Below are 115343 nucleotides of genomic sequence, written 5' to 3' on the forward strand. Positions count from 1 at the left end.
CCCAGCACCTTCACGGCGTTGTCAAGGATTGCAGATTTCTCATTTCGCGATTTCGCTCTCATGTATTGATCAGCCAAGGTACGGATTACTTCACGTCGTGTTTTCATGCTCAGTTTCAAAACACATCCCTTCGGTAACATTTCGATGTGAGTGAACCGATGCCTCTTTAGTAACATTTTAACTGAGTGATCGCGCGTGATTGCTGCTTGCCCCTTCAACTGCTATAATAAATTGATTGCATTACTTCGATGATTTGTGGTGGGGGTAAGGATGACAGATATCAAGGCTAGACAAGCGAAAATTCGCAATTTCTGTATTATTGCACATATAGACCATGGCAAATCGACTTTGGCTGACCGGATTCTGGAGTATACCGGGGCGTTGACTTCCCGGGAAATGCAGGATCAGGTTCTTGACCAGATGGACTTGGAACGGGAGCGCGGAATTACGATCAAGCTTCAAGCCGTTCGTCTGAGCTACCGCGCCGACGACGGTGAGGAGTATATACTGAACCTCATCGATACTCCAGGGCACGTCGACTTCACCTACGAGGTTTCCCGCAGCTTGGCGGCTTGTGAAGGCGCTTTGCTGGTGGTGGATGCCGCTCAGGGGATTGAAGCACAGACATTGGCTAACGTGTATCTTGCGCTGGATAACAACCTGGAGATTTTGCCGGTCATCAACAAAATTGACTTGCCGAGCGCAGATCCTGATCGGGTGAAACAGGAGATTGAAGATGTCATCGGCCTGGATGCCAGCGAAGCGGTACATGCTTCGGCCAAGGCTGGAATTGGGATTAAGGAAATTTTGGAACAGGTCGTTCAGAAGGTGCCAGCACCGACGGGAGATCCGGATAAACCGCTGAAGGCGCTCATCTTCGACTCCCACTATGACCCATACAAAGGCGTTATCGTTTATGTGCGCGTCATTGACGGCAAGATCAAAGCCGGTTCGAAAATAAAAATGATGGCGACGGACAAAACGTTTGAAGTCATCGAGGTCGGCGCGTTCAAACCGCGGATGACGATTGTGGACGAGCTTAACGTCGGCGATGTTGGCTTTATCGTGGCCGGGATCAAGACGGTTGGCGATACCCGTGTCGGGGATACCGTGACGGATGCGAAGAATCCGACACCAGAGCCGCTGCCGGGTTATCGGAAGATCAATCCGATGGTGTACTGCGGCTTGTACCCGATCGAAACGTCGGATTACAATGACCTGCGTGAAGCGCTGGAGAAGCTGCAGTTGAACGACGCTTCGCTAAGTTTCGAACCGGAAACTTCCAGCGCGCTGGGCTTTGGCTTCCGCTGCGGCTTCTTGGGGTTGCTGCACATGGACGTCATTCAGGAGCGGATTGAACGGGAATTTAACATTCCGCTGATTACGACGGCACCAAGCGTTATCTACAATGTAACGCTGACGAACGGTGAGACGATTTCCATTGACAACCCGTCGAACTATCCGGAAGTCGGCAAAATCGACTACGTTGAGGAGCCTTACGTCAAAGCCTCCATCATCGTGCCTAACGATTATGTCGGTACCGTGATGGAGCTGTGCCAAAGCAAACGCGGCGAGTTCGTGAATATGGAATACCTTGATACGACGCGCGTTACGATTACGTACCAGGTTCCGTTGTCGGAGATCGTGTACGACTTCTTTGATCAGTTAAAATCGAGCACCAAAGGCTATGCTTCGTTTGACTACGAGTTGTCCGGTTACCGCAGATCCAATCTCGTGAAGATGGATATCTTGCTGAACGGAGAGCAGGTGGACGCCTTGTCCTTTATCGTGCACCGTGACCGTGCATACCATCGCGGCCGGATTATCTGCGAGAAGCTGCGCGAGCTGATTCCGCGCCAAATGTTCGAGGTACCGATTCAGGCTTCGATCGGAACGAAGGTCATCGCCCGCGAAACCGTAAAAGCGATGCGCAAGAACGTCCTCGCCAAATGTTACGGCGGTGACATCTCGCGGAAGCGGAAATTGCTGGAGAAGCAAAAGGAAGGCAAGAAGCGGATGAAGCAGGTCGGCAGCGTCGAGGTGCCGCAGGAAGCGTTCATGGCGGTGCTGAAGATCGACGACAATTAAGAAGCAGGTGAGTTGACGAAGGAAAGCCGTCGGGCTTTCCTTTCTACTATTATTTAAGAGAAACTTGGAGGAGGGCATGACCATGGACCAAACAATGAAGCATCCGGGGCAGGGAATGCCGATCTCAAATCTTGCGGCAGGCGGCGCAGCCTCATCCGGACCATCCGGCGCACCGCATGCGGTATATATTCATATCCCATTTTGCACGAACAAGTGCTTCTATTGTGATTTCAACTCTTACGTATTAAAAGATCAACCGGTAATGGACTATCTGCGCGCCTTGGATCGGGAGATGGAGCTGACGGTCCAGCAAACCCCGCCAGGTGAAATCCGCAGCATCTTTGTGGGCGGCGGGACGCCTACCGTGCTGACTCCGCAGGAGATGGAGTTCTTCTTGGCATCGGTCAGACGTCATTTTCCACATTGGGCGAGTGATATCGAATTTACAATGGAGGCAAACCCGGGCACGACAGACCGAGACAAGCTGACCGTTATGAAAGACGGCGGAGTTAACCGAGTCAGCTTCGGCGTCCAGGCGTTCCAAAATGAGCTGCTTAGCGGTATTGGGCGGATCCATAACACTGACGATGTCTACCGGAGCCTGGAGAATGCTAGAGCTGTTGGCCTAGATAATCTGTCCATCGATTTGATGTTTGGCCTGCCTAACCAAACGGTTGAGATGCTGGACTATAGTGTCTCACGGGCATTGGAGCTTGGGCTGCCGCATTATTCGATCTACAGCCTGAAGGTTGAGGAGAACACGTTGTTCCATACGCTGTACCACAAGAACCAGCTGCCGCTTCCTAGCGAGGAGGAAGAGCTGAATATGTACTTGCTATTAATGGAACGAATGGACAAAGCCGGGTACAAGCAATACGAGATCAGTAATTTTGCCAAACCCGGTTTCGCCAGCCGGCACAACATCACGTATTGGAAGAACGAGGATTACTACGGGTTGGGTGCCGGTGCTCACGGGTATGTCGGCCGCACGCGTCACGTGAACATTAAGGGTGTGAACCCTTATGTGGAAGCAGCGAAGACAGGACTGCCTCGTTTGGAGCAATTTGGCGTGTCCCGGGAAGAGGCAATGGAGGACTTCGTGATGGTTGGACTTCGGATGCTGGACGGCATTCGTAAAGCGGATTTCCGAGGTCAATTTGGCGAAGATCTGGATGACGTATTTAACCGACAGCTTACGAAGATGTTAAGCGCTGGTCTACTGGAGCCTCACAGCGACGGGGAAGGCTATCGGCTCAGCAAGCAAGGCGTGCTGTTCGGAAACGAAGTGTTTGCCGAATTTATCGGCGTTTTAACCGAATAAAGACTGAACTGATAAGCAGCTTGCGCTTCTTGATTTGAAGTGGCAAAGCTGCTTTTTTGCATTCCGCGGAATATCCTGGGAAGATGACATAACCATGAAACATTTCTCTTGAAGTTTTATACCGTATATTGTATATTTATTCATATTATTTGTGAACGAGGGGGAAGTCAGCATGCCAGCGGTAGCCGTTTGCAGACAGGCGAATTTAGCGGACGTCGAGCCATTATATAACATCATTGAGGGGTATGCCCGGCGTGGCATTATGCTGCCGCGTTCACGGAAGATACTGGAGCGTCAGATCCAGGATTTCGTCGTGGCGGAAGTGGATGGTGAAGTCGTCGGCTGTGGTTCGCTGTGCAAGCTGGGGGAGGAACTTGTTGAAATCCGTTCCCTTGGGATCGCCGAAGGCCATAAGGGAAAGGGACTTGGTTCCATGCTGGTGGAGCAGCTGGTGGAAGAGGCCCGGAGACAAGCGATCCCTAAAGTAATGGCGCTCACCTATGAGGTTTCCTTCTTCCTTAAAAATGGGTTTGCAGTTGTAGAGAAAGAAATCTTTCCGGAGAAAGTTTGGACCGACTGCGTCAATTGTGCAAAGCAGCATTGCTGCGATGAAATCGCCGTTCTTAAGATACTGGACTGACTTGACAATCGTCAGGTCGGTTTGGTATTTTTGTATTAGTGATTAGCACTCTATGACATTGAGTGCTAACGATTCGGAAAAATCGAGTTAATCCGGGAGGGATTGCCATGTTGACGGAACGCCAAAGAATGATATTGACCGCTATTGTTGATGACTATATTCGCTCGGCGGAGCCTGTGGGATCCCGAAGCATTTCGAAACGGGGCGATGTCGGGTACAGTCCGGCAACGATCCGGAATGAAATGGCCGACTTGGAGGAGCTCGGTTTTTTGGAGCAGCCGCATACGTCAGCGGGGCGGATTCCTTCTCATAAGGGCTACCGTTACTATGTGGATCACCTAACGCCGTTGAACTTACTTTCGAATGAAGAAGTTACGACGTTAAAAGCATTTTTCGCAGAAAAATTAAACGAAACTGAACAAGTGATTCAACATGCCGGGACCATTCTTTCCCAAATGACCAATTACACTTCCATCCTGTTGGGGCCGGAAGTTTTTCATACGTCTTTGCGTCACTTCCAGCTATTGCCGCTAAACGAAACGAAGGCGGTGGCGATCGTCGTGACGAACACAGGACAAGTGGAGAACAAGACCGTCGTGATTCCGCCGGACGTATCCGTATCCGAAATGGAACGGGTGGTCAACTTGTTGAACCGCAAGCTTGCTGGGGTGCCGATCTATAAGCTCAAGACTGCCTTGTATAATGAGATTGCACAAGAGATGCAGCGGCATATTGAGCATTTTGAAGATCTAATGAAGGTATTGGATCAAGCGCTTGACTCAGGCACAGAGGGGCAACGCCTCTTCCTGAGTGGAGCGACGAACATGTTGACGCAACCGGAATTCCGCGATGTCGAGAAGGTCAAAGGGATTCTTGATGTCCTAGAAGAGACTCCAACCTTAACGAAAATGATCTCTTCCGCATCTGGGTCTGGCATTCAAGTGCGTATTGGCACTGAAAATGGGCATGAAGCCTTCGCCAACTGCAGCCTCATCACGGCTACCTATCAAGTCGAGGGTGAAGCGGTTGGTACGATCGGCATTTTGGGACCTACACGGATGGAATATGCCCGGGTGATCCGGATTTTGGAAATTTTATCGAAGGATTTAAGCCATTTCCTGAGCCGGATGCAATAACATGCATGATCTACGAGGCTAGCTGCATGTTAAGGAGGTGAGCATCTTGAAGGAATCACAGCCGATTCAGGACAACAATCACACTGTAGAGGAAGAAATGAATATGAACGATAACGTAAAAGAGGACTTGCAAAACACCCCTGGACCCGAAGTGAGGCAAGATGAAGTAACGTCTCAAGAACCGCAAGATACTCAGAACGCTGCCGGTGCAGAGGGTGCTGCTGAAGCTGTCAACGAATCGAACAACGTGGATGTGACTGCTGAGCTGGAGAAGCTGCGTGCGGAGAACGAGGAATATCAGCAGCGATTGCTGCGTGCTCAGGCGGATTTCGATAACTACCGGCGCCGTACGGTGAAGGAGAAGGAAGAATTGGGCAAGTATGCATCCGCCAAGCTGATTACCGAGTTGCTTCCAGTGATCGACAACTTTGAACGTGCGCTACAAACATCCGGAGACGTCACGGATGCTGCCTCATATGTTAAAGGGGTGGAAATGATCTTCCGCCAACTGGAAGGCGTGTTGAAGGCGGAAGGCCTTACTGCGATGGAAGCGGAGGGCCAGCCGTTTAATCCTGAATTCCATCAGGCGATTATGCAGGTGGAATCCGAGGAGCATGAAGAGGGCATCGTCGTGGAAGTTGTGCAGAAAGGCTATATGCTGAAAGATAAGGTGCTGCGCCCGGCGATGGTCAAAGTCAGCGGCTAATCCAGCAGCTAACCACGAATCCCTAAGACGATTCAACCTATTAAGGAGGACATAACGTAATGAGCAAAGTAATCGGTATTGACCTTGGTACAACAAACTCCTGCGTTGCGGTAATGGAGGGCGGCGAAGCGGTCGTCATTCCTAACCCGGAAGGTGCGCGCACAACCCCTTCTGTCGTAGGTTTTAAGAAAGACGGTGAACGGATCGTCGGTGAGACGGCGAAACGTCAAGCGATCACCAATCCGGATCGGACGATCATTTCGATCAAACGTCATATGGGGACGAACCATAAAGAAGTGATCGATGGCAAAGAATATACGCCGCAAGAAATTTCCGCTATCATTTTGCAGAAGCTGAAAGCTGACGCAGAAGCGTATTTGGGACAACCGGTCACCCAAGCCGTAATCACGGTTCCGGCTTATTTTAACGACAGCCAACGTCAAGCGACGAAGGATGCCGGGAAAATCGCTGGTTTGGAAGTGCTGCGGATCGTCAACGAACCAACGGCTGCTGCACTGGCTTACGGTTTGGAGAAAGCTGAAGATCAAACGATTCTCGTATATGACCTGGGCGGCGGTACCTTTGACGTATCGATCCTCGAACTGGGCGATGGCTTCTTTGAAGTTAAAGCGACCAGCGGGGACAACCATCTGGGCGGTGACGACTTCGACCAGAAGATCATCGATTACCTCGTAGCCGAGTTCAAGAAGGATCAAGGCGTTGACTTGAGCAAGGACAAAGCAGCGGTACAACGTTTGAAAGATGCTGCAGAAAAAGCGAAAAAAGAACTGTCCGGCGTGTTGACGACAACGATTTCTCTGCCATTCATCACGGTTGTTGACGGCGTGCCGCAACACCTTGAAGTGAACCTGACTCGCGCGAAATTCGAAGAGTTGACTGCGGATCTCGTTGAACGCACCCTTGGACCAACTCGCCGGGCTTTGAGCGATGCTGGTTTGACTCCAGCCGACATCGACAAAGTCGTGCTTGTTGGTGGTTCTACACGGATTCCTGCCGTACAAGAAGCCATCAAGAAACTGACGGGCAAAGAGCCGCATAAAGGCGTCAACCCGGACGAAGTCGTTGCGCTTGGCGCTGCGGTGCAAGCCGGCGTATTGACCGGCGATGTCAAAGACGTAGTCCTGCTTGACGTTACTCCGCTGTCGCTGGGGATCGAAACGGCTGGCGGCGTATTCACAAAGATGATCGAACGGAATACAACGATTCCGACGAGCAAGTCGCAAATCTTCTCGACCTTTGCCGACAATCAGCCAAGCGTAGAAATCCACGTCCTGCAAGGGGAACGGGAAATGGCAGCCGGCAACAAAACGCTGGGCCGCTTTATCTTGGGCGATATTCCACCAGCACCACGCGGCGTACCGCAAATCGAAGTTACCTTCGACATTGACGCGAACGGGATCGTTAACGTATCGGCAACCGATAAAGGGACCGGTAAAAGCCAAAAAATTACGATTACTTCCTCCAGCGGCTTGAGCGACGAAGAAATCGAACGGATGATGAAGGACGCCGAGCTGCATGCGGAAGAAGATAAAAAACGCAAAGAGCTGGTTGAAGCGAAAAACAATGCTGACCAACTGATCTACACCGTTGACAAAACGTTGAAGGATCTGGGCGACAAAGTTGACGCTGCTGAAGTTGAGAAAGCAAACGCTGCGAAAGAAGAGCTGAAGAAAGTGCTGGAAAGCGACAATCTGGAGCAAATCAAAGCGGCATCGGAGAAATTGACCGAGGTTGTTCAGCAGTTGTCCGTGAAGCTGTATGAGCAAGCTTCGCAAGCAGCAGGCGCGCAAGACAACGCTGAAGCTTCCGGCGGCCAGAACCGCGAGAATGTCGTTGACGCTGACTACGAAGTGGTTGACGAAGATAAGAAATAAAGCTAAGATGGCTCACAGAGCAGTTTGAGTCTGGTGAATAGACTTTGGCAACCGGGAAGGTCAAAGTGCGGGCTGCTACCGCGCTTTGACTTTCCTTTTGCTGATAAGGGATATTAAATAGGTTACTTCGTGATGAAAAGATGACCGATGGGGGTGGAAGGATGGCAGAGAAGCGCGATTACTACGAGGTGCTGGGCCTCAGTAAAAATGCGTCCGAAGATGAAATCAAAAAAGCGTACCGCAAGCTGGCCCGGCAATATCACCCGGACGTCAATAAAGCGGCGGATGCGGAAGCGAAGTTTAAAGAAGTCAAGGAAGCCTATGACGTCTTAAGTGATCCTGCAAAACGGTCGCGTTATGACCAGTATGGCCATATCGATCCGAATCAGGGCATGGGCGGCGGCTTCTCTGGCGCGGATTTTGGCGGCTTCGGGGATATTTTCGATATGTTCTTCGGCGGCGGCAGCCGGCGTGATCCGAATGCGCCGCAGCGCGGTAATGATTTGCAATACACGATGACGATCGAATTTAAGGAAGCGGTGTTCGGGAAAGAAACGGACATCACCATTCCGCGTACGGAAAACTGCGACACCTGCTTTGGGACTGGAGCCAAACCTGGTACCAAACCGGTGACCTGTTCGGTGTGTCACGGCACCGGGCAGCAGGAAGTCGTTCAAAATACACCATTTGGCCGTATGGTAAACCGGCGTTCTTGTACGAACTGCGGCGGCAGAGGGCAAATTATCAAGGAGAAATGTCCAACTTGCGCCGGCAGCGGCAAGGTAAAGAAACAGCGTAAAATTCATGTGCGCATTCCAGCAGGGGTTGACGATGGAGCGCAACTGCGGATGTCCGGTGAAGGTGAAGGCGGGTTGCGCGGCGGCCCAGCTGGCGATTTGTACATCGTAATCCGCGTCAAACCGCATGATTTCTTCGACCGTGAAGGCGACGATATCTATTGCGAAGTTCCGTTGACGTTCGCCCAAGCTGCATTGGGTGATGAGATTGAAATTCCTACACTGACGGAGAAAGTGAAGCTGAAAATTCCGGCAGGCACGCAAACCGGAACCTATTTCCGCTTAAAAGGCAAAGGGGTGCCGCGCCTGCGCGGAATCGGCCAAGGCGACCAGCATGTGAAAGTGGTTGTCGTGACGCCAAGCAAGCTCAGTGATGAGCAGAAGGAGCTGCTGCGTCAATTTGCTGCGTTGGACGGCGAGCATACCCATGAGCATGAACAGTCGTTTTTTGACCGAATGAAACGGGCGTTTCGCGGAGACTAATCGCTCCAACATAAAAGCGCGAGCTAAGGAGAAGTAATTCCCTAGTTCGCGCTTTTGTTTTTTGGCATTGAGTATTAACCTTCCGTTTGGATTTCCGCTAAAATTTCATCCTCCAGCATCAGCCGGATATCTTCCCGGAAGACCCGCATGCCGTATTCCCGATGTACGTACACCATGATCGCTTCCATGATGTTCGATTCAACGATGTACCAGCTGCGGCCGCCAACCCATACTTCACCGGTATAGCCAGTATCTTCATCCCAGCTGAGCTCAACCGTCACATCGGGGGGGCGGACGCCTCTCCGTTCAGCGGTATGCAGGCAAATCGCGTTAATGATTTCGTCCATCCCGAGGATCATGGCTTAATAACGGCCTCCATTGCGATAATCGTCGTGGCGCGGCTGTTTTTTGAATCGGCGGTACAGGGCCGCAACCGCAACAACAATTACATAGATCGCTAACAGGTTCACAGCTAATCCGAGCAGATTGCCGAAGAAGCCCATACTGCTAAATAAGCCGCCGAACAGCAAACCTGCAAGACCGCCGATCATCATGCCGCGCATAAAGCTGCCGCCGCTGAAGAATCCGCGGTTTGTCGTCGGAGTCCCTGCTTGGGTTTTATTGCGATTCCCCGTCGTATTCTGATATTCGCTTTGTGACGGCTTCTTCGGGGTTGGATTGTACGACCGCGGGCCGGACTTGAATCCGCCGCCGCGTCTTGCGTCGGCAAAGTCAGGGGCAGTGAAGGTGAAGAAGACGGTGAAGACCATCATCAGAAGCATCATTTTTTTTAACATCGTCTATAAACTCCTCCTATGATTGTAAGTAAAGTATGTTCGCTTCCCCAACGAGTAATACGGACAAGCCAAGGAAACGTTTCAAATTTAAATTGAATCAAGTCGGGAATCGGACAAATTTGTATAAAGCCATGACCAAAATTACATCCTACCGAATAATGGGCTGTGCGCGTGCAGCTTCATTGAAGCCTAAAACGAAAGGCAGGGAGGAAGGATGGCTGAAAAGAACATTTTGGCCTATTTCAAAAGCCCGGAACAGGCCGAAGGAGTTGCCCGTAAATTAAGTGCACTGCGGGTGGAAGATATATCGATTGATCGCTTCAGCCGTTATGCTGGTGAGGGATACAATCCGATGAATCCGGTGTCGGGCAGCATCTCCAGCCTGGCGGCGGTCACCCAGGATGCGTCGATTACGAACCCGTCGGCGGGGATCTTGGCAGCAGCAGATCCGGCAGCCAGCGGACTTAGCCATGGGGGGCAAGGCGGGCCGACCGGTCATGACATTTTACTAACCGCTGTCGTTGACGAATCAATTCACCATCAGGCGTTGCGCATCATTGAAGAGGCGGGCGGCTTGATTTAATCCTTAAAGAAGAATGATTTCATCATGCCAATTGGAGAGTACATGGAAAGGAGCTGAAGCAGAAAATGAGTCAAAGTCAGGAGGATCGGCGAACTAAGCGGATCTCTGCCAAAGGAAAAAATCTGCCGATCGGACACTATACGGATGTAGAGTTTTCCGAAGAGATGGCTGATCAAGAGGATTGGGAAGCGCTGGAGCGCAGCGAACGGGCGGATGCACGCCAGCAGGGGCAATACAAGCTGTAAACCATCAACAGCAACGGGGGACCCAAGGGTTCCCTGTTTTGTTTTGTCACGTTCCAGAATCTATAGTACAATAAATCTTATGCATGTAAGTCAAGGAGGAAATCATACGATGATTTGGAAAGAATTAACTATACATACGACGGAAGAAGCGGTGGAGATGGTTTCCAACTTCCTGCACGAGGCAGGCGCAGGCGGAGTAACCATTGAAGAGCACGTCGATAACGATAAACCTCGGGATACCTCCCTGGGACAATGGTTTGAAATTCCACCTAACGACATTCCTGAAGGAGAAGCGAAGATCAGCGGGTATTTTCCAGAAGGGCTGGATATCGATGATGTGATTGCGGAAGTTCGCGCACGCATCGAGGAGCTGAAGAGCTTTGATATTGATCCTGGGGCGGCGGAGATCTCCGTGCGGGATGTCAGCGAGGACGATTGGGCGAACAATTGGAAGCAATATTTCAAGCCGCTAAGGGTGTCCGAGAGACTGACGATCAAACCGACGTGGGAGGAATATGTACCGGTTGCGCCGAATGAGCAAATTATTGAGCTGGACCCGGGCATGGCGTTTGGTACAGGTACGCATCCTACCACCTCTCTTTGCTTACGCACACTAGAGAGTATAATCCAAGATGGGGACGAAGTGATTGATGTCGGCACGGGCTCAGGGATTCTCGCCATCGGTGCGTGTCGGCTTGGCGCCTCTAAAGTGCTGGCGCTGGATCTGGATCCGGTCGCTGTATCTAGTGCGAAAGAGAACACGCGTCTGAATGGCTTGGAAGACCGGATCCAAGTCGTGGAAAGCGACCTGTTATCCGTTCTGAAGGGCGAGGGCAGCACGAATGTTGAGATCAAGCTGCCAGTACGGGTGGTCGTGGCGAACATTTTGGCAGAGATCATTTTGCTGTTTATCGAGGATGTCTATCAAGCATTGACGCCTGGCGGTTATTATATCGCCTCGGGAATTTATAAGAATAAAGAACAAGCCGTACAAGAAGCGCTGATTGCCGCGGGTTTCGAACTGGAACGGACGGCCCGGGAAGAAGATTGGGTCGCTTTTGTGGCGAGAAAGAGGTAATTAAATATGGATTTTCTAGACCGAATATTGCGGGTTCCGTTGGACCAGCTCCCCTTTTATTTGATCACGCTGGTGATCGCCTTTACGCTGCATGAATTTTCGCATGCCTATTTTGCTAACAAATTCGGGGACCCGACGGCCAAGCTGCTGGGGCGCGTGACGTTGAATCCGGCAGTTCATTTTGATCTATTGGGGATTATCCTGCTCCTGCTTGCCGGGTTCGGTTGGGCCCGGCCGGTTCCGGTGAACCGTGACAATTTCAGCAAACCGCGCCTGATGGGTGTGATCGTATCGGTTGCCGGACCGCTCAGCAACTTGCTGCTGGGTGTCCTGGGGACGCTGATTTACGTGATGCTGGCCCGTTTTGGCGTGCTGGATGCAATTACGAACGAGAAGTTATTTCAAGCCGTTCTTATTTTCTTTAATCTATTTACAGTCATGAACTTCTTCTTATTTTTATTTAACCTGATTCCTTTACCGCCGCTTGACGGCTATCGAATTTTGGAGGATGTGGTGCCGCGCCGCATGTTAGGCAAATTGCAGCAATATGAGCAGTGGTCGGTGCTGATCTTCTTAGTGATCCTGATCGTCCCGGGCATGCAGAAATATACGATCATGCCGCTATATAATGCAGCCGAAACGATCTATTACCAGTTTGCCCATCTTTTCCTAGCTTTGTTTGGCGTATAAGCCGGAGAAGAGGACTGGAAACAGGAGTTCAAAAGTTGTATGATGTAGTTTGGTGATTTTTGACCTTATGGAACGGTGAGGATGATGGCATGCAGCGATATTTTGTGGATCCCGCGCAATTTGGCGATCGGGAAGTGACGATTGCCGGTGAAGATGCCCGTCATATCGGTAGGGTGATGCGTTCCAAACCCGGCGATAAGCTGATCGTGAGCGACGGAATATCCCGGGAAGTCCTCGCGGAGATTACAATCATCGAGCCGCAGCAAGTGACCGCGGCTATTATAGAGGAGCTGGCGGCGTCGGGCGAACCGTGGCTTCAAGTGACGGTAGCCCAAAGCTTGCCCAAAGGCGACAAAATGGAAACCGTCATTCAGAAGTGTACGGAGATTGGTGCGGCTTCTTTCCTTCCTTTTTTATCTGAGCGTACGGTGGTACAGTATGACAGCAAGAAGGAGGAGAAGCGGCTCACCCGCTGGCAGAAAATCGCCAAGGAAGCCGCCGAGCAAGCGCATCGCAGCAAAATTCCGACGGTTAAGCTTCCCGTCAAATGGGACAAGCTGCTTGTAGAGCTGAACAACTACGATTTGGTATGTTTATGTTATGAAAAAGAGGACGGCCGGCAGCTGCGAGACGTGCTGAAGCCTTTCGTTATCGGGTTGACACCTGAAAGAACGGTGAAAGTCGCTGTGGTCGTTGGACCGGAAGGCGGCTTTACCGAAGCGGAAGTAGAGGAAGCCGAAGCTGCGGGAGCGGTATCCGTTGGTTTAGGCCGGCGCATTTTGCGTACCGAGACCGCTGCCATGGCCGCCCTGACTTGCATCATGTATGAATCCGGAGAAATGGGGGGGGAATGAGCGATGCCTACTGTCGCCTTTTACACCTTGGGCTGTAAAGTGAATTTCTATGATACTGAAGCCATTTGGCAACTCTTTAAAAACGAAGGCTATGAACAGGTTGATTTCGAGGAATCAGCTGCCGACGTTTATTTGATTAACACTTGTACGGTGACGAATACCGGTGACAAGAAGAGCCGTCAGATTATTCGGCGGGCGGTGCGCCGTAACCCCGACGCGATCATTGCGGTAACTGGCTGCTACGCGCAGACATCACCTGCGGAGATTTTGGATATTCCGGGCGTAGATCTCGTCATCGGTACACAGGATCGGGACAAAATTATCCCTTACGTGAAGCAGCTTCAAGAGCAACGTAAGCCGATTAACGCTGTGCGCAACATTATGAAGACTCGGGAGTTCGAAGAGCTGGACGTACCAAGCTTTGCCGATCATACCCGCGCTTTTCTGAAAATCCAAGAGGGCTGCAACAACTTCTGCACCTTCTGCATTATCCCTTGGTCGCGTGGTTTGTCGCGCAGCCGCGACCCGCAAAGCGTCATTCAGCAAGCGCGTCAACTGGTCGCTGCAGGATATAAGGAAATTGTTCTGACTGGCATCCATACGGGCGGCTATGGGGATGATTTGGAGAACTACCGTTTGTCCGATCTGCTGTGGGACTTGGATAAAGTCGAAGGTCTGGGACGTATCCGGATCAGCTCGATTGAAGCAAGCCAGATCGATGAACGGATGCTGGATGTGTTGAAGAACTCCTCGAAGATGTGCCGTCACTTCCATATCCCGCTGCAAGCAGGCAGCAATGAAGTGCTGAAGCGGATGAGAAGAAAGTACACGATCGAAGAATTCGAGCATAAAATCAAAATGATCCGCGATTTCATGCCGGACGTTGCGATTACAACTGACATCATTGTCGGCTTCCCTGGGGAAACTGACGAGCTGTTCCGTGAAGGCTTCGAAGCGATCAAACGCATCGGCTTCTCGGAAATGCACGTGTTCCCGTATTCCAAGCGGAGCGGTACGCCGGCAGCGCGGATGGAGGACCAGGTCGACGAAGAAGTGAAGCATGCTCGCGTGCATGAACTGATCGACTTGTCCGAGCAAATGCAGCTGGCTTATGCGGAGAAATTCGTGGGTCAGGTGCTGGATGTCATTCCAGAGAAGGATGAGAAGGGCACTGCCGGAGACGGCTTCGTGACGGGCTTCAGCGACAACTACCTGCAAATTCGCTTCCCGGGCACACCGGACTTGACCGGCAAAATCTGCCGCGTGAAGCTGACCAAAGCGGATGCGAACACCTGCGAAGGACAGTTACTTCGAGTTCTGGACGATGCCACTCAAGCCTTAGCTTAATAAGGTCGCCCGCCATCGGGCATAGGTCAAGGATTTCACCCTGATTGGGGTTGAAATCCTTGTTGTTACATACGGGTAATTTGGAAGTATGAGTGCGATGCACCTATAATTAACAAATAACAACGGGCGTCAACAATTTCTCGCCCAGCGCCGAAGACGGCATATCCTGAAGGGAACAGCGAACAGAAGCGCCTCAGTCCATTGGGAGGCTTGGGTAAAATAAAGGAGGTACAGCCAGAATGCCATTCAAAGAAATCTCTGCTGGAGGCGTCGTTTATCGCATCCAAGACGGACGGCTGCAAGTGCAACTGATTACCGATCGTTATGGCAAGATATCGTTTCCGAAAGGGAAGAGGGAACCAGGCGAAACCGTGGAACAAACGGCGCTGCGCGAAATTTTGGAAGAAACCGGCATTGTGGGCCGGATTAATAAATTGATTGATATCATCGCATATACTTACCATCATCCCAAACTCGGCTCCGTGGAAAAAGAAGTCCATTATTACCTGGTAGAATGGCAAAGCGGTGCCCTCCGTCCTCAGCTTGAGGAGATCCGCAGCGTGTCCTGGTACGAGCCGCAGGAGGCTTGGCGTCAGCAACGCAAGGCGGGATATGACAATAACGACTTCATCTTAGAGAAGGCCTTGCAAATGCTGGGGATCGAGCCGGAGAACTAATACGGTGCAGTTGTTTTCTGCGATATTGAGGAGATGGGAGAATATCGGGGAAAATAACTGCATTTTTGCGGCTATTTAGATGCCTTCGCATTCGGAAGGAGGGGGCCGGCGTGATGATCCAGGTCTTCAGGCGGGTCCAGCTTGGACCAGATTGGCAAATAGCAGAACGGCAGCGCCAGCAAGGAGCAGACCACATTAAAAATCGTCTGCGTGTGAGCGATTTGCGCTGAAAGATCGCTGGTTAACCAGGCTGCCGCCCCTTGCAGCAGCGGAACTAGCGGCAAGAACAAGACTGCTCCCAATACGTTGAGCGTTACATGCGACCATGCGACGAAGCGGCCAGCTCGGGTGCCGCTGATGGCGGCGATGACCGCCGTGACACAGGTGCCTACGTTGGAGCCGATAACCATGGCGATGCCAAATTCGACCGGCAAGGCACCACTAGCGGCGAGTCCCATCGTCATGGCGACGACGGCAGCACTGCTATGAATGATCGCCGTCAGGATAGCGCCGGCAAAGGCGCCCCACAACAGGCTGCCGGTGGCATGCTCCAGCAGCCAGGAGATCACGCCGCGCTCTTCCAGCGCCGGACCAATCGACTGCATAAAACGGATGGCGATCATAACGAGGCTGAAGCCGGCGATAGCCAGGGCAGCATACTGCAAGGGCAGCAACCAGGGGATGCAGCGTTGGATATAGTTTGGCAACATTTCGCCTGCCAGCACGGCGGCGGCCCATAACGTGAACGAAACGATCAGCATGGGGGCTCCCAGCTTGGCTATATTAAGGGCAAGCAGTTCTGTGGTCAGGCAGGTTCCGATATTCCCTCCCAGAATAATGCCGAGCGTCCGTGCATAGGACAACAGGCGGGCGTTAACCAGGCCAATTGTCATGACGGTTACAGCGGTGCTGCTCTGTAAGACAGCCGTGATAAAGGTGCTCGACACAAGGCCGGTCCAAGGTGTCCGCGTCGTCCGGTGAAGAACACCAATCAGTCGTGGACCTGCCCATGCGTGCAGGGCCGCCTCCATGACCTTCATGCCGAACAGGAACAGGGCGAAGCCAAACGTCACAGGAAACAAAATCTCATGAAACATGCTGGCAACCTCCCTCCCCGGATGATCTGTCAAATGCAGACAAGCGATAATCGTACAAGTTACATATATGACGGTCGGACAACTTCCATGCCAGTCAGGCTGACGAACCGTCCCGGTCGCAGCGGTGCTTTAGGCGTCGTGAGTCATATTTAAAATGAGGAGTGAAGGATTAAGTGGCAAGGGTCATATTGCAACGCAGCCGCAAGAAACGGGTGGAAAAAGGACATCCTTGGATCTTCAAAAATGAAATCGAACGATTGGAAGGAGAGGTGGAACCGGGCGATTTGGTTGAGGTGGTTGATCACCGGAACCGTTATCTGGCCACCGGGTATTACAACCCGGCTTCACAAATTACTGTCCGCATCGTGTCGTATACACCGTTGGAGGCGATGGACAAGGCCTTTTTTGTCCGTAGGTTTCAGGAATGCTTGAAGCATCGGGAACGGTTCGTGAAGGAGGACGCTTACCGTTTCGTATACGGAGAGGCCGACTTTTTGCCGGGGCTGATTGTGGACAAGTTTGGTGACGTGTTGGTAGTACAACTGCTTACACTGGGGATGGACCGCTGTCGGGAGCAGATCGTAGAGGCGTTGTCCGAAGTGATGCACCCCGTTGGCATCTATGAACGCAGTGATGTAGGTGTCCGGGAAATGGAAGGCTTGGAGCAGGTGAAAGGGTCGATCTTTGGCCAGCCGCCGCGCCATGTGATCGTTTCAGAGAACGGGCTTAAGATCGAGGTGGATATCGAGCAGGGGCAAAAAACCGGGTATTTCTTCGACCAGCGGGAAAACCGGGCGTCCATCAAGCCGTTGATGACCGGCTGGGGTGGCCGCAGCGGCATTTCGCTGCAAGAGCTGCCCACGGAAGACGGCGGTGTGCGTCTCGCACCGGTTAACCGGAACGGTAAAGAAGTCACCTTCCCGTACTGGGATGGAGCTACCGTGCTGGAATGCTTCTCGCATACCGGAAGCTTCACCTTGCATGCTTGCAAATATGGAGCCAAAAAGGTCACTTGCCTTGACATCTCCGAGCATGCGATAGAAAGTGCGAAGCGGAACGTGGAACTGAATGGGTTCACCGATCGCGTCGAATTTGTGGTGGCTGATGCGTTTGACTATCTGCGCAGCCAGGTAAAGGGCTTGGAGGAACGGGCACGGCGGGCTGCCCAGGACGCTAAGGTCGATACTTCCGTGCCTTTGACCGCCGGCGGCGGGCGGACGTGGGACGTCGTGATCCTCGATCCACCGGCGTTCGCCAAGACGAAAGCGGCGGTCAAAGGCGCCGTTCGCGGCTATAAAGACATTAACCTGCACGGCATGAAGCTGGTAAATGAAGGCGGCTATTTGGTCACGGCCAGCTGCTCTTACCATATGCGTCCGGATCTGTTCCTGGAGACGATTCTTGAGGCAGCGGAGGATGCGGGCAAAGTACTGCGTCTTGTGGAATGGCGGGCAGCCGGTAAGGACCACCCGCAAATTCTTGGGGTGGACGAAGGACATTACCTGAAATTTGCCATTTTCGAAGTGCGCAGCAAACACGCGTTATAAAATTGAATATAATTGAATTACAGCCTCGTTTCGCGAGCTTTCGCGGTGCGAGGCTGTTTTTGTGACGGAAGAAGATGCGAATGTTTGATCGTATTTATGCTATACTGGAACTTAACGAATTGTCCGTCGTAGGAGGGATTTCCATGTCTTTACAGTTTATACTCGGCCGCTCCGGCAGCGGCAAAACGAGCCTCATTCTTGACCGGGTGACCTCCAAGCTGCGGGAGCAACCGATGGGTCCGCCGCTCATTATTTTAACCCCGGAGCAAGGCACGTTTCAGATCGAGCAGCGGATCGCTACGGCCCCGGGACTGCACGGTACAGTACGCACTCAGGTGTTAGGATTTCGTCGATTGGCGCTGCGCGTCATGCAGGAAACCGGAGGTGCGGCATTGGTGCCGATCGATGATGAAGGCAAGAAAATGCTGCTGTACAAGCTCATGCGCCGCCGCAAAGACGAGTTGAAGCTGTTTGGACACGGCGGAGACCAGCTCGGATTAATTGACCGGATCGCCGGGCTGTATACGGAAATGAAGAAATATAATGTGGATTTCTCCACTTTGCAGGAGCATTATCATCTTCTGGAGCAGATCGAAGGGGAGTCTCCTTTATTAAAAGATAAAATGCACGATTTGAGCCTCCTGTTCGCGGAGTATGACGAAGAACTGTCCCGCTTGTACATCGACAACGAGGACCATGTCGTCAAGCTGGCGCAGGGGGCCAGCGAGTCGGCTTATTTGCGCGGGGCGGAAATTTGGATTGACGGGTTTCATACGTTTACCCCTCAGGAATATACTGCGATTCTCGCGCTGCTGAAATCGGCGGCTTCGGTTACGGTCTCACTGACATTAGACCGAGTATACAACGATGGAAATCAGCCGCATGAACTTAACCTGTTCTATACCCCTGCATCTGCCTTCGTGAAGCTGAGCCGACTGGCTGCAGAAGAGGGGATTGAGGTGCTGCCGCCGGAGCTGCTGGAAGCTCGCCCGTTCCCGCGGTTTCGGGAGAGCGAGACGCTTTCATACTTGGAGTCGGCTTACGAGCGACGTTCGCCATGGCCGAAGTCTGAGCCGCCTAAAGATTTAGAGAAGGCCTTGTCTCTGCACCGGGCGGCCAGCCGGCGAGCCGAGGTCGAAGGGGCGGCACGTGAGATGGTGCGTCTCGCCCGGGAAGAAGGTGTGCGCTGGCGGGACATGGCGCTCTTGGTGCGCAACTTAGGGGATTATGAAGAACTGCTTGCTCCAACGATGGAAGCATACGGGATCCCTTATTTCCTTGACCAGAAAACAAGCATGCTGTATCACCCCATGATCGAGTTTATTCGGGCGGCGCTGGACGTTGTGCTTGGGTTTTGGAGATACGAAGACGTATTTCGCTGCGTGAAAAGCGAATTTCTTCTGCCGCTGGACGGCAGTCTGACGCGTGAACATATGGATGTGCTGGAGAATTATGCTCTGGCGAGCGGAATCCAAGGTTATCGATGGTTTGACGGCCGTCCTTGGAAATCGGCGCCCAGCCTGTCGCTGGAGCTGGAGGATCAAACGTCGGCATCCACGAAAGCCATGGAGCAGCTGCAGCTGTTGGAGCGGTGCCGCGCTGCGGTCGCCGGCCCTTTGACCGCTTTTGAGAAAGAAATCCGTAAGGCGAAGAACGCAGAAAATATGTGTGCGGCAGTGTACCATTTGCTGGAGCGGGTGGAAGCCGCCCAGCGCCTGGATGTGTTGGCACACCAAATGGTTCGCGAAGGTAAGCCGCGTCAGGCGATGGAGCATCGCCAATTATGGGGCGCGGTATTGGACGTGCTTGACCAGATCGTAGAGATGATGGGGGACGAGCCGTTGGAGCTGGAGCTTTTTGCCGGCGTGCTGGAGACCGGGCTCAAGGAGCTGAAGGTGTCGCTGGTGCCGCCTTCGCTCGACCAGGTGCTGATCGGGAGTACGGAGCGGACGCGTTCGGGGCAGGTCAAGCATCTGTTCTTGCTTGGCATTAATGAAGGAATCATGCCAGCCAATCTGCAAGAGGAGGGGGTGCTCAGCGAGCAGGAGCGGGAGCGACTGGCGGAGCTTGGCTTGGAGCTGGCTCCGGGGCTGGCCCGCAAGCTGTTGGATGAACGTTTCCTCATCTACGAAGCGTTGTCCGGGGCAAGCCGTTCGCTCTGGCTAAGCTACCCCGCTGCCGATGGTGAGGGGGGTGCACTTTTACCATCGGAGGTGATCCGGCATGTGAAGCGGATCTTCCCGGGACTAAAGGAGCAGCCGCTGCTATTAGCGCCGGGGTCTGTCAGCAGCTCCACCGATCCGTTCGCTTCTCAGCTTGAATACGTCTCTCATCCGGGTCCGACGCTAAACGCCTTAATCGGTCAGCTGCGACTGTGGAAGACGGGAGAGTCCATTTCGCCGCTGTGGTGGCGTGTGCTGGAATGGTACAAGTCCCGACCGGAATGGGAAAGCAAAACGGCTCGCCTGCTGACCTCGCTGGATTATCGTAACCGGGTGCGCGGTTTGACGCCGGCAACGAGCCGACGGCTTTACGGCAAACGGCTGCGGACAAGCGTATCGCGGATGGAACAGTTCTCGGCTTGTCCGTTCGCGCACTTCGCTTCACATGGGCTGAAGCTGAAGGAACGCCAGCTTTACCGACTGCAAGCGCCGGATATCGGACAGCTGTTCCATGCGGCGCTCAGTCAGATGGCGATCACCTTCAAGGCGCAAAACCGCAGCTGGGGCAGCCTTACGCCAGAGGAAGCGATTCAGGCCGCCAATTCGGCTGTTGATGAGTTGGCACCTAAGCTGCAGGGCGAAATCCTGCTTAGCTCCAAGCGCTACGGTTATATTTCCCGCAAGCTGAAAGCGATCGTTGGTCGGGCTTCGTTAATCCTTGGCGAGCAAGCGCGTCGCGGCAGCTTCGAGCCGGTTGGCCTGGAGCTGGATTTTGGACCAGGGCGGCCCTTGCCTCCGCTGACGTTTGAGCTGCCCAACGGCTGCGTGATGGAAATCGTCGGCCGGATTGACCGTGTGGATATGGCGGAAGGCGAACAAGGCCTGCTCTTGCGGGTCATCGACTACAAGTCGAGTCAGACCGACCTAAAGCTGCACGAAGTGTATTACGGCTTATCTCTACAAATGCTCACCTATCTGGACGTTCTGCTGTCCTCGGCGGAAGCCTGGCTGGGGCAGCCTGCCCTTCCTGCCGGCACGTTGTATTTCCATGTGCATAACCCGCTGCTGCAAAGCAGCAACGGCATGAGTGCGGAGCAGGCGCAGCAGGAGCTGCTAAAGCGATTCAAGATGAAGGGCTTGCTGCTCGCAGACCGGGATGTGATCGCGAAGATGGATGCCCAACTGGAAAAAGGCTATTCCGATATCATTCCGGTGGCCATTAAGGCGGATGGCGGCTTCTACAGCAGCGCCTCGGTTGCAACGCCGGAGCAGTGGGATACGCTGCTGGGTTCTGTACGGAGGACGATTACGGAAATCGGCACGCGCATCACCGACGGTGACGTGCAGATTGCCCCATATCGACTTGGCCTGGAGACGGCTTGTACGTTCTGTCCCTACAAACCGGTGTGCCGCTTTGAGGAAGCATTGGACGGCAACGCATATCACGTCCTCGGCAAACCGGGCAAAAACGAAATTTGGCAGCTCCTCGGACAGGAGCGCGGAAAGGAGGCGAACCCTTCATGACCATCCCGACGAAACCAAAACCAGCTGGAAGTTACTGGAGTGATGACCAATGGCGGGCGATCGCCTTGTCCGGCGGTGACATGCTGGTCGCCGCAGCCGCTGGGTCCGGCAAGACAGCGGTGCTCGTCGAGCGGATTATCCGCAAGCTGACGGACCGCGAACAGCCGCTGAGCGTGGAGCGGCTGCTGGTGGCTACGTTTACCAAAGCCGCCGCTGCGGAGATGCGGGGTCGGATCACGGAAGCGCTGGAGAAGGAATTAGCCAAGGACCCGGGCAACGAGTACTTGAACCATCAGCTGGCCATGTTAGGGCGCGCTTCGATCACGACGCTCCACTCGTTTTGTATGGAAGTTATTCAACGCTATTACACGCTGATCCCCCTCGATCCAGGCTTTCGGATTGCCTCGGAAAGTGAGACAGCGCTGCTGCGTCAAGAGGTGCTGGAGGAGCTGCTTGAGGATAAATACGGAAGTGAACCGGCGGACAGCCCGTTCTTGAAGCTGGTGGATCTGTTTGGCGGAGAGCGCACCGATGCGGCGGTCTTTACGCTGGTGCAGCGGCTTTATGACTTCTCGCGCAGCCATCCTTGGCCAGATCACTGGCTTCAGGAAGCGTCTTCCTCTTTTATGGCTCCAGATCTCGCTGCCCTAGAGAAGAGCGCATGGGTCCAAAGCCTATTGGCCGATACGAAGTTGGCGCTGGGAGGCGCGATCAGCTTGCTGACGCAAGCAAAGGCGCTGGCGTTATCTCCGGGAGGGCCGGAGCCGTATGCCGTCACGCTGGAGGATGATCTGAACGTGGTCCGCTCGCTGCAGGAAGCGGTGGCAGGCGGTGCTTGGGCTTCGTTGTATGACGCATTTCAAGGGGTGAACTTTGGCAAGCTGAAGCCGGTCAAGAAAGACCAGACCGATCCGGAGGTACAGGAGCGGGTAAAAGCGCTGCGAGAAGAAGCGAAGAAGACAGTCACCGATTTGCGGACGCAGCTGTATGGTCGACCGGCGGAGGCGTTTTTGCGGGAGATGCATGACATGGCTCCACTGCTTGGTGCATTATCGGAGCTCGTGAGTGAATTTGGAGAACGTTACCGGCTGCAAAAAGTGTCCAAGGGCTGGCTCGACTTCTCCGACCTGGAGCATTATTGCCTGCAAATTCTGCGGCATCCGGATTCGGAGCCGGGCGAGCTGCGACCGTCTGATGCGGCCTTGGAATACCGCCGGCAATTCGATGAGGTGCTGCTGGACGAATATCAGGACACCAATACGGTGCAGGAGACGATTGTACGCTTAATTTCCCGGGAGAACCCGGGCAATCGGTTTATGGTTGGCGATGTGAAGCAGAGCATCTATCGTTTCCGCTTGGCGGAACCCGGGCTGTTCCTGGAGAAATATCGAACCTATGGCGACGATTTTGACGGAGCCGGGCTGCGCATCGATTTGGCGCGGAACTTCCGCAGCCGGCGCGAGGTCGTTGACGCGGTGAATTTACTGTTCCGACAGATCATGAACGAGAGTGTAGCGGAAATATCGTACGATACACGGGCCGAGCTGGTGTATGGGGAAGGCTTTCCACCACAGGGAACCGAGGATTATCGCCCAGAGCTCTTGCTGATTGATCGTGACAACGGATCAAGCAGCGGTTCAGACTCGTTCGATAGCAGAGACAGCGAACCCTTGGACGGCGAAGGCGGGGACGAGGAAGATGAGGCTGCGTTGATTGAGGCGGTGCGGCTGGAAGCCCGCGCCATTGCAGCTCGTATTCGCGGGATGTTGGGCGAAGGCGGTGAACCGCTGCGCATCTACGACAAGCAGCTGCAGACGATGCGTCCGGTCGCTTTCCGAGATATGGTGATTTTGCTGCGGTCGACGTTGACCTGGGCGCCGGCAATGATCGAGGAGCTTCGAGTGGAAGGAATTCCGGCGTACGGGGAGTTAAGCCAAGGTTATTTTCAGGCGTCCGAGGTTGAAACGATGCTGTCGCTTCTGCAGGTGATCGACAATCCGCTGCAGGATATTCCGCTGGCAGCGGTGTTACGTTCGCCGCTGTACGATTTTTCTGAGGAGGAGCTGGCGGACATACGCCTAGCTTCCCCAAGCGGCCGTTACTATGAGGCGGTTCTGGCACGAGCAGCCGTTGGGAATGCGGAGTTGGCGCGAAGCGACAGCAGAGAGGGAGGCAATGGAGAAGCCTCCATGTACCAGCCGGAGACGGGCCCGGTTGAAACGGCTAACGATGCATTAGCGCTGAAGCTGCAGGCGTTCTTGCGGCAACTGGAAGCGTGGCGAAGCATGGCACGGATTGGACAGCTGAGCGACCTGATCCGCGAGATTTACCGGGAAACCGGTTATCTGGAATGGGTTGGCGGCTTGCCGGGCGGAACCCAGCGTCAGAGCAACCTGCAGGCGCTGCTGGATCGGGCGAGACAATACGAGGTATCGTCTTCGGCGCCCGGGTTGTTCCGCTTCTTGCGTTACGTTACTCGACTGCGCGAGAACGGCGGCGACCTTGGGGCTCCGGGCGATGCCGGGGAACAGGGCGACGGCGTGCGCATCATGACGATTCACAAAAGTAAAGGCTTGGAGTTTCCGGTTGTGTTCGTCGCCGGATTGTCCAAGCAATTTAACCGTCAGGATCTGAACGCACCGTTTCTGATGCACAAGGAGCTTGGCTTTGGTCCGAAGTACGTTGACGCGAACACACGCGTCAGCTACCCGACGTTGCCGAATCTGGCGATCCGGCGGCGGGCGCAGATGGAGCTGTTGGCGGAGGAGATGCGCGTTCTGTACGTGGCGCTTACCCGCCCGAAGGACAAGCTTGTACTCGTCTCTTCGGTCAAAAATCTTACCAAGTCCGTTGAAGCTTGGGGCGGTGCGCTGGAGGCGAGTGAGCAGCAGCTGCCGGATTATTTGCTGGCGCGGGGACGCTGCTATCTCGACTGGATTGGCCCAGCGCTGATCCGCCATCCAAGTGCACGGGAGCTGCGACAGTTTGCCGGGCTGCCGGAGGTTGGTCCTGCCGTGTTGGCGGACAGCCCTTCCGACTGGCACATCGCGTTTCTTTCCGCCCGCACGGCGGGACAGAACGGAGCGGTGGCAGAAGCGGCTGTCACTGCGGAGACTGTGGCAGTGGATTCGGCGCAAATCAAGGCGTTGCTGTCTGTTCAGCCGACAGCGGTCCTGCTGGAAGAGGCGGAAGACGTCGAGGCGGCTGAGATGAGAGTCTTAGTAGAGTCCCGACTCAGTTGGACGTATCCTTATGCGGCAGCAAGCCGAGTCGCGGCCAAAACCTCAGTGACGGAGATGAAGGCGCTGATGTCGCTGCAGGAGGAACCGGCTCGCGATGTCTTCGTCGAAGCAGAATTATTGCGAGAGCGGAAGCAGGCGGAAGCGGAAGAGCAGCCGGAATTCACGCTGCATCTGCGCCGTCCGCGGTTCATGGAGCAGCGTAAGCTGACTCCAACCGAACGCGGGGTCGCCTACCATACGCTGATGCAGCACCTGCCGTTTAACGCTGAGCCGGGGATCGCAGTCGTTCAAGCGACGCTGGACCGATTGATCGAGCGGAAGATGATGAGCGCGGAGCAGGCGGCGGCCATTGAGGTGGATAGCATCGCAAGATTGCTGCAGAGTCCGCTTGGCGAACTGCTGCGGCAGGCGGACTGGGTGAAACGCGAGATGCCGTTCAGCTACGGGTTGCCTGCAGCGGAAGCCTCACCGCAGCTGAGTGGATTGGAAACGATGCAAGATGTATCGCCGGGCGCTGCGATCCAGGAGCTGGACGGGGAAACGGTTCTGATCCAGGGGATTGTGGACTGCCTGTTCGCAGTAGGCGGCAAGGTGTATCTACTCGATTACAAAAGCGACCGAGTACTGGAGCATCGCGGGGGGGCGGAAGCGCTGGCGGAATCGTACCGATTCCAGCTGGAGCTGTACGCCCAAGCGGTTGAGGATATCACCGGTTCGACCGTGGATGAGAAATGGTTGTATTTCTTTGACGGCGGCCAAGCGGTGAGATTGTAATCTCCATGGATGCGGGCAGCCAATAAAGGCTGCCCGCCATCTATCCGAAATAGAGCGAGTGCTAGAATGCCGGCGTACTTGGCCGGGATCAAGGGGGAGAAACGGATGCGCATTTTACATACGGGCGATTGGCATTTAGGGCGCACGCTGGAGGGACGCAGTCGGCTCATAGAGCAGGAGGCGTTTCTGGACGAGCTGGTGCAGATAGTCAAGGATCAGCAAGTGGATCTCGTCTTGATGGCGGGCGACGTGTATGACAGTGTGAATCCGCCGGCTGCGGCGGAAGCGATGTTCTACGATGCGGCGGCGCGGCTGACGGAGACCGGCTGCCATCTGGCGGTGATCGCCGGGAACCATGACCAGCCGGAGCGGGTGGCTGCGGTATCGCCGCTGGTGGCGCGCCGGGGCATTTCGTTGGTGGGGCTGCCGGTGTCTGAGGCGATCACCGTTCCTGTGCCGCGCACCGGGGAGACCGCGGTCATTGCTGCGTTGCCGTATCCTTCCGAAGCCCGGCTGTCCGAACTGCTGGCCGGTGACGCGGATGAATCTGAACTGCGGCTGGCTTACAGCGCCAAGGTGGGGATATTGATGCGCCAGCTGGCCGGAGCGTTTCGCCCGGACACCGTGAACCTTGCGATGAGCCATATCTATGTGCTTGGCGGCGTGGAATCGGACTCTGAACGGCCGATTCAGGTTGGCGGCGCTTATACCGTGGACCCGTCGGCGCTGGACATCGGCGCGCAATACACGGCCCTGGGGCATCTGCACCGGCCGCAAGCGGTAAAGGGAGCCGGATTAACCCGGTATAGCGGGTCGCCGCTGGCGTATTCTTTTTCCGAGGCAGGACAAGCCAAATCAGTGATGCTCCTGGATGTGGTACCTGGGAAGGAGCCGATCTTGGAGGAGCTGTACTTGAGCAGCGGGCGGCCGCTGGTACGCTGGAGCTGCCGGGGCGGGCTGGCAGAGGCGTACCGTTGGTTGGAAGAGGGAAGGGACGCGAACGCGTTTATCGACCTCGAAATCAGCCTAACCGAAGCGATGGCGCTCAGCGACATCCAGGCGCTGCGCAAGGCTCATGATGGAATCGTCCATATTCGTCCGGTCTATCCGGGACGGGAGCTGCAGGAGGAACTTGTCTCCCGGGAGAGCGTACCGGTGCATGAGCTGTTCCGCAAGTTTTACCAGCGGCAAACCGGCGGAGCTGAGCCGGAGGAAGAGTTGGTCGAGCTGTTTATGTCCCTCGTCTCCGAAGAAGAGGATGAAAGCGCGGCTGCGGATGGTGCTGTGGAGGGGGGAAGCCGATGAAGCCGATTACGCTAAAATTAGCCGGGCTGCAAAGCTACCGGGAAATGCAGACGATCGATTTTACCGAGCTGTGTGAGACAGGGTTGTTTGGCATTTTTGGGCCGACGGGCAGCGGGAAGTCGACGATTCTGGATGCGATCACATTGGCCCTTTACGGAAAAGTCGGCCGTGCATCCGGCGGAACCCAAGGGATTATGAACCATTTGGAGGACGCGCTGTTTGTGGCGTTTACGTTCGAGCTGACTTCTGCGGCCGGGACGGAGCGTTACCGGGTGGAGCGGCGGTTTAAGCGCCAGGGCGAGTTGTCGGTCAGCAATACGATCAGTCGGTTTATCGAAATTTTGCCGGATGATGAGGAAAAAGTCATCGCCGACAAGCTGGCTGATGTGACACGTTGCGTGGAGCAGAAGCTCGGTCTCAAAATGGATGATTTCACCCGTGCGGTTGTTTTGCCTCAGGGAAAATTCGCCGAGTTCCTGTCCCTGAAGGGGGCGGACCGACGGGCGATGCTGCAGCGGCTGTTCCACTTGGAAAAATACGGTGACCTGCTAGGGCAGAAGCTGACCCGCAAGGTCAGAGCAAACGAGCAGCGCCGCGCCGAGGTGGCCGCCGAGCAGCAAGGGCTCGGCAATGCCTCCGCCGAGGCGCTGGAGCAAGCGGCGGCAGCGGTGCAAGAGGCGGCGGCGCTCGCCGCCGAGCGGCGCCGCGAGCTGCTGCACGCGCAGCAGCGCTATGACCAGCTCGCCAAAGTGCGCGAGCTGGCGGTCGAGCGCGCCGAGCGAGCGGCGCAGCTGGAGGCGCTGCGCGCGCAAGGCGGCGAGATCGCCGCGCTGGAGGCGAAGCTGGCGCGCGGGAGCGCCGCCGAGGCGCTCAGGCCGGTGCTGACGGCCTGGCAAGAGGCGCAGCGCGCCGCCGCCGCCCGCGCGCTAGCCGCGGCCGAGGCCGAGCAGGCCGCCCGGGCTGCGGCTGCGGCGGCCGCCGAGGCCAGTGCGGCTGCGGAAGCCGCAGCGGCGGCGCTCGGCCGCGAGGAGCCGGCGCTGCTCGTACGGCTCGAGCAGCTGGAGCAGGCGCGCAGCCTGCAGGAGGAGGCCGCGCGCCTTGGCGCCGAGCTGCAGCGGATCGCGGCGCAGCGCGCGGAGGGCGCGCAGCGTAAGCAGCTCCTCGCCGAGCAGACGGCGAAGGAGGAGCAGCTGCTGGCCAAGGCGCAGACACGCCAGCGCGAGCTGGAGCAGCAGCTGAAGGCGACGGAAGTGAAGGCCGAGGAGCGTCAGCAGGCGCAAGCTGCCGTACGGCTGGCCCAGCAGTTGGCCGCATTGCAGGAGCATCTCGCGCAAGCGGAGCAGGAGGAAGCGGCTGCTCGGACAAGCTTGCAGCAGGCAGAGGGTAAGCTGGAGCAAATCGTTCGTGAAGTTGCCGAGGTGCAGCTATCCAGCCAAACGCTTGCCGGACAGCTTGCGGAAGCTGCTTTGGAGCTGACGATGTTGGAGAAAGAACTGCAGCAGCATGCTGCTGAGCTCACCGGATCCGAACAGTCGCTGCGTCAGGCGCTAAAGGTGCGCGAACGCCATCTGTGGGCAACCCGGTTAGCGGAGCAGCTGCAGGACGGCGAACCGTGCCCAGTGTGCGGCTCCGCGCATCATCCGGCTCCGGCTGAGGCCGAGGACGACGGCGTCACCGGCGGGGAGGCGGAGCTTGAGACGCTCGCCGCCCTGATCGCGGAGGCCCGCGAGCTGCAGTTCGCCGTCGCCCGCGACCGCGACGCGTGCAGCGCGCTGTTGCAGGCGCTGGCCCCGGCTGGCGGCGCCACCAGCGACAGCGGCGGCGAAGCGGCCTCTACGCCAGGCGCGCTTGCTGCGGGCGAGGCGGCCGCCAGCGCCGAAGTCGCCGCCACCGCAGCTGCGCTCGCCGCGCCGTCTGCAGCTGCGCCTGCCGGCCTCGCGGCCCTGCAGCGCCAGGCAGCGGCGCTAGCCGAGCGGCACGCCGCGTGCCGCCGCCGGCTGGAGGCGCTGCAGCGGGACGGCCGCGCAGCGCAAAGCGCACTGGCGGTCCTGCAGCCGCAGCGTGCCGCTGCCGAAGCGGCGGAAGCCGCGGCTTCCGGGCAGCTGAAGCAGACGGCTGCCCGCAGCGCGCAGCACCGCGAGGCCCTTGCGGCCAAGCAGCGCGAGTGGGCCGAGCTGTACCCGGGCCTCTCGCCGGAGGAAGCCGCCCGGCAAATGGAGGCCTATGCCGCCAAGGATCGGCTTGCCGAAGATTTGCGGGGGCGGCTAGCCGTCAGCGTACCGTTTATCGAGGAGAAGACGGCCAAGCTGCAGGCATTAACCGGCGAAATAATCGAGCTGGACAAAATGCTCGTGCAATGGGAAGTACAGGAGCAGGGAAAACAGGAGCTGCTTCGGGAGAAACAGGAGAGATTGCACGCCGTGGCCGGGGAACGACCGGTCGATGAGCTGCTTGCCGAAGCCCGGGAGAAGCTGGCGACCCTTCGTCAGCAGGCGGAACGCAGCCGGGCGATGCAGACCGAAACCGCGGCCCGCAGCCATGAGCTTGCCAAAGCGGAAGCGTTGGCGGCCCAAGCCGCTGCAGCGGCCCGGGACCAGGAAGCCGAGCTTCAGGTTCGCTGGGTTCAGGCGCTGGAGGCTTCGCCTTTTGAGGAGGAAGCTTCCGTATTAAATAACCTGCTGGCCCCGGGTGAAGCAGAATTGCTCGTGGAGACAGTGCAGCAACACCGCAGCCGGGAGCAGGAGCTTGTGATCAGCCTAAGTGAGCTGGATGCCAAGCTGGCGGGGCAAACGGTCAGTGACGAGGAATGGCAGTACAGTGGAGCGGCCCTCGCTGCGGCAAAAGAGCAGGATGAAGCGGCACTGCAGCTCAAGGCCCGGGCCGAGCGGGACTGGGAGGACCTGCAGGTGCGGCATGTCCGCTGGCAGGAGTTGGAGCAGGTCCGCAGCCAGCTGGAGCATGAAGCCGGGTTGCTCGCTAAGCTGCAATCGGCGTTGCGCGGGAACGCGTTCGTTGAGTATGTCGCGGAGGAGCAGTTGATGAACGTCAGTCATGCCGCTTCCCAACGCTTACGGTTTCTGACGAAGCAGCGGTATGCGCTGGAGACCGACTCTGGCGGCGGCTTTGTCATCCGCGACGATGCAAGCGGCGGCGTGAAGCGCCCGGTGGCGACATTGTCCGGCGGGGAGACCTTCCTCGCCTCCTTGGCGCTGGCGCTGGCCTTGTCGGCACAGATTCAGCTTCGCGGCCAGTATCCGTTGCAATTCTTTTTCCTGGACGAAGGCTTTGGAACGCTGGATCCTGAGCTGCTGGATACGGTCATCACCTCACTGGAGCATCTGCATCATGACCATCTCTCGGTGGGGATCATCAGCCACGTTGCCGAGCTGCAGACCCGGTTGGCCCGCAAATTGGTGGTCATTCCGGCGGAGAGCGGCGGGGCAGGTTCCCAAATTAAGCTGGAACGGCTGTAGCTGCCTGAGTAAGGACACGAAACGGAGGAGCAGGATGAAGATACGGGTGCTGATCGCAGATGACAACTCGTTTATCCGTGAGGGAATGCGAATTATTTTAAACAGTTTTGACGAATTTGAGGTAGCGGAGACCGTAGAGGACGGACAACAGGCGGTCGACTACTGCCGCGCTAATCCGGTAGATGTAGCGCTGCTGGACGTGCGGATGCCCAATATGAACGGGGTGGAAGCAACCCGGCTGCTGACGGAGGAAGGACTGGCGAAGCCGCTGATCCTGACCACCTTTGACGATGATGAATACATCATGGACGCGATCCGCTTCGGTGCCAAAGGCTATTTGCTGAAAAACAACGACCCGGAACGTATCCGCGACGCGATCAAAAGCGTGTATTACGGCCACAACGTCTTGCAGGACGTGGTGCTGGATAAGCTGAAGCAGACGCTTGCTTCTGGCGGGGCTTCGCAGGATACAGCTGTATCGCCTCCGCCGGAATCGGCGAGCGCGCAATCCAGTACGGCTGCTTCACCGGCGGCCCCTTCCGCTGCGATAACTCCGGAAGGTACCGGTCTGTCGCCAAGCGATCTGGCGCGGTTCACCGAACGGGAGCTGGAAGTCATGTCCCGCATTGCCAAGGGCTTGTCCAACAAGGAAATCGCCAAGGACATTTTTATTTCGGAGGGAACCGTAGCCAACTACATCACCTCGATTCTGAACAAAACCGGGCTGGAGCATCGAACGCAAATCGCCATTTATTACTTGACCGGGAGGGTCCGCTAACTTATGGAACGGTGGAGCATCGGCAATAAGTGGCTCGTGCTGGGCCTGGCCATTGCTTTGATTTATATCAGGGAAGCCTCCCCGTCCTCTTGGCTGATCTTGTTCGCTTTACTTTATTTGGCTCTGGACCTCACGGCGCTGCTGCTTCCCAAAATGGCCTATCGAAATGCGCTGTATGGAGCAATGCTGATCTACTGCGTCTGTTGCGCGGTATACTTCTCTCCGGAGTTCGCGCTGTTGTTGCCGCCAACCTCCTATGAAATGGTCAAGGGAAAGAGCCCGCTCGTCTTAGCTGCGGCGTTGCTTGCGATCCCGCTGCTCTTCCTGAAAGGGACGCTGGCAGTGGTTTATGCGTTTATCGTGATCATCAGTTGGTTTAATCGATATCTTTTTTATCGTCTGTTGCTGAGGTTAAACCGGCAGGAGGAGCAGCTGGACAAGCTGCGTTTGAAGCAGGATAAGCTAAGGAAGCAGTTGAATGACAATGAGGACTTCATTCGGGCTTCGGAATACACGTATAAGTTGGAAGAGCGAAATCGCCTCTCTCAGGAAATTCATGATGGCGTCGGCCACTCGATGACCGGGGCGCTGATCCAGATGGAGGCCGCCAAGCGTGTGCTGCACACTGACCCGGCCGGGGCGGAGAAGCTGCTGCAGAATGCGATTGGCATCGCTCAGGAATCGATTGAACGGATCCGACAAACGTTGAAGAACCTGAAGCCTCCGGTGGAGCAGTTAGGGATCCATCGGCTGAAGAGCGCTGTCGAAGCGTTTGGCAACCGTTCCGGCCTCCAGACCTTGGTCGTCCATAGCGGCGATCTGGAGAAAATTACGCCGCTGTATTGGAAAATCATTTATGACAACGTGACGGAGGCGCTGACCAATACAGCCAAGTACAGTGGAGCAACCTTCGTACAGGTTGAGGTGCGGGTTCTCGGGCAATGGATTCAAGCCGTTGTAACGGATAATGGACGTGGTCAAGACAAAATCGTTAAAGGCATGGGGCTGATCGGCATGGAAGAGCGCGCGGCCTCGGTGAACGGCACGGTCATTGCGGACGGCACGCAAGGGTTTAAGGTGACTACTTTAATCCCCTACGCACCTCCCAAACCATGAAGAACCTCATTGACAGGGGTCCGTCCCCAAGACAATATGAATTTTCTCATGCACAAAGGATGAACTTATGCACTGACATAAGGGCATCCTTTTTTTCTACAATAGGGTCAAGAACGAAGCAGAATGGAGAGGTTGCAATGAACGTTTTAGAGATTCGCGGACTCACGAAAAAATTCGGCGACTTTATCGCAGTTGATAATATGTCCTTATCCGTGCGGGAAGGGGAAATCTTTGGGTTTCTAGGATCCAACGGCGCCGGCAAGAGCACTACGATTAATCTGGTTGCATCGCTGCTGCGACCAACGAGTGGGGAGATTCGCATTTTGGAGAAAGACATTAGCAAGCACAACCGTTTCGCCAAAATGAACCTAGGGATTGTTCCGCAGGATTTGGCGATTTACCAAGATATGACCGCTTACGAAAATGTGAAGTTCTTCGCCGGGTTGTACGGCTTGCGGGGAACGGAACTGAAGGAACGGGTAGAGGAAGCGCTGCGTTTTGTCGGTCTGGAGGATAAGGCGAAGAGCTTTCCAAAGAACTTTTCCGGCGGGATGAAACGGCGGCTGAACATCGCTTGTGCCATCGCGCATCGGCCAAAGCTGATCATCATGGATGAACCTACGGTCGGCATTGATCCGCAGTCGCGTAACTATATTCTCACCTCCGTCCGGAAGCTGAATCAAATGGGCTGCACGATCATTTATACGAGCCATTACATGGAGGAAGTAGAAGAAATCTGCTCCCGGATCGCCATTATCGATCATGGCAAAATTATCGCGGACGGCACGAAAGAGCAGTTGATCGCCACGATCACCGACATGAAGGAAGTGCGCATTGAACTGAAACAGGATGGCGAGGCGTTCTTGGGGCTGATCCGACGCTTGCCAGGGGTAAGGACGGTAACGGCGCATGAATCCGAAATTCGCATACACAGCGACCTGTCGGTGGATAACTTGAGCGGCATCCTGAAGCAGCTGATCGACGGCGGGGCGGTCATTCGTTCCGTCGAGGAGCAGGAGCCAAATCTGGAAACGGTGTTCTTGACGCTGACTGGACGCAACTTGCGTGACTAGGGCTGCGATCGTAAACCGATCGCTTTGGGAGGAGATTTGAGAAATGAATACGATATCGATTGCACTTAAGGAGCTCAAGCAGGAGGTCCGCAACCGTTGGACGTTGGTGTTTATGCTCGCTTTTCCGATTGTGCTGATCTTAATTCTAGGCACTGCCCTGACAAATGCCTTTGAGAGTACGGCCCAGATTGGGGATATTCGGGTGTTGGTGAAGGACAAGGGTGAGAATCCGGCTTTAACGCAAGCCTTCCAGGCGTTTTCCCAAGAGACGGCCGGTATGGGATTAACGTTCGAGCAACTGGCTCCGGGCGCAGACGCTCGGAAAGAGGTTGAAGCCGACCATTACGATGAGTACGTAGAACTGAGTGATCAAGGTGTGTTGCTCTATTTAAGCGGCCGGGATCCGATTCAAGGCAACGTCGTGCAAGGAATGCTGACAGCCTTTGCCCAGCAATACAACGCGATCATGGCCATTGAGAAGAACGCTCCCGGCCAGGCGGAAGGGGCGCTGGCAGCAGGTGCGGCGAATCAGCGGGAATATATCAAAGAGACTTCAATTGCAGCTGACCGTCAGCCGGGCTCCATCGATTATTACGCGATGGCGATGACCTCGATGATCGCTTTGTGGAGCTCGCTATCTGCCAGCCGGCTGATTACCGGGGAGATTCGCCAAGGGACCAGCATGCGGCTAGCAGCCTCTCCGGTTGCCAAGGGTGAGATTTTCGCCGGTAAAGTACTTGGTAACATGGTGACGAACCTGTTGTGCGTCATCCTCCTGATTCTCTTTAGTAAATTTGCCTTTAATGCTTATTGGGGAGAGCATCCGGGCGCGGTGATGGCAGTGCTAAGCTCGGAAGTAATCATGGCCGTTAGTCTGGGTCTCGCAGTAAGCTATGTGCTGAAAGAGGCGGCGACGCAAGGCGTGATCTTGATTTTTACTCAAGTCGCGGCATTCTTAGGAGGAGCCTACTTTCCGATGGGGGAACTTGGTCCGCTGGCGGCGGCAGCCAACTTGTCACCGGTTCGATGGGCGAACGTAGCGATTACGCAAATTATTTATAACAATCAAGTTTCGGCGATGTGGCCGGTCGTAGCTTTAAATTTAAGTTTAGGTATCGTGCTGTTGGCAGCGGCAGCCTGGATGATGCGGCGCAAGGAGGGCCTGTAACATGATTAAGGATATTTGGTGGTTGACGTCCCAAACGCTGCGGAAGACATTCCGCAAACACAGTAATCTTATTTTATATGTAGCCTTGCCGCTGGCCGGAATCTTATTATCGTTGATGATTTATGGCAACGGGGGAGATGCCGGACTGCGAGTTGGCGTAGTGAATCAAGATGGGGATAAACCAATTGCAACGGATACGATTCGGTTTCTGGAAGGACTGGATCAAATTCGGTTGACGGAAGTGACGGAGGCGGAGCTTCGCGAGCAACTGGCCGCCGGTCAGCTGGACAGCGGTTTGGTCCTGGGTGTCGGTTACTCCGATAGCATCCTTGCCGGGGAGCCTGACCATATCGGAATTCAATCGGTCAAAGGCACAACGGTCACTGCTTACATGAAAGCGATGCTCTACAATTACACTGGGAATTTGGCAGCCCTAAGTCGGGTGGCTCAGGGAGACGAGGCGAAATTCGCCCAGCTTTACGAAGATTATCAACAATCCGGGATTACGTTCACCGTTCATTCGGCTGACAGTTCTGTCGAGCAAAAGCAGGCGATGACGTATCAAACGATTGGCTTTCTCATTATGTTGATGATGATGTCGGCCGTGAATTTGTCGGAGTTGATTCTGAAAAGTCGGGAGGACCGCACTTTCTTCCGCATCATTTCTTCTCCAATCAACGCCAAGCATTTTGTCATTTCCATCTTAATAGTCAATCTCATTGTGATGGCGGTACAGATTGTGGTCACCCTGTTCTTCCTGGAAGTTGTATTCCACATCGATACCGGGGTGCCGTTTGGACGGATGGCGCTGCTTCTGATGCTGTTTGCGCTCGTATCGATCGGCCTGTCGCTCGTCATCGTCGTGTTCTCCAAGAACAGCGGTATCTCCAGCGCGCTGCAAAATATCATCGTTACGCCAACCTGCTTGCTGGCAGGCTGCTTCTTCCCGAGCGAGATCATGCCGGAAGCAGTGCGGAGAATCTCTGAGTTCATGCCCCAGCACTGGGTGCTTCAGTCGATTGAAAACCTGCAGCAAGGCGAAAGCTTAGCTCAGATCTGGTTTAACCTATCCGTTCTGGCCGCGTTCGCTCTAGTTTTCTTCCTGCTGGCAGCTTACAAGATCACACGGAACAACGACACGCGTAATTTCGTTTAAAATATTTGTTTGCCCGTGATGCACATCACAGTAACAGTATCAACCTGCTGTTATACTACAGTTAGCCGACATCCTATTTACAAGCACCCCGCCGGACGTATTGGTTACAGAAAGAGTCGACAGCTGTTTCCGTCCAATACGTCCGTGCGTCAAGCCAACTCATTCTGTGAGGCGGCAGGGTGCTTCTTTTTTTTGCCTGTTTTCGGTAAAATGAAAGCTATCACAGATTCTGTTTAGGAGGCTTTCTGATGGACAACTGTTTGTTTTGTAAAATCGTTGAAGGATCGATCCCATCGAACAAGGTGTACGAGGATGATCGCGTTCTCGTTTTTCACGATATCCAACCCGCTGCGCCGGTGCATGTGCTGGTCATTCCGAAGAAGCATATCGCTTCCATGAATGACGTGGCTTCTGAAGATTTTGGTCTGATCGGTGAGATGCATCGCGTTGCACAGGAAGTCGCGAAGAAGCTAGGCGTGGCAGAGAGCGGATACCGGCTGATCAATAACTGCGGACCCGACAGCGGACAAGCGGTCGCACATTTGCATTATCATCTGATTGGAGGCGCCAAGCTGGGCGCATTGGTACAATCCTCTAGCTCCCACGCGCTATAAAACTCCTTTTAGAATTTGGAAGAGAAAAAAGCCGGTGCTCAGGTTGACACCCTATTTCTCTTTCCCCTATAATGAAGTTTGATGAACCGTGTTATGCTCTTGGACGGTCTGGTCGGAGGGAGGGAAAACTGGTGTCTGAAACTAAAGTTCGCAAAAACGAGACAATTGATGCTGCACTTCGTCGCTTTAAACGTTCCATCGCGAAAGATGGAGTATTGGCTGAGGTGAAGAAACGTAAGCATTATGAAAAGCCAAGCGTAAAGCGCAAGAAAAAGTCCGAGGCTGCTCGTAAGAGAAAGTTTTAGGAGGATTTAATCAACGATGAATCTTAGCGAGCGATTGAACGAAGATATGAAGCAAGCGATGAAGAGTCAAGACAAGTTCAAGCTCTCCACCATTCGAATGGTTCGTGCTACGATCAAGAATCTTGAGATAGATTTGAAAAGAACTTTGAACGATAATGAAGTGCTTGATATCCTAAGTCGTGAAATCAAACAGCGCAAAGATGCCCTCCAAGAATTTGAGAAAGCGGGTCGTGACGATCTTGCCGAGCAAGTGAAAGCGGAAGCGGAGATCCTTGCTGAGTACCTTCCCGAACAGCTAAGCGAAGAAGAAATTAAAGTCATTGTACAGCAGACCATCCAGGAAACCGGTGCTTCTTCGAAAGCCGATCTCGGGAAAGTGATGAGTGCACTGATGCCCAAGGTAAAAGGCCGGGCAGACGGTAAGCTCGTAAACCAGACGGTTCAACAGCTTTTGCCATAACTTCGAGAGACAAACACCTTTTACGATGTATTCGTAGAAGGTGTTTTTTCATTTTATATGCCCTATGCAAGCCAAGGTTGCCGTCCTATGCAGCCTTGGCTTTTGCTTTCCCTTTTCCCTTCTCATAAATCCAAGCCGGGCCGCATAATTTGTACAGTAGGGGAAGGAGGATTGCCTCATATGAGCCGGTTTGTCCGCAAAATTCGCAAATGGACGGTCGATGCGCTCGACCTGCCCAGTGATCTTGTATTCGATTTGCCGAGGCTCACCTTAATTGGAGGTCAGCAGCTGTATATAGAAAATCATCGGGGCGTGGTCCACTTCTCTCCCGAAGCGCTGCATCTGGCGCTGAGTGAAGGAACGCTGGAAGTTGAGGGAAGCGGCTTGGTTATTAAAGCTATCATGCCTGAAGAAGTGGTCGTGGAGGGCCGGATCTTTGGCATTAAATATCGTGGAACGGAGGAATGAAGCGTGAAATCACCGGCTTTAAACCAGCTGAGAGGCATCGTTACCGTCACGGTCCGCGGAGGATCGATCGAACAGCTTGTGAATGAGTTATCTCACCAGGGCATCGACATTTGGGATGTCCAGCCCTTGCCTGGGGGGCAAATGAACATGAAGATCGCGCTGCCCGATTTCTTCCGGCTGCGGCCGCTCTTGAAACGGACAGGCTGCCGATTGTCGGTTCAGGGCCGCTCCGGGGTCCCGTTTGTGTTAGGCCGCGTGTGGAAGCGGAAGGGGTTTATCGCCGGATTCGCTTTATTTATTGCGGCGATTTTTTGCTTATCTTCGCTAGTCTGGGATGTCGAGGTGGTGGGCAACAAGGAGATTGCCTCCCAAGACATTCTCCAAGCGGCGCGACAGGAGGGGATTTATCCGTTTCAATGGATTTTTCGTTTGCCTGAGCAGGACAAGCTGTCTGCCGAGCTGAGCCGCAAGCTGCCGGGTACGTCCTGGGTTGGGGTAACTCGTACGGGGACCAAAATTACGATCCAAGTGGTGGAGGCAACGAAGCCTAAGGATCAGAAGCTGGTCAGCCCAAGCCATTTGGTCAGCAAGCATGACGCGGTGATCACCCATATTTATGCGGAGAGAGGTCAGCCGGAGGTCAGGAAAAACGACCGGGTGAAGAAAGGACAAGTGCTGGTGTCGGGATTCCAGGGCGGCAAGCCGATCATGCCCGTAGCGAAGATTCGCGGTATCGTCTGGCACGAGTATAATATCCAAGTGCCGCTGGTATATAAGCAGAAGGTTTATACAGGAGAGCGCAAGCAACGGGGGTATTTATATTTTGGCGATACTGCAATTCAGTTCACCGGTTATGGGAAAGTGAGCTATGCGCAATCCGAGACGATGACGGATCAGGATCCGCTGACATGGCGCGGTTGGAAGCTCCCGATTGGCTGGATGACCGAGAAGGTGATGGAAACGACGGAGCTTGAGCTGAAACGGACGGAAGAACAGGCGAAACAAGAGGGGATTGAGCGAGCAAAACGCGATATTCTGGCGAAATACGGCACAGATAGCGTCATTCTCGATCAAAAAATTTTGCATGAGAAGGCGGACAATGGTAAAGTTTATATAAAAGTGCATTTCGAAGTAGAACAGAACATTGCGGAAGAAGTGCCGATAGTACAAGATCAAGGAGAATGAGGCTATTTGTCGGAACAACTGGTGAACATCAAACTACCGCTTCACAGTGCGGCTGAAGGACTTTCTTTATTTGGCCCTCAGGATTCGTTCCTGAAGTTAATTGAACAGCATTTACCAGCAAGCATTGTTTTGCGAGAATCCGAAATTACCATCCGCGGGGAACAACGCGAAGCGGAGAAGGTAGAGCAGTTGTTTGAGGTATTACTGGAACTGATTCGGAACGGGTATATCTTGACCGAAAGGGACGTTTTATATGCCGTCGATTTGGCCAAGGATTTCCGCGCGGATCAGCTGCTTGATTTATATAAAGGTGAAATTGCGATCACGTATCGCGGCAAGCCCATTCGGGTGAAGACGATCGGGCAGAAGCACTACGTTACGACGATTAAGAAACGGGACGTTGTGTTTGGTGTCGGCCCAGCTGGGACAGGCAAAACATATTTGGCCGTTGTTCTTGCGATTAGCGCGCTGAAGGAAGGCTCGGTGAAACGGATTATTTTGACCCGGCCGGCGGTGGAAGCAGGGGAGAGCCTGGGATTCTTGCCGGGGGACTTGCAGGAGAAGGTGGATCCTTATCTGCGTCCGCTGTATGATGCATTGTACGATGTCATGGGACCGGAGCAGACCGCTAAGGCGTTGGAGCGCGGCTTAATCGAGATCGCGCCGCTTGCCTATATGCGGGGCCGGACGCTGGATGATTCCTTTATTATTTTGGACGAAGCTCAAAATACGACACCGGAGCAAATGAAGATGTTCCTGACGCGGCTTGGCTTTGGTTCCAAAATGGTCATTACCGGGGACGTGACGCAAATCGACCTTCCCAAAGGGAAGAAATCCGGTTTGGTCGAAGCGAAGGCAATTTTGAGCGGGATCGAAGAGATCGGGTTCGTCCAATTTGCCGAGTCCGACGTCGTTCGTCATTCGCTGGTCCAGAAGATCATTATGGCGTACGACCGCGCTGCCGAAAACTTAGGGTAAGCTTCTGGGATGTTGTTAGGGTTTACCATGTTCAGGAGGGCTGTCTAATATGACTAATGACGATCAGCAAAAGAAAAGCGCGTTACAATCCAGGTTTGCAGGATGGAAGTATAGCACCAGCGTGCGTTATGTTCTGTTCGCGCTGCTTGTCGTTATGTTCTACGTCAGCTTGGCGCCCAAACTGTTGCCCGAAACGTATGACATTGCGGTAGGTTTGCCAAGCGAGAAGGAAATCTTGGCGCCGATGGACATTCCGGATACGAAGGCGACGCTGAAAGCGCAAGAAGAGGCGGCTGAGAAGGTAGGACAGGTCTATACCATTCTGCCGCTCCGCAATGAAACGCTTGTCGCGCAAATGCTTGACCGGATCTTTCGGTTGAACCAGGACGACCAGGTTTCAGAGGAAGATAAGATCAAGATCTACCGCGAGGAACTGCCGCAGCGGGTGAAGGATCATGTGCAGAATTTCATCATGAACAATCGGAATTCCAGCGTTTATTCGGCGACCTTATTTGAGGAAGTAACTCAGCGCATTGATGAACAGCAATATCACATCTCGGAAGAGACGTTTATCAAAATTCCTCGTTTAACCTCAGAGGATATCAACGCGATGAAGCCGGTTGCTGCGGATATTGTAGCCCGGCTGACGGCGGATCCAATCGTTGAAGCGCAGACCGCACGGGCAAAAGTTGCGGAAATGGTCAGCACCAGCTCCTTAAGCAAACGGACGGCACGCGAGGTCGTACAGGAGCTTGCTCGTCTGTCTATCACCGCAAATAAGTTCTATGATGAAGAGGCAACGAAGGCGGCGAAGGTGGAAGCGCGCGAGAATACGCCTACGGTATATATCAAGCAAGGGGACGTGCTCGTACATAAGGGCGAAAGAATTACCCAGGAAATGTACACGTTGCTTGAGAAGAACGGCCTTCTTAAGGATGAGGTCGATTACTCACCGCAATTGGGGCTTCTTTTGTTGTCATTGCTGATGGCGACCGGGCTGATTATGTTTATTCGTCAATCGGAAGGCGCCAGCCGGTTCAAATACAACAACGCGCAGTTCGTTATGCTGCTGCTTATTATTTTTATCACGATTGCTTCGATGCATGTTATCAACATTCTGCAAAGCGAACAGCAGGCTTTTGTCGGGTATTTAGCCCCGATTGCTACTGGCGCGATGCTGATTACGCTGCTATTGGATTTGCCACTTGCGTATCTCTGCTCGTTTTTGTTTAGCGTTCTGGCTAGCATCATTTTGAATCAGCGGCAAAGCGAAATTTTTGATTTCCAATTTGGGTTCTTCGCATTGGTGACTTCGTTTGCAGCGATTTTTGCGATTCACCGGGCCAGCCAACGCTCCACCCTGCTCAAGGCGGGGATTATGATCTGCTTGTTTGGCGCGCTGTCGATCTTTGCCCTGCAGCTAATTGATAATCAGGACTGGACGCAAACCAGCACGTTATATGCGCTTGGATTTTCTGTGGCGGGGGGATTGTTGACTACGATTTTGGTCATCGGCTTGATGCCGTTCTTCGAGGTCACCTTCGGCATCCTCTCAGCGCTTAAGCTGGTGGAGTTGTCGAACCCCAACCACCCGCTCTTGCGCAAGCTGTTGACGGAGACGCCGGGGACGTACCATCACAGCGTGATGGTCGGCAACCTGTCGGAAGCGGCCGCCGAAGCGATTGGTGCCAACGGACTGCTGTGCCGTGTCGGCTCGTATTATCACGATATCGGGAAGACGAAGCGGCCGAGCTATTTTATCGAAAACCAGAACAACATGGAAAATCCGCACGACTTTATCGATCCGAAGTTAAGCAAATCGATTATTATCGCCCATGCCCGAGATGGGGTGGAGATGCAAAAGGAATATAAGCTGCCGAAGCCGATTCGGGATATTGCCGAGCAGCATCATGGAACGACTTTTTTACATTATTTCTACCACAAGGCGCTGCGCTTAGCGGAGGAGCAAGGCGTCGAGCCGGACTTCACGGAAGATGATTTCCGATATCCGGGGCCGAAGGCTCAATCGAAGGAAGCGGCTGTGGTTGGGATTGCCGACAGTGTTGAGGCAGCGGTACGCTCTCTGCGCAAACCAACAGTAGAGCAAGTGGAGTCCATGATCGAGAAAATTATTAAGAGCCGCTTGGACGATCACCAGTTTAACGAATGTGATCTGACGATGCGGGAGCTCGATATCATCGCCCAAACGTTAAAGGAAACGGTCATGGGCATCTTCCATTCGCGGATTGAGTATCCGGAGGAAGTGAAGAAGAGTAAAGAGAACGAGGAGAAAGACAGGGGGCAAAACGTCAATGGGCCTACAGCTGGCTTGGAGCAATGAGCAAGATAAAATGGAGATCCGTCAGGAGTTGATCGATCTCTTAGAGCGGGTGCTGCAGATCGCAGGACAAGCGGAGGGCATCACGGAAGGCGAAGTGGCACTTACATTCGTGGACGATGAGGCGATCCACGAATTAAACCGCGATTATCGCGGCATCGACCGGCCGACCGATGTGTTGTCGTTTGCGATGAACGAATCGCTGGAGGAAGAGCCGGAAATCGTCTATGAATTGGAAGAAGACGAAGAACTGGACGATATGACCGAAATGCTTGGAGATATCATCATCTCCGTGGAACGAGCCAAAGCGCAAAGCGAGGAGTACGGTCATTCGCTGGAGCGGGAAATCGGATTTCTGTTTGTGCACGGGTTCCTGCATCTGTTGGGTTATGACCATCAAGATAAGGTCAGCGAAGCGGAAATGATGGGTAAACAGGAAGCGGCGCTCGCCGAGGTAGGGCTTGTTCGCTAATGAAGCCGTCGCATCGCTGGAGTTCATCCTTTCGCTATGCGTGGGAGGGAATCGCCACCTCGTTTCGGACTCAACGTCATGTGCGATTCCATTGCGTCGCGGCGGTCATTGTGATTGCCGCGGCGATTGCGTTATCCCTCCCCGCGAGAGACGTAGCCTTATTGTTGCTCGTCATCGCCTTAGTTATTTCTCTTGAGCTCGTTAATACGGCGATTGAAGCCGTCGTAGATCTCGCAGCCCCTGAGTGGCATCGACTTGGCAAGATCGCCAAGGATGCCGCAGCCGGGGCTGTACTGGTCGCTGCGGTTGTTGCCGTAGTGATCGGGATCTTAATTTTTTATGAGCCATTGATGCGTTGGTTGGGGCAGCTGTAAGGTTGGTGCTCCCGATAACGGGCAAATGGACTGTTGAAATTCCCCCGTAACTTATTTTTGCTATGGTTGAAGGAGATGATAGGGTTATGGATTACGGTCAACTCATGAAAGAAGCGATCGAAGCCCGCAAAGCAGCATATATTCCATATTCGGGGTTTGGCGTTGGGGCAGCTCTGCTGGATAGCAAAGGACAGGTTCATCACGGCTGCAATATCGAGAATGCGGCTTATTCCCCGGGAAACTGCGCGGAGCGTACCGCGATGTTCCGGGCGATTGCCGACGGGCATCAACCCGGAACGTTTCAAGCCATCGCCGTGGTTGCCGACACAGAAGAACCGGTTGCGCCTTGCGGGGTCTGCCGCCAAGTGCTGTTTGAGCTATGCGGGCCGGACATGCCTGTCATCCTAGGCAATCTGAAGGGCGACATCCGTCAGACCACGGTACGGGAGTTGTTGCCCTACGCCTTCGGTCCTTCCCATCTGGAGGAACAGAAGTAAGCGGCGGGAGTATCTCTAACGGAACGGAGAGACGTTATTTAGCTGTATAGAGGCGTTTTGGATTTCTAACGGAACGAGGAGACGTTATTACGGACCTTTCGCGGGAATTGGTTGTTGTGAGCGCCGAATAAGAGCTCTGAGTTCCGTTAGCGCGGGAAATTGCCGAGAAATAGGCAAATAAGGTCTCTACGTTCCGTTACGCACGGACGGGTGGAACCAACTGTCGAACCCCAAAATGAACCACTACAGAAACCCGCACAGAATCCAGTACAGATTCTACAGATTCTCACGCAACATGACTTCACAGAACCAACACGGACCGATTCCGACTGAAGAACGGATTAGGTCACATGAAAGGAACTCACGATATGGCAAAAGCAAAATTCAAATCCGGTTTTGTGGCGATTGTGGGACGCCCGAATGTGGGGAAATCCACGCTGATGAATCAGATCATCGGGCAGAAGATCGCCATTATGTCCGATAAACCGCAAACGACGCGGAATAAAATCCATGGCGTCTATACTTCGGAAGAGATGCAGATCGTCTTTCTGGATACGCCAGGGATTCACAAACGGCAATCGAAGCTTGGCGACTACATGAATACGACGGCGCTCAACACCCTTGGCGAAGTTGAAGCCGTATTGTTCCTCGTGGATGCGGCGGAAGGATTGGGCGGCGGAGACCGTTATATCATCGAACGGCTGAAGGATGTACGGACACCGGTCATTCTGGTGCTGAACAAAATCGACCGCGTAGAGCCAGAACAATTGCTGCCGTTGATTGAAGAGTATAGTCAGCTTTATCCATTTAGCGAAATCGTACCGATTTCCGCCATGCTGGGGAACAACGTGAACCGGCTGCTGGAGCAGATCGGCAAATACCTGCCGGAAGGGCCGCAGTATTATCCGGAGGATCAGGTTACGGACCATCCGGAGCAGTTTGTCTGTGCTGAGCTGATCCGCGAGAAAATCTTGCATCTCACCCGCGAGGAAGTGCCGCACTCCATCGCTGTCACGATTGAAGATATGCGCGTACAGGAGAACGGTGTCGTGTACATTTCCGCGGTCATTTTCGTTGAACGCGATTCCCAGAAGGGCATCATTATCGGAAAGCAAGGGGCGCTGCTGAAGGAAGTAGGCAAGCTGGCCCGGCAAGATATCGAGAACTTGCTTGGATCGAAGATTTTTCTTGAGCTATGGGTGAAGGTGAAGAAAGACTGGCGGAACCAAGAACGGATCTTGAAGGACCTCGGGTTCCATAAGGACGCTTAAGGCTAACGTCTAGTTCTAGCTTTATACTGGGAGTTATTGCAACGCATAGATCCCGTTCATGCGCACATCCTATCTTTGTAGATGCAGGCGTCATTTCCGAAGAAAGGGTGAATACGAATGCGAGATTTTTCGTGGAAGTATTTTGCGATGACTGGAGATGTCGATGCTTACTTGCTTTACAAAGAAGCCAGCAGCGCGTATGAGGAGGAGGCTAAGGCTGCCGAAGAGCTGATTCTAGAGGAAGAAGCCGAGTAGTACGGATTTGGTGGGAGAGGCGAGTTTGGGGGAAACGAAATGCTCTACAGGGTGGAAGGAATTGTCATCCGCAGTATGGACTATGGGGAAGGCAATAAAATAATTACATTATGTACCGAAACGAGCGGCAAAATCGGGGTACTGGTGCGCGGCGCCAAAAAGGTGAAGAGCCGCCACGGGGCCCTGACTCAGCCTTTTACACATGGAGAATATGTGTTCTTCCGCCAAAACGGCGGTTTGGGCACCTTAAACCAGGGTGAGATGATTGAGTCTCACTTTTCTTTGCGTGAGGACATTTTTCTCGCGGCCTATGCTTCGTATGCCTGTGAGTTGTTGGACAAGACCCTGCAGGATGAAGAGGTGGGCAGCTTCTGGTTCACTCAGTTGAAGGCTTGCCTGGACGGGTTATCGTCGGGCAAGGACCCGCAGATCGTCATCCATCTCTTCGAAATGAAAATCTTGCAGGCCGCAGGCTACGGACCTTCATTTGAAAGCTGTGTCTCCTGCGGGCGGGTCGACGATTCGCCGTATGTTAGCCCGCGTCTAGGCGGGAGACTTTGCCGATCGTGCCGTCACCAAGATCCGGCCGCGATGCAGGTCACACCGGGCGTGCTTAAATTGCTCATGTTATTTGAGAAAATGGACCTGCGCCGGCTCGGAAACGTCGAGGTAAAGGACGAGACGAAACGGGAGCTAAAGACTGTGATGCGTGCCTTCATGGATATGCAGCTTGGGCTGAAGCTGAAATCCCGTCATTTTCTCGATCAACTGGACAAGTATGAAATTTGACGAACGAGATAAAATTAGTTAATATATAAAAGACTTTCTCCCTCAAAGTGTTATATTCAAGAGGGAGAATTGTGCGTTGAACGGGAAGAGTAGCAAGAAGAAGTCTATGAACCCCTTTTTCTGAGTGATGTTATGGATCAGGAGAGGGAATAAGCGACCGGGGAGGGTGGGAGCCCGGATAGATGGTCTTGTGAAGCGGCAGCCCGGGAGCACAAACCGATCGTGAAAAGCGGATTTGCAGCGATGGTCTCCGATAGGAGGCGGCGGCAAATCAAGTAGGGTGGAACCGCGGGAACTTACAGCTCTCGTCCCTACGTCTGACAGCAGGCGTAGAGGCGGGGGCTTTTTATTTTTCCCTTCTAGCCCATGCTTGCTGAACAAACCTGAAGGTTAGGAGATGAGGTTCGCCATGAGTATCAACTTTCAACAAATGATCTTGACGCTGCAGCAATTCTGGGCAGAACAGAATTGCATCATCGTGCAGCCGTATGACGTGGAGAAAGGGGCCGGTACGCTGAATCCGATGACGTTCCTGCGTTCGATTGGCCCGGAGCCGTGGAATGTGGCTTACGTGGAGCCTTCCCGTCGTCCAGCGGACGGCCGTTACGGGGAGAATCCAAATCGGTTGTACCAGCACCATCAGTTCCAGGTGATCATGAAGCCGTCGCCGGACAATATCCAGGAGATTTACCTGGAAAGCTTGAAGCGGCTGGGCATTAACCCGCTGGAGCATGACATCCGGTTTGTCGAAGACAACTGGGAGCATCCGGGCTTGGGCGCATGGGGCCTTGGCTGGGAAGTTTGGCTGGACGGTATGGAAGTCACGCAGTTTACTTACTTCCAGCAAGTCGGAGGGATCGAAACGAACCCGGTTGCCGTAGAAATCACCTATGGGATGGAACGCCTGGCCTCCTACATTCAAGATAAGGAGAACGTGTTCGAGCTGGAATGGGTGGACGGCACGACATACGGTGATGTTTTCCATCAGGCGGAATATGAGCATTCTAAGTACACGTTTGAAATCTCCGATGTGAAAATGCTGTTTACGCTGTTTAACATGTACGAGCAAGAAGCGAACAAAGCAATGGAGCAGCATTTGGTGTACCCGGCTTACGATTATGTGTTGAAATGCTCGCATACGTTTAACCTGCTGGATGCCCGTGGGGCGATCAGTGTCACCGAACGGACAGGATATATTACGCGGGTGCGGAATTTGGCTCGTCAAGTTGCTGCAACTTATTTGGAGGAACGTGAGAAGCTTGGATTCCCGATGCTTCAGAAAGGGGGTGCTGCACGTGGCTAAGGATCTGCTGTTTGAAATTGGACTGGAAGAAATGCCGGCCCGGTTCATCCGCGCCGCGATGGAGCAATTAAAGGAGCGGACGGAGAAATGGCTGGAGGAATCAGTCATTCAACACGGAGCCGTTGAAGCTTATGCAACCCCTCGCCGACTGGCTGTCCTCGTCAAAGATGTGGCAGAGAAGCAAGAGGATGTGCATGAGGAAGTTAAAGGGCCTTCGCGTAAAATCGCCCTGGATGAAAACGGGCAGTGGAGTAAAGCAGCACTTGGCTTTGCCCGCAGCCAGGGAGCCAGCCCGGAGCAATTTACGTTCCGTGAGGTTGGCGGTACGGAGTATGTTTATGTCAGCAAAAGCAAAATTGGTGTAGAGACATCGAGTCTTCTTGCTGACGGATTGCTGGGCATTTTGCAGGCGATGAATTTTCCGAAGAACATGCGTTGGGGCAATTACGACTTTAAGTTTGTGCGCCCGATTCGCTGGCTGGTGGCGTTGTTCGGCAAAGACGTCATCGAGCTTGAAATCGCTGGAGTGAAATCCGGTAACGTGACGCGGGGACACCGGTTCCTTGGAACGGAAACCGTCATCGAAGAGCCTGCTGTCTATGTGGAAACGCTGCGCAGTCAGCACGTGATCGCAGACGTTAATGAACGTCAAGCTTTGATCCAGAACCAAATCAACGCCTTGGCTAAAGAAAAAGGCTGGCACATCGCCGTGAAGGAAGATTTGCTGGAGGAAGTCCTGTTCTTGGTCGAGACGCCAACGGTGCTGTACGGTACGTTCGAAGAATCGTTCCTGAACATTCCGCAGGAAGTGCTCATTACCTCGATGCGCGAACATCAGCGCTACTTCCCGGTGCTGAATGCGCAAGGCAACCTGCTTCCTTACTTCGTCACCGTGCGTAACGGGAACAACACGTCGCTGGACGTGATTGCCCGCGGGAACGAGAAGGTGCTTCGTGCTCGGTTGTCCGACGCGAAATTCTTCTATGAGGAAGATCAAAAGTTGGCGATTAAAGACGCGCTGTCCAAACTGGAAAGCATCGTATTCCATGATGAGCTTGGCACGATCGGGGACAAAGTGCGCCGCATCCGTCGCAATACCGAGAAGTTATCGGCGATGCTGGGGACGGATACCGGAACAGCAGAAGCTGCCGCGCGTACGGCGGAAATTTGTAAGTTTGACCTCGTAACTCAGATGGTTTACGAGTTCCCTGAATTGCAAGGGGTGATGGGGGAAGATTATGCCCGTAAAGCCGGCGAACCCGAAGCGGTGGCAAGAGGGATCTTTGAGCATTATCAGCCGCGGTTTGCCGATGATGCCGTTCCTGCTTCAACCGTTGGCTCGATTGTCAGCATCGCGGATAAGATTGACACGATTGTTGGCTGTTTCTCGATTGGGATCATTCCAACCGGCTCCCAGGATCCGTACGGCCTGCGCCGTCAGGCTGCCGGCATCGTGCAAATCATCGTGGATCATGAGCTGTCCGTTTCACTTACGGAGATTTTCAAGCTGGCGCTGGAGACGCATCAACAATTCCGCGGGCTGAAACGCAGCGAAGATGAAATCATGAAGGATCTGCTGGATTTCTTTGGCTTGCGAGTCAGAAAGACGCTTTCGGACGAAAACCTCCGCTATGACGTTGTCGACGCCGTTCTGTCGGCGGGCTATGATGATGTTGTCTCGACGGTAGCACGCGGCAAGGCGCTGATGGAAGCGGTAGATGCGAAGGACGAGTTCAAAGCAACCGTTGAATCGTTTGGACGGGTCAGCAATCTGGCGGCCAAAGCCACCGGTGAGAAGGTTCGCTCCGATCTGCTCTCTGAACCTGCAGAACAAGCGCTGTACGAGGCATGGCGTTCGGTCTCGGATAAATACCGGGAGACGCTGGCTGCCCGCGACGCGGTTGGTGCGCTGGAACTGATCAGCGGATTAAAAGATGCGATTACCGTGTTCTTTGATGCCGTCATGGTTATGGCGGAGGATGATGCGATCCGGACGAACCGGTTGGCCTTGCTGGCGGCGATTGATGAAGATCTCAAAGCTTTTGCCGATTTCGGCAAACTGGTTTGGGCATAATAGAAGGCAATGAAGCAAAAGTATGGCTGACGGCTAGCGATGGGCTTGCCGTCAGCCATCCATCGCTATTTAGCAAAAAACGAGAGTTTCACCTGAGTCTTGTTTAGATTCAGGTATTTCGAGGTTATATTGTATTACATGGAGGCGTGGTGGATGCGGATCGTCGTCGATGGGGATTCCTGTCCGGTTAAGGCGGAAATTGCCGAAACGGCTGGCAGATTTGGTGTACCTGTGATTATGGTGGCCTCATATGATCATGTTCTGCAGCCGGAACCGGGCGTGACGGTTGTCCAGGTGGATCGCAGCGGACAAAGCGCGGATATGTACATTGCCGCCCATGTAGAGAAGGGCGATATCGTTGTGACCCAGGACTACGGGCTGGCGGCATTGATCATCGCAAGAGACTGCCATGGGATTTCGCCGCGCGGTGATATCTATCATCCGGGAAATATCGACTATTTGCTCGAACGCCGTCATCACCATGCGAAAGCTAGACGGGCAGGGCATCGCGCTAAGGGGCCCAAGCCTTTTACCATCGAGGATCGTGAGCGGTTTGCCGACGCTTTGTCAAAACTTTTGCTTCGTTTGCAGGAGAATGTATAGTTTTAGCGAATTACTATTTACGTGTCACCCGAGAGCAACAAAATGTCGGTGTTTTTGACATTTTGAGCAATACTCACGCGTGAAAGATGAAGGTGATTTGGATGAGTACCGGGCGTGGCATTCCGGAGGAAGTCATCGAGGCGGTTCTGCGTCAGCACGATATCGTCGATACGGTCAGCAAGCACGTTCATCTAACGAAGCAGGGGAAGTACTTGAAGGGGTTATGTCCGTTCCATTCGGAGAAGACCCCATCGTTTACAGTCACACCCGAACGCCAAATTTTCCATTGCTATGGCTGCGGCAAAGGCGGAAATGCCATCAAATTCAGGATGGAAATCGAAGGATTAACCTTTCCCGAAGCTGTCAGAATCATGGCGGACGAGGCGCATATCCCTTACGAGGATAAAGGCAGAAGTTACGCCGATACTCCGCGTAACCGGGAGTTGGAAGAGCTGCTGCAGGCCCATGAGTGGTCCTCCAAGCTTTATCATTATTTGCTCAAGAACACCGAATACGGGAAGCCGGCGATGGAATATTTGAAATCCCGCGGCTTTACCGACAAGGCCATCGATACATTCCAGATTGGTTACGCACCCGCCAGATGGGATACGCTCGTCCAGTTTTTGGACAAGAGATCATTTAATTTGGAAACGATGGAGAAGGGCGGATTGCTGTCAGCGAAGCAGGACGGTACCGGTTATGTGGACCGCTTCCGCGATCGGGTCATCTTCCCATTACACAACCGAAACGGCAAAGTCATTGCGTTTGCGGGCAGAGTGCTCGGCGACGGGCAACCGAAATACTTAAATTCGCCGGAAAGCAAGCTGTTTACAAAGAGCCGAGTTCTTTACAATTTGCATCAAGCCAAGAACGAGATCCGCAAGACAGGCCAAATCGTCCTGTTTGAGGGTTACGGCGATGTCATCAGCGCATGGGAAGCCGGAGTTCACAACGGTGTTGCTACCATGGGGACCGCTTTGACGGAACACCATGCGGCGATCATGCGGAGCCTTGCCGATGAGGTGTTGGTCTGCTATGACGGAGACTCCGCCGGTCAGGCTGCAGCCTTAAAGAGCATTCCGATCCTTGAAGGTGCAGGTTTTTCCCAAGTGAAAATTGCAATGCTCAGCGAAGGGTTGGACCCTGATGAATTTATCCAAAAGTACGGAGCCGAGCGGTTCCGTCATCAAGTTTTGGAAGGTGCGGTATCTTCCGTTAAATTTAGGCTTATATATCTGAGAAAAAACCATATACTGCTAGAAGAAGACGGAAAGATCGCTTATATCAAAGAGGCGATGCCGATTATTGCGGCGCTCTCCTCCCCAAGCGAACGCGAAATTTATTTGAAGGAGCTCTCCGCCGAATTGCAGGTGTCCTTCGACAGCTTGAAGCAAGAGTGCAACGAGCTGAGAACAGCTATGCAAAAAAAGGCAAATGCCGGGGATAATAAGCCCGAAAGGTGGAATAATGGTAGGCATAAAAAAGGGCAGGCATCCATGCCGACGTTGCTGCCCGCTTTTCATGTGGCGGAACGGAGACTGCTTTCATTCATGCTTCAGGACGAAGAGGTGTCCCGCTATGTAGGCGAACGCCTTGGGACGAACTTTAACATCGAAGATCATGTGGCGATTGCCGCTTATCTATACGCCTATTATGCGCAAGGGAAACCCCCGGATGCCAGTCGGTTCATTTCCTCGCTTCAGGATGAACGGCTTGAGCAGACGGTCATCTCGATCGCGATGATGGATACACCGGCTGAATGGACCACACAGGAGTTGGACGATTGTATCCGTGAAATTCAAAAGGTGCCGCTGCTGGAGCAGATCAAACGCAAGAAAGAGGAAATGGTATCGGCCGAACGGGCCGGTGACTATTTGCGTGCGGCGCAAATTGCAAGTGAGATTATTGCCCTAGAGAGACAGTAAGACGAACGGACTTTCGATGATGTTTCTAGGGAGGAGGGAGCCAGAAATGACGAATGATCAACATACTGAACTAGAAACGGAACTTACCTTAGAGCAGGTAAGGGATCAATTGATCGAACAAGGGAAGAAAAGATCATCCTTAACTTATAAAGAAATTATGGAGAAGCTTTCGCCTTTCGATCAGGATCCCGAGCAAATGGACGAGTTTTTTGAACAATTGGCCGATCTCGGCATCGACATCACCGGTGACGGCGACGACGATCATCGCAGTCGCGGCGATGGAGACGACTCGCATGACGATGATTTTAATTACGACGACGACCTCTCGCTTCCTCCGGGAATCAAAATTAACGATCCAGTTCGGATGTATCTGAAGGAAATCGGACGCGTCCCGCTGTTGTCGGCGGACGACGAAATGGAACTGGCCAAACGGATCGAGAACGGGGATGAAGAGGCGAAGCGGCGTTTGGCTGAAGCCAACCTGCGGTTGGTTGTCAGCATCGCCAAACGTTATGTTGGTCGCGGCATGCTGTTCTTGGATCTGATCCAAGAAGGAAATATGGGCTTGATTAAAGCCGTGGAGAAATTCGACCACAAGAAAGGCTTCAAATTTAGTACCTATGCCACCTGGTGGATTCGTCAGGCCATTACCCGTGCGATTGCCGACCAGGCCCGTACGATTCGGATTCCGGTTCATATGGTCGAAACGATTAACAAGCTGATTCGGGTATCCCGGCAGCTGCTGCAAGAGCTGGGACGCGAACCAGCACCGGAAGAAATCGCGGCGGAGATGGATCTTAGCGTGGAGAAGGTCCGGGAGATCATGAAGATCGCCCAAGAGCCGGTATCGCTGGAAACGCCGATTGGGGAAGAGGACGATTCCCATCTTGGCGACTTTATTGAAGATCAGGAAGCCTTGGCGCCAGCCGACGCAGCGGCTTACGAGCTGCTGAAAGAACAGCTGGAGGATGTACTGGACACGCTCACTGAACGCGAAGAGAACGTGCTTCGTTTACGGTTTGGACTGGACGACGGACGTACGAGAACCCTTGAGGAAGTGGGGAAAGTCTTCGGCGTCACGCGGGAGCGTATTCGGCAAATCGAAGCGAAGGCGCTCCGTAAGCTGCGCCATCCGAGCCGCAGCAAGCGGTTGAAGGACTTTCTCGAATAGGTGTTAACGCCTGCAATCTTGACCTTCTGCAGCCAAGCAGCAAGGTCATTTTTGTTAAAGCGGCGCTTTATGGACCTTATACTGTCGTGAACGGCTCTGAGTCTGCGAAGCGTCGCCCCTTACTTTTGGAATAATTTCCTTCTTTTTCTTTATTGGTTTTTATTTTACCGTTTTTCCCTGGGCAATGCAAATCGTTGTGCGTTGCTAGATGATGCGATTTGAGATGCCTCGGCACTTGAAGATCGCTTGCTCTTTGGCAGATCTGCTATTATCTATGGGTTAAGAAAAAATGGGTGGTGTAGAGAATCGACATGAATTTGTCAGCTAGATTGCAGCTCATTGCCGACTGGCTTCCGGCGGGATGCCGGTTTGCCGATATCGGATCAGATCACGCGCTGTTGCCCGTGGCTGCCGTGCGCAGCGGACAGGCGGTCTTCGCCGTTGCTGGCGAAGTGAATGACGGCCCGTTGGAAGCGGCCCGCCGCCAGGTGGCTGAGGCCGGGGAGACGGCGCGCATCTCAGTCCGCAAAGGAGACGGACTTGCTGTCATTACCCCCGGGGAGGTGGACGTGATTACCATCGCCGGCATGGGCGGGGCGCTGATCTCCTCCATTCTCGATGCGGGTCAAGCGAAGCTGGCCGGTGTCAAGCGACTCGTGCTCCAGCCGAATGTTGGCGGAGAATTTGTCCGCCGCTGGCTACTTGAGCACGATTGGTATTTGGCGGAAGAGGCGATCCTGGAGGAGGACGGCAAAATTTACGAAGTGCTGATGGCCGAAGCCACGGCGGATGCCGAAGCCCGAAATGCGGAGCTCTACCGGGAACGCCAGCTGGCAGGAGGCCGAGTCAGCTTAACTCGCGAGCTCCTGCTCATGATGGGGCCTCGGTTAACGGCAGCCCCGAATGAAGTCTTTTTCAAGAAATGGAAATCAGAGCTTCGTAAGCTGGAGGGGATTCGCCGGTCGGTGGCTTCTTCGACGTTGGAGGCTTCCCGTCAGAAGGAAGCGGAGCTCACTCGGTTATCGGAGCAGTTAAAGGAGGTGCTGGCATGTTTGCCAAAGGACAAACAGTAGTGCAATACATGGAGCAACTAGCTCCCAAGCATGTGGCGATGGAGGGGGACAAAATTGGCCTCCAACTAGGCAGTCTGCAGAAGGAAATTCGCAATGTGCTTGTGGCATTGGATGTAAATGAGGAGGTTGTGGACGAGGCAATTGCTTTGGAAGCGGATCTGATTGTTGCCCATCACGCCATCATTTACCGTCCGCTGGCTCATTTGCAGAGCGACACGCCGATGGGAAAGGTGTACGAGAAGCTGATCAAAAACGATATTGCGGTATATATCGCGCATACGAACCTCGACGTCACCGACGGCGGGATGAACGACTGGATGGCGGAAGCCTTGGGCATTGAAAGTGCTGATTCGCTTGAAGATGTACATACGGACAACTTGTATAAGCTTGTCGTGTTTGTGCCGAAGGATCATCACGAGCCGGTGCTTCAGGCGATGTTGAATGCTGGAGCAGGTCATATCGGCAACTACAGCCACTGCAGCTTCAATATCGAAGGCTTTGGCACGTTTAAACCCGGAGAGGGGACCGACCCATACATCGGCAGCCAAGGCAAGCTGGAGAGGGTTGAGGAGCTGCGCATTGAAACCGTTGTGCCGCACAGCCTGCGCGGCAAGGTCATTCAAGCGATGCTGAAGCAGCATCCGTATGAAGAGGTAGCCTATGACCTATACCCGATGGATCTGAAGGGGCGCACTTTTGGACTCGGACGGGTCGGGAAGCTCACAGAGCCGGTTACGCTTCGCGACTTCGTGCAGCGCGTCAAGGAACGGCTGGATGTGCCGATGGTTCGTGTTGTTGGAGATTTGAACCGGCCGATTCGCAAGGCCGCGGTCTTGGGCGGTTCCGGCGGGCGGTATTGGAAGAGTGCTCAATTCCGCGGGGCGGACGTACTTGTCACCGGGGACGTCGATTACCATACCGCGCAGGATGCTTGGATGGCCGGAGTTGCCATCATCGATCCGGGGCATAATGCGGAGAAAATCATGAAGCCTCGCGTTGCGGCCTGGCTGACAGAGAAATTAAACGAAGGCAAATATGCGACCCGGGTACATGCTTCTCAGGTTAATACTGAGCCGTTTCGATTCATGTAAACAGGCGGCTAACATTACGAAAACAACGGTCTCCAAAGCTGGCAGGAAACGTAAGGTTTACCGGCAAATCGCTCTTGTCAGCGGACATCAATGTCTGTATACTAACTAGTGTTGCCTTACGAAAGTTTGACAGACAATCGCCGGCGGCTGCAAAGCCGCGGGAGGAAAGTCCGGGCTCCACAGGGCAGGGTGCTGGATAACGTCCAGTCAGCGCGAGCTGAAGGATAGTGCCACAGAAATGGACCGCCGATGGATTTCTCCACTTCGTGGAGGGTCACAGGCAAGGATGGAACCGAGGTGTAAGAGACCCCGAGGAACGCTGGCGACTTCGTTCCTGGTAAACCCCACCTGGAGCAAGACCTAATGGGACGCAGCTTCTTCGCGAAGCGGCCTTTGCCCGAGGCGCGTCCGGGTTGGTTGCTGGAGCCGCTCAGTAATGTGCGGCCTAGATAGATGATTGTCACTCAAGGCGGGAGGGTGGTTCCCGTTATACCGCAACGAGTACAGAACCCGGCTTATGGCAAACTTTCATCACTAAAGGGAACATGACCTATATCAATGTTAAAGCCTCCGCATCGCTTGGGTGTATCCAGCGATGCGGAGGCTTTTGGTTTAGAAAGTTATTTCGCGCGCTCTACTGCGCGATCCATTTTTTGTTGGACCGACTGCGGCCAGAACTGCAGCGGAGCTGCACTGCCGCCAGCAGCCTGCAACGCGGCATAGACGTCGATTTGCCCATATCCATAATATTTGTCCCGTCCTTTGTCCCCTAAATCGATCACGTTCTTCCGGATGATGTCCATGACCTCGGTGTTCTTCAGGTCCGGATTGACCGATCGGATCAGAGCGGCAAGGGCTGCGACGTGCGGGCTCGCCATCGATGTCCCAGATAACGCGGCATACTGATTATCCGGATAGGTGCTGGCAATGCTTTCTCCTGGCGCCATCACGTCGATATAATCGCCGTAGTTGGAGAAGGAAGCTTTTTGCATATTATAGTCGGTTGCTGACACGGACAACACTTCCGGATAAGCTGCAGGGTAACCCGGCCGTTCGGTGTTATCGTTGCCCGTAGCCGCAATCAACACTACATCCCGCTCATAGGCGTATTTAATCGCTTCATGCAAAAATTGAGCGTCGGCGTAGTTGCCCAGGCTCATATTAATCACTTTGGCGCCGTGGTCGGTCGCCCAGATGATGCCTTGAGCCACCGAATAGGTTGTGCCTGAGCCGGATTGATCGAGCGCCTTGACCGGCAAGATTTTACCGCCCCACATCATGCCGGCGATCCCTTCGCCGTTGTTCACATTGGCGGAAATAATGCCCGCCACATGCGTGCCATGACCTACATCATCGGTGGGCTCTTGGTCCGGGTTAATCACATTGTAGCCCTTCAGCAACCGCCCCTGCAGGTCGGGATGCTTTAAATCCACGCCGGTATCTACAACTGCTACAATCACGTCATTGCTGCCCTTGGATAATTTCCAGCCGCGATTCGTTTCAATAATTGGCAGGTTCCATTGGTATTCGGAGAACAGCAGATCGTTTGGAATCTCGGGGGTTTCTTCGGCACCTTTAGGATCGGATACCGGATCGTCCTCATAATAATAGCTTCCGGGGTCGTCCCAAATGCTGTCGCCGGTTTCATTGGTCAGATACAGATAATGCGGCTCGATATACTTCGGCTTCCATTTATTCTGAAAATATTGCTTCAACTGCTGCATGCTCATTGTATCCGAACGGAAAATGTAGGTGCTGTTCAGCTTCCGCGGCGGTTTGCCGGAGATGTCCGCCAACATCTGCTTCATTTGCTCGTCCGTAGGCTTGCTATGGAACGTCACCACGATTTCGTTTTCATAATAATGGCTTGCTTTTTCGTTGTCATGTCCTGTTTTCACCGTGATGTCTTTCAGTGTGTCCGCATGCACCGATTCCACCTTGAACTTGCCTTCCTTCGGATAAGGGATCAACCGCAGGTTTTTATTCTGATGATCTTGCACCCGACCTAAGATCCCGATGTCCATCACCGCGATAATCCCTTGCTTTTTCCCTTTTACCGGCTCTGCGGCAATGAAATATTTTGGCTGCTTCTCCGGGAACGATGGCGATTCATAACTGCTTGATTTGCTTAACGCCTTTTTCGCGTACCCCAAATAGGTGTTGAGTTGCTTGCTTACAGCCGGGTCCGGTTTAAAATCCTCTCGCCGAAACTGCCGGGTTTGCCCTTTCGTGGCATCGTACCAGAGGATCGCCTGAAAATGCTTATGATCCTTCTGCAATTCCCGCGCAGCACGTTGCAGCTTGTCACCTATACTGCCGCCGGAAGAGCTTGCCGCAAGCGAACGAAGATGGCCCCGTGCGTCCATGCGAGATAACCGTTCGGTAGCGGTCATATCTCGCTTCAGCATGCTTTGCTTTAATTTCTGCTCCTCCGCCGGCTTTGGCACGGATAGTTGAGTTACGGAATTCCGCGGAGTCGTCTTGTCATTGTCCGAGGATGGGAAGAGAAGCGAAACCGCAGCTACTGCCGCGGCCCCCGTCAACCCCCAAGCGGCCCATCTGCGCCAGTTCATCAGTAAACCTCCTTTATTATATGTCCAATGTCCATAGCCATAGCGTGAGGTGATGACCCTGATTTTATTCTTGAGGGATACCGTATTCTGTAAAATTGTGTTACGATAATTTCGTTAATGACTATACCGATCATTACAGGTGAAGGAGAATTGTTCGCATGCCACAAGCCAATAACATCAGGCAGTTGTGTGAAGCCACTCGAGAGAAATTAAAACAAGCGGTGGAGAAGCTTGAAACGTTCTTAAACCATCATTCTCTGCCGCAGCTAATGGAAGGCCAAGACGAAGACAGAGTATTGTTTTACCAAGGGTTTTTGTCAGATCTGCGTCACCTGCTTGTGTTCAGTGAGGTTTGCTACGAGAAGCTAGGCGTTGCCCTCCGTCGCGGTACCTTTGACGAGGAAGCTGCTGAGAAAGTGCTGTACCATGTGTATCATGATTGCGTTAATAACTTCTTCTATCCTAAAAATGAAAGCTATTCCGAAGATGGCAGATACGCCTATACGGGTCAGGATGCCATTCGATTCCGTAAGAAACCGGTTCGCGCGGCGCGTGACATCGTGCTGGATATCACCGGAATTTTTGAGGAATTGCGGGACGATCTCAATTATTATGAGAGCGATTATTTAACCCAATTACGATTAAACCGTTCCGCCAAATAAAAATGAAAATGAAACGACAAGATGCCGTGATGACGGCATCTTTTTATTTTTGGGAACGATTTGCTAATCGCGCAGCGCATAAGGGAATCAGACCGGGGAGAAAATGATACGCGAGGTGATCAATATGCCAAATGGGGAAAAACCCATAGTTAAATGTAGCGTATCCAACTGCACCTATTGGGGAGAGAAAAACGTGTGCAATGCCGACGTCATTATGATCGATGTCGACCAGCATGCGAAGAACCATTATTCGGCGGAGTTCGCTGGTGAATCGTTTGATACGGAACACCAAGATGCTGCTGCATCGTCCGCTTCCACTTGCTGCCATACGTTTAAACCGAAGTCCAAATCGTCGTAAGGAAAACACATTTCACGGAGGTGCTTCAGATGACGGATACCAAATCAGACAAACCGCACAAAAAGTCGGCCGAAAAGAGCCGCACCGACTACCCGCGTAAAGTGAACCGTGAGCACCGTGAGGAGTATGCGGCCGAGGTTACCCCGGCCGGGACGTACAGCGGTAACGTGATCCGCAGTGAAAGATCCGAAGAATCTCACGATGCTGTAGGTAACAACGATACGGCAGGACGCACCGTTGGTTATGTCGGCGTGGGTTTAGGGATCGCCTCATTGTTCTTTTGGTCGATTATTCTGGGGCCGCTGGCTGCGGTTATGGGCTTCTATGCCTACAGCCAAGGCAACAAAACATCCGGGGCTTGGGCGATCGGCCTGGGGCTCGTATCCACGTTAAGCTACTTTGTACTGATGCCATTTACTCGCTAACCGACGTCCGATGGGGCTGCGGAAGCGCTGGAATCATGACCGTCATACTAACCGGCTAACGCCATCTTTAAGGCGTTGGCCTTTTCTTTTCTGCAGCTTTTATCGAAAAAGGGTGGTATGCGTCGCGGATTGCGTGTAAAATATAGGCATTGAACTAGTTATTCCTCGATAAGGAGCTTATTACGCATGCAAATCGATCCGCGAACGGTGGAACAGCTGATTCAGCTTCAGTCTTTAAATCCATTAAATTTGCAACAATCGTCATCTGAACGAGCAACCGGGGATATGGACGGCTCGTTGTTTGATATATTGCTTCAGGAAATGATGTTGGCTGAGCAGGGCGAGAGATCTTTGCCTGAGACCGGCTCCAGTGTTGATACTCAAGCTTTATTAGCATCGCTTCAAGGGTATCTATATTCTGCGGGGATCGACGGCGGAGATTCGTTAGACGCAGCCTCTTTTGCAGAGCTGCTTCCGAATTACTTAACGGCCGCTGCGGCAGCGACAGTAGGGGATGTTCCGGGGCAAGCCGCGGAGGTTACCGCTGACTTGCAGTCTTTGATTGCCGAAGCTAGTTCGCGATATGGCGTGCCGGAGAGTCTGATCAAAGCGGTCATTGCGACGGAATCCTCCTTTAATCCGCAGGCGGTATCGTCCGCCGGAGCCAAAGGGCTGATGCAGTTGATGGACGCAACGGCGAAAGGGCTGGGAGTCAGCGACCCGTTTGATCCTGCGCAGAATATTGATGGCGGCACCAAATATTTGTCATATCAAATCCACCGTTACGGCGGGGATATTAAAACGGCTCTTGCGGCCTACAACGCTGGACCAGGCAGACTGCAACAGCTGGGCATCAGCAACGATGAGCAACTGATGGAGAAGTTCCACTTATTGCCGCAGGAGACGCAAGGCTATATTGCCAAGATTATGCGAGCGCAAGCGAAATACGAGGCTTAATTTGGTTATAAAATTGAGAAGTACATGATTCGAAAGATCAAATGGAAAACGCTCCGATCGCGGTGATTTCGGGAATACGCGTTTTTCATTTGATCTTTTTTGAGATGAAGGTGAACCTAATGATCTATTTTGACCATGCGGCGACGACCCCGCCCTATGAGGACGTCACCAAGACTGTAGCAGAAGTAATGGCAAGGCACTATGGCAACCCGTCTTCATTACACCGGCTGGGCGAAGATAGTGCAAAGCTGTTGGACAAAGCAAGGGAGGTAAGCGCCGCTGCACTAGGCGTTCAACCTCGGGAAATCGTATTTACCGGCGGGGCGACGGAAAGCAACAATATGGCCATTAAAGGGGTTGCCCTCCAGTTTATCGAACGGGGTAAACATTTAATCACAACGGCAACGGAGCATCCGTCTGTACTCGAGAGTGTCAAGCAGTTGGCCTCATGGGGCTGGGAAACGACGATTCTTCCGGTTGACGAGAATGGAGGCGTGACCGTCAAGCAGGTGCGGGAAGCGTTGCGCCCAGATACCGTGCTGGTGACGATCATGCATGTGAACAACGAAACTGGGACCATACAACCGGTGGAGGAAATCGGCCGCATGCTGAAAGCGACTGCCCCTAGGGTGCTGTTTCATGTAGACGGCGTTCAGGGCTTTGGCAAGCTGCCCTTGTCGTTGAATGACAGCGGAATTGATTTATACAGCCTGTCTGCGCACAAACTAAGAGGACCCAAAGGGGTAGGCCTGCTGTACGTCCGCGAAGGGCTTCGGCTTGCGCCGCTGCTGGCTGGCGGCGGACAGGAGGGCGGCTATCGTTCAGGTACGGAGAACATCCCTTATATCGTGGCTTTCGCGAAGGCGTTACGTCTGGCGAAGGAAGGCCGCGAGACTCGGGCAACCAAGCTGTATGGCTTGCGTGAGCGTCTGATGAAGGGGCTTGCAGAATTGCCGGAGCTTGTGGTCAACTCTCCGGCGCAAGGCGCGCCGCATATCGTGCATTTCTCTTATCCGGGGATGAAAGCTGAGGCGTTGCTGCACATGCTGGAGGAAGAAGGTTTTTTCGTATCTACCCGCTCAGCTTGTTCTTCCAAGCGAAGTGAACCAAGCCGTATTCTGCTCGCTATGGGCAAAACGAAGGAAGTTGCCTCGTCCGGCATTCGGATCAGTCTAGGCGAGGAACATGAAGAACGAGACATTGACGCTCTGCTTGCCGCGTTGCAACGAAGTGTGAAGCGGCTGCAGGCTTTACGATAGGAGAGAAACGTTAAAATGGAATATGATATGCTGCTGCTCCGTTTTGGAGAAATCACCCTTAAGGGGCGAAATCGCTCACGCTTCGAGCAAGTGATTCACAATCATGTCAAAGCACTGATGCATAAATTTCCCCGGGCGCAAGTCATCAAAGAATATGGAAGAATTTTTATTGCCATCAACGGAGAGCCGCTGGAGCCGATGATTGCGGAGATGAAGAACGTGTTTGGCGTAACTTCGATGTCTCCCATCAAAGTTGTCCCCTCCCGGTTGGAAGATATTCTGCAGACGGGAGTTGATTTCATTAACGAACTGGGGCCGGCCCCGGGAACGAAGTTTAAAGTGACTGCCCGCCGGATCTGGAAGGCATTCCCTCACTCGTCGCATGAAATGAACAGACTGGTCAGCACTCCTATCCTGAACGCCAACCCCGAACTTAAGGTGGACGTTCATCACCCCGAAGTGGATCTGCGCGTGGAGATTCGAGAGCAGGGTACGTATTTGTTCTGTGAAGTGATCCCGGGGGCAGGAGGATTCCCGCTCGGCTCAAACGGTAAAGCCATGCTGCTCTTGTCCGGTGGAATCGACAGTCCGGTTGCCGGTTGGTCGGCGCTGCGTCGCGGATTGGAAATCGAATGCGTTCATTTCCACAGCTATCCTTTTACGAGTAAAAAAGCCGAGCAGAAGGTCATTGATTTAGCCCAAGTGTTAGCTAGGTATTCCGGCTTCATCAAGCTGCACCTCGTGCCGTTTACTGAAATTCAAACGAAGCTGGCACAGACCGGTCAGGATAACTTGATCATCACGATGATGCGAAGAGCGATGCTGCGCATTGCTACGAAGCTGGCGGAACGGAATGGCGCCTTGGCTCTGGTCACCGGAGACAGCTTGGGCCAAGTAGCCAGCCAAACGCTGTCCAGCATGAATGCAATCGGACGCGTAACGAATCTGCAAATACTTCGGCCTTTGGTGATGACTGACAAAGTGGATATCATTGCGTTGGCGCAGCAGATTGGCACATACGACTTGTCGATTTTGCCCTATGAAGATTGTTGTACGTTATTTGTTCCGAAATCTCCAGCAACCAACCCAAATCTGCGAGTCCTGGAGAATGTGGAGCGTTCGCTGACGGATTTGGATGAAATGATTGACAAAGCGGTCGAGGATACGGAAACGATCTTTATCCGCCCTGGGCGCACCATTAAGCGACGGGAGAACACAGAGGATAATGTCGTTCAGGAAAGCTGGTTCTAACTATAAAAAAAGAGAAACCCGCCAAGCCAATTCAAATGGCTTTCGGCGGGTTTTACTGTTTCTAGCGGGTTGCCGGATGCGTCTGAGCTCCTTCAGTTTCTTTGCGCTGTTGGCGCTTCTTCATGTAACCCGCTAACAGTACAGCGGCGATTACAATGGCGATCAGTAGATAACGAAGAGCTGGATTCTCTTCGAAGAAATGCACGAAATGGCGCTCCTCGGTAATCATATTGGCGGCGGTGTAGGCAAGCACGGCAGCGCCAAGATAAGCGATCCAAGGGAACTTGTCCAACAGTTTAATAAACAAAGTACTACCCCAAACAACGATCGGGACGCTGATCAGCAGGCCGATGACCACCAGCACCATATGCTGCTTGGACGCCCCTGCGACGGCAATGACGTTGTCGAGCCCCATGGCAGCGTCAGCAATGATAATGGTACGAATTGCCGGCCATAGCTTGTCCTTGGCTTCAATGTTGTCATGACCGCCTTCATCTGCTAGCACTTTGTAGGCGATAAAGATTAGCAACAACCCGCCTATGGCTAGCAGCCAAGGGATTTGCAACAACCATACAACAATCAGCGTTGCTGCGATTCTTAGCACAACGGCACCGATTGTACCGTATAGGATAGCTTTCTTCTGTACCGTGTGGGGCAGCTTTCGTGCCGCCATCCCGATGACGATGGCATTATCACCCGCTAAAATGAGATCGATAAAAACAATATTGATCAGAGCGAGAAAAAATGCAGCACTAAATAAGTCCACGTTATGTCACTTCCTCTATAGACGTATATACGTATTAAATCGCTAAAAAGATTCATTTGTCCAGAGATGTTTTTATAAAGTGGCATAGCTTGGCTACATCCCTCATACAAGTTGTAGGGGGAGGGATGAGCTTGGAACATTTGCTGCTGTTATCAGAAATTTTAATCATCAATCTCGTACTCAGCGGCGATAACGCCGTTGTTATAGCTATGGCAAGCAAGAATTTGCCGCTCAAACAACGTAAGCGGGCGGTATGGTGGGGGGCATTGGGAGCCGTACTGTTGCGTTGCGTTTTGACCTGGGTAGCCGTGTTACTGTTGAAAATCCCGTTTATTCATGCGGCAGGCGGCGTGCTGCTGGCTGCGATTGCCGTGAAGCTGCTGCTGCCGCAGGAGGAACACTCCCGCGTGGCGGGCGCAAGCTCATTATGGAAGGCGGTGCAGACGATTCTCGCCGCCGATTTTATTATGAGCTTGGATAACGTGCTGGCAATCGCTGCGCTGGCAGAGGGCGATGTGTCGATTCTTGTAATCGGGATCGCCATCAGCATTCCGATCGTGGTCTGGGGCAGCAATCTGATCGCCGATTGGCTGCAGCGTCTGCCGATCCTCGTTTATGCCGGAGCAGGCATACTCGGATACACTGCCGGAGATATGCTGCTGCAGGATCCGCAGCTTGGACCAGCGCTTGCGGCGGCTGCCCCCGCATTGGCACGAGCTGTACCGGCGGGAACCGCCGCGGTCGTTATTATGTTCGGCTGGCTGCGAAAATATAACGCCGGGCGCAGCTAACGCCCCCAGCAGTTCCATCCACACCATCCGAAAAAAAACATCGGGCCCCGCCTTAGGCCGAGTGGTTTTTTGGGCAGAATTCATATAAACTGGAAGTGAAGGGGATGTCGTAAATTGCAACGTCTTGTCCCTCATTGTCTTCTGGAAGGTGTGTGATGGATATGTCCGACAACAACAAACTCATGACTGGCGTCTTGATCCTCGCTGCCGGAGTGATTATCCTGCTCGGTAAATTAGGGTTTTTCAGCTTTCTGGGAAGAGCGCTTTGGCCGCTGCTGCTGCTGATCCCTGGGATCTTGCTGCACATCTGGCATTTCTGGCGGAAAGGTCCTGCGGAATTGCTGCTTCCTGGTGCCATTCTGGTCGTCTACAGCCTTGTATTTTTTACCGGGGTTATCGGTGGATGGCAAACCTTGAAATACACCTGGCCGATCTTCTTCCTCGGCGTTGCCGTCGGTTTGTTTGAGTATGGTTACTTCGCGCCTCAGCGCCAGAACGGAATATTCATCGCCGCCCTGATTTTGGGAGCGATCTCACTTCTGTTGCTCGGTTGGACGTTGTTTGCTTCATCCATCGTTTATTTCTTGGCTATTGTTCTAATCGTTGCCGGGATTTGGTTGATTGCAGGTCGAGGCAACCGTCGGAGATCATGGTGAGGCAGGGATAGTTCTTGAAAATTTCAAGATTTCACGTATAATATAAGGGATATGTCAAGCGTCGGCATTTAAGTCGACGCTTTGTTTTGTGGTCGATGAGACTGCACTTGGTCTTGTCGACTAATTCCTGTTCGAAGTGCAAATTGTATTGATAAACCCTTCTCAATAATCTATAGAGACGAAAGGATATGGAGACAAACCTATGCATGATAGAAAACAAATTCGCAATATTGCGATTATTGCCCACGTTGACCACGGGAAAACGACACTTGTCGATAAACTGCTGCAGCAATCCGGGATCTTCCGGGAGAACGAAGCAGTGCAAGAGCGGGCCATGGACTCCAACGATTTGGAGCGGGAACGCGGAATTACCATTTTGGCCAAAAATACCGCCATTACGTATAAAGACTATTTGATTAATATTGTGGATACTCCGGGACACGCCGACTTCGGCGGGGAAGTAGAACGGATTATGAAAATGGTCGACGGCGTGCTGCTCGTGGTGGATGCTTACGAAGGCTGCATGCCGCAGACGAAGTTCGTACTTCGCAAAGCGCTGGAACATCATCTGACACCTATCGTTGTGGTGAACAAAATCGACCGTCCAGCCGCACGTCCGGCCGAAGTCATCGACGAGGTGCTGGATCTGTTTATCGAGTTGGAAGCCAGCGATGATCAGTTGGATTTCCCTGTCGTTTACGCTTCGGCGTTGAACGGCACATCCAGCCTGGATCCAGAGAAGCAGGATGACAACATGCTGGCATTGTATGAAACGATCATCGATCATATTCCGGCACCGACGGAGAACGTCGACGAGCCGCTGCAATTCCTCGTCACGTTGATGGACTATAACGAATACTTGGGAAGGATCGCTATTGGCCGAGTGAACCGTGGCGTGATTCGCCAAGGTCAATCTGTCGCAGTCATGACGCGTGACGGCAGCAAGAAGACCGCACGCATCGAGAAGCTGTTTGGCTTCCAAGGCTTGCGCCGCGTGGAAATCGAAGAAGCGGGCGCCGGGGACATCGTCGCCGTTGCCGGGATTAAGGATATCAATATCGGGGAAACGATCGCCGATCCGAACAACCCGGAAGCCTTGCCGGTCTTGAAGATCGATGAACCAACGCTCCAAATGACGTTCCTTGTGAATAACAGTCCGTTTGCAGGACGTGAGGGTAAATGGGTAACTTCCCGTAAACTGCGCGAGCGTCTGTTTAAGGAACTCGAAACGGACGTTTCCTTGCGTGTGGATGAGACGGACAGCCCGGACGCCTTTATCGTATCTGGCCGTGGTGAGCTTCATCTGGGGATTCTGATCGAGAATATGCGTCGTGAAGGATACGAGCTGCAAGTATCTAAGCCTGAGGTTATCGTACGGGAAATCGACGGCGTGAAGATGGAACCGATCGAACGCCTGCTGATCGACGTGCCGGAAGAGAGCATGGGCGCCGTTATGGAAAGTTTAGGTTCCCGCAAAGCGGAAATGGTGAATATGGTCAACAACGGTAATGGCCAAGTTCGCTTGGAATTCTTGATTCCAGCCCGCGGCTTGATCGGGTATCGGACGCATTTCCTTACGTTGACTCGCGGCTACGGCGTTATGAACCACGCGTTCGACAGCTATGGTCCATTTGTTGGCGGCCAAGTTGGCGGACGTCATGAAGGCGTGCTGGTTTCCAGTGAAAACGGCGTTTCGACTCTTTACGGGATCTTGTCCATTGAGGATCGCGGCATCCTGTTTGTGGAACCAGGTACAGAAATTTATGAAGGTATGATCGTAGGGGAGCATACCCGCGATAATGATATCGTTGTAAATATTTGTAAAGAAAAACAACTGACCAACGTCCGTTCTGCTACGAAGGACGAAACAGTGAAGATGAAGACACCGCGGCTCTTCTCGCTGGAACAGGCGCTGGAATATTTGAATGACGACGAATATTGCGAAATTACGCCAAAATCGGTTCGCTTGCGCAAGAAGATTCTGAACAAGAGCGAGCGGGAACGTGCAGAAAAACATCGCAAAATGGCGGAAGCCAACCTATAATTAGGAATAAGGTTGCCATTTGAAGGAGGGTTTCGTTATGCAGGCTTGGTTTGCCAGCCATCCGATAATTTCCTACGTGCTGATCTTCGTGCTGATTATTTATGTTTACAATAAGGTGTTTCGTGCACAGCAGAAGCTGCCGCTGTTTAAGGAGATTATTTTGTACCTCCTCATGGCGCTGGGTTCCTTCCTGCTGCTCATTTTCCAAATTGATAAGCTGCCGATCATTCAATGTTTGCTGGTGGCTGTCGTATTGATGCTTATGGTGAGAATTCGTTATTTTGTCGAGGGACGACGGAACAAGCAGAGCAAGAAGGGTTCACCGTCTGGCGATAAATCGCTATAATTTACCTTCGCTTTCGAACCGGTAACTTTTCCGAAGCTCGGTACGTCTTATTGAATACAACAACATTTTTACAGAAATAAGGTGTTTTAGTTCATGAGTTCTAACCGCAGCGGCTTACCTCCACGAGGGAAGGGCCAACGAGGGTCGACAAAAGGTTCAAAACGGGGTTCCACTCGAAAAAGAAAATCCAGCGGCCTCAAACGGTTCTTCCGAACCGTCCTGACGCTCCTCATTGTCGGAGTGATTGGGGTAGGCCTTTATGCAGGGTATTTATTCTATACCGCCGATAAGGTGATCGATGCCACAGGGACCTCAGGCGAGGTGGCACCTGAGAAATCCGCCAAGGTCAAGCCGATTACGATGCTGCTCCTAGGGACGGATTACCGTCCGCAGACCGGCACCCATCTGAGTGACGTGATGATGGTCATCGCGATGAACCCGGATACGAAATCGGCCACGGTTGTCTCTCTTCCGCGCGATACGAAGCTGGAATTGGACGGATATAAGACGAATAAGCTCAATGCGTATTATCCGAACTTCCTAGCGGCAGAGAAGAAATCAGGAATCCCTGCCACTCAGGAAATGAAAACGATGATGAGCAAGTTTTTTGGGATCAACATCGATTATGTAACGGTGCTGAATTTCCAAGGGTTCCGCGATGTGGTGGATGCGCTGGGCGGCGTGGACGTCAATGTGGATGCCAACATGTGTTATCGGGATACGGCGGATGGCACGAACATCAATCTGAAGAAAGGCGAGCAGCACCTGAACGGGGAAGATGCGTTAGGTTATGTTCGCTACCGCAAATCGAACTGTAGTCCGAAGACGAAGGGTTCGGATGATTTCGATCGTAACCGCCGACAAAATGAAGTGCTTCACGCCCTGATTGATCAAGCGAAGTCGCTGAATGGGGTCATGGGGGCTGGCAAAGTCATTGAATCCGTCGGCAAGAATTTGGAGACGGACCTGGAATCGCAGCAAATGAAGAATATCATTCAAGCATACTGGAATATTTCCAAGGAAAATGTAGATTTCATGCCTGTAACCGGGGATTGGAAGAGTCCGTACGTGTACTTGCATCAGGATGAACTCGAAGCGGCCAAGCAGGCGCTGAAGGATCAGCTCGACGGGAAGGCAGGTTCGGCGCAGGCAAACAGCGGGGAGACGGAAGACGGACAGGTCAACTGACGATTGAATGCAAGTTTTGCTGCGTGCTATAATACAATTGACTTAAGGATAGCTGAAGCGTATTGAGCAGAAATCCGATGTAACACCGTACAGGAGGGCTGGTCTAATGTCCGAAGTCGTAACCCAATTGTCTGATTCGCTTTATTCCCTACTCCAGTCCGAAACGTATGTACTGTTGAACACGGTGGATCAGGAATCCGGCGGCCCTACATCCAGTGCGATTTCTTGGGTGTATGCGGTGGATCCTTCGAAGTTGCGGCTGGCTCTGGATCATCGCTCCAGATTGGTCGGCAATTTGAAGGCCAATCCGCGGGCGACGGTGACGGTGTTTGGCCAGGATACGATTTATGCCATCAATGGCCGAGCTTCCGTTGTACAGGATCCACTGGATGGAGTGCCGTTTAATATGTGCTGTTTCGACATCCAGATCGATGCGGTGCGAAACGCGTTGTTTTATGGCGCGCAACTGGTGTCACCGCCGGAATATGCCAAAGTTTATGACCAGCGTGCTGCGGACATGCTGGATCGTCAAGTGTTTGAAGCCATGAAGAAAGCCTAGCGAGTTGATCGCTAGGCTTTTTTTCCTTCTTGGGACAAACTTAACGCAGATTTTGCCGCGTTCCGCCGTCGCCAGGGGCGATTTGCATTTGCTTCGGATTGCCTTCCGGCGGACGGGTATCGTTCGGAATCTGAGGGACGATCCGGCCGATAATATCTGCCAGCTCGGTGGCGAAGCCGGATACCGGCCGACCTTCGCGGATTTTTTTGCCGATCTCGGCAATTCGTTGATTTAAGTCGATATCCGCGGTGACGATGGCGCCGGCCCCGTGCGGATCTTTCCGAAGCGCTTCAGCTACCGTATATTTAATGCTTCCAACCCTTGCACGTTCGAGGCGGCTATCCACATCGATACCTACGATGGCGGTTTTGCCCATAATGACACAATGCGCGCCTTTCACGCCGGGGACTTTTTTCACCAGTTGTTCCAAATATTCTTGTCTTTCCTGGTCCGACATGACCTCTTTATCGTTGATATTGGTTGCATAAGGGTCCACGCTTTGTGCCTGGGGCGCATTCCCTGTTTGATTATTTGGAGAGGGTGATGCCTTTTCAGAACGAGTTCCGCAACCTGTAAGCAGGGTAGCCGTCAGTAACAAACACAGCCATAATCGCATGTTCGATCCGTCCTTTCGGAATTGATCTCTCGATACCGGGTTCTAATATCGGTTATAGAGTTCCCGGGACGCCAAAAAATATGTATGCTCATAAGGCTGCAATGACCGCGGTGGAGGGGATAATGGTGAAGAAGATCTTTGTATTGGATACGAATGTATTATTGCATGATCCGGGGGCCGTATTTGCCTTTGACGAACATGATGTGGTCATTCCGGCTGTCGTGCTGGAGGAAATCGACAGCAAGAAGCGTAATGCCGACGAGATCGGCCGGAATGCGCGGGGCGTCTCCCGCTTGCTGGATGGCTTGCGGTCGACGGGCCATTTGCATGATGGCGTACCGCTGGAGGGCGGCGGGCGAATTAAGGTGGAGTTAAATCACCGCAGCTTCGTCAAGGTTCAGGAAATGTTCGGGGAAGTCACTAACGACAACCGGATTCTTGCCGTAGCCCTGAATTATCACCTGGAGCAAGCGGAGATGGAAACGCCGCGGCCGGTGATCCTGGTCAGCAAGGATGTACTGGTTCGGATCAAAGCCGACGTTCTGGGACTTCATGCTGAGGATTACTTGTCAGACCGGACCGTAGGCCCCAGCGATCTATACGGAGGTTATTCAACCATTAAGGTTCACCCATCGGTGATCGATGAATTTTATACGTATCGCTTTTTGCCCATTAACCCGCTGGGACTTAGTTATTCCCTTTATCCGCATGAGTTTGTAATATTAAAAGATGAGATGGGAACCGGAAAATCCGCTTTGCTGAAAGTAAACGAAGATGCTACTCGCTTGGAACCGTTGTATCTTAGCAATGAGCCGGTTTGGGGAATCAGCGCCCGAAATGCGCAGCAGCGCATGGCATTGGAATTGCTGCTTAACGATGATATTCCACTCGTCACGATCACGGGCAAAGCCGGGACGGGGAAGACGTTGCTTGCGTTAGCCGCCGGACTGTTGAAGGTTGAAGATGAGCACAAATACAAAAAGCTGCTGATTGCCCGGCCCGTTGTCCCGATGGGCAAAGATATCGGTTACCTTCCCGGTGAAAAGGAAGAAAAGCTGCGTCCGTGGATGCAGCCGATCTATGATAACCTGGAGTATCTGTTCGATACGAAGAAATCAGGTGACATTGAGAAAATCTTGATGGGGCTGGGCAGCATCCAGGTCGAGGCCCTCACATACATTCGCGGCCGCTCGATCCCGGGTCAGTTCATCATCGTGGACGAGGCGCAAAACCTGTCGCGCCATGAGGTGAAGACAATCGTGTCGCGCGTCGGTGAAGGCAGCAAGATCGTGCTGGTCGGTGATCCGGAGCAGATCGACCATCCGTATCTGGACGCTTCCAGCAACGGGTTAACCATATTGGTCGAACGCTTTCGCGACCAGGGGATCAGCGGGCATATCACGCTGGAGAAGGGAGAACGCTCGAAGCTGGCTCAGCTGGCGGCGGATTTATTGTAGAAGGGAGAGCTCGCTCACATTCGAGGAAAATCATAGTAGCAGCCCGGCGAATCGTGCAACTTGATTCCCGGGCTTTTTTCGTGCGTGTGAGCCGGATTTTTCAGTGAATGATGGTAAAATCAACTAAGAGGCGGACCAGTTACAGTCGAAATCACATATCGGTCAGAGGGTCCGCCGGGGCGTATACATTTTTTTACGGGACAATTCATCCGGCAATTTGCTACAATACGGAGTATCAGAAGGTTATCGATTGACGTGACGTGCGCTCCTAAATTGTGGAGAGGAAGGACAGGCGTGAAGCGAAAAAATCATTGGGTGCTTTTTGCAATCCTCCTGCTCGCTTTAATTAATCTGTCGCCTAGCGAAGAATTAACGCTAGTTCGCCAAGAAGACGGCGGGGAGGCTCAGCCGGTTACGCCGCCTGAAGCGCAAACCAAGGAGGAGACTGGCCACATCCAGGTGGCAGTACAGATGAATGAGACTGACTTCCGTCGTCTGGAGGAGATGAACCGGCAGTTTACGCTGAGCCATCCGGTGGAGGTGGATCTAGTGAACGTGCCGATGGAGGAGAGTTATCCCGCATACCAACGCAAGCTGATGAAGCTTGGGGAGTCGCCGGACGTTCTGCTTTTGGACAATGTCTGGGTTCGCCGTTTTGCGGCGGACGGTTACCTGCTGCCCACGGAGGGGTATTTCTCGGGTTCCTTGTCAGGCGAAGTGTTAAGCGCTTCCTTGATTCCGAACGAGTGGAATGGTTACGTATGGGGAGTTCCGCTCGATGTGGATCCCTATGTTCTGGTCTATCATGAGGACAAGCTGAAGCAGTTAGGATGGAAACGCCCGCCGGCTACAGCGGATGATTGGAACGTCTTCGTCTCCACCTTCAAAAAGCAACATTCCCAGCCCTACCTGTTAGGGTTGGATTTCCGTGATCCCTACGCTGCAGCGACCTTACTATGGCAAGTCGGCGGAGGCTGGAAACCAACCGGTTCCGGACCCTTCTATGTAATGGAAGAGGGCCATCTGACATACGCCTTGCAACAGCTGGAATCACTGCGCTCAACGCTTTTGGATTCTAGCTTGACTGGATTGGATGCGTGGAGCAAGCTGAGTGACGGCGAACTGTCGATGATGATCACGACGGCAACGGAAGCCGAGAAGCACCGGCATCCTCGCACGAAAATCTGGATGCCCGAGCTGCAACAGAATCTAGCGTCGACGTGGATCCTCGGCCGAAGTTACGCCGTTTCTTCCCAAACGGATCATCCCGATGCGGCCGGATTGTGGATCTCGGAGATGACCTCCCTTTATAATCAAGCGCGTTGGTATGAAACTACTGGGAATCTTCCCGTGCTCAAAACGATTTATTACGAAGCCGCGCGAAATCAGCTTCCCACTTGGATCCCCGCCACGTTGGCTGCGGGATCCGGCATTGTACTGCCAGCCAGTCCATCGCTACCGGAACAGCTCGAAAGCTTCGCATCGCCTACCACCGATTTTTTAAGCGGAGCGATTACCGGCAAACAATATCGCGGACGGTTGGCTGAGCTAAGTCGATAAAACATTACCTCGTACTTATAATGTCAACTTCAATTTCACAGTTAACGTCCCCTCGGAGATCACTGCTTCAGTGGCCTCCACGAAGGGGACGATTTTTTTCGGATAAAAGCCAAGGTCGAAATCCCGCTCCAGTTCAGCCCGCGTCGTATCCGGGAGAGCCAATCCATTAAACAGCAAACGGTCTACGTGGAAAACAATTGCGTTCTCCGGTTCCTGCTCCACCGTATAATGACCCTCGACTTCGAGCTCCAAGCCTTCCCGGCTGCCACGTGCGATGATCTTATTTGTTTTGAATTGAAAGCTCATATCCTTGAGCAGCTCGTTCTTGCGATAGAGGAACGCATTTAGATCCTGCTCGTGGACTTCTAGACGATAGCCCCCTTTTTCAGCGATCAAACTGCTCTCGTTCTGCTTCAAAAAGTCGGAGAATTGCGACATCGCGGAGCTGAGCGCCTGAAAATATCTACGAAGCTCGTACAGTCCAACGTTCTCCCAATAGGCAGTTAACTCCTGAATTAACGCCTTCAACTTCTCGGGATCGGCGCTGAGGCCAAGGGATTCGTCGACGCTTTGTCGAAGCGCGGCCACTCGGGTTCGCTGGAGCTCCAGTTCTTCCTTCATACGGGCCAGTTCAATGGACGTGGCTTCCAGCTTCTGTTTGGTCTTCGTCAGTTCAGCATATTCCGACTTGTATTGGTTAAGGATGGTACGATCCCGATCCAGAATGAGTTGATAATAATCCAATACGGTAAAAAAATCTTTCAGACTGTTCACACTCAGCAAAGCATACAGCAGATTTTCCCGTTCCCCCATATAATACGCACGTAATCTTAAGCCAGCTTGTTCGCGGCTGATCCGGATTTGCTCGTTTTTATCACTTAATTGTGCCTGCAGCTTGTGAAGGTCTGTTTCCGTCTCGTGCTGGCGGGAAGCGATTCGCTCGATTTCTCGGTCGATTTCCTGAATGGACAAGCTTTGTTCCAGGATCTGTTGTTCTTCAGCAGTCAGCGGAGCAGCGGCAGCCGACAAACTGGCAAACTGAAGAGCCGCCAGCAACAGCAATAGACAGAGCGATATGATGCGTATCTTCAACAACGATCCTCTCCCATCTGTAGTTGTCCTATATATATGATAACAGGTCCCGAAATAGCAGAACTCACGAAAAAAGGCGTTCCAGCATAATGCCGAAACGCCTTTTTGAAATACTTATGCGATTTGGGATTAGAGGGGTAAACCCATTTTGAAGACCGTCCAGTAGCTGAAACCGGTAAATGCGACGATCATATATCCCCAGAACAGCAGGATATAGGTTCTCTCGGTAAGCTTCAGATAGCCGAAAAGGACGAAAAAGGCGGTTTGCAAGAAGAACAGCAAAGCCATTTCCGTCAGATCGCCCGCAAAGGCCATAAGCCCAATAGCCAGTGTGAAGAAGCCAAGGACGCGAAACATGCGTGCCACGAGGTAATCCCCCTTTCTTATGTATCAACGAGCCTTCCATTCCTTTTCCCATTATACCCGTTAGGCTGAAAAGTGTAAACGAAAAGTCACGATTTAGCCAAATATCGAAGGTGTTGTTGTGACAAACCTTACAGTAGTGTTGGTGCCCCCTACTCTTGTTATTCATTTCATGAAACGTCATGTATGGAGTCCCCGGATTTTGGAAATACATTTTAGTATCAAATAGATTCTATGAACTCTATGAGAGGCATAGAAATGGAGTAAGAAGCATTTTACCCTTACGCCTGCCGGAGACCGCCGGTTGGATGACGGTTAGATTAGGATGTCGTTAGGAGGTTTTTATAGCATGACAGCTGTGAGACAAGATGCATGGAGCCCAGAAGATGATTTGATTCTGGCCGAGGTTACCCTTCGGCATATACGGGAGGGCAGCACCCAATTAAACGCTTTCGAAGAGGTCGGAGAACGGATAGGCAGAACGGCGGCGGCCTGCGGTTTCCGATGGAACAGCTGCGTTCGCAAGAAGTACGAAGCGGCCATAAGCATCGCGAAAGCACAAAGACAGAAACGTAATTATATGAAAAAGCAAAACTCGCTAACGGCCGGTTCCGGCATGGCCTCGCTAACTTCCGTCGATATGGACGACAACGGTTATCGCGGAGATGGGGTGTCGGAGGAGACGATTTCCATCGATGCGGTGATCCGCTTTTTGCGCGGGTGGAAAAACACGATTCAGGAAACCAATCGTCAAATGAAAGCGTTGGAGAAGGAGCTTAGAGAGAAAGAAGAGGAGATTGCTAAGCTTCGCGAGGAAAACGAGAAGTTGTCGGCACAGGTCAATGAGGTACAGACCGATTACCGGGTCGTGAACGACGATTATAAGGCGTTGATTCAGATCATGGACCGGGCTAGAAGATTAGCTTTCTTAAATGAAGAAGACGAAGAAAACAAATCCAGATTCAAAATGGATGCGAACGGAAATTTAGAACGGATCGAATAACCGAAAACTATCGCAAAATCTCGCCTAAATGGCGGGATTTTTGTGTTGTTAGGGGGGAGTTTGGTATAAAGGGATTAGGAGATACGAAAGGGAGTGGAGCTTCATGAAGGTTGACATCATCGGCGCCGGTGCACTGGGGCTGCTGTTTGGCGGTAAGCTGGCGGCGTCTGGTGTGCCGGTACGTTTTTGGACAAGAACCGCTGAGCAGGCTGAAAAGCTGAATAAAGAAGGGATTCGTCTTACTGAAGCGGACGGGTCAACAACCGTTGTGCATGGAAAGCGGTTCAAGGCTTTACCCGCTGGAGAAAGTGGCGTGCCGGAGCGGGCGGCTGAATGGCTGGTGTTAACGACGAAGCAACGCCATATCGATGCGAAGCTGCTGTCTTTTCTGAAGCAGATTGTGGGGCCAGAGACGAAGGTTGTGTGCTTTCAAAATGGGATCGGACATCTTGAGCTGATCGGCAAAGCATTGCCGGGGATACCGCTCTATGCGGCGATTACAACGGAAGGTGCCAAACGGCTGGATGAATGCAGCGTGAACCGGGCTGGCCAGGGGACAACGCAGATTGGTGCGAACGGCGATATGGCCGATCTGGAGTCTCATGCAGAAAGTTTCGTGAAATTGCTGGTGAAGGCAGGATTTACCGCCCTTTTGTCGAAAGACATCGGGAGAGAAGTCTATAGAAAGCTGCTAATCAATGCGGTGATTAACCCCTTAACAGCTTTGTGGCGGCTGAATAACGGCCAACTGTTGGAGAACGATGAACGAATGGGCCTGCTCCAGCAACTTTGCGATGAAGGATTACAGGTTTATGAGGCTTACGGGATTCCACACGATGCCGATATGTTCAATCAAATCGTCAAGGTTTGTCAATCAACCTCAACGAATATCTCTTCCATGCTAAAGGACGTGCAGCAGGGAGCGCCAACGGAGATTGATCAGATTAACGGGAAAATCGTTGAGATGGCGCGCAGCAAAGGGGTCGCGGTTCCTGGACACGAGATGGTTTGGCGGTTGGTCCGAGCTTTGTAAGCTGACATGGATATAAAAATATAGTTACTTACTTTTTTGAATTGATTTTTTCTATAACCAAAATTGATGCGGAGGTGAGGCTTTGGAAGCGTTGGTCTCTTCCTTTATCGTGTTGGCTATGATACCGGTCATTCCATTTGGGCTCGTTTACTTCATTCATTATTATGTCAAACGGGACAAGAAAAGAGCGCTAAAGCTGGCCATGGACGTAACGACGCTATTTCTGATCTTGTCGGTCTCTGCTTTGTTTAATAATCTGTTCCATTCGACCTTTGGCTTCTATCTGATCGTAATCATTCTATTGGTGGTTAGCGGATTGATTGGCGGGGCGCAGACTCGCCTGAAGGGAAGGGTCGACGCACGCAAGCTGCTGCGTGTGGTGTGGCGTTTGGCGTTTGCGGCAACCGGATTAGCATACGTTTTATTATTTTTGATCAGCTTTATTACATATATCACCGCCGCTTAGGTCAAACTATGCTTAACTTTTCAATACCGAATAAAGGGATGACATTCTTGGTTAATTGTTAAGAAAATCAAATGTCAATATTGTATATTGGACTATTTTGTTAAAGTCTAGCGCGAAATTTGACAAATTACGCGAAAAATCTTTAATTTTGTGTTGGATTTTTTTGACCGCTGGTTGTATAATCTAAAAACATATACCAAACCATTTTAAGGGGGATATTGCTAGATGAAGAAGAGTAAGAGTCTTTTGCTTCTTCTGACGCTCGTTCTTGCAGTCGGCACATTGCTTGCCGCATGCGGATCGAACAACGGAAACAGTGGCGCAGCTAACAATGGCGCAGCAAATGGAGGCAATACAGCTTCCGACAATGGTAACACCGGCGGAGAGAAACTGGCCGCAGATCAAACGCTTAGAATTAACCTGAGCGCTGAACCGCCAACATTTGATCCGGCTCAAGCTCAAGACAGCCAAGCGAACACGGTTCTGAAATTGATGTATGAAGGTCTTACTCGTATGGATGAATCCGGTCAAGTTATCCCCGCTGCAGCTGAAAGCTGGGACATTGACGGAACGAAGTATACGTTCCATCTGCGCAAGGACGCAACTTGGAGCAATGGCGACCCTGTAACGGCGAACGATTTCGTATTCGCTTGGGAGCGCGTTCTGAGCCCGAACACAGATCCGGCTGCACCTTATGCTTACCAATTGTATTATCTGAAAAATGCTCAAGAATATAACGAAGGAACCATCACGGATTTCAGCCAAGTCGGCGTCAAAGCAGTTGACGACTACACGCTGGAAGTAGAACTGGTAGCTCCAACTCCTTACTTCCTGGGTCTGACTTCCTTCTATACGTTCTATCCGGTTCACCAATCCGTTAAGGACGACCCGAAATGGGCGGTTGACCAAAGCAAAATGATCGTTAACGGCGCATTCACGCTGACCAACTGGGTGAAAGGCCAAACGATCGAAGTTACGAAGAACGAAAACTATTGGGATAAAGCCAACATCAAGCTGAACAAAATCACCATGTCTCTGGTGAACAGCAGTGCAACTGAGTTGGCATCTTACCAAAACAACGAATTGGATCGCGCAGGTGCGCCTAACGGCGAAATCCCAACCGACCAAATTCCGATCCTGAAAGATCAACTGAAAGACGAACTGGAGATCAAAGGGATTGCAAGTACGTACTACTATGAATTTAACGTAACGGCTAAGCCGTTTGATAACGTAAATATCCGCAGAGCGTTCTCGATGGCAATCGATCGTCAAGCGATCGTTGACAACGTAACGCTGGGTGGTCAAGTTCCGGCATTTGGCTTCGTACCTCCGGGTATCAAAGGCGTGAATGACGAATACCGTAACGAACATAAAGACGACTACTTCACGGAAAACGTGGAAGAAGCGAAGAAGCTTCTTGAGCAAGGTATGCAAGAAGAAGGTTACACAAAACTGCCTGAGATCACATTGACTTACAACTCCAGTGAAGGCCACAAGAAAATCGCTTTGGCTATTGCTGATATGTGGAAGAAAAACCTGGGCGTTGACGTGAAAACGGAAAACCAAGAATGGGCCGTGTTCATCGAAAACCGTCAAAACCTGAACTACCAAGTAGCTCGTGCTGGTTGGAGTGCAGACTACAACGATCCGATGACATTCATGGATATGTGGGTAACAGGTGGCGGTAACAACGACACCGGCTTCTCGAACGAAGAATACGACAAGCTGATCAAAGAAGCGAAAAATAGCGAAGATATGGCACTTCGTGACGCGAACTTCGCAAAAGCCGAAGAAATCCTGATCAAGGACAACCAAGTCTTGATGCCGATCTACTACTACACGAACGTTTCGGCTACGAAACCGTGGTTGAAAGGTGTAGTACTTGATTACAGTGGTGCGATCGATTACACCCGCGCTTATATTACGGATGATCGTAAATAAGTCATTGCAAATTGCATAGAAATCTCGGGATATATATGTGGGTATTCCATATATATCCCGTTTTTTTTGCGTGTCCTCTTCTTCCAAGCATTACGTCCTTATACAAATATATGGAATAGACAAAGTGGTTCTTTTCACCTAAAATCGATATATGTCGAAATTTAAAAGAAGGAGGTGTGAACGGGCATGGTACGCTATATTGCCAGTAAGTTTTTTTACATGTTAATTTCACTGTTTATTTTGATCTCGGCTACCTTTTTCTTGATGAAGGCGATTCCAGGGAATCCGCTGACTTCAGAGAAGCAGGTACCTCCGGCAATTAAGGAGCGCCTTATAGAACAGTTAGGTCTCGATAAGCCCGTTTACCAGCAATATCTGAAATATTTGGGTGAAATTGCTCAGGGCGATTTGGGAATTTCCATGAAGCAAATCAACCAGGATGTATCGAACATTATCAGTCAAACGTTTTCGGCTTCATTGAAGCTGGGGATCGTGGCGATTATCGTCGCGTTAATCCTTGGGGTACTGCTTGGTATGCTGGCAGCGCTGTATCATCGCAAATTGATTGACAATGTGGCGATGGTGTTAGCGGTGCTGGGCATCGCGGTACCTAGCTTCGTCGTGGCTTCATTGCTGCAGTATGTGTTTGCTTCGAAGCTGCACTGGTTGCCAACGATGGGTTTTAAAGGTCCAATGTACTATGTGTTGCCGGTAGCGGCTCTCACGGCGCAGCCGATCGCGTTTATTGCCCGTTTGACTCGTTCCAGCATGCTGGAGGTATTGCATGCGGACTACATTAAAACAGCAAAAGCAAAAGGCTTGGGATGGATGGCCATTCTGTTCCGTCACGTCATTCGTAACGGGATTATGCCGGTCATCACCTACATGGGACCAATGACGGCAAACATTGTAACCGGTTCTGTGGTTATTGAGCAGCTCTTCGGGATTGGCGGCATCGGGAAGCAGTTCGTGCAAGCGATCAGCGTTCGCGATTATCCGTTGATTATGGGGATTACGATCTTCTACGGCGTAATCTTGATGGTGGCTCGGTTTATCACAGACATCCTTTACGTGCTGGTGGATCCGAGAATTAAGCTTGCGAAAGGGAAGGAGGGATAATGCGCATGGAAAATACAAATCCGATGAAAGTGATGCCGACACCGGTCGATCTGACAGCGGAGGATTTCCGCAAAATTGGCGCGGACGAGAAAGAAGCCGAAGTCATTCAACGCGAAAGTATTTCTGCTTGGCGTGATGCATGGCAACGATTGCGCAGCAATAAGCTGGCGATGACGGCTTTGATTTTCTTGGCGCTAGTTACGCTCGCTGCGATTATCGCTCCTTGGATTGTCGGTAAAATTTACGGCTACAACTATTATTCGAATGATCTTCTAAATACGAACAAAGCGCCATCGGCCGCACACTGGTTTGGCACGGATGATCTCGGTCGTGATATGTTTATCCGTACCTGGATGGGGGCTCGTATATCCCTGATCGTAGGTTTGGCGGCGGCGTGTATCGACCTCTTGATTGGCGTTATTTACGGCGGAATCATGGGGTACTACGGCGGTCGCGTCGATGAAATTATGAGTAAGTTTTCGGAGATTTTGTACTCCATCCCTTATTTGCTCGTTACGATTCTTTTGCTAGTCGTGATGGAGCCAAGCTTAGGGACGATTATCCTGGCATTAACTATCACCGGCTGGATTAATATGTCGTGGATTGTCCGCGGTGAAATTATGCAGCTGAAGAACCGTGAATACGTATTGGCATCCCGCTCGATGGGCGCAGGCCACGGACGCTTGTTGTTCCGCCACCTGTTGCCAAACGCAGTTGGCCCAATCATCGTTACGGTGACCTTATCTGTGCCTAACGCCATTTTCGCAGAAGCATTCCTTAGCTTCCTTGGCTTGGGCGTTCAAGCCCCGGTTGCTTCGCTGGGTTCGATGATCAACGATGCCTTGACCGGCTGGTTGTATTATCCTTGGCGGATGCTGTTCCCGGCTATTCTGATCAGTATCATCATGCTGGCGTTTAATATTTTTGGTGACGGTCTTCGCGATGCGCTTGACCCTAAACTGAAGAAGTAGGAGGTGGAATGATGGAGCCGATTTTACAAGTTAAAGATTTGCATGTTTCCTTCCAAGTCAAAGGTGGAGAAGTGAAGGCCGTTCGCGGTATGAACTTTGAAGTGGGGAAAGGTGAAACGGTTGCGATCGTCGGCGAATCCGGCAGCGGCAAGAGTGTCACAGCCCAAACGATTATGCGCCTGATTCCGTCTCCTCCTTCCATTATTAAGCAAGGTGAAATTATTTTCCAAGGGCAAGACCTATTGAAGAAAAGCGACAAGCAAATGGAATCGATCCGCGGGAAAGATATTGGCATGATATTTCAGGACCCGATGACCTCCTTGAATCCTACAATCAAAGTAGGCCGACAAATTACTGAAGTATTAATCAAACATCAGAAAATGTCAGCGGGCGAAGCGAAGAAACAGGCTATCGAAATGCTGAAGCTTGTAGGCATCAAAAATGCAGAAGCCCGCTTTAACCAATATCCACACGAATTTTCCGGGGGGATGCGGCAACGCGTCATGATCGCCATTGCGCTTGCCTGCCGGCCTGCGCTGTTGATCGCTGACGAACCTACAACGGCGCTCGACGTGACGATTCAAGCTCAAATCATGGACGTCATGAAAGAAATGCAATCCCGGTTGGGCACCTCCATCATTTTGATTACCCATGACCTTGGCGTTGTAGCAGGCATGTGTGATCGCGTCATCGTTATGTACGCGGGTGAAGTGGTGGAGACCGGAACGAAGTGGGAGATCTTTAAAAACCCGCAACATCCGTACACCAAAGGTTTGTTACGTTCGATGCCGCGTTTGGACCAGAAGAAAGGCGAACCGCTGATTCCAATTATCGGGACGCCGCCGGACTTGATTAAGCCGCCAATTGGTTGTCCATTCGCTGCTCGTTGCGACCAAGCGATGAAGATTTGTGAACGCATCGACCCAGGCGCGACGGTATTTAGCGAAACACATACCGCCCGTTGCTGGGATCTTCATCCGATGGCCAAGGAGGTACAGTCGTCATGAGCAAAGGCAAGACGTTAATTGAAGTTGAAGGTTTGAAAAAGTATTTTAACGTTGGCGGCGGTAACGTCCTGAAAGCTGTCAACGACATCAGCTTCTCGATTGCCGAAGGCGAAACGCTTGGCCTCGTTGGCGAATCGGGTTGCGGTAAATCGACCGCAGGCCGTACGATTCTTCGTTTGTACGAGCCTACTGCCGGCAGTGTCCGCTTCAACGGCGTAGATATCAGCAAATTGCCGCCGAAGAAAATGAAAGCGATGCGCCGGGACATGCAGATGATCTTCCAGGATCCCTATGCATCGCTGAATCCGCGGTTTACCGTAACGGATATTATCGGGGAAGCGCTGGATATCCACGGTTTGGCCGGCTCGAGAGCCGAACGTAAGAAACGCGTTGAGGAATTGCTCGATATGGTTGGTCTCAACCCGGACCATGCAACCCGTTATCCGCATGAGTTCTCCGGCGGTCAACGTCAACGGATTGGGATTGCTCGCGCGCTTGCGGTAAATCCGAAGTTCATCATCTGTGACGAACCGATCTCGGCGCTGGACGTCTCCATTCAAGCCCAGGTTGTTAACCTGCTTGAGGATCTGCAGGAACGTCTCGGATTAACGTATCTGTTTATCGCACATGACTTGTCCATGGTGAAGCACATCAGTGACCGTGTAGCCGTGATGTACCTGGGGCGGATCGTAGAATTGGCAGATAGTGAGGAGCTGTATGCCAATCCATTGCACCCTTATACCAAAACCCTTCTGTCCGCGATTCCGATTCCGGATCCTGAAGTTGAAGCGAATAAGAAACGGATTGTTCTGGAGGATACGACCAGCGGTCCAATCGGCAAAGAAGGCGCAGCCAGCGGAGGCTTGTACGACTTGGAGAATTCCGAGTTGGTGGAAGTGTCGAAAGGCCATTTCGTCTCCATGCCGAAAAAAGGTTGATCGAACCTGCGAACTCCCGCAGCCGTGTATGACGGATGCGGGAGTTTTTTTGCGCCTTATTAATTACGGAAAGTTAGAGGTTTAGCAAAAGTAAGGATTTCTTTGACGGAGCAGTGGGACATCCGTTACAATCAAGTAAGGTTTTGATGCAGACAGGAGGACGCAAACTGATGAATGTCGTTCAAGAGCAACTTTCATTTGCGGGGCCGCTGGCTGAAGTCTACGTAAATCAGTTTGCTACGGTTCAGCATTTGTATGAGAGCAACCCGGCGGAAGCGAGCAGCTGGGCTGAACGAGTCGCATGGCTTGATCAATCAGAGCATACGCGCGTAGATCGGAAGACGCTAGCAGCCCGACTTCGTGAATATAACAGACAGTATAACCCGGACCCAGCCGTGGAGCAGGCAATCCATCAGCTTGAGCAGCCGGGAACGGCGGTAATTGTAGGCGGGCAGCAAAGCGGATTGTTTACCGGGCCGCTGCTCGTGATCTATAAAGCGGTGACCATCCTCAAAGCGGCGAAGGATGCTTCTGTCCGGTTAAATCGCCCGGTGGTGCCGGTGTTCTGGATTGCCGGCGAAGACCACGATTGGGATGAGGTTAATCACACCTATGTCATGGCGCCGGATTTGCAGGTGCGTCGGATTCGCATGCACCGAGGCGGCATGGAACGGCTCCCCGTCAGCTTTACGAAAGTGATGTCTGAGGCGTGGGACAAGGCCCTAACAGAGCTGGAGCAGCTGCTGCCCGATAGTGAGCATAAGGCGGCGATCCTGGATTTGGCACGAAGCTCATCCGCGGATGCGGATAACTTGTCCGTCGCTTTTGCCAAGCTCATGGGGACTTTGTTTGGAAAATACGGGCTGGTGCTGCTCGACTCGTCGGATCCTGAGCTTCGCCGCTTGGAGATCCCTGTGTTTGAGCAAATGATTCGTCGCAATGACGAGTTGGAGTCGGCTTACCACGAAACGGTACGAGATTTGGCAAACTTGGGATTTGAACCTTCGGCTGAAGTGGCTGTAGATGGAGCAAATTTGTTCTATATTAATGAACGCGAAAGGCTGCTGCTGTTTAAACGGGAGGGCCGCTTCGAGGATCGTAAGGGCAAGGTCTCCTTTACGGTTGACGAACTGCTTGACGAGTTACGAGAGCATCCCGAGCGGTTCAGCAACAATGTGTTAACTCGCCCATTGATGCAGGATAGTTTACTGCCTGTCCTCGGCTCGGTTCTTGGCCCCGGCGAAATTGCATACTGGGGTCTGACGCGCAAAGCGTTTCATAAACTGGGGCTGAAAATGCCGTTGCTGCTGGCACGGGAAGCCTTCACCGTAGTCGATCGCACCGTCCAAAAGCACATGCAAAAATACCAGCTCAGCTGGGACGATGTGAAGGATGCGGAAGGCTTCCGACGCAGACGTGATGCTTGGCTTGCAGCGCAGGAGCGAATGCCGGTCGACCAACGGTTTGATGAGGTCATCGCTGCGTTTGTGGATCTGTACAATCCGCTCATTGAGGAACTGGCAGGGATTCAAAACGACTTATCCAGACTCGGGGCGGTGAATCGGGACAAAATCATTGGTCAAATTGAGTATTTGCGGGGCAAAGCGAAGGATACACTGGAGAAAATTCATGAGACCGGCTTACGCCATTTCGATCGGATTCAACTTTCGTTGTTCCCTCTAGGCAAACCGCAGGAGAGAGTCTACAATCTCTTTGATGCATTAAATCGGTATGGGGAGGATTGGATCGAAGACCTGATGAATATCCCTTATGAGTTAACTGGCAAACATCGAATTATCTATTTATAGGAGGAGACATTAATGAGTTCGTTGGCCATTCAGAACAGCATCATTACCGACTTGAAGCTTGCGCCGGAGGGGCATTTGAAGATTGATTGGGTGGAAGCCCATATGCCGGTGCTGAACCGAATTCGGAAGCAATTCGAAGCGGAGCAACCTTTCAAGGGCTTGAAAGTAACCATCTCGCTTCATTTGGAGGCCAAAACAGCCTACTTGGCGAAAGTCATCCAAGCCGGTGGGGCAGAAGTGACGATTACCGGCAGCAATCCGCTGTCGACGCAGGACGATGTATGTGCTGCACTTGTTGAAGATGGCATCACCGTTTACGCCAAATATAATCCTGAACCGGAAGAGTATAAAGCCTTGTTGATTAAAGCGCTGGAGACGAAGCCGGATCTGATCATCGATGATGGCGGTGATTTGGTGACGATCTTGCACTCGGAACGTCAGGATTTGCTGGAAAATGTGCGGGGCGGCGCTGAAGAGACGACTACCGGGATTTTGCGTCTGAAAGCGATGGACAAGGAAGGTCAGTTGAAATTCCCGATGGTTGCAGTTAACGATGCTTATTGCAAATACTTGTTCGACAACCGTTACGGCACCGGCCAATCGGTGTGGGATGGCATTAACCGGACGACAAACCTGGTCGTTGCGGGGAAAACCGTGGTTGTTGTCGGCTACGGCTGGTGCGGCAAAGGCGTGGCGATGCGGGCCAAAGGCCTCGGCGCTAACGTTGTGGTTACCGAAGTTGACGCGATCAAAGCGGTGGAAGCGGTGATGGACGGCTTCCAAGTGATGCCGATGCTGGAAGCAGCGAAGATCGGCGATTTCTTCGTTACAGTAACAGGCAACCGCGATGTCATTCGCGGCGAGCACTACGATGTGATGAAGGATGGCGCGATTCTGTCCAATGCCGGCCACTTCGACGTGGAAGTGAACAAGCCAGAGCTTGAGGAGCGTTCGGTTTCTGTTCGCACGGTGCGTAAGAACATTGAAGAATATCAGCTGAAAGACGGACGCAAAATGTACCTGCTCGCCGAAGGCCGTCTGGTGAACTTGGCTGCTGGTGATGGACATCCAGCTGAAATTATGGACATGACGTTTGCGCTGCAGGCGTTGTCTTTGAAATACGTCAATGACCGTTATAAAGAAATCGGGAAGACGGTTGTTAATGTCCCTTACGAATTGGATGAGCAGGTAGCTCGCTTCAAATTGGAAAGCCTCGGCGTGAACATCGATACGCTGTCCGCGGAGCAACGCGCTTACCTGGATAGCTGGCAAGAGCATTAATTTGTTGGGAGTGCGGCAGCAGTTCGATCGCTGGTGGAGAGAAGATCCTTGTTCCAACTGATATTGCTCCATCGCCAAGAGGCGATAGTTAACGGTAAATCGTACCGTTAATTGTTGCTTTTCTCCCGCTAGAGGAGATTTAACGGTAAATCCTACCGCTAATTTCGACGGATAGAGCAAAGTTGGAGGATTTCACCTAAAATAACGGTGCAAAATGCTGTTAATTCGCAGAAACTAGAGATCAATCCATAAAATAACCGTAGTTTTTACTGTTAACGCACGATAAGTGGACTATCTCAGGCAGATTCAATCTGTCGGGATAGTCCTTTTTGCTGCTTCCTAAGCGCCAAACGAAGCTTCTACCGCGGTCGCTGTCCTAAAGCAATGCACTCTTCGAATCCAACTCATGTCAAAAAAAATTTGAACCTAAGAAGGAATTTCACATTTAGTGTGGAATAGTTACATATCACAGTGGTGTAAAGTGGTGCAAAGTGGGGGAAAGAGGTAAGGAGTGAGTCACCAATGTTTATGGGGGAATTCCAACATAGCATTGACGATAAGGGCCGGATTATTATTCCGGCTAAGTTTCGTGAACTCCTCGGCAGCTCTTTCGTTGTAACCCGCGGCTTGGACCAGTGTCTTTTCGTTTATCCAATGCAGGAATGGGAAGTGCTGGAACAGAAGCTGAAGGCCTTGCCACTGATGAAATCCGACGCCCGTGCGTTTACCCGGTTTTTTTTCTCGGGAGCAACCGAATGTGAATGGGATAAACAGGGAAGGGTAAACTTGCCGAGTAATTTACGGCAGTATGCCAAACTGGAGAAGGATTGCGTTGTTTTAGGCGTGTCGAATCGCGTAGAAATTTGGAGCAAAGACACGTGGGAGCAATACTTCCAGCAGTCGGAAGATACGTTTAACGAAATTGCTGAGAAGCTGGTGGATTTCAACTTCGATCTTTAGAAGGGGTTATTCATTAAGCTAAGTCAAATGAATTCAGGTTTGGGGGCGTAAGTCTTGTTCCATCACATCACGGTACTCAAAGAAGAAGCAACAGAAGGGCTGCGCATCAAGCCGGACGGCATTTATGTGGATTGTACGCTGGGAGGCGGAGGCCACAGCTCCGTTATCTTATCCAAGCTAGGTCCCGGGGGAAGGCTGATTGCTTTCGACCAGGACGACTGGGCATTGGATAATGCCAAGGAGCGGCTAGCAGCCTATGCGGACAAATTAACTTTGGTAAAAAGCAATTTCCGCTACATTGAGCAAAAATTGCGGGAGATCGAAGGGGTGCCGCAACTAAACGGAGTTCCTCAGGTGGACGGTGTATTGTTCGACCTCGGCGTTTCCTCTCCCCAATTTGATGAAGGAGAGCGGGGATTTAGCTATAATGCGGACGCACCGCTCGATATGCGGATGGATCAATCGGCCTCGTTGACGGCTCGGGAGATTGTAAATACGTGGCCAGAACGCGAAATTGCTCGGATCTTGTTCCAATACGGCGAGGAGAAATTTTCCAGGCGGATCGCCAAGGTCATTGCAGACCGGCGAGCGCAGGAGCCGATTGAAACGACGGGTCAGCTCGTCGAGCTGATTAAGGAGGGCATTCCAGCGGCCGCTAGGCGTACGGGGGGGCACCCCGCCAAGCGCAGCTTTCAGGCCTTGCGTATCGCGGTCAACGATGAGCTGGGCGCATTCGAAGAAGGGCTGCATGCCGCTATCCGTTGTTTGGCGACGGAAGGACGGGTTTCGGTCATCACCTTCCACTCGTTGGAGGACCGAATCTGTAAGCAAATCTTTGCCAGCTATGTGGAGAAATGTACTTGCCCGCCCGATTTTCCGATGTGCGTGTGCGGCGGCAAAGGATCACTTAAATTAATCAACCGGAAACCAATCGTTCCGTCGGAGCAGGAGTTGGCTGAGAATCCGCGAGCCCGTTCCGCGAAATTGCGCGTGGCGGAGAAATTGCAAACCGGTGTGGAGGTATCGTAAATGGCTTATACGCGTGGGAATCTGGCAGTCAAGGAGAAGCAATCAGAACGCAGCTATCAACCGCAGCGTTATCGGGAAACGACGAAGGTGGTCACCCGCCGTTCGCCTTTGCCGGTCCGTGAGAAGTTGCTGTATATGATGACGGTTATTTTTTGCGTGGCCGTAATGGGCGGGTTGTTATGGCAAAATGTGTCACTTTACAACATTAAGCGCCAAATGTTTAATTTGAATACGGACATTCAAGCGATCAACGCGGAAGTGAAGGAACTTAGTATCCAAAAAGAAAAGCTGGAGGAACAAATTCCGGAGAAGGCGCAGGAGCTCGGTTATGTTCAGCCGGAAGTAGAAGGTTTTCATGTGAATGTGCCGGCAGATGGCGTTGAAACGGCCAAGAAATAATGTCTAAAGAGGTTTTGCCATGATCAAGCGAATAAAGCTTCGAACACTGCTGATAGGGGGATGTATTACCCTCTTTTTTGCTGTATTGATCGGTAGAGCGTTTTGGCTGCAGGTTGTACAAGCGGACTTTTGGCAGGCGCATGCAGAGGAGCTGTGGTCAACCAAAAAGTTGCTGCCCGCAACGAGGGGGACGATCACGGATCGGAACGGCGATGTCCTGGCGGTGGATGCTCCGGCTTATACGGTGGCGGTTAATCCCGAACTTATTAACAAATACGGCATTCAGGACGAGGTCGTTGAAGGGCTTGGCAAGGTCCTCGGGAAAGACGAAAGTGAACTCCGGAAGATCGTCAATGCGAAAAAAGAGTCCGGCGAGTTCTATACGCAACGTGAGGTGCGGAACGAGGGCTGGAAAATTGATCAAGACCTGAAGAATCAGGTGCAGGCATTGATCGACGAGCTGAAGGAAGAGCATAACAACCTGCAGGACGTCGGTATTTACTTGATCAAGGATCAGAAGCGATATTATCCGAATCAAAGCTTGGCTTCCCACGTTTTGGGATATATCGATCGAGAGGGCAAAGCGGTATCTGGAATTGAAGCCTACTTCGATGAACAGCTCAAGGGCGTGAACGGTTCGCTCGAATACAAGCGGGACGGCCGAGGAATTGAGATTCCGAAAGCGAGCGAAATTTATAACCCGCCGAAGAACGGAGACAACTTGAAGCTGACGATCGACTACACGATCCAGTACTACATCGAGCAGGCGATGAAGGAAGCGTACGATCAGCTGCAGCCGATCAGTATGACGGTGATTGCGGCCGATCCGAAGACGATGGAGATCCTTGGCATGGCGAATATGCCAACCTATAATCCCAATGAATATTGGGCGGACGTTGACCAGAAAAATTTCTATAACCACGCGATCAAATCCGTTTACGAACCAGGGTCCACCTTTAAAATTGTAACCTTGGCCGGGGCGGTACAGGAAGGCTTATTTAATCCCAATGCTACATACAAATCCGGGAGCATCCGGGTGCCGGGGCAAACGATTCACGACTTGAAGCGGTCCGGCTGGGGCGAGATTACGTATCTGGAAGGTGTGAAACGCTCGAGTAACGTCGCTTTCGTCAAGCTGGGCTACGAGATGTTGGGACCGGAACGTTTGAAGACGTACGTCGACCAATTTGGTTTCGGTAGAAAAACAGGCATTGAGCTGCCGGGCGAATCCAAAGGAATCGTGGATCCGGTGCAGCAGGCTGACTTTGCGGCGATGTCATACGGCCACGGGAAGCTGCTTGTGACGCCATTGCAACAAATTGTCGCGGTATCGGCCATCGCCAACGGCGGCAAGCTGATGGAGCCCCATATCGTCAAGTCCATCACCGATCCGCAGACCGGGGAGACGGTGGAAACCCAACCGAAGGTACTTCAACAGGTGATCTCTCCTGACAAAGCGAAGGAAGTCGGAACCTACTTAGAGCAAGTCGTTTCGGACCAAAAGATCGGTACCGGGCGCCATGCCTACATCGATGGTTATCGTGTAGCTGGTAAGACGGGGACTGCGGTAAAGGTAGTTAACGGCCAATATGATTACACGAAGCAGGTCGTTTCATTTATTGGCTATGCGCCGGTGGATGATCCAAAGATTGCGGTCATCGTCTTAATCGACGAACCGAAGGACTCGGAACTGGGCGGGGGGGCTGCCGCCGCTCCGGTATTTAAGCAGATCGTTAATCAAACGCTGCAGTATATGGGCGTTCCGAAAAAATACGAAGGCAGCACTTCCGGTAACTCCTCGAAATCCGTTGCCTCGGGACCTAAAGTTCCGGATGTCGGCGGGTTGTCGGTGCAACAAGCCAAGGACAAACTGTCAGCAAGCCATATCTCCTATGCAACCTATGGGAAAGGGGACACGATTATCTCCCAATTCCCGAAGGCGGGCACGACGCTCAAGTCTGGGCAATTCGTTTACTTGGTTACAGAGAAAGGCTCGGACATCAATGTGCCGAACCTGCAGGGCGAATCGTTGCGCGATGCGGTGGAGCTGCTGTCCATCCTGCAGATCCCGGTTACGACACAAGGGGAAGGTTACGTCGTTTCGCAGGAGATCGTGAACGAAAACGGCGGCAGACGCGTGATCCTTACCTTGGAACCGCCGGACAAGGAGGAAACTTCGTTCGACGAGGAGCAGGCGGAGGATGCCACAAACGGCGGCGATCAAGGGGACGATGCAGGAGAGAAGAAGACCTCGGACTCGCCATAGCTTGTTCTAACCCCTGGTTGTCCTGAATAGTCATGTGATGAGTACAATCATGATGATGTCAGGATGGGTAAGGGGGGCAACCTGTGAAAGTATCCAGATTTACCGTCAGACGAAGATTATTCTGGCTGTTAATGGTGTTATGTTTGCTGTTTGCGGCGCTGGCCGTGCGTCTTGCCTACGTTCAAATCGGGAAAGGGGCTGAATTGTCCGCCAAAGCGGAGGATTCCTGGCGCCGGAATATCCCGTATTCGGCGAAGCGCGGCGAAATCAGCGACCGCAACGGCACGGTGCTAGCTTATAATATTACGACGCCAACGGTGATGGCCATTCCGGTGCAGATCAAGGATCCGGAGCTGACGGCCAAGAAGCTGGCGCCGCTGCTTGGGATGACCGAGGAATCGGTGCTGAAGACGATCACCAAGAGACAATCCATAGTCAGGCTGCAACCCGGCGGACGCAAAATTACGATGGAAAAAGCGCAGCAAATTCGTGATTTAGCTCTTCCGGGTATTGTTGTTGCCGAAGACAATAAGCGCTACTATCCCTTCGGAGGATTGGCGGCACATATCCTGGGCTTTACCGGCGGGTACAACCAAGGCCTTACCGGCGTGGAAAGCAAATACGATAATTTACTCAGCGGCATGAACGGGAGCGTATCTTATCTATCTGATGCCGGCGGGCGCTTGATGCCAGGTTCGTCGGAGAAGTACGTAGAGCCGAAGGACGGTCTAAATCTGACGCTAACGATCGACAAGACGATCCAAAGCATCATCGAACGGGAGTTGGATCAAGCGATGGATCGGCTGCAGGCTGATTCGGCACTGACGATCGCGATGAACCCGAAGACAGGAGAAATCCTTGGCATGGCAGCCCGGCCGGGGTACGAGCCTGGAGCTTACCAAGAATATGATACCGAAGTATATAACCGGAACTTGCCGATTTGGATGACGTACGAGCCAGGTTCCACCTTCAAGATCATTACGCTGGCAGCGGCATTAGAAGAGAAAAAGGTGGATTTGCTGAATGAGCGTTTTTTTGACCCAGGTTATGTTAAGGTAGGAGGGGCTACGCTTCGCTGCTGGAAGAAGGGCGGCCATGGCAGCCAAACGTTCCTTCAGGTTGTTGAAAACTCCTGCAACCCGGGATTTGTAGCGTTAGGCCAACGGCTGGGTAAAGAGACGTTGTTCGATTACATCAAAAATTTCGGCTTCGGCAGCAAAACCGGCATCGATCTGAATGGAGAAGAGAACGGGATTTTGTTTAAGCTCTCGCAAGTAGGGCCGGTGGAATTGGCAACCACCTCGTTTGGTCAAGGCGTATCGGTGACTCCGATCCAGCAGATTACGGCGGTTTCTGCGGCGATTAACGGCGGGAAGCTGTATAAGCCTTTTGTCGCCAAAGCGTGGACGAATCCGGAGACAGGCGAGGTTGTTTCCGAGAACAAGCCGCAGATGGTGCGGCAGGTCATTTCGGAGGAGACCTCGAAGCAAATTCGTATGGCGCTGGAAAGCGTCGTCGCCAACGGAACTGGCGGGAACGCGTTTATCGACGGGTATCGGGTTGGCGGGAAAACCGGGACAGCGCAAAAGGTCGTGAACGGACGGTACTCGCAAAATGAACATATCGTTTCCTTTATCGGCTTCGCCCCGGCGGACGACCCGCAGATCGTGGTTTACACGGCGGTGGATAACCCGCAAGGCATTCAATTCGGCGGCGTGGTAGCTGCTCCGATCGTTCGCAACATCATGGAGGATGCGCTGGAGTATATGAAGGTTCCTCCTCGTGAGCAACAGGTCAACAAGAAATATAAATACGGCGAGACGCCAATCGTCACGGTACCTGATTTGATCGGCCACACGACGCAGGAAATCTACGAGGACTTGAATATGAATTTCAATCTGGCCAGATCCGGCGCCGGCAATGTGGTGATCAACCAAGCCCCGAAAGCGGGGGCACGCGTAGAGAAGGGATCGACGATCCGCATCTACATGGGGACAGAAGCGGAAGCAGAGCAACAGCATGATCATAACTCGATCACAAGTGAATAATAATCCTGAACTTAGTTAAATTTGGTGATAATATAGTATGAGTGTGTATCGGTAATTCAAAAATTGTGTATGGAAACCCGATTTTTGAATTTCGTATAGGGCACGCAGTTGAAAGACGGAGGGGTAACCTATGCTGCTTAAGAAACTAGCAACGTATTTTATGACATCGCAGATACAAGGAGATGAAGAAACGTCCTGTACGGGGATCGCGATCGATTCGCGCAAGGTACAACCGGGGGATCTATTTATTTGCCTTCCCGGCCATACGGTGGATGGTCACGATTATGCCCGGCAGGCTGCAGAACAAGGGGCTGCAGCACTGGTGGTAGAACGGTGGCTGGACGAGGTTGCCCTGCCGCAGCTGAAAGTCAAGGACTGTCGACAGGCGATGGCTGTACTCGGAGGCGTATTCTACGGGGCGCCTAGCTCGCGGCTGAAAGTCATCGGCGTGACTGGTACGAATGGCAAGACGACCACTACTTATCTGATCGAGCGGATTTTGCAGGATCAAGGCAAGGAAACGGGATTGATTGGCACCATCCAACGCCGGTTCGCCGGGCAGACGTATCCGATGTCCGGGACAACACCGGAGTCGCTGGAGCTGCAGAAATATTTACATGACATGGCTGAAGGCGGCGGTGAGTATTGTGTTATGGAAGTGTCCTCCCATGCGCTGGCGCAAGGACGTGTGAAAGGAACCCGCTTCCGGACGGCCGTATTTACGAACTTAACCCAGGATCATCTGGATTATCATAAGACCATGGACGAATACCGCTGGGCCAAAGGATTATTTTTCTCCCGATTGGGGAATACGTATGCGGAAAATCCAGAGGAACGCAGCTATGCCGTGCTGAATGTTGATGACCCGGCGAGCGCTTATTTTGCCAAACAGACGGCGGCTGAAGTGATTACGTACGGCGTGGAGCAGGATGCCGACGTTAGAGCCTCCAACATCTCGATTACCGCACGGGGGACATCCTTTCACGTGGATACGTTCCGCGGCAGCGCAGATATCTCCTTGCGGATGGTAGGGAAGTTTAATGTATACAACGCGCTGGCCGCCATCTCCGCGGCACTATTGGAAGGTATCCCGCTTACGCAGATCAAGGCCAGCCTGGAATCGGTGAAAGGCGTTGAGGGTCGAGTGGAAGCGGTGGACGAAGGTCAGGATTTCGCCGTCATTGTGGATTACGCCCATACCCCGGACGGGTTGGAGAATGTGCTGCGGACGGTAAATGAATTTGCGAAAGGCCGCGTGATTTGCGTCTTCGGCTGCGGCGGGGATCGGGATCGGAAGAAACGCCCGATTATGGGTCAAATCGCCGCGAAGTATGCGGATTACGTGCTGGTGACCTCGGATAATCCGCGTACGGAAGACCCGCAAGCGATCTTACGGGACATCGAACAGGGACTCATCGAGGACGGCGTGGATCAGGCGCGTTATGAGATGATCGTCGACCGCCGCGAGGCGATTGGCAAGGCTATTGAAATGGCAAGCCATGAAGATGTAGTATTGATTGCGGGCAAAGGCCATGAGACCTATCAACTGATAGGTACGAAGGTGCTGGATTTTGACGATCGAATCGTTGCAAAAGAAGCGATAAGGGGTCTGGCAAAGTGATTAAAAGAAACTTAGCGGAAATTGCCGCGATGTGCGGCGGACAGATTCGGGATGCGGGCGATGCTGGCATCGAAGTGCAGGGGGTTGTGACGGATTCCCGGCAAATAACGAAAGGCTGCCTGTTTGTGCCGCTGGCGGGGGAACGGTTCGATGGCCATGATTTCGCGTCGGACTGCCTTCAGGCTGGAGCAGGCGCTTGCCTATGGGCGCGCTCAAAGGGAACGCCGCCAGGCCCGGCCGTACTCGTGGACGATACGCTAATCGCGCTGCAGGCGCTGGCCAAATCCTACTTGACTGCAACCGGAGCAAAAGTAGTCGGGATCACCGGAAGCAACGGGAAAACGACGACCAAAGATCTGGTTTACGCTCTTTTGTCGACGACATATCAAGTGCATAAAACCAAAGGGAACTTCAACAACCATATCGGACTTCCGTTAACGATCTTGGCCATGCCGGAAGATACGGAAATCGCCGTGCTGGAGATGGGCATGAGTGGGCGCGGGGAGATCGAACTGCTCTCGAAGATTGGTGAACCGGAAACGGCGGTCGTCACCAACATCGGCGAATCTCACTTGCTGCAGCTGGGTTCGCGGGAGGAGATCACAAGAGCCAAACTGGAAATTCTGGCGGGGATGAAGCCAGGAGGACTGTTCATCTACAATGGGGACGAACCTCTTATCCCTCAAGTGCTGGCCGAGCCGTCTACGGTGAAGCCGGAAGGTCTGCGAACAGCAACATTTGGGCTGCGTCCGGAGAATGACTTGTATCCCACAGGAATCCTGTTTACGGACCATCATACGTTGTTTACGCCGCATGGCAGCGAAGGCGAACCGCTGGAACTGCCGCTTCTGGGTGAACATAATGTATCCAATGCGCTTGCGGCGATCACGGTTGCCCGTCAATACGGGGTGAGCGACGCAGCGATCCGTGAGGGCTTCAGCAATGTGGAGCTGACCGGAATGCGGATTGAAGTCATTACTGGACAGAGCGGCATTACGATCCTGAACGACGCGTATAACGCCAGCCCGACTTCGATGAAGGCGGCCCTTGGCGTTTTGGAGCATATGAAAGGGCATCGGAAGAAGATCGCCGTGCTGGGGGATATGCTCGAACTGGGCGATTCCGAAGCAGATTATCATCGCGAAATCGGGGAGATGTTGACGCCAGGTACGGTGGATCTGCTGTTCACCTGCGGTCCGCTGTCCCGCCACATTGCCGAGGGGGCGAAGAAACAGTTGGACCCCAATTGTATTCATGCATATACTGATAAGTCTGAACTGATCCGCAAGCTGGTTTCGTTGCTGCATCCTCAGGACATTGTCTTGGTTAAGGCTTCCCGGGGCATGAAACTCGAAGAAGTCGTTGAAGCGATCAAAACTAGCGAGCTAACACACTAATACCGGCGAAAGGGGGGGATCCCATGGATTTTGGACTTATCTTGTTAACGATCGGCGTATCTTTTATTCTGGCGGTCATCTCGGCTCCGCTGATCATACCGCTGCTGAGAAGACTCAAATTCGGCCAGCAAATTCGCGGCGAAGGGCCGCAAAGCCATTTGAAAAAGGCGGGCACGCCAACGATGGGCGGCATTATTATCCTACTAGCGTTTACGTTGGCTTACTTAAAATTTTCCGTTGTGAATACCGACTTCTACGTGCTACTCGTTGCCACGCTGGGGTTTGGACTGGTCGGATTTCTCGACGACTATATCAAAATCGTATTTAAACGGTCTTTGGGTCTCACACCCAGACAGAAATTAATTGGACAGCTGCTGTTCGCCGGAATCATGTGTGCCTTGCTCATTTCGGAGGGTCATAGCACAGCGATTGCTATCCCGGGGACGGACATTTCGTTTGACTGGGGCCCGTGGTTCTACTATCCGTTTATCGTGATCATGATGATGGCGGTGACGAACGCCGTGAATTTTACCGATGGCGTGGACGGCTTGCTGTCGGGCGTCAGCGCAATTGCGCTGGGGGCATTCGCGGTGATCGCCATGCAGGTGACTTCGCTTCCATCTGCGGTATGTGCCGCAGCCATGATCGGTGCCGTGCTGGGCTTTCTCGTCTTTAACGCGCATCCGGCCAAGGTGTTCATGGGCGATACCGGTTCGCTGGGCATCGGCGGGGCGATTGGCGCGATTGCGATCGTCACCAAAACCGAGCTGTTGTTCCTGGTCATCGGCGGAATATTTGTCATCGAAATGTTGTCTGTCGTCATCCAGGTCGTTTCGTTTAAGACACGCGGCAAGCGGGTATTTAAGATGAGCCCGATTCACCATCATTTCGAGTTGTCCGGTTGGTCGGAATGGCGCGTTGACGTCACCTTCTGGGCGGTTGGACTGGTGCTGGCGGTCATAGGACTTTACTTGAACAAGGGGTTGTAATGAAGATGAATCATCCAGAAGAATACCGGGGACGTCAGGTTGTCGTTCTCGGTTTGGCGAGAAGCGGCGTTCAGGTCGCCAAAACCCTGCATCATTATGGCGCCGTCATCACGGTCAATGATCGAAAAGAACGAGAACAGTGTCCCGAAGCATCCGAATTGGAGGCTTTGGGAATTTCTGTTGTATGCGGAGGTCACCCGGACGATCTCATTCATGAGGGCGTTTCGTTGGTCGTTAAAAACCCGGGGATCCCCTATACCGCGCCTCCTGTGGCCAAGGCGATGGAGCTTGGCATCGAGGTTGTGACGGAGGTGGAGATCGCTTATTTGATCAGCCCGGCTCCCATTCTCGGGATTACTGGCTCCAATGGCAAAACGACCACAACGACGTGGGTTGGCAACATGCTGGAGGCTGCCGGCATGAGACCGATTGTCGCCGGTAATATTGGCATCCCGCTGTGCGAGGCTGCTGAGGAGGCGGATGTACGCAACTGGTTGGTCGCCGAGCTCAGCAGCTTTCAGTTGAAGGGGACCCGGGCGTTCCGCCCGGAGGTGGCCTGCCTGCTGAACGTGACGGAGACGCACCTGGATTATCACGGGACGATGGATGATTACATCTCGTCGAAAGCCAAGCTGTTTGCGAATCAACGAGAAACGGACCGCGCCGTCCTCAATTGGGACGACCCCGTGTGCCGGGAGCTTGTGCCCTACATAAAAGCGAAGCTGATCCCTTTCTCGATGACTGAAGAATTGCAGTCGGAGGGGGTTTATGTCGCACCGGCGTACATTCCGGATGTCGAAGACGGATTAACCCGTCACATCATGTACCGGGGGGCTGATGGCGTGGCGCGGGCAATTGTCGACATCGCCGACATCGCTTTGCCGGGCCGCTTTAACGTCGAGAATGCGCTGGCGGCGGTTGCGGCGGCGATTGCTGCGGGAGCTGCACCAGATGCGCTGGCGGAGCCGCTACGAACGTTCCGCGGCGTGGAGCATCGCTTGGAGTATGTCGACGAGAAGCAAGGCGTCGTTTACTATAACAACTCCAAAGCGACCAACTCCAAGGCAACGGTCATGGCCCTTGAAGCACTGCAGGCACCTATCGTGTTGATCGCCGGCGGATTGGACCGCGGCTTGGATTATATGGAGCTGCTGCCGGTTTTCAAAGAGAAGGTAAAGGCCGTCGTGGCGATGGGGCAAACGAAAGAAAAAATTGCTAGAGTCGCTGAGCTGGCGGGTCTATCGCACATCGTGCTGGTCGATACTGTGGACAGCGCCGCAGATACGCTGCGCGCTGCGCTGAAGGAGGCTTCAAGCCTGGCGGAGCCGGGAGATATCGTTCTGCTCTCGCCGGCCTGTGCAAGCTGGGATATGTTCCCTTCCTATGAAGAGCGTGGACGCATTTTTAAAGAGGCGGTGCATACCCTTTAAGTAGGGGGGTGGAAAAGCCCCTACTTTCGGTTAAGAGGTGGCATCCACGATGGGCAAGAGCCGTACGGCGCCGGATTTTTGGCTGGCGGCCAGCATTCTCGGATTGCTGGCGATCGGAATCGTAATGGTATACAGCGCGGGTTCCGTACTCGCTTTCCATGATTACGGCGATTCTTTCTATTTCGTTAAGAGGCAGCTGCTCTTTGCTGTACTTGGGTTAATTGCGATGTTCTTGATGATGAATGTAGATTACCGTCTGCTGCGAAAATACGCGAAAGTCGGGCTGGTTCTCTGCTTTATCCTGCTCGTCATCGTACTGATTCCCGGGATCGGGGTCGTGCGCGGCGGGGCGCGCAGCTGGCTGGGCATCAGCTCGTTTGGGATTCAACCCTCCGAGTTTATGAAGCTGGGGATGATCTTGTTTCTATCCTATTGGCTAAGTAAAGAAGATTACAAGATCACGAATTTTACGAAAGGCTTGCTGCCGCCGCTTGGGATTATCGGACTTGCCTTTGGATTAATCATGCTGCAGCCTGATTTGGGGACAGGAACGGTTATGCTGGGCGCTTCCCTGTTGATCGTGTTTACCGCAGGTGCACGCATTCGCCATTTAGCTGGATTGGCGGCTGTAGGTGCGATAGGCTTCGTTGGTTTGATCCTGGCGGCACCTTATCGGCTGAAACGGATTACCGCCTTCCTGGATCCATGGTCGGATCCATTGGGGGCGGGTTATCAGATCATCCAGTCGCTCTATGCGATTGGGCCCGGTGGATTGGCAGGCTTGGGTCTGGGGATGAGCCGGCAAAAATACAGCTATGTGCCGGAGCCGCAAACCGACTTCATCTTCTCGATTCTAGCTGAGGAATTAGGTTTTATCGGCGGACTCTTAGTTTTGTTATTGTTTTTGATATTAGTATGGCGCGGAATGCGCGTGGCCATGACCATCGATGATCTGTTTGGCAGCTTGCTTGCTGTCGGAATCGTAGGTATGGTAGGCGTGCAGGTTGTCATCAACATCGGCGTTGTCATCGGTCTGATGCCAGTCACCGGCATTACGCTGCCGTTGATCAGTTACGGCGGATCTTCGCTGACGCTGATGCTGACCGCGCTAGGCATTCTACTGAATTTATCCCGTTACGCGAGGTGAGAATATGCGCGTCGTACTTAGCGGCGGTGGAACCGGGGGGCATATTTACCCGGCTCTGGCCGTCGCCAGCCAATGCGCCAAGGAATTTCCCGGCTCTGAGTTTCTGTACATCGGGGGCAAGCGCGGGCTTGAAAGCTCGATTGTACCGCAGCAAGGAATTCCATTTGAAGCGATTGAGATTACCGGCTTCCGTCGGAAGCTGTCCTTCGATAATGTGAAAACGGTCATGCGTTTTCTCAAGGGAGTGCAAACTTCCAAGAAACTGCTCAAAGAATTTAAGCCTGACGTCGTCATCGGAACCGGCGGATATGTCTGCGGTCCGGTGGTCTACGCTGCGGCCAAGCTGGGCATTCCCAGCATTATTCATGAACAGAACGCTATTCCGGGCTTAACGAACCGCTTTCTGAGCAAATACGCATCGACGGTTGCCGTCAGCTTCGAGGGATCGGAGAAGGCGTTCCCCGCAGCTCGCAACGTGATTTACACCGGGAATCCGCGGGCGACAACCGTATACGCAGCCGATAAGCAAAAGGGCTTTGAATCGCTGGGGTTGCCGTCTAGCAGCTCGGTTGTCCTTGTGGTCGGCGGCAGTCAAGGGGCCCGTGCCATCAATCAAGCGATGGTTGAAATGGCTCCGCTACTTAAGCAGTCCGAACACTTGAAATTTGTATACGTCACCGGAGACCGCTACTATGCCTCGACGGTGGAGGCGATTTCAGCGAAATTGGGCGAACTTCCTGCCAATCTGCAGATGCTTCCTTATGTGCATAACATGCCGGAGGTTCTGGCCTGCACCTCGCTGATCGTGAACCGTGCCGGGGCTTCTTTTTTGGCGGAAATTACAGCACTGGGGATTCCTGCGATTCTGATTCCATCTCCTAACGTAACGAACAATCATCAAGAGAAAAATGCCCGCGCGCTGGAGAGCGCCGGTGCGGCCGAAGTGATTTTGGAGCCGGAGCTGACGGGACAGAGCTTGTATGCATCCATTGAGCGCGTGATGAGCGATTTGCGTCGGCACAGCGCGATGTCGGCCGCTTCCCGTGCCTTGGGCAAACCGGATTCCGCCCATCTCATCGTGGAAGAGATGCAAAGGCTCGTTAAGCACCAATAAGGCGCTGTTCAGAGGCGATGCAAGGGCTTGTGCCGGGAAGTCTGGGCGATTGTCACACTCTCCGTTAGGGAGGCATAAGATACTCTATAAATCGTGACAACCAAGCGGGGCAAGATCTTCAGCCCTGCAGGACCCGGGCTCCGGCAGCCATCGACTGCCGATATGAAACAGCGGCACCCGGCGAAGTACCGTCGAAGGGATCCGCCATTCAAGTCAAGGAGGGTTATACGATGCAGCAGTGGATATCACAATTGACCAGGCTGGAAGCCTTGGAGGTGTTGCCGAATGAACCAATGTCGAAATACACGACTTGGAAAATCGGCGGTCCGGCGGATGCGATGGCCGTTCCACAAACGACCCGGCAGCTTGCGGAGCTGATGCGCTTGCTCCACGCAGAAGGAATCCCGTGGATGATGATCGGAAAAGGCTCCAATCTGCTGGTTTCCGACAAAGGCATCCGAGGCTGCGTCATCCGGCTGGGTGGTGAGTTCGAGCAGATTGTATTCGACGGTACGCAAGTCAGCGCCGGAGGCGGCGCATCCACCGTCCGGCTCAGCATCATGGCTGGCAAACAGGGACTAACCGGGCTGGAGTTTGCGGGGGGAATTCCGGGTACAGTCGGCGGCGCCGTCTACATGAATGCCGGTGCCCACGGGTCCGATGTGTCACGTATATTTAAATCCGCTGACATTGTTCTGGAGACGGGTGAATTGGTCACATACACAGCGGAGGATATGAAGTTTGCCTACCGGCATTCCGTCCTGCATGAACAGCGAGGGATCGTGGCTCAGGCACGTTTTTCGCTTGCCGTGGGTGATCGGCTGGAGATCGCGGCGGCCATGGCGGCGTACAAGGACCGCCGTCGCAAAACGCAGCCGCTCTCGCAGCCTTGTGCAGGCAGCGTATTTCGCAATCCGCCCGGCGATCATGCCGCTCGGCTGATTGAAGCGGCGGGTCTCAAAGGGATGAAGGTCGGCGGGGCTGAAGTGTCCACGCTGCATGCCAATTTCATCGTCAATACCGGGCAAGCGACAGCAGAGGACGTTCTTGCGCTCATGGAGCAAGTCAAGGCAGCCGTCCAAGATCAATTTGGGGTGGCGCTGGTGCCGGAGGTCTTCTTCGTGGGTGAACGGTAAACTCGGAGGTGATACATTGGACAAATTGGTGATCGAAGGCGGGAAACCCCTATCAGGAACCATTCGTATCCATGGAGCGAAAAATGCCGCATTGCCGATTCTGGCCGCATCGCTGCTGGCGGAAGGTAAGGTGCAACTTCGAAATGTCCCCCGCCTGCTCGATATTGATGTCATGTTAGGCATTCTCAGTCGACTGGGCTGTAAAGCCGTCCATTTGGGAGATACGGTGACTGTGGATACCTCGGGGGCAGATTCCAGCCATGTTCCTGAGGACTTGATGAAACAGATGCGCTCCTCCATCTTTTTGATGGGGCCGCTGCTTGCCCGTTTTGGGGAAGTATGCATCTATCAGCCGGGAGGCTGTGCGATCGGGGAACGGAAGATCGATCTGCATTTGAAGGGACTTGAAGCTTTAGGAGCGAAGATTGAAGAACACGATCAGCAAATATGGTGCAGAGCCAGCAAGTTGATTGGTACCGACATCCATCTGGATTTCCCCAGCGTGGGTGCAACGGAGAACATCATGATGGCTGCAGCGCTCGCTGAAGGCACAACGATGATTACGAATGCAGCGCGGGAGCCGGAGATTCAGGATCTGCAAAACTTCTTGAATGCCATGGGCGCCAGCATCATCGGCGCGGGAACCGACACGATTACGATCCGAGGAGTGAAGCGTCTCACCCCTTGCGATTACGAGATTATCCCGGACCGTATCGTTGCGGGAACTGCATTGATTGCTGTGGCTGCCACCCGCGGCAGCGTTACGTTGACCCACAGCAACCCTTCACACCTGGTATCGTTGCTTACCGTGCTCAAGCGGGCCGGTGTTCAAATCGGAGTGAGCGATGATATAATAACGTTGAGCAGTGCAGGCCGTCCGAAAGCGGTGGAACGAATTGTGACCTCGCCGTATCCTTCGTTTCCTACCGATTTGCAGTCCCAAGTGATGGTTCTATTATCCTTGGCGGACGGAATGAGCGTGATGAAAGAAACCGTGTTCGAAGGCCGGTTCAAGCATGTCGGCGAGCTGGTTCGCATGGGCGCCGACATTACGGTGGACTTGAATTCCGCGTTTATTCGCGGGGTGCCCCGGCTTTACGGCGCGACCGTGGAAGCAACCGACCTGCGTGCAGGGGCGGCGCTGGTGATCGCTGGTTTGGCGGCCCAGGGTCAAACCGTGGTGGAGCAGGTTCATCATATCGACCGCGGTTATGATCGAATCGAAACGATGTTCCAACGGCTTGGAGGCTCGGTACGCCGTGAATCGCCAGCCTTGCGTCAGCTGGATCTGGCTTAAGGCTATCGTGGTGCTGATTCGCGAAACCTTCGTAGTATAGCCCTAAACTTTTGTCCCCTCCCCTGGAGGGGATATAAGCTTTGTAATACTTATTCAGAAAGTTGCGGAGAAATGACATGCCAAAAGCGAATGTACCCGTCCTAAAAGAACCTGCGCCTAAGAAGAAAAGCGGACGAAAAATCAAAACCATACTTATTTTGTTGTTCCTCGCATTATTATGCGTTCTATTTTTCCGTTCATCTCTTAGCAAAATATCTGTTATTACGTTCGACGGCAATGAGTATACAACGGAGACAGAGCTACTGGGCGCCACAGGGCTTCAGGTGGGTTCGCCGTTTTTTGCGGTCAGTGCCGATCATATCGCCCGCAGGCTGGAAGAAATTCCTTCGGTGAAGCAAGCAGAGGTAGATAAGACGTTCCCCGGCAGCGTTACGATCCATATTGAGGAGTATCCGATTGCAGCGTATGTGCTGGCAGAGGACGGGAAGCTGCATGGCTTGCTCGCCAACGGGACGCGCATCGACCTGAAGGACGGGTCGATGCCGGTGGACAAGCCCATATTAACCGGTTGGAAGGACGACGATGAAGGACTGGTCAAACTTTGCCAAACGTTGTCGCAAATTCCGGACGAGCTGACCGCAGACATTTCGGAGATCGTACCTTCACCTACGTTGTCTTATCCGGACCGAATTAAGCTGTATACCCGGTCCAAGTTCGAAATCATTTCAGCCACTTCCCTCCTAGCCAAAAAGGCGGAATACATGAACGAAATTTTGCAAACCCAGGACCCTGGAAAGCTGACGATGCTGGACGCGGATTCATATGTTCCATACTCCACGACGGAGGACGGAGACGATGGACAAAATGATACTACTCATGATTGAAAAACAATGATAAAATACATTTTATGGGCTAGTTGGCGTTCTCCCTCTTTTTTCTTCTAATTTTTCAAATAGGGGCAGGTTCTCTGTCACAGTCAGGATACTTCCTGTCTATATGGTGTTAAAAGTTGGAAGTCAAAAAATTTGTAGAAAAAAGAGGGAAAGGTTAAGTGGCGTTGAATTAGTAGATAGTGCATCTAACACGGCAAGTATATTTTGATGGGGAAATAGGAGGTGCCAGGGGCTTGAGCAACAATGACATCATTGTTAGTTTGGACATCGGTACATCCAAAGTTCGTGCTATTATTGGGGAAATTAATAATGGAACCTTTAATATTATTGGGGTTGGATCTGCCGACTCGGAAGGAATTCGAAAAGGCGCGATTGTAGATATTGACCAAACGGTGCAATCGATCCGCAGCGCTGTGGATCATGCAGAACGAATGGTAGATATTCAAATATCTGAAGTGTATGTCGGCATTTCGGGAAATCACATCGGACTCCAAACGAGCCACGGGGTTGTAGCCGTACAAAATGAAGACCGGGAAATTGGTGAAGAAGACATCGAGCGGGTCCTGAAGGCGGCCGAGGTGATCGCCCTGCCGCCAGAACGCGAAATTATCGACGTGGTGGCCAAGCAGTATATCGTGGATGGACTGGAAGGAATTTCGGATCCACGCGGGATGATTGGCGTCAGACTGGAAGTGGAAGCGACGATCGTCACCGGCTCCAAGACGGCGATTCACAATTTGCTTCGCTGTGTGGAGAAGGCTGGCCTTAAAGTTCGGGATCTGGTATTGCTGTCGCTTGCTGCCGGTCAATTGGCGTTGTCCAAAGACGAAAAAACGATGGGATCCGTCCTGGTGGACATCGGTGCGGGTTCCACGACGATCGCTGTATTTGAAAGCGGCACGATCGTTGCGACATCCACGCTTCCGATTGGGGGAGAATTTATAACGAACGACATTGCTTACGGCCTTCGGACGTTAACGGACCATGCGGAGAAGGCGAAGCTGAAATACGGCTGTGCTTCCATTGAGGACGCGGCGTCGGATGTTACTTTTAAGGTGACACGGATCGGAAGTAATGTGGACAAGGAGTTTACGCAGGAGGATTTGGCCGCGATTGCGGAGCCGCGCGTACAGGAGATTTTCCAGCTGATTCGCCAGGAAGTCAAGCGTCTTGGCTACAGCGAGCAGCCGGGGGGATATATCCTGATCGGCGGAACGGTATCCATGCCGGGATTGCTCAAGATTGCCCAGCAGGAGCTGGAAGCTTCGGTACGGATTGCTGTGCCTGATTTCATCGGCGTTCGTGATCCTTCATACACCGGCGGGGTGGGAATTCTGCATAAAGTGGTTAAGAATTTGCGGATCCGCAGCGCTTCCAGCCCGAAGAAGAATGCGAACCGGAGCAAGGCTCCGGCACCGCAGGAACCCGTTCGGAAGAACGGTTTGATGGAACGACTCAAGAACTTGTTTAGCGAATTTATATAGTGGTTCAGGAATGATGCATGGTCGATCCATGCATATTGAGGGGGAGATGGAAGAGTATGTTGGAATTTGATTTCGAAATGGAGAGCTTGGCACAAATCAAGGTGATCGGGGTTGGCGGCGGCGGAAGCAACGCGGTTAACCGAATGATCGAGAACGGCGTGCAGGGCGTGGAATTTATTACGGTCAATACAGACGCTCAAGCGCTGCATTTGGCCAAGTCCGAACATAAATTGCAAATCGGGGACAAGCTGACCCGTGGTCTCGGCGCCGGAGCTAATCCGGAAGTGGGCAAGAAAGCGGCTGAGGAATCCCGCGATTTGATCGCCAATACGTTGAAAGGCGCCGACATGGTGTTTGTTACTGCCGGTATGGGCGGCGGTACAGGAACTGGGGCAGCGCCGGTCATTGCCGAGATCGCCAGAGAGTGCGGCGCACTAACGGTTGGCGTCGTAACCCGTCCGTTTACGTTTGAAGGCCGCAAACGCTCCACGCAAGCGGAGATGGGGATTGAAGCGTTGAAGGAAAAGGTAGACACGCTGATCGTCATTCCTAACGATCGCTTGCTTGAGATTGTGGATAAGAAGACGCCGATGCTGGAAGCGTTCCGCGAAGCGGATAACGTCCTGCGTCAAGCCGTGCAAGGCATTTCTGACTTGATTGCCGTGCCGGGTCTGATCAACCTCGACTTCGCCGACGTGAAGACGATCATGACCGAGCGCGGATCCGCCCTGATGGGTATCGGTCTTGCAACCGGCGAGAACCGTGCTGCCGAAGCTGCACGTAAAGCCATCATGAGTCCGCTCTTGGAGACTTCGATCGAAGGGGCGCGCGGCGTCATTATGAACATTACCGGCGGGGCGAACCTGTCGTTGTATGAAGTCAATGAAGCAGCAGAGATCGTTATTGCCGCTTCGGACCCAGAAGTGAATATGATTTTTGGTGCAATCATCGATGAGAATATGAAAGAAGAGATCAAAGTTACCGTGATCGCCACGGGATTCGAGAACAAGCCGTTGCCTAGCCGCAAGCCGGCAGCAGCTGCCCCTGGTGCTCCGGAGCCGCAGGAGAACCGTTCGACCTCCACCCTGAGACCGTTCGGTAACCAGCCTAGCGGCGACCAACTGGATATTCCGACGTTTCTTCGTAACCGTTCGCGGAACAACAACGAATAGGTTAGGAGCTATTAAACGTCTTCCCCTAGACCTTGACCCGAGATGGGCCAAGGTCTTTTTTTTTCTATCCTTCCCTTCTGCAAATCTCTCCCGCGAAGTCGACAAAAATAGTGGCATTCTACTTTCAATTTTAGACAGACTTTATCGCGCGTTCTCTTTATACTGATAACCATCTACCCAGGCAGGTGAATGCCGTTGGTTGTCTATATCGATCTCATATTTTTGATGAACCTATTGATCGATGCAAGCTTGCTTCTAGTCACGGCTTGGATGCGAAAGCAAAAAGTCGTTCTCTGGCGGCTGGCCTTGTCGGCGGTGGTTGGGGCGATGTATGTCGTCATGATGTTTTTGCCGGAGCTCTCATTTCTGTACACGTTTCTGGTGAAATTTCTATTCTCTGTCGTGATGCTGTGGGTTGCGTTCGGATTTGGAAGTTTACAAAACTACTTACGGAATATGGGAGCTTTTTATATCGTCAATTTTGCAGCGGCCGGCGGAATTCTAGGTGTACATTATTTGCTGCAAGATTCCGGAGAAATCTGGAGCGGGATATGGTATTCGGCTTCCGGCGGGCTTTCGTTTTCCTTGAAAATTGGAGTGTTGTTTATTCTGGTTTGCTTCTTCGCCGTATTGTATGGGTTTAAGCGGGTGATCGATGCACGTCAACGGCAGGAGCGGATTCGCTCCTTCTTAGCTGATTTGGAAGTACGCGTAGGCGATACAGCGATTACGTGCACGGGATTGATCGATACGGGCAACCAGTTATCCGATCCCCTCAGCCGGCTTCCGGTGACCGTAATGGAAGCTGTGCTTTGGGAGCAGGTTTTGCCCCCGTCGTATCGGGGGAAGCTGGCTGACGAACGTGCGGACAACCTCATCTTGCAGCTGACAGAGGCAGGAGATTTTCCATGGCCGGAGCGGCTGCGGTTGGTTCCTTACCGCGGGATCAACAAAGGTACCCAGTTTATGCTGGCGCTGAAGCCTGACGAGGTTATGGTCCGTCTAGACGGCAAGGAATATCGTTCGTCCCGGGTGCTGATTGGTTTGGACGGGGGGCGGTTATCGACGGAAGGAACCTACCAAGCGATTGTTCATCCCGCACTGGTTGAGTCGACAGAGGCGAAGGAGAGTATGGACACCATCAGTAAAACGGGAACGTAACTTAGGAGGATACAAAGTGATGCGTGTAAAGTGGAAAATGATGCTGCAGCTGCAGTATTACCGGCTGCTGTTTCTTTTTGGACTAAAGAGTGAAGAAATCTATTATATCGGCGGCAGCGAAGCACTTCCTCCGCCATTAACCCGTGAAGAGGAGGAATATTTGCTGCAGCGGCTGCCCAGCGGCGATTCCGCCATCCGGGCCATGCTGATCGAACGTAACCTGCGGCTGGTCGTATATATCGCCAGAAAGTTCGAGAATACGGGAATCAATATCGAGGACCTGGTATCCATCGGCGCCATTGGCTTAATTAAAGCAGTTAACACGTTTGACCCGGAGAAAAAGATCAAGCTGGCGACCTATGCATCTCGTTGCATTGAAAACGAAATTCTGATGTACCTGCGCCGGAACAGCAAAATCCGCACCGAGGTCAGCTTTGATGAGCCGCTGAACATCGATTGGGACGGCAACGAGTTGCTGCTCTCCGACGTGCTGGGTACGGAGAACGATACGATCTACCGTAATATCGAAGAGCAAGTTGACCGGAAGCTGCTGCACAAGGCGCTGGATAAATTAACCGAGCGCGAGCGGATGATTATGGAGCTTCGCTTCGGGCTGGTTGACGGCGATGAGAAGACGCAGAAGGATGTAGCTGACCTGCTGGGCATCTCGCAATCGTACATCTCGCGTCTGGAGAAACGAATTATTAAACGGCTGCGCAAGGAATTTAACAAGATGGTTTAGTGAATGGCATGATAGATATGCGTTTATCGAAATTCCAATTATTTCGACAGAGGTCGACTTGAGTGTTTTCGCTCGACGAGGAAGATGACGGCGGAATAAAAATGCAGTCCCGGGAGATACTGTTCATTAGTTTCTCCTTGGGAGGTAAGACACGATGACCCGAAACAAAGTCGAAATTTGCGGTGTAGATACCGCAAAATTGCCCGTTCTAACCAATGCGGAAATGCGTGAATTGTTCCACTCGTTGCAGCAGGACCACGTAAGATCAGCCAGAGAAAAGTTAGTAAATGGCAATCTGAGACTCGTGCTGAGCGTCATCCAGCGGTTCAACAATCGGGGGGAGTATGTGGACGACCTATTCCAGGTTGGCTGCATCGGACTCATGAAAGCCATCGATAATTTCGACCTATCGCAGAACGTCAAATTCTCCACGTACGCTGTACCGATGATCATCGGGGAAATTCGGCGTTACCTGCGGGACAACAACCCGATCCGCGTCTCCCGAAGCTTGCGAGACATCGCCTACAAGGCACTTCAAATGCGGGACAACCTGACCAATCAGAATTCCCGTGAACCTACGATTTTTGAGATCTCTGAGGCTTTGGGCTTACCGAAGGAGGACGTCGTCTTTGCCCTCGACGCCATCCAGGACCCGGTTTCCTTGTTCGAGCCGATCTACCATGACGGCGGGGATCCCATCTACGTGATGGATCAAATCAGCGATGACAAGAACAAGGACGTCTCCTGGATCGAGGAAATCGCCTTACGTGAAGCGATGCAGCGGTTAGGCAACCGCGAGAAGATGATTTTGTCCATGCGTTTCTTTGAAGGCAAAACGCAAATGGAGGTCGCCGAGGAGATCGGGATCTCCCAAGCTCAAGTGTCCAGACTCGAGAAATCAGCTATTTTACAAATGCAGAAACATGTGAAGTCGTAATTCGGTCCCTGCGGGGGCCTTTTTTCGTGTGAACATTTCCATATCTTCAATCCCCCCTGCTTCAATATCATAGAAGTGGGACAAAAGGCTTGTGACTTGAGATGTGCGGGAGGGAAGGTAGATGAAGTATTGCATTGGGGAATTTTCTTCACTGCTTGGCATCACCCGGGACACACTGAGGCTGTATGAGAAGCATGACATCGTGAGGCCGGTCAAGGACCGTCATAACAGCTACCGCTATTTCAACGATTTGGACGCCCGGGATTTGTTGATGAGCCGGTGGTATCGCAGTTTGCAGATTCCACTGCAGGATGTGGCCAGCTTGATTCAAAATGCCTCGTTGGACGACATTCTCAACAAGATGGAACAGAGCAAGCGGGAGCTGGAGGAAGAGATCCGCAAAAGCACGATGTTGCTGCATAAGTTAGATGAACTGAGCCGGGAGGTCCAGAATCTAGAGGGGAGACTTTATCGTTGCACGCTGGGGGACCGACCAGGACTCTACCGATTAAAGCAAACGGATAAAAATCACCTGCTTAACACGAAAGGTTTGGAGGGCACCATTAATGCGTTAATGGAGGTGCTTCCTTACTCATTTTATTGCTTCCGCATCGACCCGGATTCCATCGAATCCGAGGCGGAGGGCTTGGAATACAGCTGGGGCCTGTCGATTTCGGAAAACGAGGTGCACCAACTGGGCATCACGTTGGATGAGCATTTAGAGTATATTCCGCCGTCTCGTTGTGTGACATCGGTGATATTGTCCCCGCAGAGCGAAGATTTTACCAAAGAATCGCTTCGTTTTATGCTGAATTACATAAATGAGCAGCACTATGCAATTTCCGGCGCGGTAACCGGACGATTGATGTTGACCGAGAACCACGAGGGCACGAAACGTTCGTTCCTAGAGATCCATATTCCTATCGAGAATTCCTATTGACCTTGGTGCAACACCAAGGTTTATGCTTCTAGTGTAGCCTTGTTTGTGAACATAAGTGAAAATATTCACAATAACAAGGCAGACTATGCAGTAAGGGGAGAAGAGGGAATGCGCAACAAACGAGTGAACAAGGTGCTCTTGGTTACGATCTGCATCGTATTGGTTGCGTCGATGTTCGGTTGGGGTTGGCCATCTGAGAAGCTGTTAAACAGCTCCTCGACAGCGGTCGCGGCCTCAGCATTTAAGGCGGGGACGTATACCGGGGAGGCCGAGGGCAAAGACGGCGTCATCAAAGTGCTCGTGACGATGGAGCAAGCGGATCGGATCAAGGACATCAAGATCGTCAGCCAAACCGAAACTGAGGGGCTTGGTGACAGCGCGCTGAACAAAATCAAGGATCAAATCTTGACGAACCAATCGCTGAAGATTGATGCGGTAAGCGGCGCAACTGTATCCAGCGACGCCATGCTGAAAGCGGTAGAGGATGCGGTTAAAAAAGCAGGCGGCGATGTGAATGCCTTGAAATCGGTTAGCGTCAAGAAGCCTGGCACAGGCAAAACGGAAAAGCTCCAAGCCGACGTCGTCGTCGTTGGGGCCGGTGCTTCCGGGGTGTCGGCTGCGGTAGCGGCGGCGGACAAAGGCGCAAAAGTGATCATTATCGAAAAGACCAGTATCATTGGCGGTGCCAGCAATCTGTCTTGGGCGGGCAAATTCTATAACTCCTCCGCTGCACTTGAGAGCGGTGTCAAGGTGGACGCGGAGAAGGAGATCGCCGATTGGATCGTCAACAACCACTGGAGAGTGGATGCAGCGGCTGTGCGCCAATATGTGACGAAATCCGGGGATACGTACGATTGGCTGAAGAACAAAGGGTATGTTACGACGTTCCTGAACTTCGGTGGAGAGCAGTTGCATGTGCTGCCGGCTTATAACACTCGCGAGCAGACGCTCCGTAAGATGCTGACGGCTTCGGTTGAGAAGAACGGCGGCAAGGTAATTACAGAAACCACCGGGAAGAAATTGATCACGAACGCTAAAGGAGCGGTGACTGGCGTTATCGCGGAAAAAACGGACGGCACCACGCTGGAAATCAGTGCAAAAAGCGTCGTAATCGCAACGGGCGGCTACGCAGGAAACAAGGAAATGGTGAAAGAGGCATTTGGTTTTGAGGGCGTGAATGGCGGACTCGCCCAAAATATTGGCGAAGGTCTGAAAATGTCCTGGGAAGTTGGAGCGAAGGTACCGGACAACTTTGGCGGACAAATGCTGCACCAAACACTGGCCCGAGGAACCAGCAATCTGAAGAAGCAATATTCCTCCTTCGAAGCCAGCTATCCACTCATGCTCAGCTATCTGCCGAACTTGATGAACGTAGGCCCATCGGGAGCTCGTTTCAGAGATGAGACGGCGACGTTGACGGCAGTAGCGGCAGCGAATACGAGTGCGTTTAACGGGCCTTACCATCTGGTGATCGTATCGCAATCGCAGTTGAAGGCTTTGGAAGCGAAGGGCATGAACGGCATCAAAGCGCCGAAGCTGCCAGGGCTTCCACCGGAATTTTACGCGGATTTCACCGATCAGTTTAAGCTGGATACTCCATGGAAGAACGTGACCGCCGTCTTTGAATCGATGGTGAAGAACGGGGATGGGTATAAAGGCAATACGATTGAGGAATTAGCCAAAAACGCTGGCATGGACGTCGAGGTGTTTAAGGACGCGTTTAACAAATATACGCAAGCGACCAAAACTGGCGTAGATACAGAGTTTGGCAAATCCAAAGAATACTTGCTGTCGATGGGTGAGGGTCCTTATTATGCGATCATTGCCGAGATTAACAACCTGGGTTCGGTTGGCGGCTTGCTCGTAAACCCTAAATTCCAAGTGTTGAACGACCAACGTGTACCGATCAAAGGACTTTACGCCGTTGGGCTTGAATCTGAAGGTGTGCTGTTTAACGACACTTACGTCGGGAACGGGGTAGGCATTGGCTATTCCTTTACTTCCGGACGACTGGGCGGCGAAAGTGCAGCTGCCGGGGCGCTGGGGAAATAATAGCATAAAAACGAACGGATAACTGAAAGGACGGCTTCTTCTGGAATCTTACAGATTTTCGGAAGGGCTGTCCTTTTCTGTGTGGGCTTGGTCGGGCATCTCTTTTCCTGTGGCCAAGGGCATGCACCGAATCCCAAGCTCATATAGTAAAGGGACGGAGTAATTCGACGGGACGGGGGCGGTAGAAGTATGGATAATGTAGTAAGGGCGAGTATGAAAATATCCGATTTTCAGACGAAGGACGTTATCAATGTTGTGGACGGGAAGCGGCTTGGCCATATCAGCGACCTGGAGCTGGATTTAAGACAGGGTGTCATTGAAGCGATTGTCGTGCCTGTCGGGGCGAAATTTATGGGGTTGTTTGGCGGCGGGAGCGATCTCATTATCCCATGGAAAAATATCGTGAAGATTGGATCTGACGTTGTGTTGGTGAAAATGGAGGAGCTTCGAGAACCAAGAACCCAGACAAACTACGATACGACGGTGTATATCGACCGAGACGGACGGGCGGAACGACGGAGCTAGATTCCGCAAGCGGTATTGTGGCGATTTATGGTAGACTTGAAGTAATTCCAATATTGAACTTTAACGGACCTCAAAGACGTTATTCTGGTGAATACGGCTGAGAAACTAGATGAGACGGACCTCACAGACCTTATTCGACTAAACCGGGCACAAATTGCTGCAAGATCAAGCTGATAGAGGCTTCCCAGTCCGTTAGATCTTTGTTTGACGCTTTTTCTGGCAAATAAGGTCGTTTAGGTCCGTTAAATTTAATTACCTTAAGGAGATGGATGATGGAACCGTTTGTAAGGAATGCTAAGAACCAACAACCAGAACGGTTCGAGCTGGCTCCTTGGGCCAATGTTATTCCGGGAATCAGCGCCGGATTTACCGGACGGTCTGGCGGAGTCAGCGAACCGCCGTATGATAGCTTGAATCTGGCTCTTCACGTAGGCGACGACCCTCAGCACGTGCTTGAGAACCGACGCCGGTTAGCGAAAGCGTTGGGGTTTGCCTCCGATGCATGGACTTGCGGGGAGCAGGTTCACGGCAACGCCGTCGCTGTGGTCCGTGCCGAGGATCGCGGCAAAGGGTTCCTGGACCGCAGCGGCGCTTTTCAGGAGACGGACGGACTGGTGACCAACGTATCGGGGGTGCTGCTCACCTCGTTTTATGCCGATTGCGTTCCTCTTTATTTTGCTGACCCGGTGAGAGGTGTCGTAGGCTTGGCCCACGCTGGGTGGAAAGGCAGCGTCCGTCTGATCGCTGCAGAAATGATTCACACGATGGAACGCGAGTTCGGCAGCCAGCGGAGCGAGATCCGCACGGCGATTGGCCCCAGCATTGGGGAATGCTGCTATGAGGTGGACGAAGTGGTGATGGAGAAGGTTCGTGAGGCGCTGCCGGGTGAAGAGCCGCATTTTGCTTCCGCATCTCCCCGTGCAGGAAAAACAATGCTGAACTTGAAAGAAATGAATCGAATCATTATGATTAAAGCAGGAATATTGCCGACTCATATCGAATGTACAACGTGGTGTACAAGCTGTCATCCGGAGTATTTTTACTCCTACCGGGCGCAGAATGGCGTTACAGGGAGAATGGCAAGCTGGATTGGCATAAAAGAGAGGTGATCCTTCCCGTGTCGCTGAAGGAACGGATACAGCACGTGGAAGAGCGGATTAAGGCAGCCTGCGAGCGAAGCGGCAGAAAGCGCGAGGAGGTCCATGTCGTCGCCGTAACTAAATATGTATCGGTTGAAGCTACGCGCGAAGTGCTGGACGCAGGAATCGTGCATATCGGTGAGAATCGCCCGCAAATCGCCGTTCCGAAATGGGAAGCGCTCGAAGGACAAGGGACCTGGCATTTTATCGGCCATCTGCAGAGCAATAAGGTCAAGGACGTCATTGGGAAATTTCAATATATTCATTCGTTGGACCGGCTGTCGCTGGCCCGTGAACTGGAGAAACGAGCCTCAGCGATGGGAACGAGCGTTACTGCATTTTTGCAGGTGAACGTCTCCGGCGAGGCGTCCAAGCAAGGGATTGAGCCTGAGCAAGCTGCTGATTTTTTGAAGGAAATCGCAGATTTGAAGCATGTTCGCGTGGTGGGGCTCATGACGATGGCTCCCATCGAGGAAGATGCCGAGCGGACAAGACCGGTTTTCCGCAAACTGCGGGAGCTGCGCGATCAACTGAACGCTCAAGCTGTAACGGCGGAGCCGTTGACAGAATTGTCGATGGGCATGTCGGGAGATTTTGAAGTGGCGATTGAGGAAGGGGCGACATGGGTTCGCCTCGGAACGCTGTTAGTGGGGAAAGGGGAATTGTCGTAATGGGAGTAATGAACCGGTTCATGAACTTTCTGGGCTTACAGGAAGAAGAAGAGATTGTGGAGCGCGAACGGTTTTCTGGTCAAGAAGACGCAGAAATTGAAACCCCAAGCTTTGAATCCCGTAGAAATCAGAGAGGAAGCAACGTGGTCAGTATTCACTCCCAGAAGAATGTCAAGGTCATCCTCTATGAACCTCGCTCCTATGAAGAAGCGCAGGAAATCGCTGACCATCTTCGTTCCCATCGATCGGTCGTCGTTAATTTGCAGCGGGTCCGCAATGATCAAGCCATGCGCATTATTGATTTCTTAAGCGGAACGATTTATGCGCTTAGCGGAAGCATCTCCAAAATTGGATCGAATATTTTTCTTTGCACACCGGATACCGTTGAAATTCAGGGATCGATTACAGAGATTTTAACGGAGGATTCCGATTATAACAGAATGAGGTGATGACAGCTTGGTAGGTTATATCGATTCCATTGTATGGCTGCTATACAATATTTATTTTTATATGATCCTGGTTTACATTCTGATGTCATGGGTACCTAACGCCCGCGACAGCTTTATTGGCGAACTGCTGGGCAAGCTCGTTGAGCCCTATTTGGCTCCCTTCCGGCGGTTTATTCCACCGATCATGGGGATGATCGACATCTCGCCGATTATTGCCTTGTTTGTGCTCCGATTGGCTGTCTTCGGATTAATTAGTGTTCTCCACTATATCTTTGGGTACTAATGATGAAAGCCGATATTTATGAGCATTTTAAACCGGAGGAACGGCCGTTTGTCGACCGTGCCTGGGAATGGGTCGTGAATGCCGGGGATTATCATGAGGTCAAGCTTAGCGACTTCCTGGATCCGCGGCAATGTTACATTCTGGAGACCCTGGCGAATCGCCATCCTGATGTGCAAATTCGGCTGGACGGCGGTTATGAAGGCGCGGAACGACGGCGGGCACTGATTGCTCCGGATTACCGGGATCTCAGCCAAGAGCCGATGGGACTGAAAGTGCTCGATATCACCTCAGGAGACCAGAAATTTCTCGCCCTTCAGCATGGCGATTATTTAGGGGCGATATTGGGGCTCGGACTCAAACGTGATAAAATCGGCGACATTCATGTTCGTGAGGACGGATGTCACGTCATTGTTGCGGAAGAGATTGTACCGTTTCTGCAAATGAACCTCCATCAAGTGCATCGCGTGAATGTCATGACCGATGTACTGAACCTAGGCGAGCTGAGGACGATGGAGAAAGAACTGGAACCGATGGAGCTGACAGTGGCTTCATTGCGCTTGGATGGGATTGTTAG

At 52.7% G+C, this 115343-nt stretch carries 103 protein-coding genes and 1 other RNA gene (1 of these 104 running past the window's edge); 96 read left to right on the forward strand and 8 right to left on the reverse strand.

Annotated elements, in window-relative coordinates; genetic code table 11:
- The first annotated feature begins 270 nt into the window (after positions 1–270).
- From lepA to dnaJ, 7 genes are all read left to right on the forward strand, one after another.
- Positions 271–2088: a translation elongation factor 4 gene (gene lepA / locus M891_RS0103795; protein ID WP_028537890.1), complete on the forward strand. Its 1818-nt coding sequence runs from the start codon at positions 271–273 to the stop codon at positions 2086–2088.
- A 115-nt stretch (positions 2089–2203) separates the two neighbouring features.
- Positions 2204–3409, forward strand: a complete 1206-nt coding sequence (gene hemW / locus M891_RS0103800) for a radical SAM family heme chaperone HemW (RefSeq protein WP_036699352.1) — start codon at positions 2204–2206, stop codon at positions 3407–3409.
- 172 nt (positions 3410–3581) lie between these two features.
- Positions 3582–4049, forward strand: coding sequence for an N-acetyltransferase (locus M891_RS0103805; RefSeq protein ID WP_028537892.1), 468 nt, complete (start codon positions 3582–3584; stop codon positions 4047–4049).
- Positions 4050–4156: 107 nt separating this feature from the next.
- Entirely contained in the window at positions 4157–5185 is a 1029-nt protein-coding gene (gene hrcA, locus M891_RS0103810) for a heat-inducible transcriptional repressor HrcA (protein WP_028537893.1), read from the forward strand.
- A gap of 46 nt (positions 5186–5231) precedes the next feature.
- Positions 5232–5891: a nucleotide exchange factor GrpE gene (gene grpE, locus M891_RS0103815; RefSeq protein WP_232228284.1), complete on the forward strand. Its 660-nt coding sequence runs from the start codon at positions 5232–5234 to the stop codon at positions 5889–5891.
- Between the two features lie 59 nt (positions 5892–5950).
- Positions 5951–7786: a molecular chaperone DnaK gene (gene dnaK / locus M891_RS0103820; protein WP_028537895.1), complete on the forward strand. Its 1836-nt coding sequence runs from the start codon at positions 5951–5953 to the stop codon at positions 7784–7786.
- Positions 7787–7947: 161 nt separating this feature from the next.
- Complete coding sequence (gene dnaJ / locus M891_RS0103825; protein WP_028537896.1) at positions 7948–9066, forward strand: molecular chaperone DnaJ; 1119 nt, start codon at positions 7948–7950, stop codon at positions 9064–9066.
- 74 nt (positions 9067–9140) lie between these two features.
- Here dnaJ and M891_RS0103830 read toward each other — a convergent pair whose 3' ends face one another.
- The gene (locus M891_RS0103830; protein WP_028537897.1) at positions 9141–9425 is read right to left on the reverse strand and encodes a YxcD family protein; all 285 of its coding nucleotides are present in this window, start codon (positions 9423–9425) and stop codon (positions 9141–9143) included.
- 3 nt (positions 9426–9428) lie between these two features.
- Positions 9429–9863, reverse strand: coding sequence for a hypothetical protein (locus M891_RS0103835; RefSeq protein ID WP_028537898.1), 435 nt, complete (start codon positions 9861–9863; stop codon positions 9429–9431).
- 214 nt (positions 9864–10077) lie between these two features.
- Here M891_RS0103835 and M891_RS0103840 point away from each other — a divergent pair, with 214 nt between their 5' ends.
- The 7 genes from M891_RS0103840 (at position 10078) to M891_RS0103870 (ending at position 15337) form a co-directional block, all read left to right on the forward strand.
- Complete coding sequence (locus M891_RS0103840) at positions 10078–10446, forward strand: hypothetical protein (protein WP_028537899.1); 369 nt, start codon at positions 10078–10080, stop codon at positions 10444–10446.
- Between the two features lie 65 nt (positions 10447–10511).
- On the forward strand, positions 10512–10691 hold the full coding sequence (locus tag M891_RS0103845; RefSeq protein ID WP_016311434.1) for a YfhD family protein: 180 nt from the start codon (positions 10512–10514) through the stop codon (positions 10689–10691).
- Positions 10692–10800: 109 nt separating this feature from the next.
- A complete protein-coding gene (prmA, locus tag M891_RS0103850) occupies positions 10801–11769 on the forward strand; it encodes a 50S ribosomal protein L11 methyltransferase (RefSeq protein WP_028537900.1) in 969 nt (322 codons plus the stop codon).
- Between the two features lie 6 nt (positions 11770–11775).
- The gene (locus tag M891_RS0103855) at positions 11776–12459 is read left to right on the forward strand and encodes a site-2 protease family protein (protein ID WP_028537901.1); all 684 of its coding nucleotides are present in this window, start codon (positions 11776–11778) and stop codon (positions 12457–12459) included.
- 89 nt (positions 12460–12548) lie between these two features.
- Complete coding sequence (locus M891_RS0103860; RefSeq protein ID WP_016311438.1) at positions 12549–13313, forward strand: 16S rRNA (uracil(1498)-N(3))-methyltransferase; 765 nt, start codon at positions 12549–12551, stop codon at positions 13311–13313.
- 3 nt (positions 13314–13316) lie between these two features.
- Positions 13317–14660 (forward strand): tRNA (N(6)-L-threonylcarbamoyladenosine(37)-C(2))-methylthiotransferase MtaB, encoded by a 1344-nt coding sequence (gene mtaB, locus M891_RS0103865; protein WP_028537902.1) that lies wholly within the window; start codon positions 13317–13319, stop codon positions 14658–14660.
- A gap of 239 nt (positions 14661–14899) precedes the next feature.
- A complete protein-coding gene (locus M891_RS0103870; protein ID WP_028537903.1) occupies positions 14900–15337 on the forward strand; it encodes an NUDIX hydrolase in 438 nt (145 codons plus the stop codon).
- A 71-nt stretch (positions 15338–15408) separates the two neighbouring features.
- On the opposite strand, the gene M891_RS0103875 is transcribed toward M891_RS0103870, so the two are convergent.
- Positions 15409–16434 carry a Na/Pi cotransporter family protein gene (locus M891_RS0103875; RefSeq protein ID WP_028537904.1) on the reverse strand — a complete coding sequence of 342 codons (1026 nt, stop codon included), beginning with the start codon at positions 16432–16434 and terminating at the stop codon, positions 15409–15411.
- 173 nt (positions 16435–16607) lie between these two features.
- Between M891_RS0103875 and M891_RS0103880 the strand changes: the two genes are divergently transcribed.
- The 31 genes from M891_RS0103880 to rnpB all read left to right on the forward strand — a co-directional run bounded on the left by M891_RS0103880 (position 16608) and on the right by rnpB (position 55531).
- On the forward strand, positions 16608–17981 hold the full coding sequence (locus tag M891_RS0103880; RefSeq protein ID WP_028537905.1) for a class I SAM-dependent rRNA methyltransferase: 1374 nt from the start codon (positions 16608–16610) through the stop codon (positions 17979–17981).
- Positions 17982–18124: 143 nt separating this feature from the next.
- Positions 18125–21667 carry a helicase-exonuclease AddAB subunit AddB gene (addB, locus tag M891_RS0103885; RefSeq protein WP_028537906.1) on the forward strand — a complete coding sequence of 1181 codons (3543 nt, stop codon included), beginning with the start codon at positions 18125–18127 and terminating at the stop codon, positions 21665–21667.
- Positions 21664–25683, forward strand: coding sequence for a helicase-exonuclease AddAB subunit AddA (gene addA, locus M891_RS0103890; protein WP_028537907.1), 4020 nt, complete (start codon positions 21664–21666; stop codon positions 25681–25683). Before addB ends, addA begins: the two co-directional genes overlap by 4 nt.
- Before the next feature lie 105 nt (positions 25684–25788).
- Positions 25789–26988, forward strand: coding sequence for an exonuclease SbcCD subunit D (locus tag M891_RS0103895; RefSeq protein ID WP_028537908.1), 1200 nt, complete (start codon positions 25789–25791; stop codon positions 26986–26988).
- On the forward strand, positions 26985–30461 hold the full coding sequence (locus tag M891_RS0103900) for an AAA family ATPase (protein WP_028537909.1): 3477 nt from the start codon (positions 26985–26987) through the stop codon (positions 30459–30461). Before M891_RS0103895 ends, M891_RS0103900 begins: the two co-directional genes overlap by 4 nt.
- Before the next feature lie 34 nt (positions 30462–30495).
- A complete protein-coding gene (locus tag M891_RS0103905) occupies positions 30496–31239 on the forward strand; it encodes a response regulator transcription factor (protein ID WP_028537910.1) in 744 nt (247 codons plus the stop codon).
- Positions 31240–31242: 3 nt separating this feature from the next.
- Positions 31243–32355 (forward strand): sensor histidine kinase, encoded by a 1113-nt coding sequence (locus M891_RS0103910; protein ID WP_016311448.1) that lies wholly within the window; start codon positions 31243–31245, stop codon positions 32353–32355.
- Between the two features lie 137 nt (positions 32356–32492).
- Entirely contained in the window at positions 32493–33428 is a 936-nt protein-coding gene (locus M891_RS0103915; RefSeq protein WP_028537911.1) for an ABC transporter ATP-binding protein, read from the forward strand.
- Between the two features lie 43 nt (positions 33429–33471).
- Entirely contained in the window at positions 33472–34596 is a 1125-nt protein-coding gene (locus M891_RS0103920; protein ID WP_028537912.1) for an ABC transporter permease, read from the forward strand.
- A 1-nt stretch (position 34597) separates the two neighbouring features.
- Positions 34598–35752: an ABC transporter permease gene (locus tag M891_RS0103925; RefSeq protein WP_084628811.1), complete on the forward strand. Its 1155-nt coding sequence runs from the start codon at positions 34598–34600 to the stop codon at positions 35750–35752.
- Positions 35753–36000: 248 nt separating this feature from the next.
- Positions 36001–36366: a histidine triad nucleotide-binding protein gene (locus tag M891_RS0103930; protein ID WP_016311452.1), complete on the forward strand. Its 366-nt coding sequence runs from the start codon at positions 36001–36003 to the stop codon at positions 36364–36366.
- A gap of 131 nt (positions 36367–36497) precedes the next feature.
- The gene (gene rpsU / locus M891_RS0103935; protein WP_005547957.1) at positions 36498–36671 is read left to right on the forward strand and encodes a 30S ribosomal protein S21; all 174 of its coding nucleotides are present in this window, start codon (positions 36498–36500) and stop codon (positions 36669–36671) included.
- Positions 36672–36687: 16 nt separating this feature from the next.
- Positions 36688–37131, forward strand: a complete 444-nt coding sequence (locus tag M891_RS0103940; protein ID WP_009225545.1) for a GatB/YqeY domain-containing protein — start codon at positions 36688–36690, stop codon at positions 37129–37131.
- 180 nt (positions 37132–37311) lie between these two features.
- Positions 37312–37599: a sporulation protein YqfC gene (gene yqfC / locus M891_RS0103945; RefSeq protein WP_016311453.1), complete on the forward strand. Its 288-nt coding sequence runs from the start codon at positions 37312–37314 to the stop codon at positions 37597–37599.
- Positions 37600–37602: 3 nt separating this feature from the next.
- Complete coding sequence (gene yqfD / locus M891_RS0103950; protein ID WP_016311454.1) at positions 37603–38784, forward strand: sporulation protein YqfD; 1182 nt, start codon at positions 37603–37605, stop codon at positions 38782–38784.
- 6 nt (positions 38785–38790) lie between these two features.
- Positions 38791–39762: a PhoH family protein gene (locus M891_RS0103955; protein ID WP_016311455.1), complete on the forward strand. Its 972-nt coding sequence runs from the start codon at positions 38791–38793 to the stop codon at positions 39760–39762.
- A gap of 49 nt (positions 39763–39811) precedes the next feature.
- Complete coding sequence (locus M891_RS0103960) at positions 39812–42103, forward strand: HD family phosphohydrolase (RefSeq protein WP_016311456.1); 2292 nt, start codon at positions 39812–39814, stop codon at positions 42101–42103.
- On the forward strand, positions 42075–42572 hold the full coding sequence (ybeY, locus tag M891_RS0103965) for an rRNA maturation RNase YbeY (protein WP_016311457.1): 498 nt from the start codon (positions 42075–42077) through the stop codon (positions 42570–42572). Before M891_RS0103960 ends, ybeY begins: the two co-directional genes overlap by 29 nt.
- Complete coding sequence (locus M891_RS0103970; protein ID WP_016311458.1) at positions 42572–42946, forward strand: diacylglycerol kinase family protein; 375 nt, start codon at positions 42572–42574, stop codon at positions 42944–42946. Before ybeY ends, M891_RS0103970 begins: the two co-directional genes overlap by 1 nt.
- Positions 42947–43032: 86 nt before the next feature.
- Positions 43033–43443, forward strand: coding sequence for a cytidine deaminase (gene cdd / locus M891_RS0103975; protein WP_016311459.1), 411 nt, complete (start codon positions 43033–43035; stop codon positions 43441–43443).
- 368 nt (positions 43444–43811) lie between these two features.
- Complete coding sequence (gene era / locus M891_RS0103980) at positions 43812–44714, forward strand: GTPase Era (protein WP_016311460.1); 903 nt, start codon at positions 43812–43814, stop codon at positions 44712–44714.
- A gap of 117 nt (positions 44715–44831) precedes the next feature.
- Positions 44832–44969, forward strand: a complete 138-nt coding sequence (locus tag M891_RS24825; protein ID WP_016311461.1) for a YqzL family protein — start codon at positions 44832–44834, stop codon at positions 44967–44969.
- Between the two features lie 39 nt (positions 44970–45008).
- The gene (recO, locus tag M891_RS0103990) at positions 45009–45758 is read left to right on the forward strand and encodes a DNA repair protein RecO (protein WP_016311462.1); all 750 of its coding nucleotides are present in this window, start codon (positions 45009–45011) and stop codon (positions 45756–45758) included.
- Positions 45759–46173: 415 nt separating this feature from the next.
- The gene (gene glyQ, locus M891_RS0103995) at positions 46174–47061 is read left to right on the forward strand and encodes a glycine--tRNA ligase subunit alpha (protein ID WP_028537914.1); all 888 of its coding nucleotides are present in this window, start codon (positions 46174–46176) and stop codon (positions 47059–47061) included.
- Positions 47054–49135 carry a glycine--tRNA ligase subunit beta gene (gene glyS, locus M891_RS0104000; protein ID WP_028537915.1) on the forward strand — a complete coding sequence of 694 codons (2082 nt, stop codon included), beginning with the start codon at positions 47054–47056 and terminating at the stop codon, positions 49133–49135. Before glyQ ends, glyS begins: the two co-directional genes overlap by 8 nt.
- 153 nt (positions 49136–49288) lie before the next feature.
- Positions 49289–49738 carry a YaiI/YqxD family protein gene (locus tag M891_RS0104005; RefSeq protein WP_016311465.1) on the forward strand — a complete coding sequence of 150 codons (450 nt, stop codon included), beginning with the start codon at positions 49289–49291 and terminating at the stop codon, positions 49736–49738.
- Between the two features lie 101 nt (positions 49739–49839).
- Positions 49840–51663 carry a DNA primase gene (dnaG, locus tag M891_RS0104010; protein ID WP_016311466.1) on the forward strand — a complete coding sequence of 608 codons (1824 nt, stop codon included), beginning with the start codon at positions 49840–49842 and terminating at the stop codon, positions 51661–51663.
- A gap of 46 nt (positions 51664–51709) precedes the next feature.
- A complete protein-coding gene (rpoD, locus tag M891_RS0104015) occupies positions 51710–52834 on the forward strand; it encodes an RNA polymerase sigma factor RpoD (RefSeq protein WP_016311467.1) in 1125 nt (374 codons plus the stop codon).
- A gap of 311 nt (positions 52835–53145) precedes the next feature.
- Positions 53146–53907, forward strand: coding sequence for a tRNA (adenine(22)-N(1))-methyltransferase (locus M891_RS0104020; RefSeq protein WP_016311468.1), 762 nt, complete (start codon positions 53146–53148; stop codon positions 53905–53907).
- Positions 53883–54998 carry a Nif3-like dinuclear metal center hexameric protein gene (locus M891_RS0104025; RefSeq protein WP_016311469.1) on the forward strand — a complete coding sequence of 372 codons (1116 nt, stop codon included), beginning with the start codon at positions 53883–53885 and terminating at the stop codon, positions 54996–54998. The genes M891_RS0104020 and M891_RS0104025 overlap by 25 nt, the downstream gene beginning before the upstream one ends.
- Positions 54999–55119: 121 nt before the next feature.
- An RNA gene (rnpB, locus tag M891_RS24545) (RNase P RNA component class A) lies at positions 55120–55531 on the forward strand.
- An 87-nt stretch (positions 55532–55618) separates the two neighbouring features.
- On the opposite strand, the gene M891_RS0104030 is transcribed toward rnpB, so the two are convergent.
- On the reverse strand, positions 55619–57571 hold the full coding sequence (locus M891_RS0104030) for a S8 family peptidase (RefSeq protein WP_016311470.1): 1953 nt from the start codon (positions 57569–57571) through the stop codon (positions 55619–55621).
- Between the two features lie 158 nt (positions 57572–57729).
- Between M891_RS0104030 and M891_RS0104035 the strand changes: the two genes are divergently transcribed.
- The 6 genes from M891_RS0104035 to thiI all read left to right on the forward strand — a co-directional run bounded on the left by M891_RS0104035 (position 57730) and on the right by thiI (position 62483).
- Positions 57730–58233 carry a YpuI family protein gene (locus tag M891_RS0104035; protein ID WP_016311472.1) on the forward strand — a complete coding sequence of 168 codons (504 nt, stop codon included), beginning with the start codon at positions 57730–57732 and terminating at the stop codon, positions 58231–58233.
- A gap of 193 nt (positions 58234–58426) precedes the next feature.
- Entirely contained in the window at positions 58427–58591 is a 165-nt protein-coding gene (locus M891_RS0104040; protein WP_316010343.1) for a DUF1540 domain-containing protein, read from the forward strand.
- 29 nt (positions 58592–58620) lie between these two features.
- The gene (locus M891_RS0104045; protein ID WP_016311474.1) at positions 58621–59016 is read left to right on the forward strand and encodes a hypothetical protein; all 396 of its coding nucleotides are present in this window, start codon (positions 58621–58623) and stop codon (positions 59014–59016) included.
- Between the two features lie 186 nt (positions 59017–59202).
- A complete protein-coding gene (locus tag M891_RS0104050; RefSeq protein WP_016311475.1) occupies positions 59203–59973 on the forward strand; it encodes a lytic transglycosylase domain-containing protein in 771 nt (256 codons plus the stop codon).
- Positions 59974–60092: 119 nt separating this feature from the next.
- Entirely contained in the window at positions 60093–61232 is a 1140-nt protein-coding gene (locus M891_RS0104055; RefSeq protein WP_028537917.1) for a cysteine desulfurase family protein, read from the forward strand.
- A 15-nt stretch (positions 61233–61247) separates the two neighbouring features.
- The gene (gene thiI / locus M891_RS0104060; protein ID WP_016311477.1) at positions 61248–62483 is read left to right on the forward strand and encodes a tRNA uracil 4-sulfurtransferase ThiI; all 1236 of its coding nucleotides are present in this window, start codon (positions 61248–61250) and stop codon (positions 62481–62483) included.
- A 61-nt stretch (positions 62484–62544) separates the two neighbouring features.
- Here the strand turns inward: thiI and M891_RS0104065 are convergent, their stop codons facing one another.
- The gene (locus tag M891_RS0104065; protein ID WP_016311478.1) at positions 62545–63249 is read right to left on the reverse strand and encodes a TerC family protein; all 705 of its coding nucleotides are present in this window, start codon (positions 63247–63249) and stop codon (positions 62545–62547) included.
- Positions 63250–63380: 131 nt separating this feature from the next.
- On the opposite strand from M891_RS0104065, the gene M891_RS0104070 reads away from it, so the two are divergent.
- The 6 genes from M891_RS0104070 (at position 63381) to M891_RS0104095 (ending at position 68833) form a co-directional block, all read left to right on the forward strand.
- Positions 63381–64040: a TerC family protein gene (locus tag M891_RS0104070; protein WP_016311479.1), complete on the forward strand. Its 660-nt coding sequence runs from the start codon at positions 63381–63383 to the stop codon at positions 64038–64040.
- Positions 64041–64195: 155 nt separating this feature from the next.
- Positions 64196–64696, forward strand: a complete 501-nt coding sequence (locus M891_RS0104075) for a hypothetical protein (protein WP_016311480.1) — start codon at positions 64196–64198, stop codon at positions 64694–64696.
- 202 nt (positions 64697–64898) lie between these two features.
- Complete coding sequence (gene typA, locus M891_RS0104080; RefSeq protein WP_016311481.1) at positions 64899–66740, forward strand: translational GTPase TypA; 1842 nt, start codon at positions 64899–64901, stop codon at positions 66738–66740.
- 37 nt (positions 66741–66777) lie between these two features.
- The gene (locus M891_RS0104085; RefSeq protein ID WP_016311482.1) at positions 66778–67086 is read left to right on the forward strand and encodes a YlaH-like family protein; all 309 of its coding nucleotides are present in this window, start codon (positions 66778–66780) and stop codon (positions 67084–67086) included.
- 93 nt (positions 67087–67179) lie between these two features.
- Positions 67180–68274: an LCP family protein gene (locus tag M891_RS0104090; protein ID WP_028537919.1), complete on the forward strand. Its 1095-nt coding sequence runs from the start codon at positions 67180–67182 to the stop codon at positions 68272–68274.
- Between the two features lie 106 nt (positions 68275–68380).
- On the forward strand, positions 68381–68833 hold the full coding sequence (locus M891_RS0104095) for a pyridoxamine 5'-phosphate oxidase family protein (RefSeq protein WP_016311484.1): 453 nt from the start codon (positions 68381–68383) through the stop codon (positions 68831–68833).
- A 40-nt stretch (positions 68834–68873) separates the two neighbouring features.
- Here M891_RS0104095 and M891_RS0104100 read toward each other — a convergent pair whose 3' ends face one another.
- Positions 68874–69449, reverse strand: a complete 576-nt coding sequence (locus M891_RS0104100) for a YhcN/YlaJ family sporulation lipoprotein (protein WP_028537920.1) — start codon at positions 69447–69449, stop codon at positions 68874–68876.
- Between the two features lie 125 nt (positions 69450–69574).
- Between M891_RS0104100 and M891_RS0104105 the strand changes: the two genes are divergently transcribed.
- Both M891_RS0104105 and M891_RS0104110 read left to right on the forward strand, forming a co-directional pair.
- Complete coding sequence (locus M891_RS0104105) at positions 69575–70906, forward strand: PhoH family protein (RefSeq protein WP_028537921.1); 1332 nt, start codon at positions 69575–69577, stop codon at positions 70904–70906.
- Between the two features lie 294 nt (positions 70907–71200).
- Entirely contained in the window at positions 71201–72466 is a 1266-nt protein-coding gene (locus M891_RS0104110; protein ID WP_028537922.1) for an extracellular solute-binding protein, read from the forward strand.
- Between the two features lie 15 nt (positions 72467–72481).
- Here the strand turns inward: M891_RS0104110 and M891_RS0104115 are convergent, their stop codons facing one another.
- Positions 72482–73558: a coiled-coil domain-containing protein gene (locus M891_RS0104115; RefSeq protein WP_028537923.1), complete on the reverse strand. Its 1077-nt coding sequence runs from the start codon at positions 73556–73558 to the stop codon at positions 72482–72484.
- 129 nt (positions 73559–73687) lie between these two features.
- The gene (locus tag M891_RS0104120) at positions 73688–73924 is read right to left on the reverse strand and encodes a DUF2626 domain-containing protein (RefSeq protein WP_009225581.1); all 237 of its coding nucleotides are present in this window, start codon (positions 73922–73924) and stop codon (positions 73688–73690) included.
- Positions 73925–74270: 346 nt separating this feature from the next.
- Between M891_RS0104120 and M891_RS0104125 the strand changes: the two genes are divergently transcribed.
- The 37 genes from M891_RS0104125 to M891_RS0104305 all read left to right on the forward strand — a co-directional run.
- On the forward strand, positions 74271–74924 hold the full coding sequence (locus tag M891_RS0104125) for an RsfA family transcriptional regulator (RefSeq protein WP_028537924.1): 654 nt from the start codon (positions 74271–74273) through the stop codon (positions 74922–74924).
- A gap of 103 nt (positions 74925–75027) precedes the next feature.
- Entirely contained in the window at positions 75028–75957 is a 930-nt protein-coding gene (locus M891_RS0104130) for a ketopantoate reductase family protein (protein WP_028537925.1), read from the forward strand.
- An 82-nt stretch (positions 75958–76039) separates the two neighbouring features.
- On the forward strand, positions 76040–76423 hold the full coding sequence (locus M891_RS0104135; RefSeq protein ID WP_028537926.1) for a DUF3397 domain-containing protein: 384 nt from the start codon (positions 76040–76042) through the stop codon (positions 76421–76423).
- 225 nt (positions 76424–76648) lie between these two features.
- A complete protein-coding gene (locus tag M891_RS0104140) occupies positions 76649–78364 on the forward strand; it encodes a peptide ABC transporter substrate-binding protein (protein ID WP_028537927.1) in 1716 nt (571 codons plus the stop codon).
- 186 nt (positions 78365–78550) lie between these two features.
- Positions 78551–79483 carry an ABC transporter permease gene (locus M891_RS0104145; RefSeq protein WP_016311492.1) on the forward strand — a complete coding sequence of 311 codons (933 nt, stop codon included), beginning with the start codon at positions 78551–78553 and terminating at the stop codon, positions 79481–79483.
- Positions 79483–80454, forward strand: coding sequence for an ABC transporter permease (locus M891_RS0104150; protein WP_269635492.1), 972 nt, complete (start codon positions 79483–79485; stop codon positions 80452–80454). Before M891_RS0104145 ends, M891_RS0104150 begins: the two co-directional genes overlap by 1 nt.
- An 11-nt stretch (positions 80455–80465) precedes the next feature.
- Entirely contained in the window at positions 80466–81461 is a 996-nt protein-coding gene (locus tag M891_RS0104155) for an ABC transporter ATP-binding protein (RefSeq protein ID WP_016311494.1), read from the forward strand.
- Positions 81458–82399 carry an ABC transporter ATP-binding protein gene (locus M891_RS0104160; protein WP_028537929.1) on the forward strand — a complete coding sequence of 314 codons (942 nt, stop codon included), beginning with the start codon at positions 81458–81460 and terminating at the stop codon, positions 82397–82399. Before M891_RS0104155 ends, M891_RS0104160 begins: the two co-directional genes overlap by 4 nt.
- Positions 82400–82569: 170 nt before the next feature.
- Positions 82570–84207 carry a bacillithiol biosynthesis cysteine-adding enzyme BshC gene (bshC, locus tag M891_RS0104165; protein WP_028537930.1) on the forward strand — a complete coding sequence of 546 codons (1638 nt, stop codon included), beginning with the start codon at positions 82570–82572 and terminating at the stop codon, positions 84205–84207.
- 12 nt (positions 84208–84219) lie between these two features.
- Positions 84220–85488 carry an adenosylhomocysteinase gene (locus M891_RS0104170; RefSeq protein WP_028537931.1) on the forward strand — a complete coding sequence of 423 codons (1269 nt, stop codon included), beginning with the start codon at positions 84220–84222 and terminating at the stop codon, positions 85486–85488.
- A 522-nt stretch (positions 85489–86010) separates the two neighbouring features.
- Positions 86011–86448 carry a division/cell wall cluster transcriptional repressor MraZ gene (gene mraZ, locus M891_RS0104175; RefSeq protein WP_009225592.1) on the forward strand — a complete coding sequence of 146 codons (438 nt, stop codon included), beginning with the start codon at positions 86011–86013 and terminating at the stop codon, positions 86446–86448.
- 54 nt (positions 86449–86502) lie between these two features.
- Positions 86503–87477 (forward strand): 16S rRNA (cytosine(1402)-N(4))-methyltransferase RsmH, encoded by a 975-nt coding sequence (rsmH, locus tag M891_RS0104180; protein WP_028537932.1) that lies wholly within the window; start codon positions 86503–86505, stop codon positions 87475–87477.
- A complete protein-coding gene (locus M891_RS0104185; RefSeq protein WP_016311499.1) occupies positions 87478–87876 on the forward strand; it encodes a hypothetical protein in 399 nt (132 codons plus the stop codon). It abuts the gene before it with no gap.
- Positions 87877–87895: 19 nt separating this feature from the next.
- Positions 87896–90142, forward strand: a complete 2247-nt coding sequence (locus M891_RS0104190) for a penicillin-binding transpeptidase domain-containing protein (protein ID WP_028537933.1) — start codon at positions 87896–87898, stop codon at positions 90140–90142.
- A gap of 83 nt (positions 90143–90225) precedes the next feature.
- A complete protein-coding gene (locus M891_RS0104195) occupies positions 90226–92190 on the forward strand; it encodes a stage V sporulation protein D (RefSeq protein WP_016311501.1) in 1965 nt (654 codons plus the stop codon).
- A gap of 130 nt (positions 92191–92320) precedes the next feature.
- The gene (locus M891_RS0104200) at positions 92321–93811 is read left to right on the forward strand and encodes a UDP-N-acetylmuramoyl-L-alanyl-D-glutamate--2,6-diaminopimelate ligase (protein ID WP_028537934.1); all 1491 of its coding nucleotides are present in this window, start codon (positions 92321–92323) and stop codon (positions 93809–93811) included.
- Positions 93808–95208 (forward strand): UDP-N-acetylmuramoyl-tripeptide--D-alanyl-D-alanine ligase, encoded by a 1401-nt coding sequence (locus M891_RS0104205; RefSeq protein ID WP_028537935.1) that lies wholly within the window; start codon positions 93808–93810, stop codon positions 95206–95208. The genes M891_RS0104200 and M891_RS0104205 overlap by 4 nt, the downstream gene beginning before the upstream one ends.
- 23 nt (positions 95209–95231) lie before the next feature.
- A complete protein-coding gene (mraY, locus tag M891_RS0104210; protein ID WP_016311504.1) occupies positions 95232–96197 on the forward strand; it encodes a phospho-N-acetylmuramoyl-pentapeptide-transferase in 966 nt (321 codons plus the stop codon).
- A 5-nt stretch (positions 96198–96202) separates the two neighbouring features.
- The gene (gene murD / locus M891_RS0104215) at positions 96203–97627 is read left to right on the forward strand and encodes a UDP-N-acetylmuramoyl-L-alanine--D-glutamate ligase (protein WP_028537936.1); all 1425 of its coding nucleotides are present in this window, start codon (positions 96203–96205) and stop codon (positions 97625–97627) included.
- A gap of 49 nt (positions 97628–97676) precedes the next feature.
- Entirely contained in the window at positions 97677–98774 is a 1098-nt protein-coding gene (gene spoVE, locus M891_RS0104220; RefSeq protein ID WP_016311506.1) for a stage V sporulation protein E, read from the forward strand.
- 4 nt (positions 98775–98778) lie between these two features.
- On the forward strand, positions 98779–99888 hold the full coding sequence (gene murG, locus M891_RS0104225) for an undecaprenyldiphospho-muramoylpentapeptide beta-N-acetylglucosaminyltransferase (protein WP_028537937.1): 1110 nt from the start codon (positions 98779–98781) through the stop codon (positions 99886–99888).
- A 230-nt stretch (positions 99889–100118) separates the two neighbouring features.
- Complete coding sequence (murB, locus tag M891_RS0104230; protein ID WP_028537938.1) at positions 100119–101024, forward strand: UDP-N-acetylmuramate dehydrogenase; 906 nt, start codon at positions 100119–100121, stop codon at positions 101022–101024.
- A 16-nt stretch (positions 101025–101040) separates the two neighbouring features.
- Positions 101041–102321, forward strand: a complete 1281-nt coding sequence (murA, locus tag M891_RS0104235; protein WP_028537939.1) for a UDP-N-acetylglucosamine 1-carboxyvinyltransferase — start codon at positions 101041–101043, stop codon at positions 102319–102321.
- A 116-nt stretch (positions 102322–102437) separates the two neighbouring features.
- Complete coding sequence (locus M891_RS0104240; protein ID WP_016311510.1) at positions 102438–103205, forward strand: cell division protein FtsQ/DivIB; 768 nt, start codon at positions 102438–102440, stop codon at positions 103203–103205.
- A 242-nt stretch (positions 103206–103447) separates the two neighbouring features.
- Positions 103448–104698: a cell division protein FtsA gene (gene ftsA, locus M891_RS0104245; protein WP_028537940.1), complete on the forward strand. Its 1251-nt coding sequence runs from the start codon at positions 103448–103450 to the stop codon at positions 104696–104698.
- 56 nt (positions 104699–104754) lie between these two features.
- Positions 104755–105870 carry a cell division protein FtsZ gene (ftsZ, locus tag M891_RS0104250; RefSeq protein WP_028537941.1) on the forward strand — a complete coding sequence of 372 codons (1116 nt, stop codon included), beginning with the start codon at positions 104755–104757 and terminating at the stop codon, positions 105868–105870.
- Between the two features lie 189 nt (positions 105871–106059).
- Positions 106060–107031 carry a sigma-E processing peptidase SpoIIGA gene (gene spoIIGA, locus M891_RS0104255; RefSeq protein WP_028537942.1) on the forward strand — a complete coding sequence of 324 codons (972 nt, stop codon included), beginning with the start codon at positions 106060–106062 and terminating at the stop codon, positions 107029–107031.
- 19 nt (positions 107032–107050) lie between these two features.
- The gene (sigE, locus tag M891_RS0104260) at positions 107051–107773 is read left to right on the forward strand and encodes an RNA polymerase sporulation sigma factor SigE (RefSeq protein ID WP_016311514.1); all 723 of its coding nucleotides are present in this window, start codon (positions 107051–107053) and stop codon (positions 107771–107773) included.
- Between the two features lie 154 nt (positions 107774–107927).
- A complete protein-coding gene (gene sigG, locus M891_RS0104265; RefSeq protein ID WP_016311515.1) occupies positions 107928–108710 on the forward strand; it encodes an RNA polymerase sporulation sigma factor SigG in 783 nt (260 codons plus the stop codon).
- A 121-nt stretch (positions 108711–108831) separates the two neighbouring features.
- Positions 108832–109650 (forward strand): MerR family transcriptional regulator, encoded by an 819-nt coding sequence (locus tag M891_RS0104270; protein WP_028537943.1) that lies wholly within the window; start codon positions 108832–108834, stop codon positions 109648–109650.
- Positions 109651–109758: 108 nt separating this feature from the next.
- Positions 109759–111702 carry an FAD-dependent oxidoreductase gene (locus tag M891_RS0104275; RefSeq protein ID WP_016311517.1) on the forward strand — a complete coding sequence of 648 codons (1944 nt, stop codon included), beginning with the start codon at positions 109759–109761 and terminating at the stop codon, positions 111700–111702.
- Between the two features lie 189 nt (positions 111703–111891).
- Positions 111892–112227, forward strand: a complete 336-nt coding sequence (locus M891_RS0104280; protein ID WP_016311518.1) for a YlmC/YmxH family sporulation protein — start codon at positions 111892–111894, stop codon at positions 112225–112227.
- A gap of 272 nt (positions 112228–112499) precedes the next feature.
- Complete coding sequence (gene pgeF / locus M891_RS0104285) at positions 112500–113336, forward strand: peptidoglycan editing factor PgeF (protein ID WP_028537944.1); 837 nt, start codon at positions 112500–112502, stop codon at positions 113334–113336.
- A gap of 8 nt (positions 113337–113344) precedes the next feature.
- On the forward strand, positions 113345–114037 hold the full coding sequence (locus M891_RS0104290; protein ID WP_028537945.1) for a YggS family pyridoxal phosphate-dependent enzyme: 693 nt from the start codon (positions 113345–113347) through the stop codon (positions 114035–114037).
- Entirely contained in the window at positions 114037–114486 is a 450-nt protein-coding gene (locus M891_RS0104295; RefSeq protein WP_028537946.1) for a cell division protein SepF, read from the forward strand. Before M891_RS0104290 ends, M891_RS0104295 begins: the two co-directional genes overlap by 1 nt.
- 7 nt (positions 114487–114493) lie before the next feature.
- The gene (locus tag M891_RS0104300) at positions 114494–114769 is read left to right on the forward strand and encodes a YggT family protein (RefSeq protein ID WP_028537947.1); all 276 of its coding nucleotides are present in this window, start codon (positions 114494–114496) and stop codon (positions 114767–114769) included.
- A 2-nt stretch (positions 114770–114771) separates the two neighbouring features.
- Positions 114772–115343: the 5' portion of a YlmH family RNA-binding protein gene (locus M891_RS0104305; RefSeq protein WP_028537948.1), read on the forward strand. 211 nt of this gene lie beyond the right edge of the window; the window shows 572 of its 783 coding nt (coding positions 1–572); its start codon is at positions 114772–114774; the stop codon falls past the right edge of the window.

The organism is Paenibacillus sp. J14 (genome assembly GCF_000518465.1).
GTDB classification, from domain to species: Bacteria; Bacillota; Bacilli; order Paenibacillales; family Paenibacillaceae; genus Fontibacillus; species Fontibacillus barengoltzii.

Coding starts and splice junctions, on each gene's coding strand:
- lepA (WP_028537890.1), top strand. CDS start 271: ATGACAGATATCAAGGCTAGACAAGCGAAAATTCGCAATTTCTGTATT.
- hemW (WP_036699352.1), top strand. CDS start 2,204: ATGCCGATCTCAAATCTTGCGGCAGGCGGCGCAGCCTCATCCGGACCA.
- M891_RS0103805 (WP_028537892.1), top strand. CDS start 3,582: ATGCCAGCGGTAGCCGTTTGCAGACAGGCGAATTTAGCGGACGTCGAG.
- hrcA (WP_028537893.1), top strand. CDS start 4,157: ATGTTGACGGAACGCCAAAGAATGATATTGACCGCTATTGTTGATGAC.
- dnaK (WP_028537895.1), top strand. CDS start 5,951: ATGAGCAAAGTAATCGGTATTGACCTTGGTACAACAAACTCCTGCGTT.
- dnaJ (WP_028537896.1), top strand. CDS start 7,948: ATGGCAGAGAAGCGCGATTACTACGAGGTGCTGGGCCTCAGTAAAAAT.
- M891_RS0103830 (WP_028537897.1), bottom strand. CDS start 9,425: ATGATCCTCGGGATGGACGAAATCATTAACGCGATTTGCCTGCATACC.
- M891_RS0103835 (WP_028537898.1), bottom strand. CDS start 9,863: ATGTTAAAAAAAATGATGCTTCTGATGATGGTCTTCACCGTCTTCTTC.
- M891_RS0103840 (WP_028537899.1), top strand. CDS start 10,078: ATGGCTGAAAAGAACATTTTGGCCTATTTCAAAAGCCCGGAACAGGCC.
- M891_RS0103845 (WP_016311434.1), top strand. CDS start 10,512: ATGAGTCAAAGTCAGGAGGATCGGCGAACTAAGCGGATCTCTGCCAAA.
- prmA (WP_028537900.1), top strand. CDS start 10,801: ATGATTTGGAAAGAATTAACTATACATACGACGGAAGAAGCGGTGGAG.
- M891_RS0103855 (WP_028537901.1), top strand. CDS start 11,776: ATGGATTTTCTAGACCGAATATTGCGGGTTCCGTTGGACCAGCTCCCC.
- M891_RS0103860 (WP_016311438.1), top strand. CDS start 12,549: ATGCAGCGATATTTTGTGGATCCCGCGCAATTTGGCGATCGGGAAGTG.
- mtaB (WP_028537902.1), top strand. CDS start 13,317: ATGCCTACTGTCGCCTTTTACACCTTGGGCTGTAAAGTGAATTTCTAT.
- M891_RS0103870 (WP_028537903.1), top strand. CDS start 14,900: ATGCCATTCAAAGAAATCTCTGCTGGAGGCGTCGTTTATCGCATCCAA.
- M891_RS0103875 (WP_028537904.1), bottom strand. CDS start 16,434: ATGTTTCATGAGATTTTGTTTCCTGTGACGTTTGGCTTCGCCCTGTTC.
- addB (WP_028537906.1), top strand. CDS start 18,125: ATGTCTTTACAGTTTATACTCGGCCGCTCCGGCAGCGGCAAAACGAGC.
- addA (WP_028537907.1), top strand. CDS start 21,664: ATGACCATCCCGACGAAACCAAAACCAGCTGGAAGTTACTGGAGTGAT.
- M891_RS0103895 (WP_028537908.1), top strand. CDS start 25,789: ATGCGCATTTTACATACGGGCGATTGGCATTTAGGGCGCACGCTGGAG.
- M891_RS0103900 (WP_028537909.1), top strand. CDS start 26,985: ATGAAGCCGATTACGCTAAAATTAGCCGGGCTGCAAAGCTACCGGGAA.
- M891_RS0103905 (WP_028537910.1), top strand. CDS start 30,496: ATGAAGATACGGGTGCTGATCGCAGATGACAACTCGTTTATCCGTGAG.
- M891_RS0103910 (WP_016311448.1), top strand. CDS start 31,243: ATGGAACGGTGGAGCATCGGCAATAAGTGGCTCGTGCTGGGCCTGGCC.
- M891_RS0103915 (WP_028537911.1), top strand. CDS start 32,493: ATGAACGTTTTAGAGATTCGCGGACTCACGAAAAAATTCGGCGACTTT.
- M891_RS0103920 (WP_028537912.1), top strand. CDS start 33,472: ATGAATACGATATCGATTGCACTTAAGGAGCTCAAGCAGGAGGTCCGC.
- M891_RS0103925 (WP_084628811.1), top strand. CDS start 34,598: ATGATTAAGGATATTTGGTGGTTGACGTCCCAAACGCTGCGGAAGACA.
- M891_RS0103930 (WP_016311452.1), top strand. CDS start 36,001: ATGGACAACTGTTTGTTTTGTAAAATCGTTGAAGGATCGATCCCATCG.
- M891_RS0103940 (WP_009225545.1), top strand. CDS start 36,688: ATGAATCTTAGCGAGCGATTGAACGAAGATATGAAGCAAGCGATGAAG.
- yqfC (WP_016311453.1), top strand. CDS start 37,312: ATGAGCCGGTTTGTCCGCAAAATTCGCAAATGGACGGTCGATGCGCTC.
- M891_RS0103960 (WP_016311456.1), top strand. CDS start 39,812: ATGACTAATGACGATCAGCAAAAGAAAAGCGCGTTACAATCCAGGTTT.
- ybeY (WP_016311457.1), top strand. CDS start 42,075: ATGGGCCTACAGCTGGCTTGGAGCAATGAGCAAGATAAAATGGAGATC.
- M891_RS0103970 (WP_016311458.1), top strand. CDS start 42,572: ATGAAGCCGTCGCATCGCTGGAGTTCATCCTTTCGCTATGCGTGGGAG.
- cdd (WP_016311459.1), top strand. CDS start 43,033: ATGGATTACGGTCAACTCATGAAAGAAGCGATCGAAGCCCGCAAAGCA.
- era (WP_016311460.1), top strand. CDS start 43,812: ATGGCAAAAGCAAAATTCAAATCCGGTTTTGTGGCGATTGTGGGACGC.
- M891_RS24825 (WP_016311461.1), top strand. CDS start 44,832: ATGCGAGATTTTTCGTGGAAGTATTTTGCGATGACTGGAGATGTCGAT.
- recO (WP_016311462.1), top strand. CDS start 45,009: ATGCTCTACAGGGTGGAAGGAATTGTCATCCGCAGTATGGACTATGGG.
- M891_RS0104005 (WP_016311465.1), top strand. CDS start 49,289: ATGCGGATCGTCGTCGATGGGGATTCCTGTCCGGTTAAGGCGGAAATT.
- dnaG (WP_016311466.1), top strand. CDS start 49,840: ATGAGTACCGGGCGTGGCATTCCGGAGGAAGTCATCGAGGCGGTTCTG.
- rpoD (WP_016311467.1), top strand. CDS start 51,710: ATGACGAATGATCAACATACTGAACTAGAAACGGAACTTACCTTAGAG.
- M891_RS0104020 (WP_016311468.1), top strand. CDS start 53,146: ATGAATTTGTCAGCTAGATTGCAGCTCATTGCCGACTGGCTTCCGGCG.
- M891_RS0104025 (WP_016311469.1), top strand. CDS start 53,883: ATGTTTGCCAAAGGACAAACAGTAGTGCAATACATGGAGCAACTAGCT.
- M891_RS0104030 (WP_016311470.1), bottom strand. CDS start 57,571: ATGAACTGGCGCAGATGGGCCGCTTGGGGGTTGACGGGGGCCGCGGCA.
- M891_RS0104035 (WP_016311472.1), top strand. CDS start 57,730: ATGCCACAAGCCAATAACATCAGGCAGTTGTGTGAAGCCACTCGAGAG.
- M891_RS0104045 (WP_016311474.1), top strand. CDS start 58,621: ATGACGGATACCAAATCAGACAAACCGCACAAAAAGTCGGCCGAAAAG.
- M891_RS0104050 (WP_016311475.1), top strand. CDS start 59,203: ATGCAAATCGATCCGCGAACGGTGGAACAGCTGATTCAGCTTCAGTCT.
- M891_RS0104055 (WP_028537917.1), top strand. CDS start 60,093: ATGATCTATTTTGACCATGCGGCGACGACCCCGCCCTATGAGGACGTC.
- thiI (WP_016311477.1), top strand. CDS start 61,248: ATGGAATATGATATGCTGCTGCTCCGTTTTGGAGAAATCACCCTTAAG.
- M891_RS0104075 (WP_016311480.1), top strand. CDS start 64,196: ATGGATATGTCCGACAACAACAAACTCATGACTGGCGTCTTGATCCTC.
- typA (WP_016311481.1), top strand. CDS start 64,899: ATGCATGATAGAAAACAAATTCGCAATATTGCGATTATTGCCCACGTT.
- M891_RS0104085 (WP_016311482.1), top strand. CDS start 66,778: ATGCAGGCTTGGTTTGCCAGCCATCCGATAATTTCCTACGTGCTGATC.
- M891_RS0104090 (WP_028537919.1), top strand. CDS start 67,180: ATGAGTTCTAACCGCAGCGGCTTACCTCCACGAGGGAAGGGCCAACGA.
- M891_RS0104095 (WP_016311484.1), top strand. CDS start 68,381: ATGTCCGAAGTCGTAACCCAATTGTCTGATTCGCTTTATTCCCTACTC.
- M891_RS0104100 (WP_028537920.1), bottom strand. CDS start 69,449: ATGCGATTATGGCTGTGTTTGTTACTGACGGCTACCCTGCTTACAGGT.
- M891_RS0104125 (WP_028537924.1), top strand. CDS start 74,271: ATGACAGCTGTGAGACAAGATGCATGGAGCCCAGAAGATGATTTGATT.
- M891_RS0104130 (WP_028537925.1), top strand. CDS start 75,028: ATGAAGGTTGACATCATCGGCGCCGGTGCACTGGGGCTGCTGTTTGGC.
- M891_RS0104140 (WP_028537927.1), top strand. CDS start 76,649: ATGAAGAAGAGTAAGAGTCTTTTGCTTCTTCTGACGCTCGTTCTTGCA.
- M891_RS0104145 (WP_016311492.1), top strand. CDS start 78,551: ATGGTACGCTATATTGCCAGTAAGTTTTTTTACATGTTAATTTCACTG.
- M891_RS0104150 (WP_269635492.1), top strand. CDS start 79,483: ATGCGCATGGAAAATACAAATCCGATGAAAGTGATGCCGACACCGGTC.
- M891_RS0104155 (WP_016311494.1), top strand. CDS start 80,466: ATGGAGCCGATTTTACAAGTTAAAGATTTGCATGTTTCCTTCCAAGTC.
- M891_RS0104160 (WP_028537929.1), top strand. CDS start 81,458: ATGAGCAAAGGCAAGACGTTAATTGAAGTTGAAGGTTTGAAAAAGTAT.
- bshC (WP_028537930.1), top strand. CDS start 82,570: ATGAATGTCGTTCAAGAGCAACTTTCATTTGCGGGGCCGCTGGCTGAA.
- M891_RS0104170 (WP_028537931.1), top strand. CDS start 84,220: ATGAGTTCGTTGGCCATTCAGAACAGCATCATTACCGACTTGAAGCTT.
- mraZ (WP_009225592.1), top strand. CDS start 86,011: ATGTTTATGGGGGAATTCCAACATAGCATTGACGATAAGGGCCGGATT.
- M891_RS0104185 (WP_016311499.1), top strand. CDS start 87,478: ATGGCTTATACGCGTGGGAATCTGGCAGTCAAGGAGAAGCAATCAGAA.
- M891_RS0104190 (WP_028537933.1), top strand. CDS start 87,896: ATGATCAAGCGAATAAAGCTTCGAACACTGCTGATAGGGGGATGTATT.
- M891_RS0104200 (WP_028537934.1), top strand. CDS start 92,321: ATGCTGCTTAAGAAACTAGCAACGTATTTTATGACATCGCAGATACAA.
- mraY (WP_016311504.1), top strand. CDS start 95,232: ATGGATTTTGGACTTATCTTGTTAACGATCGGCGTATCTTTTATTCTG.
- murD (WP_028537936.1), top strand. CDS start 96,203: ATGAATCATCCAGAAGAATACCGGGGACGTCAGGTTGTCGTTCTCGGT.
- spoVE (WP_016311506.1), top strand. CDS start 97,677: ATGGGCAAGAGCCGTACGGCGCCGGATTTTTGGCTGGCGGCCAGCATT.
- murG (WP_028537937.1), top strand. CDS start 98,779: ATGCGCGTCGTACTTAGCGGCGGTGGAACCGGGGGGCATATTTACCCG.
- murB (WP_028537938.1), top strand. CDS start 100,119: ATGCAGCAGTGGATATCACAATTGACCAGGCTGGAAGCCTTGGAGGTG.
- M891_RS0104240 (WP_016311510.1), top strand. CDS start 102,438: ATGCCAAAAGCGAATGTACCCGTCCTAAAAGAACCTGCGCCTAAGAAG.
- ftsZ (WP_028537941.1), top strand. CDS start 104,755: ATGTTGGAATTTGATTTCGAAATGGAGAGCTTGGCACAAATCAAGGTG.
- spoIIGA (WP_028537942.1), top strand. CDS start 106,060: ATGCCGTTGGTTGTCTATATCGATCTCATATTTTTGATGAACCTATTG.
- sigE (WP_016311514.1), top strand. CDS start 107,051: ATGCGTGTAAAGTGGAAAATGATGCTGCAGCTGCAGTATTACCGGCTG.
- sigG (WP_016311515.1), top strand. CDS start 107,928: ATGACCCGAAACAAAGTCGAAATTTGCGGTGTAGATACCGCAAAATTG.
- M891_RS0104270 (WP_028537943.1), top strand. CDS start 108,832: ATGAAGTATTGCATTGGGGAATTTTCTTCACTGCTTGGCATCACCCGG.
- M891_RS0104275 (WP_016311517.1), top strand. CDS start 109,759: ATGCGCAACAAACGAGTGAACAAGGTGCTCTTGGTTACGATCTGCATC.
- M891_RS0104280 (WP_016311518.1), top strand. CDS start 111,892: ATGGATAATGTAGTAAGGGCGAGTATGAAAATATCCGATTTTCAGACG.
- pgeF (WP_028537944.1), top strand. CDS start 112,500: ATGGAACCGTTTGTAAGGAATGCTAAGAACCAACAACCAGAACGGTTC.
- M891_RS0104295 (WP_028537946.1), top strand. CDS start 114,037: ATGGGAGTAATGAACCGGTTCATGAACTTTCTGGGCTTACAGGAAGAA.